General features: G+C 72.2%; 89 protein-coding genes. 46 read left to right on the forward strand and 43 right to left on the reverse strand.

Features of this window, described 5'->3' with window-relative positions; genetic code table 11:
• The first annotated feature begins 1,305 nt into the window (after positions 1-1,305).
• Together K7G60_RS12175 and K7G60_RS12180 are read left to right on the forward strand one after the other, a co-directional pair.
• Positions 1,306-1,968 carry a MarR family transcriptional regulator gene (locus K7G60_RS12175; protein WP_225800865.1) on the forward strand — a complete coding sequence of 221 codons (663 nt, stop codon included), beginning with the start codon at positions 1,306-1,308 and terminating at the stop codon, positions 1,966-1,968.
• On the forward strand, positions 1,962-2,378 hold the full coding sequence (locus K7G60_RS12180) for a hypothetical protein (RefSeq protein ID WP_225800866.1): 417 nt from the start codon (positions 1,962-1,964) through the stop codon (positions 2,376-2,378). The genes K7G60_RS12175 and K7G60_RS12180 overlap by 7 nt, the downstream gene beginning before the upstream one ends.
• Positions 2,379-2,668: 290 nt before the next feature.
• Here the strand turns inward: K7G60_RS12180 and K7G60_RS12185 are convergent, their stop codons facing one another.
• Together K7G60_RS12185 and K7G60_RS12190 are read right to left on the reverse strand one after the other, a co-directional pair.
• Positions 2,669-3,223: an XRE family transcriptional regulator gene (locus tag K7G60_RS12185; protein WP_225800867.1), complete on the reverse strand. Its 555-nt coding sequence runs from the start codon at positions 3,221-3,223 to the stop codon at positions 2,669-2,671.
• Between the two features lie 32 nt (positions 3,224-3,255).
• A complete protein-coding gene (locus K7G60_RS12190; protein WP_225800868.1) occupies positions 3,256-5,367 on the reverse strand; it encodes a DNA-binding transcriptional regulator in 2,112 nt (703 codons plus the stop codon).
• Between the two features lie 363 nt (positions 5,368-5,730).
• Between K7G60_RS12190 and K7G60_RS12195 the strand changes: the two genes are divergently transcribed.
• The 4 genes from K7G60_RS12195 to K7G60_RS12210 all read left to right on the forward strand — a co-directional run bounded on the left by K7G60_RS12195 (position 5,731) and on the right by K7G60_RS12210 (position 9,370).
• A complete protein-coding gene (locus tag K7G60_RS12195) occupies positions 5,731-6,465 on the forward strand; it encodes a ParA family protein (RefSeq protein WP_225800869.1) in 735 nt (244 codons plus the stop codon).
• Positions 6,465-7,550, forward strand: coding sequence for a ParB/RepB/Spo0J family partition protein (locus tag K7G60_RS12200; RefSeq protein WP_225800870.1), 1,086 nt, complete (start codon positions 6,465-6,467; stop codon positions 7,548-7,550). The genes K7G60_RS12195 and K7G60_RS12200 overlap by 1 nt, the downstream gene beginning before the upstream one ends.
• A 162-nt stretch (positions 7,551-7,712) precedes the next feature.
• Positions 7,713-8,429: a 4'-phosphopantetheinyl transferase superfamily protein gene (locus K7G60_RS12205; RefSeq protein ID WP_225800871.1), complete on the forward strand. Its 717-nt coding sequence runs from the start codon at positions 7,713-7,715 to the stop codon at positions 8,427-8,429.
• 176 nt (positions 8,430-8,605) lie between these two features.
• A complete protein-coding gene (locus K7G60_RS12210; RefSeq protein WP_225800946.1) occupies positions 8,606-9,370 on the forward strand; it encodes a DUF6008 family protein in 765 nt (254 codons plus the stop codon).
• A gap of 58 nt (positions 9,371-9,428) precedes the next feature.
• On the opposite strand, the gene K7G60_RS12215 is transcribed toward K7G60_RS12210, so the two are convergent.
• The 3 genes from K7G60_RS12215 to K7G60_RS12225 all read right to left on the reverse strand — a co-directional run bounded on the left by K7G60_RS12215 (position 9,429) and on the right by K7G60_RS12225 (position 13,057).
• Positions 9,429-10,082 carry a MerR family transcriptional regulator gene (locus K7G60_RS12215; protein ID WP_225800872.1) on the reverse strand — a complete coding sequence of 218 codons (654 nt, stop codon included), beginning with the start codon at positions 10,080-10,082 and terminating at the stop codon, positions 9,429-9,431.
• A 23-nt stretch (positions 10,083-10,105) separates the two neighbouring features.
• Positions 10,106-11,575, reverse strand: coding sequence for a hypothetical protein (locus K7G60_RS12220; RefSeq protein ID WP_225800873.1), 1,470 nt, complete (start codon positions 11,573-11,575; stop codon positions 10,106-10,108).
• A gap of 558 nt (positions 11,576-12,133) precedes the next feature.
• Positions 12,134-13,057 carry a ScbA/BarX family gamma-butyrolactone biosynthesis protein gene (locus K7G60_RS12225; RefSeq protein ID WP_225800874.1) on the reverse strand — a complete coding sequence of 308 codons (924 nt, stop codon included), beginning with the start codon at positions 13,055-13,057 and terminating at the stop codon, positions 12,134-12,136.
• Positions 13,058-13,201: 144 nt separating this feature from the next.
• Here K7G60_RS12225 and K7G60_RS12230 point away from each other — a divergent pair, with 144 nt between their 5' ends.
• Both K7G60_RS12230 and K7G60_RS12235 read left to right on the forward strand, forming a co-directional pair.
• Positions 13,202-13,831, forward strand: coding sequence for a ScbR family autoregulator-binding transcription factor (locus K7G60_RS12230; RefSeq protein ID WP_225800875.1), 630 nt, complete (start codon positions 13,202-13,204; stop codon positions 13,829-13,831).
• Positions 13,828-14,787: an NAD(P)-dependent oxidoreductase gene (locus K7G60_RS12235; protein WP_225800876.1), complete on the forward strand. Its 960-nt coding sequence runs from the start codon at positions 13,828-13,830 to the stop codon at positions 14,785-14,787. Before K7G60_RS12230 ends, K7G60_RS12235 begins: the two co-directional genes overlap by 4 nt.
• A gap of 27 nt (positions 14,788-14,814) precedes the next feature.
• Here the strand turns inward: K7G60_RS12235 and K7G60_RS12240 are convergent, their stop codons facing one another.
• Positions 14,815-15,435: a TetR/AcrR family transcriptional regulator gene (locus tag K7G60_RS12240; RefSeq protein WP_225800947.1), complete on the reverse strand. Its 621-nt coding sequence runs from the start codon at positions 15,433-15,435 to the stop codon at positions 14,815-14,817.
• A 356-nt stretch (positions 15,436-15,791) separates the two neighbouring features.
• On the opposite strand from K7G60_RS12240, the gene K7G60_RS12245 reads away from it, so the two are divergent.
• The 10 genes from K7G60_RS12245 to K7G60_RS12290 all read left to right on the forward strand — a co-directional run bounded on the left by K7G60_RS12245 (position 15,792) and on the right by K7G60_RS12290 (position 30,996).
• Entirely contained in the window at positions 15,792-17,003 is a 1,212-nt protein-coding gene (locus K7G60_RS12245; RefSeq protein WP_225800877.1) for a transposase, read from the forward strand.
• 77 nt (positions 17,004-17,080) lie between these two features.
• Positions 17,081-17,524 (forward strand): helix-turn-helix domain-containing protein, encoded by a 444-nt coding sequence (locus K7G60_RS12250; RefSeq protein WP_225800878.1) that lies wholly within the window; start codon positions 17,081-17,083, stop codon positions 17,522-17,524.
• Positions 17,525-17,630: 106 nt separating this feature from the next.
• Positions 17,631-18,608, forward strand: a complete 978-nt coding sequence (locus K7G60_RS12255; RefSeq protein ID WP_225800879.1) for a DUF1702 family protein — start codon at positions 17,631-17,633, stop codon at positions 18,606-18,608.
• A 90-nt stretch (positions 18,609-18,698) separates the two neighbouring features.
• The gene (locus K7G60_RS12260) at positions 18,699-19,685 is read left to right on the forward strand and encodes a DUF1702 family protein (RefSeq protein WP_225800880.1); all 987 of its coding nucleotides are present in this window, start codon (positions 18,699-18,701) and stop codon (positions 19,683-19,685) included.
• A gap of 56 nt (positions 19,686-19,741) precedes the next feature.
• Positions 19,742-21,592: a CRTAC1 family protein gene (locus K7G60_RS12265; RefSeq protein ID WP_225800948.1), complete on the forward strand. Its 1,851-nt coding sequence runs from the start codon at positions 19,742-19,744 to the stop codon at positions 21,590-21,592.
• A 2-nt stretch (positions 21,593-21,594) separates the two neighbouring features.
• Positions 21,595-22,767 carry an enediyne biosynthesis protein gene (locus K7G60_RS12270; RefSeq protein WP_225800881.1) on the forward strand — a complete coding sequence of 391 codons (1,173 nt, stop codon included), beginning with the start codon at positions 21,595-21,597 and terminating at the stop codon, positions 22,765-22,767.
• Positions 22,764-28,646: a type I polyketide synthase gene (locus tag K7G60_RS12275; protein WP_225800882.1), complete on the forward strand. Its 5,883-nt coding sequence runs from the start codon at positions 22,764-22,766 to the stop codon at positions 28,644-28,646. Before K7G60_RS12270 ends, K7G60_RS12275 begins: the two co-directional genes overlap by 4 nt.
• A gap of 3 nt (positions 28,647-28,649) precedes the next feature.
• Entirely contained in the window at positions 28,650-29,108 is a 459-nt protein-coding gene (locus K7G60_RS12280; protein WP_225800883.1) for a thioesterase family protein, read from the forward strand.
• The gene (locus tag K7G60_RS12285) at positions 29,105-29,650 is read left to right on the forward strand and encodes a flavin reductase family protein (protein ID WP_225800884.1); all 546 of its coding nucleotides are present in this window, start codon (positions 29,105-29,107) and stop codon (positions 29,648-29,650) included. The genes K7G60_RS12280 and K7G60_RS12285 overlap by 4 nt, the downstream gene beginning before the upstream one ends.
• Positions 29,647-30,996, forward strand: coding sequence for a cytochrome P450 (locus K7G60_RS12290; protein ID WP_225800885.1), 1,350 nt, complete (start codon positions 29,647-29,649; stop codon positions 30,994-30,996). The genes K7G60_RS12285 and K7G60_RS12290 overlap by 4 nt, the downstream gene beginning before the upstream one ends.
• A gap of 102 nt (positions 30,997-31,098) precedes the next feature.
• On the opposite strand, the gene K7G60_RS12295 is transcribed toward K7G60_RS12290, so the two are convergent.
• Together K7G60_RS12295 and K7G60_RS12300 are read right to left on the reverse strand one after the other, a co-directional pair.
• A complete protein-coding gene (locus tag K7G60_RS12295; RefSeq protein ID WP_225800886.1) occupies positions 31,099-31,869 on the reverse strand; it encodes a helix-turn-helix domain-containing protein in 771 nt (256 codons plus the stop codon).
• Positions 31,870-31,907: 38 nt separating this feature from the next.
• Entirely contained in the window at positions 31,908-32,930 is a 1,023-nt protein-coding gene (locus K7G60_RS12300; RefSeq protein WP_308080858.1) for a transcriptional regulator, read from the reverse strand.
• A gap of 387 nt (positions 32,931-33,317) precedes the next feature.
• On the opposite strand from K7G60_RS12300, the gene K7G60_RS12305 reads away from it, so the two are divergent.
• From K7G60_RS12305 to K7G60_RS12335, 7 genes are all read left to right on the forward strand, one after another.
• Positions 33,318-33,905, forward strand: coding sequence for a DUF5987 family protein (locus K7G60_RS12305; protein ID WP_225800887.1), 588 nt, complete (start codon positions 33,318-33,320; stop codon positions 33,903-33,905).
• Positions 33,902-35,572 carry an FAD-dependent oxidoreductase gene (locus tag K7G60_RS12310; protein ID WP_225800888.1) on the forward strand — a complete coding sequence of 557 codons (1,671 nt, stop codon included), beginning with the start codon at positions 33,902-33,904 and terminating at the stop codon, positions 35,570-35,572. Before K7G60_RS12305 ends, K7G60_RS12310 begins: the two co-directional genes overlap by 4 nt.
• A gap of 111 nt (positions 35,573-35,683) precedes the next feature.
• Positions 35,684-36,490, forward strand: a complete 807-nt coding sequence (locus K7G60_RS12315) for a TIGR03084 family metal-binding protein (RefSeq protein WP_225800889.1) — start codon at positions 35,684-35,686, stop codon at positions 36,488-36,490.
• Positions 36,491-36,595: 105 nt separating this feature from the next.
• Positions 36,596-37,495, forward strand: coding sequence for a prephenate dehydrogenase (locus tag K7G60_RS12320; protein WP_225800890.1), 900 nt, complete (start codon positions 36,596-36,598; stop codon positions 37,493-37,495).
• 63 nt (positions 37,496-37,558) lie between these two features.
• A complete protein-coding gene (locus K7G60_RS12325) occupies positions 37,559-37,819 on the forward strand; it encodes an acyl carrier protein (RefSeq protein ID WP_225800891.1) in 261 nt (86 codons plus the stop codon).
• Positions 37,816-38,682, forward strand: coding sequence for a phytanoyl-CoA dioxygenase family protein (locus K7G60_RS12330; protein ID WP_225800892.1), 867 nt, complete (start codon positions 37,816-37,818; stop codon positions 38,680-38,682). Before K7G60_RS12325 ends, K7G60_RS12330 begins: the two co-directional genes overlap by 4 nt.
• 121 nt (positions 38,683-38,803) lie before the next feature.
• Positions 38,804-40,060: a cytochrome P450 gene (locus tag K7G60_RS12335; protein WP_225800893.1), complete on the forward strand. Its 1,257-nt coding sequence runs from the start codon at positions 38,804-38,806 to the stop codon at positions 40,058-40,060.
• A gap of 100 nt (positions 40,061-40,160) precedes the next feature.
• On the opposite strand, the gene K7G60_RS12340 is transcribed toward K7G60_RS12335, so the two are convergent.
• Positions 40,161-40,589, reverse strand: coding sequence for an SgcJ/EcaC family oxidoreductase (locus K7G60_RS12340; protein ID WP_225800894.1), 429 nt, complete (start codon positions 40,587-40,589; stop codon positions 40,161-40,163).
• Positions 40,590-40,623: 34 nt separating this feature from the next.
• Positions 40,624-41,814, reverse strand: a complete 1,191-nt coding sequence (locus tag K7G60_RS12345; protein ID WP_225800895.1) for an acyl-CoA dehydrogenase family protein — start codon at positions 41,812-41,814, stop codon at positions 40,624-40,626.
• A gap of 224 nt (positions 41,815-42,038) precedes the next feature.
• On the opposite strand from K7G60_RS12345, the gene K7G60_RS12350 reads away from it, so the two are divergent.
• Complete coding sequence (locus K7G60_RS12350) at positions 42,039-43,625, forward strand: 4-hydroxyphenylacetate 3-hydroxylase family protein (RefSeq protein WP_225800896.1); 1,587 nt, start codon at positions 42,039-42,041, stop codon at positions 43,623-43,625.
• 83 nt (positions 43,626-43,708) lie between these two features.
• On the opposite strand, the gene K7G60_RS12355 is transcribed toward K7G60_RS12350, so the two are convergent.
• The 5 genes from K7G60_RS12355 to K7G60_RS12375 form a co-directional block, all read right to left on the reverse strand.
• The gene (locus K7G60_RS12355) at positions 43,709-45,046 is read right to left on the reverse strand and encodes a condensation domain-containing protein (protein ID WP_225800897.1); all 1,338 of its coding nucleotides are present in this window, start codon (positions 45,044-45,046) and stop codon (positions 43,709-43,711) included.
• A gap of 40 nt (positions 45,047-45,086) precedes the next feature.
• Entirely contained in the window at positions 45,087-46,706 is a 1,620-nt protein-coding gene (gene cmdF / locus K7G60_RS12360) for a tyrosine 2,3-aminomutase (protein ID WP_225800950.1), read from the reverse strand.
• Between the two features lie 81 nt (positions 46,707-46,787).
• The gene (locus K7G60_RS12365) at positions 46,788-49,337 is read right to left on the reverse strand and encodes an AMP-binding protein (protein WP_225800898.1); all 2,550 of its coding nucleotides are present in this window, start codon (positions 49,335-49,337) and stop codon (positions 46,788-46,790) included.
• Positions 49,338-49,366: 29 nt separating this feature from the next.
• Positions 49,367-50,929: an FAD-dependent monooxygenase gene (locus tag K7G60_RS12370; protein WP_263985819.1), complete on the reverse strand. Its 1,563-nt coding sequence runs from the start codon at positions 50,927-50,929 to the stop codon at positions 49,367-49,369.
• A 24-nt stretch (positions 50,930-50,953) separates the two neighbouring features.
• Positions 50,954-52,192: an acyl-CoA dehydrogenase family protein gene (locus K7G60_RS12375; protein WP_225800900.1), complete on the reverse strand. Its 1,239-nt coding sequence runs from the start codon at positions 52,190-52,192 to the stop codon at positions 50,954-50,956.
• Positions 52,193-52,530: 338 nt separating this feature from the next.
• Between K7G60_RS12375 and K7G60_RS12380 the strand changes: the two genes are divergently transcribed.
• Together K7G60_RS12380 and K7G60_RS12385 are read left to right on the forward strand one after the other, a co-directional pair.
• Entirely contained in the window at positions 52,531-54,759 is a 2,229-nt protein-coding gene (locus K7G60_RS12380; RefSeq protein WP_225800901.1) for a molybdopterin-dependent oxidoreductase, read from the forward strand.
• Between the two features lie 56 nt (positions 54,760-54,815).
• Positions 54,816-56,162 (forward strand): extracellular solute-binding protein, encoded by a 1,347-nt coding sequence (locus tag K7G60_RS12385; protein ID WP_225800902.1) that lies wholly within the window; start codon positions 54,816-54,818, stop codon positions 56,160-56,162.
• 18 nt (positions 56,163-56,180) lie between these two features.
• Here K7G60_RS12385 and K7G60_RS12390 read toward each other — a convergent pair whose 3' ends face one another.
• The 4 genes from K7G60_RS12390 to asnB (K7G60_RS12405) are packed head-to-tail and all read right to left on the reverse strand — an operon-like array spanning position 56,181 to position 62,807.
• A complete protein-coding gene (locus tag K7G60_RS12390) occupies positions 56,181-56,930 on the reverse strand; it encodes an aspartate/glutamate racemase family protein (RefSeq protein ID WP_225800903.1) in 750 nt (249 codons plus the stop codon).
• Positions 56,927-59,044 (reverse strand): condensation domain-containing protein, encoded by a 2,118-nt coding sequence (locus tag K7G60_RS12395; protein WP_225800904.1) that lies wholly within the window; start codon positions 59,042-59,044, stop codon positions 56,927-56,929. The genes K7G60_RS12390 and K7G60_RS12395 overlap by 4 nt, the downstream gene beginning before the upstream one ends.
• 9 nt (positions 59,045-59,053) lie before the next feature.
• Positions 59,054-60,889 (reverse strand): non-ribosomal peptide synthetase, encoded by a 1,836-nt coding sequence (locus tag K7G60_RS12400; protein ID WP_225800905.1) that lies wholly within the window; start codon positions 60,887-60,889, stop codon positions 59,054-59,056.
• Positions 60,890-60,941: 52 nt separating this feature from the next.
• Positions 60,942-62,807, reverse strand: a complete 1,866-nt coding sequence (asnB, locus tag K7G60_RS12405; protein WP_225800906.1) for an asparagine synthase (glutamine-hydrolyzing) — start codon at positions 62,805-62,807, stop codon at positions 60,942-60,944.
• 234 nt (positions 62,808-63,041) lie between these two features.
• Here asnB (K7G60_RS12405) and K7G60_RS12410 point away from each other — a divergent pair, with 234 nt between their 5' ends.
• Positions 63,042-64,556, forward strand: coding sequence for an FAD-binding protein (locus K7G60_RS12410; protein WP_225800907.1), 1,515 nt, complete (start codon positions 63,042-63,044; stop codon positions 64,554-64,556).
• Positions 64,557-64,656: 100 nt separating this feature from the next.
• Here the strand turns inward: K7G60_RS12410 and K7G60_RS12415 are convergent, their stop codons facing one another.
• Positions 64,657-65,529 (reverse strand): LLM class F420-dependent oxidoreductase, encoded by an 873-nt coding sequence (locus tag K7G60_RS12415; protein WP_225800908.1) that lies wholly within the window; start codon positions 65,527-65,529, stop codon positions 64,657-64,659.
• A gap of 210 nt (positions 65,530-65,739) precedes the next feature.
• On the opposite strand from K7G60_RS12415, the gene K7G60_RS12420 reads away from it, so the two are divergent.
• The gene (locus tag K7G60_RS12420) at positions 65,740-67,413 is read left to right on the forward strand and encodes an AMP-binding protein (RefSeq protein WP_225800909.1); all 1,674 of its coding nucleotides are present in this window, start codon (positions 65,740-65,742) and stop codon (positions 67,411-67,413) included.
• Positions 67,414-67,507: 94 nt separating this feature from the next.
• Here K7G60_RS12420 and K7G60_RS12425 read toward each other — a convergent pair whose 3' ends face one another.
• Together K7G60_RS12425 and K7G60_RS12430 are read right to left on the reverse strand one after the other, a co-directional pair.
• Positions 67,508-68,671, reverse strand: coding sequence for an acyl-CoA dehydrogenase family protein (locus K7G60_RS12425; RefSeq protein WP_225800910.1), 1,164 nt, complete (start codon positions 68,669-68,671; stop codon positions 67,508-67,510).
• A 55-nt stretch (positions 68,672-68,726) separates the two neighbouring features.
• The gene (locus tag K7G60_RS12430; protein WP_225800911.1) at positions 68,727-69,479 is read right to left on the reverse strand and encodes an SDR family NAD(P)-dependent oxidoreductase; all 753 of its coding nucleotides are present in this window, start codon (positions 69,477-69,479) and stop codon (positions 68,727-68,729) included.
• 237 nt (positions 69,480-69,716) lie between these two features.
• Here K7G60_RS12430 and K7G60_RS12435 point away from each other — a divergent pair, with 237 nt between their 5' ends.
• The 6 genes from K7G60_RS12435 (at position 69,717) to K7G60_RS12460 (ending at position 75,892) form a co-directional block, all read left to right on the forward strand.
• A complete protein-coding gene (locus K7G60_RS12435) occupies positions 69,717-70,058 on the forward strand; it encodes a YciI family protein (RefSeq protein ID WP_225800912.1) in 342 nt (113 codons plus the stop codon).
• 3 nt (positions 70,059-70,061) lie between these two features.
• Positions 70,062-70,538, forward strand: a complete 477-nt coding sequence (locus K7G60_RS12440; protein ID WP_225800913.1) for an SRPBCC domain-containing protein — start codon at positions 70,062-70,064, stop codon at positions 70,536-70,538.
• Positions 70,539-70,768: 230 nt separating this feature from the next.
• The gene (locus tag K7G60_RS12445; RefSeq protein WP_225800914.1) at positions 70,769-72,016 is read left to right on the forward strand and encodes an acyltransferase; all 1,248 of its coding nucleotides are present in this window, start codon (positions 70,769-70,771) and stop codon (positions 72,014-72,016) included.
• Positions 72,013-72,798 carry a thioesterase II family protein gene (locus tag K7G60_RS12450; RefSeq protein WP_225800915.1) on the forward strand — a complete coding sequence of 262 codons (786 nt, stop codon included), beginning with the start codon at positions 72,013-72,015 and terminating at the stop codon, positions 72,796-72,798. Before K7G60_RS12445 ends, K7G60_RS12450 begins: the two co-directional genes overlap by 4 nt.
• The gene (locus K7G60_RS12455) at positions 72,795-74,354 is read left to right on the forward strand and encodes a class I SAM-dependent methyltransferase (RefSeq protein ID WP_225800916.1); all 1,560 of its coding nucleotides are present in this window, start codon (positions 72,795-72,797) and stop codon (positions 74,352-74,354) included. Before K7G60_RS12450 ends, K7G60_RS12455 begins: the two co-directional genes overlap by 4 nt.
• Before the next feature lie 155 nt (positions 74,355-74,509).
• Entirely contained in the window at positions 74,510-75,892 is a 1,383-nt protein-coding gene (locus K7G60_RS12460; RefSeq protein ID WP_225800917.1) for an FAD-binding protein, read from the forward strand.
• Between the two features lie 73 nt (positions 75,893-75,965).
• Here K7G60_RS12460 and K7G60_RS12465 read toward each other — a convergent pair whose 3' ends face one another.
• Positions 75,966-76,694: a DUF2306 domain-containing protein gene (locus tag K7G60_RS12465; protein ID WP_225800918.1), complete on the reverse strand. Its 729-nt coding sequence runs from the start codon at positions 76,692-76,694 to the stop codon at positions 75,966-75,968.
• Between the two features lie 48 nt (positions 76,695-76,742).
• A complete protein-coding gene (locus tag K7G60_RS12470; RefSeq protein ID WP_225800919.1) occupies positions 76,743-77,813 on the reverse strand; it encodes a DUF2855 family protein in 1,071 nt (356 codons plus the stop codon).
• Between the two features lie 229 nt (positions 77,814-78,042).
• Here K7G60_RS12470 and K7G60_RS12475 point away from each other — a divergent pair, with 229 nt between their 5' ends.
• Positions 78,043-79,266, forward strand: coding sequence for an acyltransferase (locus K7G60_RS12475; protein WP_225800920.1), 1,224 nt, complete (start codon positions 78,043-78,045; stop codon positions 79,264-79,266).
• 73 nt (positions 79,267-79,339) lie between these two features.
• On the opposite strand, the gene K7G60_RS12480 is transcribed toward K7G60_RS12475, so the two are convergent.
• From K7G60_RS12480 to K7G60_RS12495, 4 genes are all read right to left on the reverse strand, one after another.
• Entirely contained in the window at positions 79,340-80,899 is a 1,560-nt protein-coding gene (locus K7G60_RS12480) for an MFS transporter (protein WP_263985832.1), read from the reverse strand.
• A 149-nt stretch (positions 80,900-81,048) separates the two neighbouring features.
• Complete coding sequence (locus tag K7G60_RS12485) at positions 81,049-82,644, reverse strand: MFS transporter (RefSeq protein WP_263985833.1); 1,596 nt, start codon at positions 82,642-82,644, stop codon at positions 81,049-81,051.
• A 114-nt stretch (positions 82,645-82,758) separates the two neighbouring features.
• Complete coding sequence (locus tag K7G60_RS12490; protein ID WP_225800923.1) at positions 82,759-84,150, reverse strand: FAD-binding oxidoreductase; 1,392 nt, start codon at positions 84,148-84,150, stop codon at positions 82,759-82,761.
• A gap of 193 nt (positions 84,151-84,343) precedes the next feature.
• Positions 84,344-85,174 (reverse strand): cyclopropane-fatty-acyl-phospholipid synthase family protein, encoded by an 831-nt coding sequence (locus K7G60_RS12495; protein WP_225800924.1) that lies wholly within the window; start codon positions 85,172-85,174, stop codon positions 84,344-84,346.
• 233 nt (positions 85,175-85,407) lie between these two features.
• Here K7G60_RS12495 and K7G60_RS12500 point away from each other — a divergent pair, with 233 nt between their 5' ends.
• Both K7G60_RS12500 and K7G60_RS12505 read left to right on the forward strand, forming a co-directional pair.
• Positions 85,408-86,898 carry a multicopper oxidase family protein gene (locus K7G60_RS12500; RefSeq protein WP_225800925.1) on the forward strand — a complete coding sequence of 497 codons (1,491 nt, stop codon included), beginning with the start codon at positions 85,408-85,410 and terminating at the stop codon, positions 86,896-86,898.
• A 36-nt stretch (positions 86,899-86,934) separates the two neighbouring features.
• Entirely contained in the window at positions 86,935-87,954 is a 1,020-nt protein-coding gene (locus K7G60_RS12505; RefSeq protein WP_225800926.1) for a carboxymuconolactone decarboxylase family protein, read from the forward strand.
• 19 nt (positions 87,955-87,973) lie between these two features.
• Here the strand turns inward: K7G60_RS12505 and K7G60_RS12510 are convergent, their stop codons facing one another.
• The 6 genes from K7G60_RS12510 to K7G60_RS12535 all read right to left on the reverse strand — a co-directional run bounded on the left by K7G60_RS12510 (position 87,974) and on the right by K7G60_RS12535 (position 94,564).
• A complete protein-coding gene (locus K7G60_RS12510; protein ID WP_225800927.1) occupies positions 87,974-89,215 on the reverse strand; it encodes an ATP-grasp domain-containing protein in 1,242 nt (413 codons plus the stop codon).
• On the reverse strand, positions 89,212-90,174 hold the full coding sequence (locus K7G60_RS12515) for a PLP-dependent cysteine synthase family protein (RefSeq protein WP_225800928.1): 963 nt from the start codon (positions 90,172-90,174) through the stop codon (positions 89,212-89,214). The genes K7G60_RS12510 and K7G60_RS12515 overlap by 4 nt, the downstream gene beginning before the upstream one ends.
• 49 nt (positions 90,175-90,223) lie before the next feature.
• Entirely contained in the window at positions 90,224-90,889 is a 666-nt protein-coding gene (epsC, locus tag K7G60_RS12520; protein ID WP_225800929.1) for a serine O-acetyltransferase EpsC, read from the reverse strand.
• Positions 90,890-90,919: 30 nt separating this feature from the next.
• Positions 90,920-92,188 carry an ATP-grasp domain-containing protein gene (locus K7G60_RS12525; RefSeq protein ID WP_225800930.1) on the reverse strand — a complete coding sequence of 423 codons (1,269 nt, stop codon included), beginning with the start codon at positions 92,186-92,188 and terminating at the stop codon, positions 90,920-90,922.
• A complete protein-coding gene (locus K7G60_RS12530) occupies positions 92,185-93,435 on the reverse strand; it encodes an ATP-grasp domain-containing protein (RefSeq protein ID WP_225800931.1) in 1,251 nt (416 codons plus the stop codon). The genes K7G60_RS12525 and K7G60_RS12530 overlap by 4 nt, the downstream gene beginning before the upstream one ends.
• Positions 93,436-93,643: 208 nt before the next feature.
• Complete coding sequence (locus K7G60_RS12535) at positions 93,644-94,564, reverse strand: GNAT family N-acetyltransferase (RefSeq protein WP_225800932.1); 921 nt, start codon at positions 94,562-94,564, stop codon at positions 93,644-93,646.
• A gap of 583 nt (positions 94,565-95,147) precedes the next feature.
• Here K7G60_RS12535 and K7G60_RS12540 point away from each other — a divergent pair.
• The 4 genes from K7G60_RS12540 to K7G60_RS12555 all read left to right on the forward strand — a co-directional run bounded on the left by K7G60_RS12540 (position 95,148) and on the right by K7G60_RS12555 (position 99,610).
• Positions 95,148-96,269 carry an aldehyde dehydrogenase family protein gene (locus tag K7G60_RS12540; protein ID WP_225800933.1) on the forward strand — a complete coding sequence of 374 codons (1,122 nt, stop codon included), beginning with the start codon at positions 95,148-95,150 and terminating at the stop codon, positions 96,267-96,269.
• Between the two features lie 94 nt (positions 96,270-96,363).
• Positions 96,364-98,073, forward strand: a complete 1,710-nt coding sequence (locus K7G60_RS39150) for a thiamine pyrophosphate-binding protein (RefSeq protein ID WP_225800934.1) — start codon at positions 96,364-96,366, stop codon at positions 98,071-98,073.
• Positions 98,070-99,419 (forward strand): class I adenylate-forming enzyme family protein, encoded by a 1,350-nt coding sequence (locus K7G60_RS12550; RefSeq protein WP_225800935.1) that lies wholly within the window; start codon positions 98,070-98,072, stop codon positions 99,417-99,419. Before K7G60_RS39150 ends, K7G60_RS12550 begins: the two co-directional genes overlap by 4 nt.
• Positions 99,416-99,610, forward strand: a complete 195-nt coding sequence (locus K7G60_RS12555; RefSeq protein WP_225800936.1) for a hypothetical protein — start codon at positions 99,416-99,418, stop codon at positions 99,608-99,610. The genes K7G60_RS12550 and K7G60_RS12555 overlap by 4 nt, the downstream gene beginning before the upstream one ends.
• A gap of 94 nt (positions 99,611-99,704) precedes the next feature.
• Here the strand turns inward: K7G60_RS12555 and K7G60_RS38840 are convergent, their stop codons facing one another.
• From K7G60_RS38840 to K7G60_RS12595, 9 genes are all read right to left on the reverse strand, one after another.
• Positions 99,705-99,836, reverse strand: coding sequence for a hypothetical protein (locus tag K7G60_RS38840; protein ID WP_263985820.1), 132 nt, complete (start codon positions 99,834-99,836; stop codon positions 99,705-99,707).
• 274 nt (positions 99,837-100,110) lie between these two features.
• Positions 100,111-101,937, reverse strand: coding sequence for an NAD(P)H-dependent oxidoreductase (locus tag K7G60_RS12560; RefSeq protein ID WP_225800937.1), 1,827 nt, complete (start codon positions 101,935-101,937; stop codon positions 100,111-100,113).
• 1 nt (position 101,938) lies between these two features.
• Positions 101,939-103,378, reverse strand: a complete 1,440-nt coding sequence (locus tag K7G60_RS12565) for a dihydroorotase family protein (RefSeq protein ID WP_225800938.1) — start codon at positions 103,376-103,378, stop codon at positions 101,939-101,941.
• Positions 103,366-104,466 (reverse strand): acyl-CoA dehydrogenase family protein, encoded by a 1,101-nt coding sequence (locus tag K7G60_RS12570; RefSeq protein ID WP_225800951.1) that lies wholly within the window; start codon positions 104,464-104,466, stop codon positions 103,366-103,368. Before K7G60_RS12570 ends, K7G60_RS12565 begins: the two co-directional genes overlap by 13 nt.
• The gene (locus K7G60_RS12575; protein WP_225800939.1) at positions 104,463-105,524 is read right to left on the reverse strand and encodes a PrpF domain-containing protein; all 1,062 of its coding nucleotides are present in this window, start codon (positions 105,522-105,524) and stop codon (positions 104,463-104,465) included. The genes K7G60_RS12570 and K7G60_RS12575 overlap by 4 nt, the downstream gene beginning before the upstream one ends.
• Positions 105,521-107,362, reverse strand: coding sequence for an asparagine synthase (glutamine-hydrolyzing) (gene asnB, locus K7G60_RS12580; RefSeq protein WP_225800940.1), 1,842 nt, complete (start codon positions 107,360-107,362; stop codon positions 105,521-105,523). Before asnB (K7G60_RS12580) ends, K7G60_RS12575 begins: the two co-directional genes overlap by 4 nt.
• 31 nt (positions 107,363-107,393) lie before the next feature.
• Entirely contained in the window at positions 107,394-108,350 is a 957-nt protein-coding gene (locus K7G60_RS12585; protein ID WP_225800941.1) for a PLP-dependent cysteine synthase family protein, read from the reverse strand.
• A gap of 26 nt (positions 108,351-108,376) precedes the next feature.
• Positions 108,377-109,171 (reverse strand): HpcH/HpaI aldolase/citrate lyase family protein, encoded by a 795-nt coding sequence (locus tag K7G60_RS12590; protein WP_225800952.1) that lies wholly within the window; start codon positions 109,169-109,171, stop codon positions 108,377-108,379.
• 2 nt (positions 109,172-109,173) lie between these two features.
• Positions 109,174-110,040 (reverse strand): TauD/TfdA family dioxygenase, encoded by an 867-nt coding sequence (locus K7G60_RS12595; RefSeq protein ID WP_263985821.1) that lies wholly within the window; start codon positions 110,038-110,040, stop codon positions 109,174-109,176.
• A 355-nt stretch (positions 110,041-110,395) separates the two neighbouring features.
• On the opposite strand from K7G60_RS12595, the gene K7G60_RS12600 reads away from it, so the two are divergent.
• The 3 genes from K7G60_RS12600 to K7G60_RS12610 all read left to right on the forward strand — a co-directional run.
• A complete protein-coding gene (locus K7G60_RS12600; protein ID WP_225800943.1) occupies positions 110,396-110,602 on the forward strand; it encodes a 4-oxalocrotonate tautomerase family protein in 207 nt (68 codons plus the stop codon).
• Entirely contained in the window at positions 110,599-111,861 is a 1,263-nt protein-coding gene (locus K7G60_RS12605; RefSeq protein WP_225800944.1) for an MFS transporter, read from the forward strand. The genes K7G60_RS12600 and K7G60_RS12605 overlap by 4 nt, the downstream gene beginning before the upstream one ends.
• 91 nt (positions 111,862-111,952) lie before the next feature.
• The coding region (locus K7G60_RS12610; RefSeq protein WP_225800945.1) for an S-adenosylmethionine synthetase N-terminal domain-containing protein at positions 111,953-112,163 on the forward strand (211 nt) is incomplete at its 3' end.

Genomic DNA, 112,163 nt, shown 5'->3' on the forward strand with positions numbered 1-112,163 from the left:
CCTCCGCTTCGCTCCGGCGCATTCCCGCGCAAGCGCGGGAATAGAATTCCGCAAGCGGAATTCTGAAAGCGAGTCAATTCGCGCAAGCGCGAATTGTGGGCACCCGCGCAAGCGCGGGTGCCGGGGCTGGCGGTGAGGGGAGCTGCATCACGCGTGGGCCTGTGTAGAGCTTGGGAACCTCAGTTGTCGCCCCTGCAATAAGGGTGACGAACCGTCAGACCTGACGAAGTACCGACCTCACCGCAGTGAGGGGTTCCGCTGCGCTTCACCCAGGCCGCTCCTTCTACCTCGCAACTGGCCGAGCCTGTTCACGAGTGCTCAGTCGTCATACATGTCAACCTGCCTCGCTCACGCAAAATACACCGATATGTTATCCGAGCGAGCGCACACAAGGTTTGCTGCATCACGGTAAATACCTGTGTAGATTTTGGATACTGATGCACCAGCATCTCAGCCGAGGATCTACCAGCAGATTTCTAGATTGCGGGGGCCGTGAATTACTCAGCCACAGAACGGAAGCCCCGATATGCGAGGGCCGAAATCCGACGTGCGGAGGTACCGGAGCCGAACGGCCCCCGGGCCGGGCGGCGGAACCGTCCACCGGCACCGGCAACGCTTCCTTGTTTGTGATCGTCGCGGCCCGCACCACCCGAGACGCAGCAACGCTGATGCCGCCCACGGTCCGCACGAGACCCAGGAAGCCGCACGCGAAGCCGCCTCAGCCACGGGCCTCGCCCGTGGTGCCACAGGAAGCCGCCTACGGTGCCGCGCAGTCGTCGGCCTTCCGGGCCGGGAGGCCGAGGGCGGAGGAGACGGTCTACGGGCCCGCGAGGGGGGCCTGCGGGGGTGTGGTGGGCGTATGAACCGGGTGGCGGCCACGGACTCGGGCCCCCTGGGTGCCGGCGCACCGCGTGCTGCTCGTGATCGGTGCCGTCGGTAGCGGGGTCGACCACGCGCGCGAGGCCTTGGTGCCGCCTCGCGCGCGCGTGCGTCTTAAGGAAAAGAGGGCCCTCACGAAAAACCTGCTCTGACCTGGGCTTTTGTGGAAGGCGATGTGTCGGCGCTGACACATTGACCTGCGGAAATGTGTCCGTGGTGCCACATCGACACCCATATTTGCCAACCTTGCTTGTACAAGTGCGAAACGCTGCTGGTGAGGGGTTGTTTCCAGAGAACACGCCTCGAATCCGTTGTGCCGGCGTCGACACCAAAGCGCCACGCCAGCATGTACAAATCTGCCAACCGGGCTTGACCAACTGCTAGTGTCCGGCGCAACCCCCAAGATCGAGGACAGGACCACCGTCGATGCCCCGCCAGCCCAAGCGCCCCACCGCCGGCCGCGGCAAGGCCCGGATCGCCGCCGTGCCGCCCGGTGGTGACAGCGCCTTCCGCGAGACCCTCTCCTCCCGGCTGGGCAAGGACATCAAGCCACCCGCCCGCAAGCGGCCGGTGCAGCAGATGGACGTCAGCGTCCGGTACACGTACCGCGCGCCGCACGACATGTACGGGCGGTCCGGCTACAGCGTGGTGTCCAACGACTTCCTCGCGGACGTCCTGGCCGTGCTCATCGCGCAGCACGGCATGTCGCCGATCCAGTCCGCGGTTCTGCTGTGGTGCATCGGCCGGCAGCGCGAGGGCTGGCTGCGTGCCACGCACAAGAAGATCGCCGACAAGCTGGGCGTGGAGCGGTCGAACGTGACCCGGGCGATCGGCCGCCTGGAGCAGTGGCACATGATCCAGCGCGTGGACACCGGGCTGATCTTCGTGAACCCGATGCTCGGGTTCGAGGGCAACGGAGACGTACAGCGCGAGATCCTGGACTCCTTGCGCGACAAGGAGACCGGGAAGCTGCCGGAAGACGTCTTCCCTGCCCTGAACGCCCCGCCGCCACCGCGCAGCGTCCAGTTGGAGCTCGCTGTCGAAGACGGGGAAGATGGAGTGGTCGACGAGGAGGGGCGGGCATGTTGATCCAGGCGAGCGCCGGTTTCGGAATGCTGTACCGGCTGGACCTCACCAAGGCCGCGACGGACCTCCTGAGTGCCCTCATCGAGCGCCAGGAGCCTGGCGGCGAGGTGAATGCCTCCCAGGCCGAGCTGGGGGCCCGCGTGGGCCTGTCACGGAACTCCGCGAACACCGCGATGGGACTGCTAGAGAGCAGGAACCTCGTCCTCAGGCCGAAGGACCGCAAGTACCGGACCTACTACCTCCACCCGTACATCGCTTCCTACGCCTCCCAGGAAGAGCTGGAGGAAGCGATCGAGGACGCTGCCGAGCGCATCGAGGCCGGTGAACTCCCCGAGATCACCGTTCCGCTGTACGAGACCGCGCCGCCCAAGCGCCAGAACCAACCGCTCCGGGCTGTGCGCGCCGTCGGCTGATACCTCCCGCCATCACTCCCGGGTGATGACCGACTCGTACCGCGTCACTGCTGGTACGGGCCGGTCTCGTGATGCACGGGAAGCGGTGCCGGGCGGCAGCGCCGCGAGGGCGTGGTCCAGGATGACGGGGCGTCCCCTTCCAGCTTCGTCGCCAGGATGACGAGCAGTTGCAGCAGCCTGCCCGCCTCGGGGGAACGACGGCGCCGTTTCGGCGTGTCCGGCGGCCGGCGTCCCTCTGCTCGTGAACGTACTGGAAGTCGGCGGCCATGAGCGCCGGTCGGTCGGCTCTTTCAGAATTCCAGGTCGAGGTAGTCGATGTCGTTGATGGCGACGTCCGAAAGTCCCGTGGCGCGGGATCCGCCGTCCTGGAAATAGATTTCCTTGAATCCTTCGGCGATGATTCCTCGCATCTGCTGGTCGCTCGCGCCCGCGTCGCCGGCGTCGAAGAGGCGCTGGGCGTAGGTTGCGGGGAGGTGGACGGTGAGGCGGCGGAAGCGGCCGTCGTCGGTGGTGCCGACGGGGGCGGTGTAGCCGAAGCGGGCGCGGGTTTCCACCGTGATGCCGGTGGTTGTGGCGGCCTGCTTGCGGCGGCGCTTGCGGACCTGGGGCTGCCAGCGGGCACGGACGGCTGCTTCGATCTTCGCGGCGACGTCCTTGGGCGGGTGCTTGCGGGCGCCGCGGCGGTAGCGGTTGACGGAGTCGGCGGTGACGCCGATCTCCTGTCCGATCTCCTTCGGGCTCAGATACTTGAGCAGGAAGTTGATCCGGGCCTGGAGCGACTTGGGCGGTTCCTTCGTGAAGTGCTCCTGGTCGGCGCGTTCCAAGGCGTCGTCGATCTCTCCCACGGTAGTTCAGCTCTCCTCGGGGGTCAGGGGGCTTACTCGCCCTCGTCCAGAACGGCGTCGCCGCCCTTGATGTGGCGGGCCGGGTTGAGGCCCTGTTCCATCAGGTCGACCGCCCACAGCATCGACTGGACGCCTTCCAGCTTCGCCAGGCCGGGCGTGGGTCCGAGGCGGAAGGCGCCGGGCTGAGGCTTGCCGGACGCGGCGTACGGGAGGAAGTCGAGCGGCGAGGCGCCGGGGCTCGGGTATACGACGCAGTCGGAGAGGACCGCGAGCGGGTAGAGGCCGGTCATCTTGGCCATGTTCAGCAGCTTGCGGTGCATGTTGACCCGGGCCTTGGAGATGACGGCGGCGCGGATGTCGGGGCGCCAGGTAGGACGCATCATGGCCGGCCACGGGTCGCCGTCCTTGTAGCCCTTGCCCTGCGGGTTCTCGAACAGTTTCCCGATGCCGCCCTTGATCGTGGCCTTGATCGCGGCCAGTACCGCGGCCATCGCGGGGTCGACGTTCTTGTGCCGCTCCATCGCCGCCAGGAACTCCGCGTCGGTGAGGTCCTTGGTGACGCCGAGGTCGGCGAGGGTGTCGACGTATGCGGTCTTGAGCCGGTCGTGCCACGGGTCCAGGTACGCGCCGGTCTCGCGGCGCAGGTACGCCTCGATCGGTTCCACGTTGTGGCCGAGCTCCTGGGCGTAGGCGACGGTGTGTGTCTGGTACCAGGCGGGGCCCGTCGGCCGGGTGCCGTCCGGGGTGAACGGCGAGGGCAGGCGCGGGTCCAATTCCACGTGGGAGAGGTCGACCAGCCAGGAGCCGGGGACCTTCGGGTAGAACTTCGGGGCCACGAAGTGGTCGGGGGCGGACAGGCCGACGACCAGGCGTGCGGCGGCCGCGAGGAAGGCGGTGTTGAGGTCCAGGCCGACCGCGTAGGGCAGCGTGCACTCCTCGTCGGTGAGGAGGTCCACGTTCCGCACCCACTGGTACGCCTCCTCGTTCAGGAAGCCGCCCTTCCAGCCGGAGTGGTGGATCGCGGGGTGCTCGGGCTGGCCCTCCGGCGGTGCCGGGTCCATCGGCTCCGTACCCAGCGAGCCGGGGTTGGGGCCGGAGACCCAGTTGCCGGTCTCCTCGTCGCGTACCGGCCGGGTGGGTGGGCGCAGCGCGGTCATCAGCTCCAGCCCGGACACGGCCGTCGATCCGCGTGGGGTGATGACCCGCTGGGCGTAGACGCCCAGGACGCGGGCGATGTCGGCCGGCTCCATGTCGGTCACGCCGGGCCAGGAGCGGGAGTCGAGCGCGTCCCACGGCAGGATCGCGAGCTGCACGCACTGCCGCTCGTGGTCCTGCGCCTTGCGGTAGATCCGGGCCCAGGGGCCGAAGCCGCGCTGGGTGAGCTGCCACTTCGCCTTGAGTACCTGTGTGACGACCGGGTGGTCCTCGGGCAGGCGCAGGCCCCGGCGGTCCTCCAGGCGTTCGGGCAGCCCGAGTTTCACGGCTGCGGCCGTGGTGAGGACGATCAGCGGGTCGGCGTCCTTGCCGTGGCGGTGCAGCTTCGGTGCGCCGAGGCCGGACTCCTTGAGGGTCCACTCCACCAGTTCCACCACGGTGGTGGCCGGGCAGGCCAGCACGATCCCGTCCGTGCCGTACGCGGTGCCGTCACCGTCCAGTACGGCGAGCGGGCCGTGGGGGAAGCGCGGGTCCATCGCCTGCGCGGCGGTCTTCTTCGGCGTCGGGCGCCGTGGCGGCGTCGCCGGGCGCGCGCCCGGACGTTCGGGCGTGACCGGGGCGGTGGGGACTTCCACCGGCGCGGCGGCTTCCGCTTCCGGCGCCGGGGTGGCCGGGCCGGTGAACGTCGGGAGGGCCGGGGCCGGTTGCGGTGCGGCGGCCGTGGGGGTGGGGGCGTGGTTGGGGTACTTCGCCGCCCAGCCGCGCAGCAGCCGCTGGTACGCCGTCAGGCGCGGCCCCGTCGGCTCGCTGCGGCCGTTCTCCCAGTTCTTGATGCTCTGGGTCGATTTCAGCTTCAGAGCCTGTGCGAGGCGGGCCTGGGTGATGCCGGCGGCCTCGCGCAGTCGGGCGCGCTCCGCCGGGGGCGGGAGCTGGGGCTCCTCCTCCAGCAGGGCGTCGATGGACGCGAACAGCTCTTCCTCGGATGCCATGGGCCTCTCCCTCCACCCTGGACGGTAGCAGAAATTTACCTCTTGATTTAGCTCGACATTTAACCCTTTCGAAGGTCTGTCGACGGTTCTCCCCGGCCCACCGTGGGCTCCGTCTTCAAAACCCGGTTTTGAAGACCCCGTGCCAAGAGGCCGGTGCGCGCCGTCGGGCCGGTTTCAAAACCGGGTTTTGAAGACGCGCGGTCCGCGGCACAGGCGGCGCGTGGGAGGGCTCGTTTCAAAACCCGGTTTTGAAACCGAGGCGCCGAAGGGTCTACGGCGGGGCGTCACATGGCATCCTGTCTCGGTCCGCCAGTACCGACCCGTCCGGGCCGGGAAGCATACGGAGCATCAGGAGTACCACCCATGGCACGGATCACCGCGCTCATCAACCGCAAGGGTGGAGTCGGGAAGTCGACTCTCACCGTCAACACCGCGGCCATCACCGCTCATGTTCTGGGCGATTCCCCCGAGGGCGACCCGCACTACGTCGCTGCGGTCTCCGCCGACCCCCAGGGTTCCACCACGTGGTGGTCGGAACGCGTCGGCCACGGTCTGCCCTTCTCCTTCGAGCAGATCAACTCCCGGGACGACCTGGAGCTCTTCTCTCACCTGAAGAGGTCCCGCAAGGTCAAGCACGCCTTCATCGACACCCCTGGATGGATGGACCTTCCCGAGGACGAGAAGGAAGAAGCCGGCGACCCCTTCGGCAAGAGCACAGCGGCTGACGCCATGCGCGCCGTGCTGGCCAACGCCGACGACATCATCATCCCCGTCGAGCCGGAGCCCCTCGGCTTCATGCCGACGCGCGACACCATCGAGGAAGTGGTGAAGCCGCTCGGCATCCCTTACCTCGTGGTCATCAACAACTGGGATCCGCGCGACGGCGAAGCCGACCTCGAGCAGACCAAGGACTTCGTCCGCGCCCAGGGCTGGAACCTGGCCAAGACCGTCGTACGCCACTACAAGGTCCACACACGGGCGGCGCTCGAGGGCACCGTCGTGACCCAGTACAAGAAGAACCGCGTGGCCATGGAAGCCCGTGAGGACTTCTACCAGCTCGCTCTGGAACTCGGCGCGGGCAAGAAGGAGCGCCGCTGATGGCCGCCCCGAAGAAGCCGTGGGCCGACCTTCTCGACGGTCCGGGCAAAGCCGGCGGCAAGCGTCCCGGAGCCACGGAGTCCGCCACGGCGGAAGCTCCGCCGACCACGGTGTACATGCACACGCTCGTCGGAAACCCGGACAACCCGCGCACCGAGGCCGACTACGCCGACGACGACTCCGACTTCCGTGAACTCAAGGAGTCCATGAAGTCCGTCGGCCAGCTCCAACCGGCTGTCGCCATGTCCCGCGAGGCGTTCCTCCGGATCAAGCCCGAGCACGGCTCGCGCATCGGTGACGCGGAGTGGGTCGTCATCCTCGGCAACCGCAGATTCCAGGCGGCGAAGCAGCTCGGCTGGACCAAGTTCGAGATCCGTGTGCGGGACCGGCTGGGCAGCGAGGACGACGACAAGGTCGACGAAGCCGTCATCATCGAGAACATCCACCGCAAGAACATCCCGCCCTACAAGGAGGCCGAGTTCCTGCGGCGGATGGTCGAGCGGCACGGCTCCCAGGACAAGGTCGCGGAGCGCATCGGCAAGTCGCAGATGTACGTCTCGAACCGCCTGAGCCTGCTCAACCTGACCCCCGAGCTCCGGGACGTGGTCGACACGAAGCAGCTCAAGGTGAAGACGGCCGAGAAGATCGCCAGGATTCAGGATCCCGAGCGGCAGAAGGCGCTCGCCGCCGAGGAGATCCTCAAGGCCCGGCAGTCCCGCGGCCCCCGTCGGCGCGCGACGGCGCCACTGGAGGCGGCACCGGTTCAAAACCCGGTTTTGAAACCTGCTCCCGTGTCCGGTGGCGGCAGTGGGGGAGTGGTGGTTCCCGAGCCGCGCCCGACCGTGCACCTCCAGCACGCTTCCGACGAGGCGCTGCCGTGGCACGACGGCGCCGCCGTCATGGACGCCGCCTTCGAGCGGCTGGATCCCGCCCAGCGGAGCGCCTTCGTCCTGCGCTACTTCCGGCGCAGCAGCGGAGTCGAGTCCGTCATCACCGACATGCGCGGTGACCTCACCTACCCGAGCCGCGCCTCGCTCGCGGCCATCCTCCAGCAGGTCGCCACCGGCCTCCTGCGAGACGAGTAGCCCGGACGAACGAAGCCCCTGCTCTCCCTCGCGATCGGGAGCGGGGGCTTCTTCGTTTCGGAGAGGAGGCCGCCCGCGTCCGCCGTGACGTACGGATACCCTCTTCTTCCCGGCACGGAGCGTTCTGGACGTCCGCCCGCCGGGCGGGGAGGGAGGATCCGGATGGGCCGCTCTGCGAGGGGGGCGACCGGCGCACGGAACGCGGGCAGGCCGGTGTGGCGCCCGCAGGGCGACGTGCGGGTGTGGGCCTTGCGGGTGCCGGTCGTCTCCTGGACGTCGCTCGATCTGTCCGCGCTGGACCGGGAGGAGCGTCGCCGGATGGACGCCTTCGTCCGGGACGCCGACCGGCTGCGGTACGGATTCGCCCACGCCGCGCTTCGCACGATCCTGTCCGGTCTCACCGGAACGGCACCCGGCGCGCTCCGCTTCGTCCGCGCCTCGTGCCCGGGCTGTGGCGGGCCGCACGGGCGTCCCGTACTCACCATCCCCGCACCCGAGTTCTCCCTTTCCCACAGCCGGGACATGGTGCTCGTCGCCGCCTCGTCGGATCCGATCGGTGTCGACGTGGAACCCACCCCGGAGCCCGGGGTGGTGGAGGATCTCGCGAGGATCCTGCACCCGGCGGAACGCGGGGAGATCGAGGCCGCGCCTCCCGAGGGCCGGCCGGCGGTCTTCGCCCGCCTGTGGGCGCGCAAGGAGGCCTACCTCAAGGGCCTGGGTACCGGTCTCGGCCGTGGCGCCTCCGTGGACGACGTCCGCGGCGACCTCCCGGGCTGGCGCCTGACCGATCTTCCCGTGGGCACCGGTTACGCAGCCGCCCTCGCGGTCCGCTCCCCGGTCCCCCGCCCCGTGCGTCTGCACCGGACCCTCCCGGTGTGACCGTTCGGTCGGTGCCGCCGCGAAGTCCGCACGCATGAAGTGGCCCGCGGGGAACCCGGATCCCTAACGTGGCGAAAGCTTCACCAGGACCGATCGACCGAGACCCGGACAAGGAGTCCCCCATGGACCTTGCGCAGACGGCGCACGGAGGACATGGAGCGCACGGAGGACACGAGATGGGAGGGGCGGTCTCGTCCCTCGACACCGTGGGCGCCGTCCTCTTCATCGGATGGGCCGTCGCCATGTGGGCGGCCGTCGTCGTGCTCGCCTACGCGAACCGGGGAGCGGTGAGGCCGTGGCTGTACAAGACCGCGGTCGGCCTCATCGGTCTCGGCGTGGTCGGGCAGCTCGGCCACTTCCAGGAGCACGTGTCGCAGGCCGGCTACTGGGTGGCGAACCCGTACTCTCCCGCCTGGATGACCCCCTGGGCGACGAGCCTCGCGCGGGGCATGGGGCAGGTCGATCCGACCAAGCCCGCGCTGGGCATGGAGATCCTGCACCTGACCGGCAACTTCATCTTCCTCGCCGGCCTGGTCGGCATCGTGCTGATCACCAAGCGGGCGACCGGGCACCTCAAGTCCCGCAAGTGGGCCAAGATGGGCGTCTGGATGCAGGGCATCCACGGTGTCGAGCACATCGTCCTGACCCTGTCCGTGGCGCTGGGTGCCAGCCGTGCGATCGGCCTGTCCACCTGGTTCGGCGCGATCGAGCCGGGGCCGGCGCTGGTGACCTACCGGGTGTGGTGGCACTTCGTCGCCAACCTGATCGGCACCGGCATCCTCGTCGTGTCGCTCTACCACCTGCGGAAGGAGAAGCGGGCGGTCAAGGCCGGGTACGAGGAGGCCGGGTCGGGGAAGCCCGCCGAGTCCGAGACCTGCTCGCTGTTCCCCGTCTCGGAGGACGGCGTCGTGCGCGAGCCGGCTCTGGTGGGTCGCTCGTAACCGGATGTGGACCGACGGTGGTGGGGCCTCACGGTGTGCGGCCCCACCACCGTTTCGGTCAGGCCTCACCGCCGCTTCTCCCGGCTGTCACGAGCGCCGGGGACGAAGCTGTGGCGCTTGCGTTCCGGGCGAGGCCACGCAGAGCGGACAGGAGGACGTCGCCCAGTGCGGCGCCGACGACCAGGCTCTCGGCACGGGTCCCGTCGCCCTCGCAGGCCCGCAGGACCTCGTCGTCGATCGCCGCCGCCCTCTGCGCCGCCTCCGCGTAGTCGTCGAGGCGGTCGGCGAAGTGGTCCTGGCCGAGTTCCCTCAGGGTGTCCAGCACCTCGACGACGGCGGCGAACTCGGGGCTGCCGGCAGGAGCGGTCCAGCCGCGCCGCTCCGTGAGAGAGCGGACCTTCGCGATGCTCCGCGGATCCGCCGCGAGGGTGGCGAGCGGGCCCGCGTGGGGCTCTCTCGCCACCATCGCCCTCAGGTCGACCGAGCCGGCAGGGCTGTCCAGCGCCGTCACGATGTCCTTGATCCTGGAGACCGTCAGACCGCCGAGGTCGAGCAGCGCACGGATCAGGCGGAGCCGGTGGACGTGGTGCTCGGTGTAGTGGGCCTGGTTGCTGCTGGTGAGTCGGCCGGAGGGGAGCAGCCCCTCGCGGATGTAGTACTTGATCGTGGCGGTGGAAACACCGCCGACGCGGCTGAGTTCCGCGATGCGCATGGCTGCTCCTGGTGGTGTGGGGGTCACGGGGCGCCGGCCGGGACGCGCTCGTCCTCCGGCAGGCCGGCTTCCGATTCGAGGCGGCAGCGCCAGCACAGGCCGCGCGGTGCTCGGCGGCCGCAGGTTCCGCCGCGGCCCCGGCAGCCGATGTCGATCGCGGTGGCGGGCACGGGGACCGGTGCGAGAGCAGGGCGGGGCCGGCAGCTCGCGCACAGGCCCGAGCTGCCGGGGAGGTGCGGTCGCTCGCAGTCCGGGCAGCACTCCACGGTCCGCAGAGGGGCCGCCACGGGGCGGACCGCGGACGTTCCCGGCCGGCCGGCTTCGGAGAGCGGCGCGGCGGGGGAGTCGGTGATGTTCTTCCGGCGGGCCGCCGCCCGCTCGGCGATCACCTCCCGGCAGGCACGGCACTCCGCGCCGGTCGACCAGAGGGTGCCCGTCTCGCAGTCCGGGTCGGAGCAGCCCCAGCGGGGGAGGGCGACGCCCAGCAGCCAGCGGCCGGGGTCCCGGATGTCGGCGAGGAGCGTCTGCGCGAGGCGGTGGGTGAGCCGGGCGCGCAGGCGGTGGACCTCGGTGCCGTCGTCGAGCTGCCGGGCGATCTCCTGGCCGATGCGGCGCTGCACGTATGCGTTGACCCCGGTGAGCAGGAAACGAACCGGCTCCAGGACGGCGTGGAGTCTGGGGCTGAACGTCAGCTGCGGTCCCTGGTACGTGTTCCGGCCGCTGCTGCGCGTCGTGGGGGAGGGGCTGGGTGTTTCGTCGACCGCGCGAAGCGCGCGATCGCCTTGTGTCCCGACGGGGCGGGGTGCTCCGAGGCCCTCGTGCGCAGGCTTGTCCACCGGCACTTCGCCTACGGCGGGTGAGACGGACGGCGCTTCGTTCTCGGGTCGGTCAATCTTCAGGTCTTCCTTGTACGCGAGCGAACGCGCGTCAAGGTCCGGACCTGATCGGTCATCAAGGACGGAGGAGGTCCCCTCCTGCGGGGCGTGGAGGAGGAAGAGGTGGCGCCCCTGGGCTCCGGCCCGTCGCCGGACGGTGATCCAGCCCGATGTCGCCAGTTCGTCGACGATGCGGCCCGCCGCATCGGTGGTGAGCGCACGGCCGGCACGCGGGCCGGAGTGGTGGCGCAGGAAGCCGGCGAGGACGCCTTCGGTCAGAGGGATGTTCCGCGTGACGGCGTACGCGATGACGGCGTAGGCGCGCAGCAGGCGGGGCCGCAGGTGTTCGCTCGCGGCGACGGGCAGCCAGATGAACCGCTCGGTGGACCGCAGAGGACGGACCCGGCGGCGCGCGGTCGTTCCGCGTCCGCCGGGGAGGGACCGTCGGCGGCTGTCGGGCAGCTCGATGACACCGTCGGGAGCCGGGGTGCGCAGCTGCGCGAGACCGCGCTGCACGGTCGAGGCGGAGAGACCGAGGTACGACGCGAGAGTCGCGACGGCCGCGGTGCAGCCCTCCGGACGCAGGCCGAGCGCCTTGACCTTGACGTAGACGCTCACGGCCGCATCCGAGTAGTGCGGGGACTCCACGAGCCGCATCGGCACCTTCACCCGGCCGCGGGGGAGGGTGCTGGGAGCGGTGGGAGCGTTTCCAGCGCGACTCTGGCTGGAAAGTACGGGCGAAAAATGGCCGTTAAAGCCACTATCGGGCGTGTAAAGGTGCGTGGGGGACTGGAGAATCGCGGAACTTTGGTTCATCATGAGGGGGTCTCCGTACAGGACTTCATCATGACCCCTTACAGGGCTTCATCATGACCCCGTAGAGGGCTTCATCATGAGTGGGGTCTCCGTACTGGGTACAAAGCCGCTGTGCGGCGGCTTAGTGGTTCTGGCAGAACCTGGTTGACACGCACGTACCTGGGGTGGCTCCCAGAACGGGCTTTCGCCCGTCGAGTTGGCAGCTCGGCGGGCGGTGTGAAATGACCTCGGACCTCAGTGGTGGCTCACTGGGCGAGGTCTATTTCTCACTGTCCCGTTGCATCACTTCCTTCCGCGTCCTTTCGGCCTGTCGAGCCGGCCGACCGCGGACTGGTCCCGGCGATCCGGCATCGCGACCGCTCAGAGAGCGGCGACGTCCGTGACCTCGGCCGTACCGTTGAATACGAAGGCGCCTCCCTGAAGGGCGTTGACACGGATGATCCGGCGCTCGACCGAGGTTTCGGCAGTGTTCACCGGCTCCGCCTCGATCCAGCACGGCTCGCCGAACTCGACGTAGCGATTGAAGGATATGTCCATCGACGTCGGCATCGTGGCTCTTCCCAGCGGTTGGGCGGCATTTGACGCCTGCCGGACCGCCTCCAGGAGTAGCATGCCCGGCACGTGGTCCACGGCGTGGTCGAAGAGGACCGGGTGGCTGGTGTCGACACGGAGCTGCCACCGGAGGCGTCCCTCGGTGGGCGACAGGACGATGTCCTGCTTCCGCAGCCGTCCGACGCTGCTGCGCGAGACGGGCTCCGGCGGTTGGGGGGCGCCGGCGAAGATCTCGGCGATGTCACTGCGACCGGCGCGCATCCGCTGGTAGACGGCGGGGGAGTGACAGCCGAACCGGGTGCTCACCATGGCGACCAGGGAGTCGTTCCGTACCACCTCGAGGTGCATGGTCATCATGGCCGGCAGCTGCTTGTGGTAGCGGATGTCCGAGAACACCGCGTGGATCTGCAGATCTGCCGGAGTGCGCTCCACGCGTAGAGCCTGAGGGTTGACGGCGAACTGGAAGCGGGACCAGCTGAGTTGGTAGCCGAAGGGGACGTCGTACGCGACGTGCGTCAGCAGGGGGAACGTCTGCCGCACCGTCTCGCACAGCAGGAGCGGGTCGTACATGCCGTGCTCGGGCACGTAGAAGCTGTGGCTGCGCGGCCATTGGGCGCTGACGGTGAAGGTGTCGGGTCCGACCTTGTTCCACCCCGTCAGAAAGACCTCCGACAGAGCTGCTCGGTGCACGTACTCCTTGGCGACCGTCGTGGTCAGCGTCGGACGTGTCACGGCGGGACGTTCCGATGTGATGAGCATGCCTCTCCCCTGGGGCGTGCGTACGTGAGGGCCCTGAGTCCGGTCTACCGATCGCCGGGGCCAGCTTGTAAAATAAGGGCGTTCGTTTTTTTTGTCGAGAGAGGCAGGTCTGGTCCGATGGACGAGCCGAAACAGGAACGGGCGGTGAAGACGCGGGAGGCGATCCTGTACGCGGCGGCGGAGGTCTTCGACACCTACGGGTACAGCGGCGCCAGCATCAGCAAGATCATGGAGCGCGCCCAGGTCACGCAGGGAGGGATGTACTTCCACTTCAAGTCCAAGCTGGGACTGGCGCAGGCGGTGCTGGCGCATCAGCAGGAGTTCGTGCACTTCCCGCCCCAGGGTCATGACGGACTGCAGCTTCTCATCGACCTGAACTTCTTCCTCGCTCGCGAACTGCAGACCAACGTGCTGTTCCGGGCGAGCGTCCGACTCGCCGTCGAGCAGGGCGACTTCGGGATGCGGGACGACACGGCGTACCAGGAGTGGGTCGACCAGTTCCACGGGCTGCTGTGCGCAGCGCGTGAAAGGGGCGAACTGCTGCCGGGCGTCGACGAACGGGAGTTCGCGAACGTGCTGGTGGGGGCCTACAGCGGTATCCAGGTGTTCTCCAACGTCGCCTCGGGGCGGGCCGACCTTCATTCGCGGCTCGTTTCGATGTGGCGCTATTTCCTGCCCGCGATCGCAACTCCCCAAGCCATCGCCGAGTTGAGGTTCCCACAGGACGTACAGGAGTTCGCAGCGTGAGACCCACGCGTCTGGTGGTGACGGGAGCCACCGGGTTCATCGGATCGGCCGTCCTGCGGGAGCTGGGGCGGCTGCGCGGCGAGGAGGCGTTCGACCTCGTCGTCCGGGCGGTGGGACGGCGGTTACCCGACGAGCTGTCGGGAGCGGACGAGTGGGCCGACGCCGATCTCGCGGATCCTCGCAGTCTCGCGGGGGTCTGCGACGGGGCGGACGCGGTGCTGCACCTGGCCGCGCTCGTCGACGCCCATGAGTCGCCGTGCGTCGCCGTCAACCAACGAGGGACCGCTGCCCTGATGGACGAGGCCGTGCGCTCCGGGGTGAGCCGGGTGGTGCACCTGTCCACGGCGGCGGTCTACGGCCTCGGGCCGCACCGGGGGATCGCCGTGGACGAGGTCGCGCCGGCTCCCGTGTCCGCTGCGAGCCGGACCCGGCTCGCCGGTGAGGCCCACGCTCTGGCGGCCGGAGCGACTGTCCTGCGGCCCGGCCTCGTGCTCGGGACGGGCGACCGCTGGGCCGTGCCCGCGCTCGTCGAGCTCCTCGACGCGGTCCCCGCCCTGTGGGACGGGGGACGGGCGAAGCTGTCCCTTGTGGCGGTCGAGGACCTGGCCCGGCTGATCGCACACCTCGGGTTGACCGGCGCTCTGCCCGGCGGGCGGATCTGGCACGCCGGCCATCCCGAGCCGGTGCGCCTCGCCGAGCTCGTCGGAGCTCTGGCCCGCGCCGGAATCGTGCCGTCCCCGACACGGGAACTGCCGTTGGACGCCTGCCTGGAACAACTGCGGGCGTCGGGAACCCGCCTGAGCGAGCGACAGTTCCGCCTCTTCGCGCAGGACTTCTGGTTCGACAGCCGTGACCTCTGGCGCGTCTCCGGCTGTCCCGCGGGTCCGGGGCCGCTGGATCGGTTGACCTCGGCCGCGGCATGGTACGGATCCCGGCCGGTGGGCCGGGCGGTCTGACCGAGCACCGCCCGGCCCACCGGACTTTCAGTCCGCCTGCGCGGGGCTTTCCGACGGGCCCGTCTGCCGTGGCACGGCCGGCCCCTCGGCGGAGACGCCCACGAGCGCCAGATGCCAGACACGCTTGAGCTGCGCGACGGCGCTCTCGAACGCCGGGTCCGAACCCATCCGCCTCCGCAGGTATGCCTCGGCTCCGCTCGTCAGATGCTCCACGAGCGTCGTGACGTCCGCGGGCAGCGCGTCCGTGCGAAGTTGGCCGCTTTCGTACGCGCGGTCCAGCAGCCCCCGGACGGTGGGCAGCCAGGCGTCCGACCACGCCTCGGTCCCCGGGCGTTCCCGGCCCAGGCGGATCGTGGCGCGTACCGACGGCTCCTGCTCCATCAGCCGGGTCAGTTCGAGGGTCAGGTCGATCACCATGCGCAACGGCGTCATCGGCTCGGCCGACAGGCGTTCCAGAGCGGTCAGCGTGACCGAACGCCCCTCCTTCTGCACCGCGTCCGCCAGGTGCACCTTCGTGGGGAAATGGAAGGTGACGGCGCCTATCGACATGCCTGCCACCGAGCTGATCCGCGACAGCGACGTCCCGTCGTACCCGTAGAGGTCGAACTCCTCGGATGCCGCTCTGACCAGAACCTTGCGCGTGCGCAAGGCCCTCTCTTGTTTCACCACACCGTCTCCCGAGGAGGGCTCGTCGCCGTCGGACATGTAAGGACGCTGACTCTGGCCCGGCGGCGCACCGTCGGGGTGTCCCGTGAGGAACAGACCTTCCCCCTCCGGTCCAACGCTGTCCTTCCTTCCTCCCGAGGGCAAGGCCGAGTTGCCCAAGATGTCGTCGATCCCCGCAGGTCAGAGGGGTGGGCCGGGCTTCGGGCGCGGAACGCGGCGGAAGCCGACTTGGCGAAGTGCATGCGGCAACTCTCCTGAGTCGCAAAAAAAAGAGGGTGTTCGCTATTATTTTAACCGGGACGGCCGCCCGGGCCGAGAGCAGGGGGAGGGAACAAGCCATGGTCGCGTACGCTCTGACGGCCACTCGCACCTCGGTGCCGGTGTTCGCCGAAAGGATCTTCGAAGGGCTTCCGCGCGTCGATCAGCGTCGTTGGGCCCAGGCCTACGTGCAGGGCCTGTTGACGACTCCGGGGAAGAAGTCGGTGCGCCGCCTCGCGGCCGCCATCTCGCCCGAGCCGGCGGTCTCGCAGTCGCTGCACCAGTTCGTCAACGCCAGCCCGTGGGACTGGATGCCCGTGCGGGCGGAGCTCACCCGCTGGGCCGAGCGCGAGATGACGCCGCGTGCCTGGGTGATCGGCCAGGCCGTCCTGCGCAAGCGGGGCGAGCACTCCTGCGGCGTGCACCGCCGCTTCCTGGCCTCCACCGGCCGCTCGGTCACCTGCCAGGTCGGTACGGGCATGTTCCTCTCCTCGTACGACCAGGCCGTTCCCGTCGACTGGCGCCTGATGCTGCCCGGCTCGTGGGCGAAGGACCCCGAGCGCCGCGCCCGCACCCGCATCCCGGATGACGTCGGCCCCCGTTCCGTCGAGCAGCACGCCCTCGACCTCGTCGACACGGTGGCCGGCGCCAGCCGGACCGCGGCCCTGCCGGTCGTCGCCGACCTGGAGGCGCTCGGCGGCACCAGCGCGACGGCCCTGGTGCACGGACTGGCCCTGCGCGGGCGTGACTTCATGGTCGCCGTCCCGGACAGCCTCCAGGTGGCCGTCGGACGTCACCTTCGGCTGCAGCGTCCTCAGGGCGGCGACGGTCAGGGGCTGGTGCTGGCGGCGCGCAGCCTCTTCGAGTTCGACGCGGGCACGCTGACCCGCGTGGAGAGCGTCGGCCCCTGGGACGGCCGTGGCCGGCACTCCACCGTCATGTCCAGCTTCGTGCGCCTGCCCCATACCGGTCGGGGAGGCGAGCGGATCCACCGCACGTACCGGCTCTTCGCGGTCCGCCCCGACAACGGACGGCGGCCCGTCCAGCTGTGGCTGACCAGCCTCACGCACGCCCGCATGGAGTCGGTGCTCGCCCTGACCCGGACGCTCGAGCACGCGGGGGAGTCGGTGCGGGAGATGTCCGACGACTTCGGCCTGCAGGACTTCGAGGGGCGTTCCTACCCGGGCTGGCACCACCACATGACCCTGGTCTCCGCCGCGTACGCCTACAGCAGTTTCAACCGGCGCCCCGCTCCCACCGGCGGCGGAGAGCGACTGCTGGTCGCCGCCTGAGGGAACCGGGGCGAACCCGGTACGACTTCGCCAACTCGGGTTCCTTCACGCAACCCGCCCCGCCCTAGAGTGGGCGCATGCTGAAGCACACGTACGAGGGACAGGACTGCAGCCTCGCCCGGTCCCTGGAGGTGATCGGCGAGCGCTGGACCCTCCTGATCGTCCGTTCGGCGCTGCTCGGCAGCACCCGTTTCGACGGCTTCCTGTCCCACCTGGACATCGCGCGCAACGTGCTCTCCACCCGCCTGACCCGGCTGGTCGACCACGGGATCATGGAGCGCGTGGCCTACCAGGACAAGCCCGTGCGCTACGAGTACCGGCTCACCCCCGTGGGCCGGGATCTGACCCGGGCCGTCATCGCCCTGATGCAGTGGGGGGACCGCCACCTTCCGCAGGAGCTGGGACCGCCGCGCCGCGCCGACCACATCGGCTGCGACGGCGCCGTCCGCGTCGAGCTGCGGTGCACGCACTGCGGGCGTGCCGTCCACGACGAGGAAGTGGACGTCCGCCGCATCCGCTGACCACCGCACGGGAGCGCAACGGGGAAGATGCCGCCCCGCGCCGGGCCCGCCCACGATGGCAGCCCCCGCCGCCCACGACCGTGGCGGCCCGTACGAGGAGGCGTCCGTGCCCGCACTGGGAACGCTGCGCAGGCTGATCATGGCCCCGTCCCTGGACGACGTGAGTTTCGCCGGGCGGGGCTTCTCGGTGGAAGCGACGGAGCGCACCCGGCAGCTGGAGGCCGTGCCGCAGGCCGTCGTGACCGGCTTCGAGTGGGGCATCGAGGACAAGGACCTGGCGACCACCGAGCGCCGGCTCGCGCTCGTCGACCCGCTCAACCGGGGCTTCGCCTACGAGGGCGCGACCATGGCCTGCGCGATCCGCGACACGATGGGCCCGAAGGGCCACCGCACCGGTGACCTGCTGCGTGGCGGCGGCAGGCCGCACATCTTCCTCAACTACATCGGCATCGGCTTCGCCATGGCCAAGCTGCCCAGGCCGCTGTGGAAGAAGCTCGTCCCCGACCTGACCGAGCCGGAGTTCTACCCGGCGATGAGCTGGCTGTGCGTGGACGGCTACGGCTTCGACCGGGCCTACTTCGACACCGACGCCTGGGTCGGCGAACAGCGGATGGACACCCCGTACGACTGGGACGGCGACGCGTCCTACTGGCAGCGCGCCTTCGACCAGGGCGTCGGCCGCGCGCTGTGGTTCATCCACGGCGGCCACGTCGGCAACGTCTCCGCCGCCGTCCGGGCGTTCGCCGGCGACCGGTGGGCGGACCTGTGGAGCGGCGTCGGTCTGGCCGCCACCTTCGCGGGCGGCACCACCGCCGCGGACCTGGCCGCGCTGCGCGAGGAGGCGGGGGATCTCGCCGGTCACCTGGCGCAGGGAGCGGTCTTCGCCGCCAAGGCGCGGCACCACGCCGGGTTCGTCCCGGAGCACAGCAGCGCCGCCGTGCACGCGTTCACCGGGCGCACCGTCGAAGCCGTGGCCCGCCTCGCCGACGACTGCGCGGCGTCCGCTCCCGAAGCCGCTGTCGGACCCGCCTACGAGGTCTGGCGTGCCAAAGTGCGCACGCAGCTGAGCGCCGCCGTCGTTTGAGCACATCGGGAGTAGACGCCCCTCCCGGGCCCCTGGCTAGATTCGATTCGCTGGGGGATTTCAGGGATTCGAGAGGGGCGGTTTACCGCTGTGTCCAGTGCTTTTGGTGCGCTCCGCCGCAAATTGCTCACGCCTCCTGTTTCCGAGACGACCATGGAAGTGCGTGGATTCCATGTGAAGAACGCGGAGGCAAAGGCGCGGCTTGAATACATCGGGGAGGTGTTCCTCCAGGGGTACGCGTACGCCGTGGAGGCGGGATCGCCCGCCGAGGCGGAGGACCTGCTGGAGACCGTCCCGAGAGACATGCGAGGCTTCGCCTACGAGGGCGCCGGCATGGGCGCGGCGGTGTACGACTCGCTGCCCGGGCACAGCGGCCGTCTGGAGGGACTGCTGGCCGGCAAGGGCCGCGACCACGACTACATGATCTACGTCGGCGTCGGCTGGGCGATGGCCCGCCTGCCGAAGTTCCTGTGGCCCGACATCCGCACCACGGACCCCTTGCTGCGCTGGCTGGCGCTGGACGGCTACGGCTTCCACCAGGCGTACTTCAAGACCGGCGCGTACGTGCGCACCCCGGAGATCCAGCACCCCTTCCGCTGGAACGGGGGACACAACCACTACACGCTCAACGCGGTGGACCAGGGCATCGGCCGCGCGCTGTGGTTCGTCGGCGGCACCGACCCCGACGTCGTCACCCGCCTGATACGCGCCTACCCCGAGCGGCGCCACAGTGACCTGTACGCGGGTGCCGGGCTCGCCTGCGCCTACGCGGGCGGCGTGACCGAGGACGAGCTCGCGCGCTTCGCCGAGGGCGCCGGCGAACACCGCTGGGCGCTCGCCCAGGGATCCGCCTTCGCCACCGAGGCCCGTGTCAAGGCGGGCACGGTCATCGACCACACCCACCTCGCGGCCCGTGTCGTGTGCGGCACGACGGCCGAGCGGGCGTCTCAGGTGTGCCGGGACACCCGGCCCCGGGCGTCCACCGGGGGCGCGTCCCCGGCCTACGAGACATGGCGGCGCGACATCGCCGCGGAACTCGCTTCTCTCTCGCTCATTTCGAAAGGTGCCGACCAGTGACGGTCACAAAGAACTGGCTTCGCAGGAATTCACCGGGAATCGTGGCGCTCGCCCTGATGGTGAGCACGTTCTACGCCGTCCGGCTTCCCGTTTCCTCGGCCGCTGAGATCGACAAGCTGGCGAAGAATTTCGCATTCGAGCCGATGTCCATCGCCATGCCCGCCGGATTCGAGAAGCAGGAAGTCCGGAAGGTCAACAAGGCGTACCAGCACATCGAGGCCTGGATCTCCTCGGTCGGCGCCGGCATCGCCGTCAACGACCTCGACGGCGACGGGCTGGACAACGACCTCTGTGTGAACGACGTACGGATCGACCAGGCCGTCGTCACCCCGGCACCGACGCGCAAGGACAAGTACGCGCCGTTCGCGCTGAACCCGGCGCCGCTCGGCACCAGCAAGACGATGGCCCCGATGGGCTGCATGCCCGGCGACTACAACGAGGACGGCCGCATGGACCTCCTCGTCTACTACTGGGGCCGCACGCCCGTCGTCTTCGTGAACAAGGGCGAGAAGGGGAAGCCGCTGACCGCCGCCTCCTTCACGCCCACCGAGCTGCTGCCCGGCAAGCCCGGCAAGACCTACACCGGTCCGCTGTGGAACTCCAACGCGGCAGCGGTCGCCGACTTCGACGGTGACGGCCACGACGACATCTACATCGGCAACTACTTCCCGGACAGCCCGGTCCTCGACCCGTCCAAGGACGGCGACGTCACCATGAACGCGTCGCTGTCGCACGCCCAGAACGGCGGCGGCGGCCACATCTTCCGCTGGACGAAGGACGGCTACGAGAAGACCGAGGACGCCATCCCGCAGGGCCTGAACAAGGGCTGGTCGCTCGGCGCCTCGGCCGCGGACCTCGACGGCGACCGGCTGCCCGAGCTGTTCCTCGCCCACGACTTCGGCACCTCGGCGCTGCTGTACAACACCTCCACCCCGGGCAAGATCAAGTTCTCCGAGGTCAAGGCCGTGCACAGCGGCACCGTGCCGAAGTCCAAGGAACTGGGCCGCAGCTCCTTCAAGGGCATGGGCGTCGACTTCGGCGACCTGAACCACGACGGCATCTACGACATGTTCGTCAGCAACATCACGACGTCGTTCGGCATCCAGGAGTCCAACTTCGCCTTCATGAGCCAGGCCGACAGCAAGGAAGAGCTGGCCGGCAGGTTCAAGAAGGGCGAGGCCCCGTACAAGGACGACTCCGCCGACCTGGGTCTGGCCTGGTCCGGCTGGGGCTGGGACGTGAAGACGGGCGACTTCGACAACAACGGCGACCTCGAGATCACCCAGGCCCTCGGCTTCGTCAAGGGCAAGAACAACCGCTGGCCGCAGCTCCAGGAGCTCGCCACGGCCAACGACGCCCTCGTCCCCAACCCCCTGTGGTGGCCCAACGTCAAGCACGGTGACGACCTCGCCGGCAGCCAGCGCATGCGCTTCTTCGCCAAGGACCCCGACACCGGCAGGTACCACAACCTCTCCGTCGCCCTCGGCATCGGCGAGCCCGTCCCGACCCGCGGCCTCGCCACCGGCGACGTCGACGGCGACGGCCGTCTCGACCTGGCGGTCGCCCGCCAGTGGGGCGAGCCGCTCTTCCTGCACAACGTCAGCAAGAACACCGGTTCCTACATCGGCCTGAAGCTCACCCACCCGGACGGTTCCCCGGTGGTCGGCGCGGAAGTCTGCGTCGAACTGCCCGACGGCACCAAGCGCGTCGCCCGCCTCGACGGCGGCGGTGGCCACTCGGGCAAGCGCAGCACCGATGTGCACATCGGTCTGGGCAGGGGCGTGAGCGGACCGCTCGACGCCATGGTCACCTGGCGTGACCGCGCCGGTGAGGTCCACGAGCAGAAGCTGAAGCTCACGACGGGCTGGCACAGCCTCGAGCTGGGCACCCAGGTCAAGGAGAAGTGACGATGTCCGCAATGAAGACCGCCGCCCCACGGCACAACCCGAAGGTCACGACGGCCCTGCGCCGCTTCGCGATCTCCATCTCGGTGCTCAACATCTTCGGCTACACCGTTCTCGGCTTCGAGCAGCCCTGGACCTGGCCGTTCATCGCCCTGGCGACCGCCTACAGCCTCGAGATCGTCCTGGAGATCCTCGGCGCCCGCTCCGAGGGCCGCGCGCCGCGCTTCCTGGGCGGCGGGCCCAAGGGCCTGATCGAGTTCCTCTTCCCGGCCCACATCACCGCGCTCGCCGTGAACATGCTGTCGTACGTCAACGACAAGGTGTGGGTCATGGTGTTCGGCGTCATCGTCGCCGTCGGCACCAAGTGGGTGCTGCGCGCCCCGGTCAAGGGCCGCATGCGGCACTTCATGAACCCGTCGAACTTCGGCATCGCCGTCATCCTGGTGCTCTTCCCGTGGGCCTCGATCGCCCCTCCGTACCAGTTCACCGAGTACCTCGACGGCGGCTTCGACTGGCTGGTGCCGGCGATCATCATCAGCCTCGGCACGATGCTCAACGCCAAGCTCACCGAGCGCATGTGGCTGATCCTCGCCTGGGTCGGCGGCTTCGCCCTCCAGGCCATCGTCCGCGGCCTGCTGTTCGACACCTCCATCCCCGCGGGCCTCGCGATGATGACCGGCGTGGCGTTCGTCCTCTTCACGAACTACATGATCACGGACCCCGGCACCACGCCCTCCTCGAAGTGGGGCCAGATCGCCTTCGGCGGCGGTGTCGCCGCCATGTACGGCGTGCTGACCGCGATGAGCATCGCCTACGGCCTGTTCTTCGCCACCGCCCTGGTCTGCGCCGTCCGCGGCGCCTTCCTGTGGACCGCCGACATCGTGGCCAAGAAGCGTGCCGAGGAGGCCCTCGCGCTCGCCGCCGTCACCCGGTCCGTCGGCCAGGCCGACGCCGACCTGGCCGACGCGGCCGCGTGCGCCTGCCCCGAGGGCGCCTGCGCCTGCCCCGCCCCGGCGAACGCCGAGGCCCCGGCCTGCGCCTGCCCCGAGGGCGCCTGCGCCTGCCCCGCCCCGGCGAACGACCAGACCCCCGCGTGCGCCTGCCCCGAGGGCGCCTGCGCCTGCCCCGCCCCGGCGAACGCCGAGGCCGAGACCAAGAAGATTCCGGTGGCCGCATGACCAGGATCGCCATCGTCGGCATGGCCTGCCGCTATCCCGACGCCACGAACCCGAGCGAGCTGTGGGACAACGCCGTCGCCGGACGGCGCGCGTTCCGCCGCCTGCCCGACGTCCGGATGAACCTGGACGACTACTGGGACGCCGACCCGGCCACCCCCGACACCTTCTACGCCCGCAACGCCGCAGTCATCGAGGGCTACGAGTTCGACCGGATCGCCCACAAGATCGCGGGCAGCACCTTTCGCTCGACCGACCTCACGCACTGGCTCGCCCTGGACACCGCGGGCCGGGCGCTCGCCGACGCCGGATTCCCCGGCGGCGAGGGCCTGCCGCACGAGCGCACCGGCGTCGTCGTCGGCAACACCCTGACGGGTGAGTTCTCCCGCGCCAACGTGATGCGGCTGCGCTGGCCGTACGTGCGCCGGGTGATGTCCGCCGCCCTCAAGGACCAGGACATCTGGGACGACGAGCGCATCGCGGAGTTCCTGGACGACGTCGAGGTCGCGTACAAGGAGCCGTTCCCGGCCATCGACGAGGACACCCTCGCCGGCGGACTGGCCAACACCATCGCCGGCCGGATCTGCAACCACTTCGACCTCAACGGCGGCGGTTACACCGTCGACGGCGCCTGCTCCTCCTCGCTGCTGTCGGTCACCACCGCCGGCACCGCGCTGATCAACGGCGACCTCGACGTCGCCGTCGCCGGCGGCGTGGACCTGTCGATCGACCCCTTCGAGATCATCGGCTTCGCCAAGACCGGTGCCCTCGCCAAGGGCGAGATGAAGCTCTACGACCGCGGCTCCAACGGCTTCTGGCCCGGCGAGGGCTGCGGCATGATCGTCATGATGCGCGAGGAGGACGCCCTCGCGGCGGGTCACCGCATCTACGCGACCATCGCCGGATGGGGCGTCTCCTCCGACGGCCAGGGCGGCATCACCCGCCCCGAGGTGAGCGGCTACCAGCTCGCGCTCAAGCGGGCGTACGAGAAGGCCGGCTTCGGCATCGAGACCGTCGGCCTCTTCGAGGGCCACGGCACCGGCACCGCCGTCGGCGACGCCACCGAGCTCAGGGCCCTCATGGGCGCGCGCAAGGAAGCCGACCCCGACGCCCCGGCCGCCGCCATCACGTCCATCAAGGGCATGATCGGCCACACCAAGGCCGCCGCCGGCGTGGCCGGTCTGATCAAGGCGGCCCTGGCCGTCGACAACCAGACCCTCCCGCCGGCCATCGGCACCACCGACCCGCACGAGCTGCTCGCCGACGAGAAGGCCAACCTCAAGGCCCTGCGCAAGGCCGAGGCATGGCCCGAGGGAACGCCCCGACGGGCCGGCATCACCGCCATGGGCTTCGGCGGCATCAACACCCACGTCGTTCTCGACGAGCCGGCCTCCCGGCGGCGCACGGCCCCCGGCCGCCGCTCCGCCGACCTGGCCCACTCGCTCCAGGACGCCGAACTGCTCGTCGTCGACGGCGACTCGCCGAAGGCGCTGCGCGCCCGGCTCGCCGAAGTCGCCGCCTTCGTCGCGAAGGTCTCCTACGGCCAGGTCGCCGACCTCGCCGCCACCCTCCAGCGCGAACTGCGCGGCCTGCCGCACCGCGCGGCGGTCGTCGTCACCTCCCCGGAGGACGCCGAGCGCCGCCTGACGCACCTGGCCGACCTCCTGGAGGCCGGCGAGAACGCCTACACCGCCGCCGACGGCCGCAGTTTCCTCGGCAGGGTCACCGGCCGCGCCCGGGTCGGCTTCCTCTTCCCCGGCCAGGGCTCCGGACACGGCACCGGGGGAGGCGCGCTGCGCCGCCGCTTCCCCGAGGCCGCCGAGGTCTTCGACCGGGCCGCGCTGCCCGCCACCGGCGACATGGTCGCCACCGACGTGGCGCAGCCGCGCATCGCCACCGGCTCGGCCGCCGGCCTGCGGGTCCTCGACTCGCTGCGCCTGGAGGCCACCGTCGCCGTCGGGCACAGCCTCGGCGAACTGTCCGCACTGCACTGGGCGGGGGCCCTCGACGAGGAGACCCTCCTCCAGGCCGCGCGGGTGCGCGGCCGGGCCATGGCCGAGCACAGCGCCTCCGGCACCATGGCCTCCCTCGGTGCCAAGCCGGAGCGGGCCGAGGAGCTCGTCTCCGGCCTCGGTGCCGTCATCGCCGGCTACAACGGTCCCGAGCAGACGGTCGTCGCCGGTTCGGTCGAGGACATCGAGGAAGTGCAGCGTCGGGCGGAGCGGACGGAGATCCCCTGCACCCGGCTGAACGTGTCGCACGCCTTCCACTCGCCGCTGGTCGCCGACTCCGCCGCGTCCTTCGGGGCCTGGCTCGACACCGCGGACCTCGGTGCCCCCGTCGGCCGGGTCTTCTCCACGGTCACCGGCGAGGAGCTCGCCCCGCGTACGGACCTGCCCGCGCTCCTGCGCGACCAGATCACCGGTCCCGTCCGCTTCACCCAGGCGGTGAGCGAGGCGGCCCGCCACGTCGACCTGTTCGTCGAGGTGGGCCCCGGCCGGGTGCTCAGCGGCCTCGCCCGGGCCACCACCGGCGTTCCGGTCGTCGCGCTCAACACCGACGACGAGTCGCTGCGCAGCCTCCTCCAGGTCGCCGGTGCCGCGTTCGTCGCGGGCGCGCCCGTGGCCCTCGAACGGCTCTTCCAGGACCGGCTGATCCGGCCCCTGGAGGTCGGCCAGGAGTTCTCCTTCTTCGCCAACCCCACCGAGCAGGCGCCGCGTGACGTGCCGCCGGCCGAGCGCCGGCCGCGTCCTGCCGTCGCCGCCGCGGCTCCGAAGGCGAAGCGGGCTCCGGAGCCCGAGAAGGCCGCGGTCGCCCAGGAGGCGCCCGGCGCCGGGCCGGCCGAGGCCGCCCTCGGCGACGCGGAGGTTCCCGACGTGCTCGACGTGCTGCGCACGCTCGTCGCCGAACGCGCCGAGCTGCCGGCCGAGCTCGTCGACCCGGACAGCAGGCTCCTGGACGACCTGCACATGAGCTCCATCACCGTCGGGCAGATCGTCAACCAGGCTGCGTCCCGCCTCGGGATCGCCGCCGCCCAGGTGCCGACCAACTTCGCCACCGCCACCCTCGCCGAACTGGCCGAGGCGCTGGAGACCCTCATCAGCACCGGAGGCGTCGAGGAGCCCACCGCCCCCGTCGTCGCCGGCGCTGCCCCCTGGGCCCGGCCGTTCGGCGTCGACCTCGACGAGGTCGCCCGGCCGTACGCCGTGCCCGACGGCACCGACGGCGCCTGGGAGCTCTTCGGCTCCGAGGGCCACCCGTACGCCGAGCGGCTGCGCGCCGCGCTGGCGACCTCCGGTCTCGGTGCCGGCGTCCTGGCCGTCCTGGCCAAGGACTGCCCGCGGCAGGAGGTCGAGCGGGTGCTCGCCGCCGCCAAGAGCGCGCTGGCGGGCGACCGCACACGGCGCTTCGTCCTCGTCCAGGACGGGCGCGGCGCGGCGGGCCTCGCCAAGACCCTCCACCTGGAGGCTCCGCACCTGCGCACGACCGTCGTGCACACCCCCGCGGTCGAGGACGTGGTCGAGCGGATCGTGGCCGAGGTGGCCGCGACCAACCGCTTCGCCGAGGTCCACTACGACGAGGCGGGCGTGCGCCGGGTGCCGACGCTGCGGGCGCTGCCCGTGGAGCCGGAGCGCACCGACGCACCGCTCACCGACTCCGACGTCCTGCTCGTGACCGGCGGCGGCAAGGGCATCTCCGCCGAGTGCGCCCTGGCCGTGGCCCAGAAGACCGGCGCCAAGCTGGCCGTCCTCGGCCGCTCCGACCCGGCCCAGGACCGCGAACTCGCCGAGAACCTCGACCGGATGCGGGACAGCGGCGTCGGCGTGCACTACGCCCGCGCCGACGTCACCGTCCCCGAGCAGGTCGCGGCCGCCGTCGCGGAGCTGCGCGAGGCCCTCGGCCCGATCACCGGTCTGCTGCACGGCGCCGGCCGCAATGAGCCGGGCGCGCTGACCGCCCTCACGCCCGAGGACTTCGACAAGACCTTCGGCCCCAAGGTCGACGGCCTCGCCACCGTCCTCGACGCCGTGGGCGCCGGCGAGCTCAAGCTGCTCGTCACCTTCGGCAGCATCATCGGCCGCGCGGGACTGCGCGGCGAGGCACACTACGCCACCGCCAACGAGTGGCTCGCGGACCTCACCGAGGACGTCGCCCGCACCCACCCGAACGTCCGCGCCCGCTGCATGGAGTGGTCGGTCTGGTCCGGCGTCGGCATGGGCGAGAAGCTCTCGGTCGTCGAGTCGCTGTCCCGCGAGGGCATCGTCCCGGTCTCCCCGGACCAGGGCGTGGAGATCCTGCTGCGCCTCATCGAGGACCCCGACGCCCCCGTCGTCACGGTCATCAGCGGCCGTACCGAGGGCATCGACACCGTCCGCCGCGACCTTCCCGAGCTGCCGCTGCTCCGCTTCACCGGCAACCCGCTGGTGCGCTACCACGGCGTCGAGCTGGTCACCGAGGTCGAGCTGAACGCGGGCACCGACCCGTACCTGGCCGACCACCTGCTCGACGGCAACCTGCTGCTGCCCGCCGTCATCGGCATGGAGGCCATGACCCAGGTCGCCTCCGCGGTCACCGGCCGCACCGGCACCGCCCCGGTCATCGAGGGCGCCAAGTTCCTGCGGCCCATCGTCGTGCCGCCGAACGGCAGCACCCGGATCCGGATCGCGGCGACCGTCACCGCGACCGACACCGTCGACGTGGCCATCCACGCCGAGGACACCGGATTCGTCGCCGAGCACTTCCGGGCGCGCCTGGTCTTCTCCGGTGTTCCCGCGCAGGACGGGCCGCCGCTCCAGGTCCCGGACGACACCCCGGTCGTCCCGCTGGACCCGGCCGCCGACCTGTACGGCAGCGTCCTGTTCCAGGGGGCCCGCTTCCAGCGGCTGCGCCGCTTCCACCGGGCCGCGGCCCGTCACGTGGACGCCGAGGTCGCCGTCCAGCAGCGGCCGGAGGGCTGGTTCGCCGGCTTCCTGCCCGGCGAACTGCTGCTCGCCGACCCGGGCATGCGCGACGCGCTCATGCACGGCAACCAGGTGTGCGTCCCGGACGCCACGCTGCTGCCCTCGGGAGTGGAGCGGATCCACACCCTCGGCTCCGGCGACCACGTCCCCGACCGACTGCGGTACACCGCGGTCGAGCGCAGCCGCGACGGCGACACGTACGTGTACGACATCGCGGTCCGCGACGAGGACGGCACCGTCGTCGAACGCTGGGACGGCCTGACCCTGCACGCGGTACGCAAGACCGACGGGTCCGGCCCGTGGGTCGCCCCGCTGCTCGGGCCGTACCTGGAGCGCTCGCTGGAGGACGTCGTCGGCAGCCGCGTCGCGGTCGCCGTCGAGCCGCACGGGGACGCCCCCGCCGGCTCGGTCGCCCAGCGGCGCGGCTTCACGGCCGACGCCGCCGCACGGGCGCTCGGCAGCCCGGTCGCGGTCCGGCACCGCCCGGACGGGCGTCCCGAGCTGGAGCCCGGCCGGCACATGTCGATGTCGGCGGCGCACGGCCTGGGGGTCACCCTCAGCGCCGTCTCCGACACCGAGGTGGCCTGTGACATCGAGGCGGTCAGCATGCGCTCGGCCCACGAGTGGCGCGGGCTGCTCGGGGACCACGCGCCCGTCGCGGAGCTGGTCGCCAAGGAGACGGGGGAGGCGCCGGACACCGCCGCCACCCGGGTGTGGGGTGCCGTGGAGTGCCTGCGGAAGGCCGGCATCATGGCCGGCGCGCCGCTGACGGTGCTGCCGCGCCGCAAGGACGCGTGGGTGGTCTTCGCCGCCGGCGACCTGCGGATCGCGACCTTCGTCACCGCACTGCGCGATGCCCTGGAGCCCGCCGTCTTCGCGTTCCTCACCCACGAAACGCCTCTCGCCGAAGGGCGGTCCTAGATCATGGCGGACGACTACTTCGAGTACCGGCACACCGTCGGCTTCGAGGAGACCAACCTCGTCGGCAACGTGTACTACGTGAACTACCTGCGCTGGCAGGGCAGGTGCCGGGAGCTGTTCCTCCAGCAGAAGGCGCCGGACGTGCTGGCCGAGGTGCAGGACGACCTCAAGCTGTTCACGCTGAAGGTGGACTGCGAGTTCTTCGCCGAGATCACCGCCTTCGACGAGCTGTCCATCCGGATGCGGCTGTCCGAACTGGGTCAGACCCAGCTCGAGTTCACCTTCGACTACGTCAAGGTGACCGGGGGCGCCGAGGTGCTGATCGCCCGCGGCCGTCAGCGGATCGCCTGCATGCGCGGACCGAACACCAACACCGTTCCGTCGCGCATCCCCGACGGCCTGGCCCGCGCCCTGGAGCCGTACAGCACCCAGGGTCCAGTACCGGCCGGGCGGACCGCGTGAGCACCCTGGCCGCCGCGCCGCCGCGGGACGCCGTCACCGGCGATCCCGCTGCGCTGCGGCGGGCCCTCGGGTCCTTCGCCACCGGCGTGACCGTCGTGACCGTCGGCGGAGCCTCGCCGCGGGGCATGACCGCCAACTCCTTCACCTCGGTCTCCCTGGACCCGGCCCTCGTGCTCCTGTGCGTCGGCAAGGACGCGGTGATGAACCGCGTCCTCACCGAGGCCGACACCTTCGCGGTGTCGGTCCTCGGCGACGGCCAGGAGGACGTGGCCCGGCACTTCGCCGACCGCTCCCGGCCGCCGGGCGCCGCCCAGTTCGACGCCGTCGACTGGCTGCCCGGCGAGGCCGCCGCCGCCCCCCTGATCGCGGGGGCGGCGGCCCACTTCGAGTGCGCCCGGTGGCGCACCTACGACGGCGGCGACCACACGATCCACGTCGGCCGTGTGCTCGCCCTGGACGCCCTGCCCGGCCGCGAGCCGCTGGTGTTCCACGGCGGTCGCTTCCGCCGGCTCGCCCCGGCACCGCGAGGAGGCCGCCCATGAGGGTCCACCCGCCGGGCCCGCCCGTATGGGCGCTGCCCGGACTGCTGCGCAAGCTGGCGGTCGACCGGCTCGGCATGATGCGGGACGCCGCCGAACTCTCCGACGCCGTGCGCGTCTCCATGGGCCCCAAGAAGCTGTACATCTTCAACCGGCCCGACTACGCCAAGCACGTGCTGGCCGACAACGCCGCCAACTACCACAAGGGCATCGGCCTGGTGGAGTCCCGCAAGGTCCTCGGCGACGGGCTGCTGACCAGCGAGGGCGACCTGTGGCGCGCCCAGCGCCGCAACGTGCAGCCCGCGTTCAAGCCGGGCCGGATCGCCGCCCAGGCCGGAGCCGTGGCCGAGGAGGCCGGCCGGCTGGTGGACCTGCTGCGGCAACGCGCCGGGGACACGCCCGTCGACGTCCTGCAGGAGGTCACCGGACTCACCCTCGGTGTCCTGGGCCGCACCCTCATGGACACCTCCCTGGAGGGACACGGCGGCATCGAGCACGCCTTCGAAGCCGTCCAGGACCAGGCCATGTTCGACATGGTCACGCAGGGCCTGGTGCCGACCTGGGTGCCCTTCGGCACCCAGCGGCGGTTCCGCGCGGCACGCCGGGACCTGACCCGGATCGTCGACGCGCTGGTGGCCGACCGCAGCGCCCGCCTGCGCGACGGGGACGGGGCCGACGACGCGTTCGCCCGGATGATCCTCGCCGCCCGCGAGCGCGAGGACCCGGCACTCGGCCGCCGCCTCCTCCAGGAGGAGCTGGTCACGCTGCTGCTGGCCGGGCACGAGACGACCGCGAGCACCCTCGGCTGGACCCTGCTGCTGCTCGCCCGCCACCCGCACGTCCGTGACCTGGTGCGCGAGGAGACCCGCGCCGTGCTGGCCGGAGGCCGCCTTCCGGAGGCCGACGACCTGCACAAGCTGACGTACACGACGCAGGTCGTCCAGGAGGCGATGCGGCTGTACCCGCCCGTGTGGATCCTGCCCCGGATCGCCCAGGCACCCGACGAGGTCGGCGGGTTCACCGTGCCGGCCAAGGCCGACGTGCTGGTGTGCCCGTACACGATGCACCGCCATCCGCACCTCTGGGACGACCCGGAGCGGTTCGACCCGGGCCGCTTCGAACCGTCGAGGGTCGCCAACCGGCCCCGGTACGCGTACATCCCCTTCGGCGCGGGACCGCGGTTCTGCGTCGGCAGCAACCTCGGGATGATGGAGGCGGTCTTCGTCACCGCGCTCGTCACCCGCGACCTCGACCTGACCGTGGTGCCCGGCCACGAGGCGGTCGCCGAGCCGATGATGTCGCTGCGGATGCGGGGCGGCCTGCCGATGACGATCCGGTCGGCGGACTGACCGCCGTCCCACCGCGTCTGCGCACGACCGCACGAAGCAGGCCGGTCACGGTGGAAACCCGTGGCCGGCCTGCTTCGTGTCTCCTCGTCGCCGTACGGCCCGTCAGCCGGCCAGGCGCTCCAGGGCGTTGGTGCGCAGATCGAGCAGGGCCAGGAGGATCGGCGGGTCCATGTCGTTCAGCGGACGCAGGGTGATCTCCGCGGGCAGCAACAGGGTGTCGGCATGCGCGGTCACCGGTCCGTAACTGCCGACGGAGACGGCGTCCTCGGCGCCGGCGCCGGCGACCAGGTGCTCGTAGCCGTACGGAACGGAGTGCACGAGCACGTGCCACGTACCGGCCGGGATGTTGCGCAGCTCGAAGGTGCCGGGACCGTCCAGGACGGTGCAGCGCACCGGCTGGCCCTGCGGGACCGGGGTCGGGAACAGCCCGAGGAAGCAGTTGCCGGGAGCGCGGTCCTCGGGAAAGCTGACCCGGCCGCGCAGGCTGCTGCGCGTGAGGACCTGGTTTTCCGTGGAGTCCGTTTCGATGGCGGAGGTGAATCCGCCGAGATCACGGAACATGCTCGGCGAAACGCCGACGCATGACTTGAAACGCGAACTGAAGGTTCCGACGCTGCTGTATCCGACCTGGCTGCTGATATCGGCGACGCTGAATCTCGTGTCGACCAGGAGACGCTTCGCCTCCTGAAGTCGCAGCGCGGAAAGAAAACGCCCGGGAGAGGTTCCGGTTACATCACGGAACGCACGAGTGAAATGAAATTTGCTGAACATGGCGGTACGCGCCATGTCGTCGATCGTCAGATCCTGACCGAGATTGGCGCGCATGTCTTGGATCACCCTGCGGACCGCACGCTCGATGGCGGTGGAGGTCACCGATTCTCCCTGTCGTTGTTGACGATGCCCTGATGCCGTCAGCGGGAACGCGTGACGGGTCGTGGTGGGGTGGTGGCGGGCGCCATGTCGGTCAGGCGCCGACTGCTCAGGTCCTCGGCGAACCTGCGCCAGGTCTGGGAGCACTGCAGGGCGAGTTCGGCCACGGTGGCGGTGCAGTGCGGCGGGACGGCCTCCAGCTGCTGGCGCCAGGAGTCGTCCACCAGGAAGTGCGTGTGCAGCCAGCGCAGGAAGTGCCGGCCCGACTCGGAGTGGCGCAGCGAGGGGTCGCCGGAGAGCTTGCGCAGCGTCTCCAGCGACGTCCGGGTCCGGCCCGCGCCCTGCGGGCCGGGGCTCTGAGGACCGGGCTGCCGGGGTGCGACGTGCGGCGCGGGCAGGTCCGGGGGGTCGACGGTCGGCGCGAGGGCGGCGGGTCCCGCGGGCGCCTGGCCGGAGGCCGGGAGCGAGGGTTCGGCGGCGGCTGCCGGGGTGCGTCGCCCGGGCACGGGGGCCTCGCCGCGCAGCAGGCGCTGCCGCACGTCGTGGGCGGTGCCGAGAGACAGCCCGGTCTCCTTGACGATGGCCCGCAGCGGCAGGTCGGGGCGGCTGGCCATGAGCCGCGCGGCGTGCAGCCGTTCGGCGGTGCGGTCCAGCGGGTGGGGCTTGCCGTCGCTGCCGATTCTGGTGTTCGACCGTGCCGCGTCCTCGGTTGAACGGCGGCGCACCGCCGCGACCGTCTTGGCGTCCAGGCCGGTGTAGCCGGCCACGGCGCGATCGGAGAGGTCGGTGTGCGAGCGCAGGATGCGGGCGGCCGCGGCCTTGCGGTCGGTGACTGGCAGGGGCAGGCCATGGCCCGTGTTGGCGGCCACGGCGCGAAGGAACACGTCCTGCTCGGGGCCGTCGAAGTAGTGCGCCTCGATGGTGTCCGCGCCCTTGAGCAGGGCCGCGGCGACCCTGTGGGCTCCGTCGACGACGCGCATGGTCGGGCGGTGGACGAGGATCGGCGGCAGGGACGTGTGCGTTTCGGCGAGCCGCTGCACATGCTTCTCGTCGAGTCCGTTCAAACGCGGGGAATCCGCCGGGAGAAGAGCATCTATACGGACCCGGTGAGTGAGGTTCATGGGCAGTGTCAGGCGCCTGTCCGTGCTTTCCAACTCCACCCCCCCCGGGCCGGATACGGGTCTCTAGCGCGTTCCGCTTCCTCGTTGCAGAAGAGAACCGAGAACCAGGAAATCCAACATGCGTCAAAAAATATAACGGGCCTTTGGTTTCTTCGCATGGATGCTGCGGGGCTCGGTTCGACTTCGGCAGGTTCATCGCGCGACTCGCTGTTCGGTGAACGCCACCTCGGTTGGTTGTTTGAAACAACTCGCCAGTCCTACGTTCTTCTCACGACAGCACGACGACAACACGAAGTCCCGACAGACCGAGCGGAGGATGAGGTGCCTGCAGTGAGAAGGGTCCGGAGGATCCCCGAACGCCGGGTCGACATCGGCCCCGAGACGACCATCACCCTCGAGGCCTACGCGGACACCATCGTCCCCGGAGAGAAGCGCTGGCCCGGAGACCGGGCGATCGCCGGAGTCAGCACCGGCGGCGGCGCGGTCACCGCCGGCGCCCTCGACCTCCTGCGCTGGGACGCCACCGGCATCCACGACGGCCTCGACGACCTGGCGACCCTGGTCAACGGCCACGCCAGGGCCTATGCCGAGAAGACCGGTCTCGCCCTCGACGCCGAGGTCCCGCCGTTCGTCTCCCTCGACTACGACGACCGCGTCAACCTCATCGTGGAGCTGACCACTCCGGGGCACCCGGAGAAGGACTTCTGGGTCCTGCTCTCCCTCTTCTGCAACATGGCCTACGACTCCGCCGCCCACCTGCACACCGACGAGGCCCTCGCGGACGGCCACCCGGGCCTGACGGCCATGGGCATCACCGCGCCCGACGCCGACGGCCTGTGGCGCTTCCAGGACTTCGGCTACGGCCGACAGCTCGCCGACCTCCACCCCGACACGACCCCCACCGGGAGCCCAGCATGAGCACCTCGATCGAGAAGACCGACGTCCTGGTCATCGGCAGCGGCTTCGGCGGAGCGATCACCGCCTACCACCTGGCCGCCGGCGGCGCGAAGGTCACCGTCCTGGAGCGCGGCCCCTGGCTGAAGCCCGAGGACTTCGAGCACGACTACAAGCTCGGCTCCTCCTACACCCGCATCTTCGACTTCGTCGTCGGCGACGGCATGAGCGTGCTGGGCGGCAACTGCGTCGGCGGCGGCAGCGTCGTCTACTTCGCGGCCATGCCCCGGGCTCCCAAGTTCGTCTTCGAGCGGCACGGCAGCATCGGCCGCCGGATGTGGCCCAAGGCGATCAGCCGCGAGACCCTGGACCCCTGGTACGAGCGCGTCGAGGAGTCCCTGTCGGTCACCAAGCCGGACTGGAACGAGGCCTCCTACGCGGGCGGCCTGTGGGCCGCCGCCTGTGACCACGCCGGACGCACCGCCAACCCGCTCGCCGCCTCGGTCGACAACTCCAAGTGCGTCAACTGCAACTTCATGATGGCCGGCTGCCGCTTCGAGGCGAAGCAGTCCCTCACCGTCAACTACCTGCCCGGCGCGCTCGCCCACGGCGCGGAGATCCGCCCGCTGCACGAGGTGCAGTACCTGTCGCGGACCCCCGAGGGCGACTACCGCGTCCACTACAACATCGTCGACGACGAGGACTACCGTCTGCAGACCGGCTCCGGCGTCATCGAGGCCAAGATCGTCGTACTGGCGGCGGGCGCCGGCGCCACCCCGGTCATCCTCCAGCGCAGCGAGGACCACCTCGGCAAGATGCCGCACGCGGTCGGCCGCTACTTCTCCGGCAACGGCGAGCGCCTCAACACGGCGATCCTCAACGAGGAGAAGGTCGCCGAACTGCTCGGCCTGTCCCGCGGCGAGGGCGAGCTCCCGTACGGAGCCAACGCGATCGGCAAGGGCCCGACCGTGGCCAGCTGGGACAAGCTCGACGCCGACCTGCCCGAGTACTCCCGCTACTCCCTGGAGCAGCTCTACTTCCCGCCGGGCCTCGGCACCATCCTCGCCCAGGCGCCCGACGCCAAGGGGCCGACGACCTGGTTCGGCAAGGAGAAGAAGGAGATCCTCAAGAACTGGAAGTCCTGGCTGACGATCTTCTGCATGACGGAGGACGACAACGAGGGCGTCTTCGGCCCGCCGCCGGCGACCGGCAGCTCCCTGCGCATCTCCCAGCAGCTGCTCGGCCGCGGCAACCTGTCGTACAAGCCGACGAAGAACACCTGGCACGGCTGGAACCAGGCCGACGCCGACGTGAAGGAGATCCTGGAGAAGGACGGCCTCGCCAAGGTGATGCCGTGGACCAACGACCTGGTCGGCGCCTACACCGTCCACCCGCTGGCCTCCTGCCGCATGGGCGACGACCCCGAGACCTCGGCGCTCGACGACACCAACGAACTGCGCGGCCACTCCGGCATCTTCGTCACCGACGGCTCCGCCGTCCCCGGCGCCCTGACCGTCAACCCGGCGATGACCATCGCCGCGCTCGCCGAGCGCGCCGTCCCGCACATCGTGGCCGCCGCCCGGGCCAAGGGCGTCGACGTCACCTACGGCGCCCCGGCCCCCACCGGCTACAAGGCCCGCGCCACGGTCGACCTGCCGCTGCTGCGCAAGAAGCCGCTCGCGAAGGTCTGATCCGATCCGTGACTTCGCACGGCCAGTGAGTTGCATCAAAGGACTCAGCAGCTCAAGTGAGTTGCATCAAAAAACCTATGTCATCTACGTATCTTCAGGAGTGAGCAGGACATGGACACCCTCAACGACGTGCTGAAGGCCCTCGCCGCCGACATCGACGAGGTCGAGGACCTGGTACGGGACCTCGACGCGGCCGACTGGAACAAGCCCACCCCGGCGCCCGGCTGGAGCATCGCCGACCAGGTCGCCCACCTGACCTTCATCTTCCGGCTCGCCAAGACCGCGGCCGCCGACCCCGACACCTTCAGGGGCATCGCCGCCCAGGCCGCCGGGAACTTCGACGGAGCCGTCAACGCCGCCCTGAAGCAGTTCAACGGCTTCCCGCCGAAGGAGCTGCTCGCCCGGTTCCGCGCCGAGGGCGACGCCTCGGTCGAGTCGCTGGCCGCCGTACCGGAGAACTCGGTGGTGCCGTGGCTGGTCAACCCGCTGCCGCCGGCCGTCCTCGCCTCCGCCGGGATCATGGAGCTCTTCGGACACGGCCAGGACATCGCCGACGCACTCGGGGTCCGCCGCGAGCCCACCGAGCGGCTGCGCCACCTCGTGTTCTTCGCCTTCCTCACCCGGGACTTCGGCTACCTCTCCCGCGGGCTGACCCCGCCGGCCGAGCCCTTCCGCATCGAGGTGACCGCCCCGAGCGGCGAGATCTGGGCGTACGGCCCCGAGGACGCGGCGAACAAGGTCACCGGCCCCGCCCAGGACTTCTGCCTCCTGGTCACCCGCCGCCGCCACCGCGACGACCTCGCTCTCGTCGCCACCGGCGAGGAGGCGGACCGCTGGCTCGACATCGCCCAGGCATACCGCGGCCCCGCGGGCGAGGGCCGCACCCCCGGCCAGTTCGCGGACCAGTGCTGCGACTGACCCGCCCGGCGCACCCTCCGCGCCGGGCGGCGGCTCCCGCCGCCGGCCTCGTCCCCGCCCCCGCCCCCTCGCCCGTCCGAGGCCGAAGCCCACCAGGAGCGACCCATGGCCCCCCGCCGTCCCCTCCACCGCGTCACCGTGATCGGCTGCGGACTGATCGGTACCTCCCTCGCGCTCGACCTCACCCGCGCGGGCGTCGACGTCTCCCTCGTCGACCCGGACCCCCGTGCCGTGGAGCGCGCCGCCGCCCGGGGCGCGGGCACCCCGCTCGACGCCACCGCCCCGCCCGCCGACCTCGTCGTCGTCGCCGTACCGCCGTCGGCCGTCGTCGACACCGTGTACGAGGCGCAGGCGATCGGCCTCGGCCGTGCCTACACCGACGTGGCCGGCGTCAAGGGACGCATCACCGTGGAGGCCGAGCTGCGCGGCTGCGACCTCCACGGCTATGTCCCCGGCCACCCGATGGCCGGACGGGAGTCCTCCGGCCCGGACGCCGCCGAGCCGGGCCTGTTCGCCGGCCGGCCCTGGATCCTCTGCCCCGGTCCCACCGCCGTGCCCGAGGCCGTGGCGGCCGTCGAGGAACTGATCGCCCTGGTCGGCGCACGTCCCCGTGTGCTCACCCCCGCCGCCCACGACGAGGCCGTCGCCACCGTCTCCCACACCCCGCACCTGGTGGCCGCCGCGCTCGCGGCGCAGCTCGCGCACACCGACCCCGAGGTCCTCGCCCTGGCCGGCGACGGACTCGTCGACACCACCCGGATCGCCGCCGGAGACCCCGGTCTGTGGAGCGACGTCCTCGGTCACAACGCCTCCGCCGTGGCCGACGCGCTCGACCGGGTCGCCGCCGACCTCGCCCTGCTGGCCCGGGAACTGAGGGAGAACGACGAGGCCGGATCGGTCACCGTCGGCGGGCTGCTGCTGCGCGGAAACCTCGGTCGGCAGGTCCTCGTGGCGGCCGCGGGGTCGCGCAATCCAGGAGATGCCCCCTCCCGCGCCCGGGTGTGATGCTGCCACCGCATCGCCCGGTGGGCGACTCGCGTCAGCCCGAGGCATGAGGGAGAGCAGCGCATGAGCACGGATGTGGCCGCGGCCGCGGAGACGGTCAGGTCGATCTGGACCGCGATCCTGGGGGACGCCCCCGAGGGCGGGTCCGAGGTCACGTTCTTCGAGGCCGGCGGCGAGTCGATCTCCGCCACCCGCCTCGTGGTCCGGATCGAGGAGGAGCTCGGCGTCGAGATCGAGGTCGGCGACATCTTCGAGGAGGACCCGACCCTGGAGGGACTCGTCGGCATCGTCACGGCCAAGGCCGGCGCCCGGGCGACGTCATGACCCCTGGTCTCCGGCGGGTCGCTCCCGACATCGGTCCCGACGCGGCCGTGGAGATCCTGGAGCGCGACGGGGCCCTGATCGTCGAGGACCTTGCCGTCCCGGCCACCCTGGACGCCCTGTGGGAGGACCTGGGCCCGGCGCTGGAGGCCCGCGACTACAGCGGCGACTGGTACAACGGGACCCGCACCCGGCGGGTCTCCTCCCTCTTCGCCCGTACGCACCGGCTCACCCCGGTCGTCACCCACCCCCTGTTCCTCGGCAGCGCCCGCAGGATCATGCAGCGGCCCGTACACGTCTGGATCGGCAAGTCCCGCACCGCCCTGGTGCCCACCGTCCAGATCAGCGGCACCCAGGCCATCCAGATCCACAAGGGCCAGGGCCGCCAGCCGCTGCACCGGGACGACGCGCTCCATCTGCGCCGCCACCCCGGCCCCACCAGCCGGGTCCAGCTCATGCTGGCCATGAGCGACTTCACCGCCGAGAACGGCGGCACCCTGGTGATCCCCGGCAGCCACCACTGGGACGACGAGCGGCCGCCGCGCGCCGAAGAGGCGATTCCCACCGAGATGAAGGCCGGCTCCGGCCTCATCTGGCTCGGCGGGGTCTACCACGGCGGCGGCGCCAACACCACCGAGACTCCGCGCACCGGCCTGACCATCGCGCTGGACCTCGGCAACCTCCGCCAGGAGGAGAACCAGTACCTCGCGGTGCCGAAGGAGTCCGTCCTCGCCTATCCCGAGGAGGTGCGCCGGCTGCTCGGCTACGACCGCTGCCCGCCGGGCCTCGGCTGGTACGAGATGGACGACCCCTACGTCGTCCTCGAGGACGAGGCCCCCGCGCAGGTCCCGGTGCCCACCCCGTAACGCCCCTTCGGCATCCGCCGGCCGGTCATGCACCGGCCGGCTCCTCTCTTTACGCGGCCGGCGCCGAACGACGTGCCCCGGGCCGCCCCACACCGAACTCAACGTCACCGCGGGAGAACCCATGACGCAGCGCTGCCCCGTCGCCCACACCCTCGACACCACCGGCCGGGACATCCACGCCGAGGCCGCGGGCCTGCGCGCCCAGGGCCCCGCCGTCCGGGTGGAGCTTCCCGGCGGCGTGCACGCCTGGTCCGTCAACGACCACGCGACCATCCGTAAGATCCTCTCCGACCCCCGCGTCACCAAGAGCGCCCGCAACCACTGGCCCGACTTCATCGAGGGCCGTATCCGCCCCGACTGGGAGATGATCAGCTGGGTCGCCATGGACAACATGGTCACCGCCTACGGCAAGGACCACATCCGACTGCGGCGCCTGGTCGGCGGAGCTTTCTCGCCGCGCCGCACCCAGGCCGTCAAGCCCCTCATCGAGGGCCTCACGAACCACCTGCTCGACGCGCTGGAGTCCGCCGAGCCCGGTGAGGTCGTCGACCTGCGCGAGCGGTTCGCCTACCCGCTGCCCGCCATGCTCGTCGCCGAGCTCATCGGCATGGGCGAGGAGCAGCGCGTCGCGACCGCCAAGGTCATCGACATGATGGTGGACACCACCGTCACCCCCGAACAGGCCCAGGCGGTGCTGCTCAACTGGCGCGGCGCCATGGAGGAGCTCGTCGCCCAGAAGCGGGCCAACCCCGGCGAGGACATCACCAGCGACCTCATCGCCGCCCGCGACGAGGACGGCTCGCGCCTTTCCGAGGCCGAGCTGTGCGACACCATCTTCGCCATCCTCGGCGCCGGCTCCGAGACCACCATCAACTTCTTCGACAACGCGATCACCGCCCTGCTCAGCCACCCCGAGCAGCTTCGGCTCGTGCTGTCCGGCGAGGCGTCCTGGGACGACGTCATCGACGAGACGCTGCGCGTCGAGTCGCCGCTGGCGCACCTGCCGCTGCGCTACGCCGTCGAGGACATCGAGCTGGACGGGGTGACCATCCCCAAGGGCGACCCGATCCTCGTCAACTACAGTGCCGTCGGCCGCGACCCGCAGCTGCACGGCGACAGCGCCGACGCCTTCGACATCACCCGTCCGGACAAGGACCACCTGTCCTTCGGCCACGGTCCCCACTACTGCCTGGGTGCCGGCATCGCCCGTCTGGTCGCCGCCGTGGGCCTGTCCTCGCTCTTCGCCCGCTTCCCCGAGCTGTCGCTCGCGGTTCCCGCCGGGGAGCTGCAGCCGCTGCCGACGTTCATCATGAACGGCCACCGCGCCCTTCCGGTCCGTCTGACCGCCCCGCTCCCGGCCACCGCCGGTGCTCGTTGACGCACCCACGGAAGCGCCCCCCGGTCCAGCTCGGATCCGGGGGGCGCTTCTTCGTGCGGGCCGCGGCGGCGACGGGTGGGTGGGGCGCCGCCGCGGTGGCTCAGTTGTCGCGCGGGCTGTTCTGGTAGGCGGCGAGCAGCCACTCGCCGTCCTGCTTGGCGGCCACCCAGGTGGCGCGCACCGCGCGGGCGTCGGCCACCTCGGTCTCGCCCGGGGCGAGCACGCCGCCCTGCGTGACGACGATGGCGACGTCCTCGCGGAGGAACTTCAGCGCCAGCGGCGTGCCGACGACCTGAGTGCCCTTGTACGGGCCCTGGAAGGCACCGGACATGAAGGTCTCGATCTCCTCGCGCCCGCTGCGGTAGACGCCGGGCAGGATCATCGTGCCGTCTTCGGTGAAGACCTGGGCGAAGGCGGCGGCGTCGTGCCGGGCCCACGCCTCGACGATCCGGCCGGGCAGCGCGGCGACGGCTGCCCGGTCCGCGTCGGAGACGGTGCCGGCGGGCGCGGTCGAGGGTGCTGCGGTCATGCTCGTTCCCCTTGTGTGCGGTGTCCGGTGCGGATCAGATGTAGAGGCTGTTGGGCTCGAGGCCGCACAGGACCCGCCCGTACAGCTCGGTGTTGGTGTCGGGGTGCATCAGGGCGTGCAGGCTGACGGCCTGGATGTCCCGGGTGATGCGCTGGATGGCGGCAGTGGTGTAGATGGACGAGCCGCCGCTGGCCGTGGCGAGGGTGTCGACGGCCTCCTTGGCGAGCTTCACGACCGCGCCCATGTCGGCGCGGGCGCGCACCCGCTCCTCGAGGGTCCACTCGGAGCCCTCGGCGGACTTGGCGTCGACGAGGTCGGCCAGGCGGTAGGCGTGGAACTCGGCCTGGTCGATCTTGAGGGTGGCCTCGGCGACCTGGAGGTGGGTCAGCGGGGCCTCGGCCTGGCTCGCGTAGTTCGTGTACGTGATCTTGCGCTCCGGCAGCCGCTCCAGGAACGCCTCCTTGGCGGCGCGCGCCATGCCGAGGATCGCGCCGACGGACGACGCGGAGGCGACCGGCAGCAGCGGAGGGCGGTGGATCGGGGCGTCGGCGTTGGCCTGCGAGACGCCGCCCCGGCCCTGGAGGACGACGGGCAGAGGCAGCACGCGGTCGGCCGGCACGAAGACGTTGTCGGCGACGGTGGAGACGCTGCCGGTGCCCTTGAGGCCGGAGGTGTGCCAGTCGTCGACGATCTGGAGGTCGGAGAGCGGGACGAGGGCCATCACCGGCATCGGCTCGCTGTCCGGGGTGATCTGGACGGCAACGACGACCTGCCACTGGGCGTGCAACGCGCCGCTGATGAAGCCCCACTTGCCGTTGACCACGACACCGCCCTCGGTGGGGGTGGCCATGGCGCTCGGGCTCAGGGTGCCGCAGACGCGGACGTCGGGTGTCGAGAACACCTCGTCCTGGACGTGGTCCGGGAACAGGCCGGCCATCCAGGTGGGGATCCAGTAGACCGACGCGGTCCAGCCGGTGGAGCCGTCGGCACGGCCGATCTCGGCCGCCACGTCGATCAGCGTGCGGGTGTCGGCCTCGTAGCCGCCGAAGCGGGCGGGTGTACGCAGCCTGAAGACGCCGGCGTCGGCGAGGGCCGCGATCGAGTCCTCGTGGACCCGGCGGTTCTCCTCCGTCCAAGCTGCCTTTTCGCGCAGCTGCGGCACGAGTTCGGAGACTCGACGAACAATCTGTTCCCGCGTGGGAACATCAGTCGTCGCAAGCACCATTTCCTCCCGGAGACGTCCATTCTCGGAAGGCCGGAAATGGCCGTCCGTAACAACGGGACGACCTTCCCAGCGGGCGCCGATCAGCTGCATCTTCAGGATTGCTGGACAGCTGCCGCCCCGTCCTTCCCGCACACCACAAGAAGCCCTGACCAGGTGCGGGCTGCCACGATGAGGGCCGCATGGCATGTCTTCGAAAGCGCCCCGTGGAAGAGGGAAGAAATCCGATGACCGACCGTCAGGATGCCCCCGCCGGTACTGCCGAGGGGCGGCGCCGCACCCGCCCGCTGACGGGTGACGAATACATCGAGAGTCTGCGGGACGGCCGGGAGATATACCTCTACGGCGAGCGCGTCAAGGACGTCACCACCCACCCCGCCTTCCGCAATCCGATCCGTATGACGGCACGGATGTACGAGGCGCTGCACGACCCGGCCCAGCGCGGCATTCTCACCCGGCCGACCGACACCGGCTCCGACGGTTGGACCCACAGCTTCTTCACCACCCCGCGCAGCGTCGACGACCTCGTCGCCGACCAGCGGGCGATCGCCGCGTGGGCGCGCCTCGGCTACGGCTGGATGGGGCGCAGCCCCGATTACAAGGCCTCGTTCCTCGGGACCCTCGGCGCCAACGCCGACTACTACGCGCCCTACGAGGAGAACGCCCGCCGCTGGTACGCGGAGTCACAGGAGAAGGTGCTCTTCTGGAACCACGCCATCGTGCACCCCCCGGTCGACCGCGACCGGGCGCCCGACGAGGTGGAGGACGTCTTCATCCACGTGGAGAAGGAGACCGACAACGGTCTGATCGTCAGCGGCGCGAAGGTGGTGGCCACCGGCTCGGCGCTGTCCCACTACAACTTCATCGCCCACTTCGGGCTGCCCGTGAAGAAGCGCGAGTTCGCGCTGGTGGCCACCGTGCCCATGGACGCGCCGGGCATGAAGCTGATCTGCCGGCCGTCGTACACGGCGACCGCGGCCGCCATGGGCAGCCCGTTCGACTACCCGCTGTCGTCCCGGCTCGACGAGAACGACACCATCCTGGTCCTGGACAAGGTCCTCATCCCCTGGGAGAACGTCTTCGTCTACGGACACCTGGGCAAGGTGCAGATGTTCCCCGGCCGCTCCGGCTTCGTCGAGCGCTTCACCTTCCACGGCTGCACCCGTCTCGCCGTCAAGCTGGAGTTCCTCGCCGGCCTGCTCGTCAAGGCGCTGGAGATCACCGGCACGAAGGACTTCCGCGGCGTGCAGAGCCGCGTCGGCGAGGTGCTCGCATGGCGGAACCTCTTCTGGGGACTGTCGGACGCGGCCGCCCGCAACCCGGTGGAGTGGAAGAACGGCGCTCTGCTGCCCAACCCCCAGTACGGCATGGCCTACCGCTGGTTCATGCAGATGGGCTATCCGCGGATCAAGGAGATCATCCAGCAGGACGTCGCCAGCGGCCTGATCTACGTGAACTCGGCCGCCGAGGACTTCAAGAACCCGGAGGTCCGCCCCTACCTCGACAAGTTCCTGCGAGGCTCCGGCGGCAAGGAAGCCGTGGACCGCGTCAAGGTGATGAAGCTGCTGTGGGACGCGGTCGGCACCGAGTTCGGCGGTCGTCACGAGCTCTACGAGCGCAACTACGCCGGCAACCACGAGAACACCCGGGTGGAGTTGCTGTTCTCGCAGACCGCCTCCGGTCACGTCGACGGCTACAAGGCCTTCGTGGACGAGTGCCTGAACGAGTACGACCTGGACGGCTGGACCGTGCCCGACCTCGCGTCCTTCGACGACCTGCGCTCCACGGTCCGCGGCGCCCTGCACGACGGCTGAGCCGAAACCCGTGACGGCACTTCGCCCGCGTCCTCCCCGGAAGGGGAGGACGCGGGCGAAGTGCCGTGGCGCGCGGAGGCCCGTCAGGAGGCCAGCTGCAGCGGCGCGTCGGGGGCCGTGAGCGTGCGGCGCAGCACCGCCACGAACGCGGCGGCGAACTCCCGCATCGTGCGCTCCTCGAACAGGTTCGTGTTGTAGCCGAGGTGGCCGAGCATCTCGCCGGAGATCGGGTCGATGTCCAGCTGGAACATCACCCCGTCCGGGATGTCGGTGGAGACGTCCTGGGACAGCATCCGGCGACGGATCTCGGAGATCGTCACATCACCCGTCTCCACTCCCTCCAGGGCGGGGAACTGGAAGACCTGGAAGGCGACGACGGCGAGGTCGTCCGCGGCGAACGCGGCCGCCGACGCCGGGGCCTCGGCCACCACCTGGCCGAACGGCAGGGGGTTCGAGTACGCCTTCAGGCAGGTGCCGCGGGTGCGGGAGACGACCTCGCGGAACGTGGCCGCGCCCGCGAGGTCCGTGCGCAACGGCACGAAGTTGAAGAACGCGCCGACGGTGTTCTCGAAGCGGGCCATGCCACGGCCCGCCGCCATCGTCGGCACGGCGATGTCGGTGCCGCCGACCCGCTCGTTGAGGAAGACCTTGTACGCGGCGAGCAGCACCATGAAGGCCGACCCACGGGTCTCCTTCGCCAGCGCCAACGCGGCCGAGGTCAGTTCCTCGCCGACGACGAAGCGGTGCACGGCGGTCGTCTTCGGCACCCCGTCGGACTTGCGGTGGTCGCTCGGCACGCCGGTGATGGCACCGCCGTCGAGCTGCTCGCGCCAGTAGCCGCGCGCCTTGACCTCGGCGGTCGGCGCGTAGCGCTCCCGCTCCCACGCGGCGAACTCGCCGAACGCGGTCGGCTCGGGCAGCTCCGCGGTCTCGAAACCGCGGCGCCGGGCGTACAGCACCCCGAGGTCGCGGATGATCAGCTGCATGGACACCTCGTCGGCCGCCGTGTGGTGGACGACCAGGACGAGCACGGCGTCGTCCTCGGCGAACCTGCCGAGTACGGCCCGCAGCAGCGGCAGGTCGGTGCCGTAGCGGCCGCCCTCCAGCTCGATGAGCAGTTCCTCGGCACGGCGGTCGCGCTGCGTCGGGTCCGGCTCGGGGATCTCCCGCACGCTCAGCGAGACCGGCGAGGCCGGCGCGATCTCCTGGCGCTGCTCGCCCGGGGTGCGCACGACCGTGGTGCGGAGCGCCTCGTGGCGGGCGACGACGTCGTTCAGCGCCTCCTGCAGCGCTTCCTCGTCGATCCTCCCGCTGAGCCGCCAGCCGCCGACGATGTTGTAGAGGGGTCCGAAGGGACCCTCCTCGTCGCCCTGGTCGAACATGCACAGGAACTCTTGGTTGAAGGAGAGCGGATAACTCATCGGTTCGTCCCAGTCTTGTGGGCGGGAAGGGGCGGGAGGATCAAACGAGCACGGTGCCGGTCTGCTCGGCCGCCTGGAGGAACTCGCCGCGGGAGAGCGCGGCAGCGACGAGCTCGATGTCGTCGGACATGTAGCGGTCCTTGTCGAGGGTGGGCACCAGCGAGCGGATCTGGTCGTAGGCCGCGCGGCCGACCGGGCTGAGCTGGTCGGCACGGCCGGAGAGGTCGACGGCCTGGGCGGCGGCGAGGAACTCGACGGCGAGGATGCGGGTGTTGTTCGACAGGACGCGGCGTGCGTTGCGGGCGGCGATCAGGCCCATGCTGACGACGTCCTGGTTGTCGCCGTTGGACGGGACGGACTGGGTGGAGGCCGGGCCGATCGTGCGGTTCTCGGCGACCAGCGCGGTGGCCGGGTACTGCGCACCCGCGAAACCGCTGTTGAGTCCCGGCTCGCCCGCCACGAGGAACTCCGGCAGGCCGTCACTGAGGTGACGGTTCAGCAGCCGGTTGGTTCGGCGCTCGGAGAAGACGCCGAGCTGGGTCAGGGCGAGGACCACGAAGTCCATCGCGAAGGCGATCGGCTGGCCGTGGAAGTTCGCCCCGTGGAACACCTCCTTGCCGTCGAAGAACAACGGGTTGTCGTTGGAGGAGTTCAGCTCGGTCTCGAGCTTCTGCACCGCGTGGTACAGGGTGTCGCGGACGGCGCCGACGACCTGCGGGATGGCCCGCAGCGTGTACGCCTTCTGCAGGTAGACCTCGGTGCGCGAGACTTCGCCGTCGCCGCGCTGCGCCTCGGCCTGGTGGCGCAGATCGGCGTGGTCGACGACCAGGCCGCTGCCCCGCAGCAGGGCGCGCATGTTGGCGGCGGTGTCGATCTGGCCCTGGTGCGGGCGGGCGATGTCGTGACCCTCGGCCTGGAACGGGCTCGTGGAGCCGCGCAGCGTCTCCAGGACGAGGGCGGTGACGATCTCGGCCTGGCGCACCTGCTCCAGGGCCCGTCCGACGACCAGCGAGCCGAGGCCGGTCATCGCCGAGGTGCCGTTGATGAGGGCGAGGCCCTCCTTGAAGCGGAGCTGGAGCGGCTCGATGCCCTTCTCGCGCAGCACCTGGCCGGTCGGGACCCGCTTGCCGTCCTGGAGCACGTAACCCTCGCCGATCAGCGTGCTCGCGATGTGCGAGAGCGGGGCGAGGTCACCGCTGGCGCCCAGCGAACCGATCTCCGGGATGGCCGGGGTGATGCCCTGGTTGAGGTAGAGGGCGAGGCGCTCCAGGAGCTCGGGACGGACCGCCGAGTAGCCCTTGGACAGGGCGTTGAGGCGGGCGGCGACGATGGCGCGGGCCTCGTCCTGCGCGAAGACCGGGCCGACGCCGGCGCTGTGGCTGCGGACCAGGTTGGTCTGGAGCTCGGTCTCCTTGGACGGGTCGACCAGCATGTAGATCATCTCGCCGTATCCGGTGGTGACGCCGTAGACGGGGGCGCCGTCGTGGATGATCTTCTCGAACTGCGCGCGGCTCTTCGCGGCCTTGGCCAGTGACTGGGGGGCCACCTGGACCGGGGCGAGGTCCTCGGCGACCCGGCGGACCGCCGGGATGTCCAGGTTCTCGCCGTCGAAGCTGACGCTCGACCCGTCGGATTCGATCGAGAAGTCGGTTTCGAGCATGGTCACGACATTCACCCCATCATGGATTGGATACAAGCATCGGTTGGGAAACGGGCGGTTGTTCGGAGGGCGGCGTCGCGTTCAGAGCATGGCTGTCGCGCGGTCCGCCAGTGCGCGCCGGTCGACCTTTCCGCCGGTGTTGTGGGGGAGTCGGTCGATCGTCACGAAGGTCAGCGCCGGCAGGGCAGGGCCGAACCAGCGGCGCAGCGTGGCACGCCAGGCCGCCGGAGAGGCGTCGGGCGCTTCCGGGCCCTCGTGCGGCACCACGTAGGCCACCAGGCCCGCGACCAGGCCGTCGTCGGCGGCGCGGGCGACCACGGCGCAGGAGCGCACCGAGGGGTCGGCCGCGAGCGCCGCCTCCAGATCGGTCAGTTCCAGGCGGGTGCCGTGAATCTTGATCCGCTCGTCTCCGCGGCCCCGGAACTCCAGCAGGCCGTCGAAGCGCCTGCGGCCGAGGTCCCCGCTGCGGTAGCAGCCGGAGTGCGCGGCACCGGCCCCGTCGGGCCCGGCGGACACGGGGCGGAACGCCCCGTCGAGCCGGTCGGCGCCGAGATAGCCGGGCGTGACGTACGGCCCGCACACCACGATGCGGCCGGTGACGCCCGCCGGGCAGGGCCGGTCCTCCTCGTCGAGGACGAGGACCTGGCGGCCGGGGACCGGCCGCCCGATCGGGACGGTGCCGGCGCCCACCGGGGCGTCGACCTCGTGCCAGGTGGCGAGCACCGTCTCGGTGGCGCCGTACAGATTGACCACGCGGGTCCGAGGGAGCGCGGCACGCAGCCCGTCGGCGAGCTCCCCGCCGAGCGGCTCGCCCGCCAGCAGGAGGCACCTCAGCGAGAACGGCGCCCCGCCGGTGGCCCGCAGCGCGGTGAGCAGCTCCCGGGCGAAGCTCGGCACGGTCTGGAAGTGGGTGATCCGCTCGGACTCCAGCCACGCCGCCAGCTTCTCCGGGTGGGCCCGCAGCCGGTCGGGCACCGGGCAGAGCGTGGCGCCGGTGGTGAGCGCCGCGAACAGCTCGACCAGGCCGGCGTCGTAGCCGGGCTGCGCCCACTGGGCCACCCGGGAGCCGGGGCCGATGCCGAACGCGGAGGCGAACCAGTCGACGAACCGGCCGAAGGTGCGGTGGGTCTGCGGGATGCCCTTGGGCGTTCCCGTCGAGCCGGAGGTGTAGGCGACGTACGCCCAGCGGTCCTGCTCGTCCCCGTCGAGATCCGCCGCGGACGGGACCGGGCCGGGCGGGAGGTACGTCAGGCTGTCGAGGTCGAGGACCCGGCCGCCGACCTCGGCACGGAACCAGGTCGGCAATGCCGCTCCGGCCTCCTCCCCGGCGACGACCAGGACTTCGGGCCGCAGGCCGGCGAGCACGGCCTTGACGCGTTCGCCGGAGTCCTTGGGGGCGAGGCCCACCGCGTGGGCGCCCGCGTCGAGGACGCCGAGCAGCGCGGCGGCCTGCCCCGGCCCGTTCGGCAGGCGCAGTGCCACGGCTGAGCCCTCGCCCACGCCGAGCGCGCGCAGCGCGTTGGTGATCCGGGTGGCCCGGGCGGTCAGTTCGCGGTACGGGACGGGGCCGCCGTCGCCGTCCAGTGCCGGCACGTCCCCGAAGGCCCGGGCGCTCGCGCGCACTCGGGCGTTGACCGGTGGTCCGGCCTGGGGCGTGGCGCCGGTGAGGTCGGCGGCGCGCACCGCTGCGCGCAGCTGCTCACCGGTCTCCAGCGGAAGGGTGTCGACGGACGCGTCGGGGGCGGCGAGGGCCGCCTTGAGCAGGATCCGAAGCTGGCCGAGCAGACCGGTCGCGGCCGCCGTGTCGCAGGGCACCGGGCGGTATTCGAGCAGCCCCCGGGTCGGACCGGCGGGTCCGGCCGTCACCGTCAGGACAGGGTCGGCGCCGCCGGGCAGCGCACCGCCCGCCCTCAGCCGGCGCACCCGTGCCCCGGCCAGCCGCAGCACGGGTTCGTCGGCGCCTTCCACGGCGAACGCGCCGCTTGCGGACGTCTCGTGATCGGCCTGCGGCGCGGCGGCGATCCGGCGCACCAAGGTCCGGAAGGACGGTGCCGAGGACAGATCGACGGTCAGGGCCGTGCGGTCGTCGTCCGGGGTACGGACGGCGAGATGCGGGCGGTCGGTGCCGTGATGGCGCCCGATCAGGCAGGCGTAGGCGGCCAGCAGCACGTCCGTGGGGCCGGCGTCCTCTCCGGCGGCGAGCGCCGAGACGGCCCCGGCCGTCCCCGCGTCGAGGGTGAACTCCACTGTTGCCGGGTCGGCCCCGACCCGCTCCGCGTACGCCGCGCCGAGGGCGTCGGCAAGCGGGGCGAGGCGGTGGCCCGCGGCCGTGAACGCCCGGTTCACGGCCAGGACCAGCAGATGCCCGCCGGCGAGGGGTCGGCCGACGGCCAGCCGTGCGGCCGGTCCGGTGCCCGCGGGGAAGACCAGGGACTCCGGGTCGGCCCACAGCCGTTCGGCGGCCTCCCACGGGTCCGGGGCCGCGAGGTCCCCGAGGTCGGTGAACAGACCCCCCTCGGCGTCGGCCGCCCCGTGGCGTGCCGCGGTCTCGCCCCAGGCGGCGCGCAGCGCCGCCTCGTCGAGACCGTCGGTCACCGCGTAGGCCCTGATCAGCTGGGCCGTCTCGGTCACACCCACTCCCCTCGTCCTCGCCGGCCGCGCTACTTGGCCGAGACGAGCTCGTCGTCGCGGGACGGGACGGACACCGGGGGCGTGGCCACCGGCCGGACGGGAGACGCGCCGGCCTTCCGGCCGCTGAGCTTCTCCGCGACCGTGCCGCGCACCACGTTCCACAGCACGCGGGCGATGAACGCCGGGCGCATCATGGCCTCCGGCTTGTCGACGAGACCGGCACCCCGCATGTAGGCGGCGGTGACCTTGCCGTCGTGGACGGCCGCGGTCTGCACCAGCTTGAGGAACTTCTGCGCGGCCTTGACCTGCTTGGTGCGCTCGCCCTGGACCCCGGGGAAGGTGAGGTCGACGGTGTTGGTCATCTCCCACGGCGGGTCGATGACGTCACGGGCCAGGTCCCGGAAGTACTGCGCCGGGATCGGCGTGGCACCGGAGTGCAGGTGGTCGCGCAGGGTCAGGGCGCAGAGCGCGGCGGCCGTCATGCCCTGGGCGTAGACCGGGTTGAAGGTGGTGACCGCGTCACCGGCGACCAGCAGGCCGAGCGGGAAGCGGTCCATCTCCTCGTAGCGGCGGCGCAGCGTCGTCGGGAAGCGGAAGGCGACCGGCTCGTCCAGCGGCACGGCGCGCTGCAGTGCCTCGTAGATGTCCGGCACCGCCAGCGACTTCACCCACTGGTACAGGCCCTCCTGGTCGGTGGGCGGGTGGTCGCCGAGCAGGCCGTACGTGGTGAGCTCCACGCGGTCGCCGTCGGTCTTGGTGAAGATCGCACCGCGGGGCAGCTCGGGGGAGGCCACCGGGTTGATCGACAGGTCGCCGTCGTAGGGGTCGTCCAGCAGCTTGTAGTGCTGGGTGACGTAGCCGAGGCCGATCTTCTTGCGCTCCTCGACCACACGCGGGTAGCCGAGCTCCTCCAGCCAGACCGGGGTGCGCGAACCGCGGCCGGTCGCGTCGACCACGAGGTCGGCCTCGATGACCTGTTCGCCGCTCTCCTCGACGAGGCTCTGCACGCGGACGCCGGTGACGCGGCTCTTGTCCGCCGTGGTCACCAGGCCCAGGATGTCGTGCTGCTCGCGGAAGGAGACATTGGACAGGGCGGCGGTGCGCCGGCGGATGTGCTTCTCCAGCATGGGGCGGCTGGCTGCCACACAGGTCAGGCCCGCCACCTGCGGCTTGAGCCGCCTGCCGTTGAAGTACCAGCGCACGTGGCCGGCCAGGTCACCGGTCGGGACGCCGTCGGCGAAGATCTCCTCGGTGATCCCGGGGTACATCTCCTCCATGGCGAGCTGACCGCGGGCCAGCAGGCCGTTGATGTGCCGGCTCTGGGGGCAGTGCTTGCGCGGCCCCTCCACCCCGACCAGGACGTCGCGGTCCACAATGAGCACATCGTCATAGGCATCGGCGAGCACTCGGGCCGCGAACAGCCCTGCGATGCTGCCGCCGAGTACCACCGCGCGCGTACCGGTCTTGTCGCCCGACACGGGTACCTCCTCGAAAATTTCCCGGTGTGAGGGTGGGATAGGGATCTGGCCGGAAATCTGATGATCGGTTCCGGGCAGGGGCCGATCGTCGCGCCCCGACGTGGCGGGGCGCATCTCCTGGCGTGCTGCGCGCGCCGCTCAGTGCGCGGCGACGCCGAAACGGGCCCGCGCGAGCTCGCGGTTGGCCATGGTGAACAGGAAGACGGAGATGCCCGCGTGGCTCTGCTGCATGGACATGTCGCGCCACACGCGTTCCATGCGTTCACCGTCGCGCACGGCGCTGGATCCAGCGGTCGGGAAGAGGTACCTCTCGACGGCCCGCCAGCTCATCCGCACCGCCTCACGGCACAGCGTGGCGACCTTCAGCTCGTGCTCCGGGGTGACCTCGCCCCTGGCGGCGATGTCGTCCCACTGGCGCACGGCGCCCAGCAGACCCGCCTCGGCGGCATGCACCAGGCCGGCCGCCTCGCCGTACCAGTACTGGAAGTCGGGATCCTCGGTGCGCGGCACGATCGGCGGGAACAGCGTCTGCCGCGACCGCATCAGCTCCTCGTACGCGTCGAGAGCGCCCTTGGCCATGCCGACGGCGAGCGCCGCGTCCTCAAGGATCATGAAGCTCAGCGGCCCGCCGCCGTACATCGGGTTCCCGTGCAGCGCCCGGCCCGGCGTCCCGTCCGTGACGTCGACCTGGCTCAGGTGGGTGTCCAGCGTCAGGTGCTCCGGGATCAGACCGTCGTCGATCCGCAGACTGTGCGAGCCGCTGCCGCGCAGGCCCAGCTGGGCCCCCCAGTCGTCGAGCCGGGTGAACGCCTCGCGCGGGGCGACGAACAGCAGCGGACGGGGCTCGCCCGTGCCGTCGTCGACCAGGGCGTGCCCGAGGAAGTGCGTGGCATAGGGAGAGCCGGAGCAGTAGCGCCAGGTGCCGTTGATCCGCCAGCTCCCGTCGTCCATGCGCTCGCCCGTGCCGCTGGGGGCGACCGTCGACGGGCACAGAAAGTCGCCGCCGGCGAAGATCTCGGCCTGCGCCCGCTCGTCGAACAGGGTCGCCACCGCGTGGGCGTGCGCCGCGCCCAGGCAGTACATCCAGCCCGTCGACGGACAGCCCCGGGTCAGCGCCACCACCACGCGCATGAAGGTCTCGACGCCGAACTCGTAGCCGCCGTACCGCCGCGGGACGAGGATCCGGTACAGGCCGGCCCGGCGGAACTCCTCGTGGGTGTCCTCGGCGTAGAAACCGCGTCGCTCCGTCTCGGCCTGGCGGCCGATCAGACCACGGGCGAGCTCCTCGGCCCGGGCCACGATCGCGTCGGGCGTCAGGCCGGGCTCGGGCACCGGCACCTCGGCGGTCCGTTCGGGGGCACTCGCGGTGACTGTCATTGCTGCGCGGATTCCTTACGCCTGGGACGAAAGCCGCCTCGGTGGAACCGGCCCCCGTGCCTACGGCGCCGGACCGGCCCTGGCCCACGGCCATGGAGCTCGCAGCGTCGCACCCGTCGCTCGGGGCCGGCATCTCTTCGATTGCGCAGCACCTCGTCAGGACGCCCTTCCGGCCCGCCCGGCGGCCGGACCGCCGGAGGAGAGCACAGCAGGAGATGCCCGCCGCCTCGGCCCGGTGAGATTCTCGTGCGGCGGCCCGCCGCCCGGTCCGGCCTTGTCGGACCGGCCCTTCCGAGGTGACCGTGACGGACCCTCACACCCACGTCCCTGGAGTCCCGTTGAGAACCGCGCACCGCTCCTGCCCCGTCTGCGACGCCGTCTGCGGCCTGAAGGTCGAACTCGACGAGGCCGACCGCGTCACCGGCGTGCGCGGGGACGCCGACGACCCGTTCTCCCGCGGCTACATATGCCCCAAGGGCGCGAGCCTCGGCCGCATCGACGAGGACCCCGACCGGCTGCGCGTCCCGATGATCCGCACCGGCGACCAGTGGCGCGAGGCCACCTGGGACGAGGCGTTCCGGGCCGTGGAGCAGGGCCTCATGGGTGTCGTGGAGAAGCACGGGCGCCAGGCCCTCGCCGCGTATTTCGGCAACCCCACCTTCCACACCATGGGCGGCATCTTCTACCGCGGCCCGCTTTCGATGTCGCTCGGCACCACCAACCTGTACAGCGCCAGCACCATCGACCAGATGCCCAAGCACGTCGCCGTCGGCCTGCTCTTCGGCAACGCCACGGCGATCTCCGTACCCGACCTCGACCGCACCGACCACCTGATGGTCATCGGCGCCAACCCGGCCGAGTCCCACGGCTCGCTGTGCGCCGCCCCCGACTTCCCCGGCCGGCTCAAGGCGATACGGGCCCGCGGCGGCCGGATCGTCGTCGTCGACCCCCGCCGTACCCGCACCGCCGACCTCGCCGACGAGCACGTCTTCGTCCGCCCCGGCACCGACGCCCTGCTGCTCTTCGCGATGGTGCACACCCTGCTCGCCGAGGACCTCGCCACCGTGCGCCTCCACGTGGAGGGCCTCGAAGAGCTGCGCGCCCACGCCGCCCCGTTCGCCCCCGAGGCCGTCACAGGGCCGACCGGCGTGCCCGCCGAGACGATCCGTCGCCTCGCCCGCGACCTCGCCGCCGCGCCCACCGCCGCCGTCTACACCCGGATGGGCACCAGCACCGCCGAGTTCGGCACCCTCACCCAGTACCTGGTGGACGTCCTCAACATCCTCACCGGCAACCTCGACCGGCCCGGCGGAGTGATGTTCCCCAAGCCCGCCACCCTCGAAGTGCCCTGGGGTCCGCGGCCCTTCACCTCCGGCCGCTGGCACAGCCGGGTGCGCGGCCTGCCCGAGGCCTGCGGCGACCTGCCCGTCGCCACCCTGGCGGACGAGATCGAGACCCCCGGCGAAGGCCAGGTCAAGGCACTGGTGTGCGTGGCCGGCAACCTCGTCCTGTCCGCCCCCAACGGGCCCCGCCTCGGCAGGGCCTTCGACGAGCTCGACTTCATGGTCTGCGTCGATCCCTACCTGAACGAGACCACCCGGCACGCGAACGTCATCCTGCCGCCGCCGCGCATGATGCAGATGCCGCACTACGACCTGCTGCTGCTCACCGTCACCGTGCGCAACTACACCCGGTTCTCGCCGCCGGTCCTGCCGCTCGAACCCGGACAGCTCTCCGAGGCCGAGATCATGGCCCGGCTCTGCCTCATCGCCTCCGGTCAGGGCGCCGACGCCGACCCGTCCCTCGTCGACGAGATGGTCCTCGGCGAACTCCTCGGCGCCGGCACCCAGATTCCCGGCTCCCCCTTCCACGGCATGGAGCTCGCCGAGGCGCGGGCCCTGCTGGACGGCGACAGCGGACCCGAGCTCATGCTCGACGCGATGCTCCGCCTCGGCCCCTACGGCCTGTCCCTCGCCGAGCTGCGCAAGCACCCCAGCGGCATCGACCTCGGCCCGCTGAAGCCCCGCATCGACGAGGTGCTCAGCACCGAATCCGGGCGGGTCCGGCTCGCCCCGTCCGAGCTCGCCGACGAGATCGGCCGCCTCGGCGAGCGGCTCGCCGCGCCGACCCCCGCGATGCTGCTCATCGGACGACGCCAGCTGCGCTCCAACAACAGCTGGCTGCACAACGTGCCCACGCTCATGGGCGGCAGCAACCGATGCACCTTGCACGTCCACCCCGACGACATCACCCGCCTGGGCCTCGACACCCACGCCCGGATCGTCTCCGCCACCGGCGACCTCGTCGTCGCGGTCGAGGCCAACGACCGGATCATGCCCGGTGTCGTGAGCCTGCCGCACGGCTGGGGACACGCCGGATCGACCCAGCGCACCGCGGCCCGGTACCCCGGCGTCAACGCCAACGCCCTCACCGACGACTCCACCGTCGACGCCCTGTCCGGCAACGCCGTCTTCAACGGCGCCCCGGTCGTCGTCGAGCCCGCCGCCGCCCCGGCCGACGAAGGGACCGCCCCGCGGCGGACACAGCTCCCCGTCGTCACGGCCTGACCCGCGCGGCGAACCACCTCGACGCTTTCGCCCCGATCCCCCTCACTGGAGGACCCATGCACTCCGGAGCCCCGGACGACGTCGTCGTCATCGAGGCCTGGCTGTCCGAGTTCCCGTTTCCCGACTTCCTGGAGCCGATCCGGGAGCGCGCCCGGGAGTTCGAAAAGGCCCACCCCGGCTATCGCATCGACATCCGCGGCCACTCCTACGAGGAGCTGCCCGAGGCCGTCGCGCAGGCGGCCGCGGAGGGCCGGGCGCCCGCGCTCGCCACCTACTACGCCGGAGCCTCGCAGCTCGCCCGCGACGCCCGCACCCGGGACGGACGGCCGCTGTTCGTCTCCGTGGAGAAGGCCGTCGCCGGACGCAGCGCCATCCTCGGCGAGCCCGTCGTCCTGGACGACTTCCTGCCGGGCGTACGCGAGTACTACACCGTCGACGGCGACTTCGCGACCGTGCCGATGACCCTCTCGACGATGCTGCTGTACGCCAACACCACCCTGTTGCGCCGGGCCGGCGTCGCCGCCGCACCCCGCACCTGGCAGGAGACGACAGCGGCGTGCGAGGCCGTCGCCCGCCTCGACGACGGCCCCGCCCATGCCATCGCCTGGCCCGTCGACGGCAAGTTCCTCCAGCACGCCGTCGCCCAGCAGGGCGCCCTGCTCACCGACGCGGGCAACGGACGGCACGGCCGGGCGACCCGCCTCGACCTGACCTCCGACGCCGTGAAGGCGTACGTCCGCTGGTGGCGCGACCTGTACCGGGCCGGCCACTACCGCAAGAGCGACGTCCTCGAGGACTGGGCCGGCACCTTCCAGGCCCTCGCCGGACAAGAGGTGGCCCTGCGCTTCAGCTCCTCCTTCGACGCCAACTACATGGTGAAGGCGGCGGCCGCGGCGGGCTTCGACCTCGAGGTCGGCGTGCTGCCCCGCAACGGTGAACTGCCCTGTGCCGGCAACTGGATCGGCGGGGACTCGCTGTGGCTCGCCGACGGCCTCGACGAGGCCGTCCGGGACGGTGCGCTCGCCTTCATGATGTACCTCAACAGCCCCCGCGCCGCCGCCGCCTGGCACCGCGCCAGCGGTTCCGCCCCCGCCACATACGGGTGCATCGCCCTCCTCGAGGAGGAGGGCTGGTTCGACGAGCACCCGCACCACCGCGCCACCGGCGAACAGCTGGAACTGCGTGCCGGCCCGCCCGAGGCGCACGGCGCCGTCCTCGGCGCCTTCCACGCCGTCCAGATGGCTTTCATGGAGGCGATGGAGGACATCCTCGCCCGCGACGCCGACATCGACACCCGCCTCGCCGAAGCCGCCGCCGTGGCACAGGGCCACCTCGACGACTACAACGCGTATGCCCTGGGCACCGGCCCGAAGACCCCCGACTGCCTCACGGTCCGCATCTGACCGTCCGGGCCCGCGCCGCTACGCCGCCGCCAGCAGGTCCGGCGTGGTGCGCGGGGCCCTCGTCGCGTACAGCGCGTCGACGCAGGCCGAGGCGAGGGCGTCCAGACTGGACACCGTGGCGTTCCTGGGCAGCAGCGCCGCCGTGTAGGCGAGGGGCAGTTCCGTGCAGGCCGTGATCACCGGCAGGGCGGCCTCGCGCCACAGCGGGCCCAGGGCCGAGGCCAGTACCTGCCCCGCCTCGTCCGTTCGACCCGCCTTGACGAGCACGGCCGCACGGTGGATCGGCCCCTGGGCGGCAGCCCCCGGCAGCATCAGCCGGTAGCCGAGCTCGGCCGCCCGCCGCTGGTACAACCCGCTGGCCACGGTTCCCGCCGTGGCGGCCAGCCAGCCGCCCTCCGGGCTCCTCGCCATGGCGGCCCGCAGCGTCGCGTCGACGATGTGGACGAGGGGCACCGGGAGCTCGGCCCGGAACCGGTCGAGGTACACGTGCGCCGTGTTGCACGGCACGGCCAGCAGGTCCGCGCCCCAGCGCGTCAGCGTCGCCAGACCCTCGCGGAGCGCGGGCAGCGGCGAGGGGCCGCCCTCCGTCAGCGCCGCGGACCGGTCGGGGACCGACGGGTCCGACAGCATCACGATCCGTGGATGGTGCTGGTCGTCGACCGCCGGCACCCGTGCGGCCAGCAGCCGCAGGAACTCCGCGGTCGCCGCGGGCCCCATCCCGCCGAGGACGCCGAGCGTCCGGACCGGGACCGGCACGGCAACCGTCATGGCGACGCCGTGAGCCGACGGGCCACCCGCTCCGGTATCCCGGCGGCCAGCAGCCGCCCGCGCATGCCGGGCGGGCACCACCAGTCCAGATGGAGCACCCCCGCGCGGACCACGCCGTGCACGCTCACGCCTTCCCGACCGGTGTCGGGCAGCACGGTGAAGTCCGCCTCGTCGGCCGTCACCCGCGTGAACGGCGAGCCGTCCGGGAGCAGGGCGTCCAGGTCACCGAAGTGCTGGTACCGGATCAGCGGTACACCGCCGGACGCGGGTGCCTGCGCCAGGGTCCAGCGGCCGATGCCCGCCGGGCCCTCCCCCGATGTGTGGTCGAGGACTTCGACGTCCGGCGCGTCACCCAGGTCGGCGAGGACCGCCGCCAGCGCCCCGGCCACCCGGGTCGCGCTCGCCGGAGCGCCGCAGGCCACGGTCAGCCGCACCGGATCCCCCCCGGCCCCCGGCGCGGGCGTGGCCGGCAGGACCGGGCCGGGCACGACGGCCGCGGCCCGCTCCAGGAAGGAGTCCGCCGGGGTGAGTTCCGCCTCGCCGCCGCCCGCCCACAGAGCGGACAGGTCGCGCAGCAGCACCCGCCAGGAACGGGTGTCGGCGACCAGCTCGTGGACGACCAGCAGCAGCCGGGCCGGCAACTCGCCCCGGTCGACCAGCGCGACCTGCAACAGCGGCCCGCCGGCGAGGTCGAGCCGGGAACGCAGCCGGTCCACGGCGGTGCCCACCAGCTCCGCCTCGGCGGCCGTGTCCCGTCCGGACACGTCCAGGCGCAGCACCGGGACGGCGCCTGCCGGACCGGCGTCGTACTGCTCCCACGTCTCGCCGCGCCGCACGAACCGCAGCCGCAGCGCCTCGTGGTGCAGCAGCAACCGCAGCGTCGCCCGGCGCGCCAGGGCGCTGTCCGCCGGCCCCGAGGTCTGCAGGAGCAGGGCCCTGGCCCGTCGGCCCGGTGCCTCCGTTCCGTGCCCGAGCGCCTCGCGCTGAGCGGGCGTCAGCGGTGCCCGCCGCGCGGCCCGGACGGCCGAGCCGGCGGGGGACGGGGCCGGGGGAGAGGTCCGCTCGGCCACCGGCGCCTCGGCCGGCGGCCGGGCGACGCCCTCCTCCGGCAGCGGGTAACCGATCTGCAGCAGCATTTTGCGCACCCGCGGTGTCGCCGCCGGTGTGCGCAGTTCCTCGTCCGCCTCCGCCCGGTCCAGGTGGCCCAGGCGCACCTCCCAGCGGGTGGGGGCCTCGTAGTTGTGGAAGCCCCGCTCGCGGGAGTGCACCAGCACCCCCGCGTCGTTGATCATGCAGTTGGAGCTGCAGAAGCCGGTGTCGCCGGGCTGACTCCACAGGTCGGAGCGCTCACGCAGCAGCGCGCGGATGCCGTCCTTGGTGACGTCGCTGTAGCGGTAGAAGTCGACGACCTCCACCGAGTCGACCACCTCCGCGGAGAGGGCCCCGCCCGACTGGTGGTAGACCCGCCGGCCCTCCCGCAGCCGCGGTTCGATCTCGGCCGGGTCGAAGACGCCCTGACGGTGGAACCAGGACAGCCGTTCGTCCATGATCTGACCGCGCGACAGGCCGGTGACGATGGTCGGGATGCCCAGGTCGTGGGCGTGCTGGGTGCTCAGGTCGAGCAGCGAGCGGAAACAGCCGTTGCACACGCTCTTGTGCTGCTGGAGGCTGCGCAGGAACACCGCGTTCTGGTCGGCGTGGGTGGCGGTGACGTGCTCGATCCCCAGCTCGGAGGTGATCGTCTCCACGTTCCGCAGCGCGGTCTTGGAGATGAACCCGTTGTCGAAGGTGAAGGTCCGCACCCGTAGGCCGAGGTCGATCAGCCGGTAGAGCACGTAGCTGCTGTCCTTGCCACCGCTGTAGAGCAGCAGACAGTCGTAGGCGGAGCCGCGGGCCTCCGCCCGGTCCCGGACGAGCTTCACGAACAGGTCGACGTCCTCGAACCAGGCGTCGATCTCGGTGCTGTGTTCCGCGTACCGGTGGCACAGGTCGCAGATCCCGGCGGAGTCGAGGACGAGACCGGGGTAGCGGTCGCTGATTCCGCAGCGGACGCAGGCGCGCCCCGCGGGGCGCGGGCTGCCGGCGGTGGTCGGCTGGGCGAGGTGCATGGTCATCGGCGGTCCCTAGACGGAGAAGAGGTCGTCGAGCGGGTCGTCGGCCGCGAGCAACTCCTGCTCGACCGCCGCGGCCAGGGTCGCGACCGTCGGTGACAGGAGGAAGTCCCGCAGCGGCACCGCGACGCGGAAGGTGCGGTTCACCCGGCCGAGCAGGTCGACGACGAGCAGCGACGTGCCGCCGGACGCGAAGAAGTCGTCGTTCCGGCCGACGCCGGTCATGGGCAGCGTCGCCAGCCACAGCTCGGCGACGGTCCGCTCGGTCGCGGTGCGCGGCGGCTCGCCGCCCGCCCCCTCGGCGGCGCGCCGGACGGGCGCCGGCAGCGCCGTGCGGTCGGTCTTGCCGCTGAGCGTGCGGGGCAGTTCGGCCAGCGGGACGAACAGGGCCGGCACCGCGCCGTCCGGCAGCCGCTCGCGGAGGTGGGCGCGCAGCCGCTGCTCGAATCCCTCGGGCAGGGTCTCCCCGGCCGGTTCCCGCAGCTCCAGATAAGCGCACAGGTAGGCGGAGCCGTCCTCGTCGCCGGCGACCACGGCCGCGTCGGCGACGTCCGGATGCGCGCGCAGCACGCTCTCGACGCCCTCCAGCTCGACCCGGACGCCGCCGATCTTGACCTGGTGGTCCTTGCGGCCGAGGAACTCCAGGTTGCCGTCGTCCAGCAGGCGGCCGAAGTCACCGGTGCGGTAGACGACGTCCGCCGGGTCGCCGGTGACCGGGTGGGGCACGAAGACCCGGGCGGTCTCCTCGGCACGCCGGTGGTAGCCCAGTGTGCGGTCGGGGGTGCGCAGAAGGATCTCGCCGACCGTGCCGGGCTCCGCGAGCCGGCCCCGTTCGTCGACGAGCAGCACCTCGGTGCCCGGAAGAGGCCGGCCGACGGGGATCGACGGACGGTCCAAGTCGGCGCGGGTGACCTCGTGGAAGGTCTTGGTCATGGTCGTCTCCGACGGCCCGTACAGGTTCAGCAGCCGGATCCGGTCGCCATAGTGCCCGAACAGCCGCTCGGCGTCCGCCGGCGCGAGCCGCTCCCCGGAGAGCGCCGCCCAGCGCAGCGCGGAGAGCGTGTGGTCCCCGGCGATCGCGGCCGATACCAGGCCCCGGAACAGCGACGGCACGGTGTGGATCAGGGCGATGCGCTGCTCGTCCGTCCAGCGGGCCAGCGCCGCAGGGTCGAGCAGCGTCTCCCTCGGGGGAACGACGACGGTGCCGCCGCAGGTCAGCGGGACGAACAGATCGCGCAGCACGGCGTCGAAGGAGGGCGAGACCAGCTGGCCGACGCGCCAGTCCGGTCCGGCGCCGAGCAACTCGGTCTCCCACCGGATGTACGGAGCGATCGAGCCGAGCCGGCCGACGATGCCCTTGGGCCGGCCCGTGGTGCCCGACGTGAAGAAGACGTACGCCGGGTCGTCCGCGCCCGCCCGGTGCGCCTCGACCGCCCCGGCTTCGGCGGCGGGACCGGCGGTGACGGTACGGGCGGCCGGCGCCGCCTCGGCGAGCGCCTGGAGCGCCACCGGGTCGACCGGGTCGCCGACCACGGCCCAGCGCGGGTCGAGGTCGAGCAGCATCGCGCGCAGCCGGGCCGGCGCCGCGGCCAGGTCCACCGGCACGAACACCCCGCCCATGCGCAGAATGCCGAGGACGGCGGCGGCCAGGTCGCGGCGGTCCTCGACCAGGACGGGCACGAAGGCACCGGCACCGGCGCCCGCGGCCCGCAGCTCCGCGGCCACGTGCGCGGCGCGCGCGTCCAGTTCGGAGTAGCTGAGGCGGCCGTCTGCCGTCTCGACGGCCACATGGTCCGGGAAGCGCTCGATCGCCCTCCCCACCAGGTCGTGGATGGCCTCGAACGTCATCGTGATTCCTTTCTCTGTCCCGGAAGGTCCCGTCCGGCCGACGTCCGGCCCGTCACGGGTGGTCCGGCAGGGAGAAGGTGTCCAGGAGGATGCCGAAGGTCAGAACGGTGAGCAGCAGGTCGTCGCCGTAGTGCGGATGGATCTCGAAACCGTCGCGGGTGTAGCGGGCACGGAGCCGCTCCACCGCCGCCGGGTCGAAGTAGCCCTGCCGCCTGATCCGCGCGGGCGAGAGCATGTCATTGATCCACTCGACGCCGGCGCGCAGCAGTGCCGGGCTGCCGGGCGCGCGGAAGCCGAACTTCTCGCGGTCGACGATCTCCGGGGGCACCAGCCCCTGGGCCGCCTGCCGCACGACGTACTTCTCGCCGCCCCGCGGATGCACCTTGAGATGGGCCGGTACCCGGGTGGCGAACTCCACCACCGCACGGTCCAGGAACGGATAGCGGGCCTCCACGGAGTGGGCCATCGCCATCCGGTCGCCGTGGTCGGAGAGCAGATGGTCGGAGAGCCGCAGCCGGAAGTCCAGGTACGAGCGCTGCGCCAGCGGATCGCGGCCGGCCAGCCGGTCGTGGTCCACGGGCGCCTCGCGCAGGCAGTCCACCTCGGCGAACGCGTCGCGCACCGACGCCGAGTACAGGGCGAGCTTGGCCTCGCGCCAGGCGTGGTAAGGGCGCTCGTAGAACAGCCCGGCATCCCCCCACAGCCGGCGCCGGACGTCGTCCTCCAGGGCGTCGGCGAGCGGGTCGGCGGAGCGTCCGGCACCGCGGCCGAGCCGGTCGAAGCGGTAGCCGACGTAGCCGCCGAAGAGTTCGTCGGCGCCCTCACCGGTGAGGATCACCGTGGTGCCGCTCGCCCGGACCTGCCGGGCCAGCGCGAGGGAGCACGTGTTGTAGGTCTCCTTCACCGGGGTCTCGGCGTGCCGCACCATCCGTTCGAGTCCCTCGACGATGTCGTCCGTGGTGAACGGGATCTCGTGGTGGCGGGACCCGGCCTTCTGCGCCATCAGGCGCTGATAGCCGGACTCGTCGATCTCGGCCTCGGGGAAGGTGACGGAGAACGAGTCGGCCGGCGGCGCTAGTTCGCCGACGAGCCCGGCGATCAGCGAGGAGTCGAGCCCGCCGCTGAGGTAGAAGCCGACCGGCACGTCGGCGTTCAGCCGCAGCCGCACCGCCTCGGTCAACAGTTCCCGCAGCCGCTCCGGGTAGTAGGCGTCCGGGTGCTCCTGGGGCTCGCCGGCCGGCGGCAGGTCGAGGTCCCAGTACCGCACCTCGCGCACGCCGCCGTCCTCGACGAGAAGGTAGTGACCGGGGCGCACGGCGCTGACGCCCTGGAACATGGTGCGGGGGCTGACCAGGCCGGGAAAGGTCAGGACCTGGTCGAGGCCGGTGAGGTCCACCGCCCGGCCGACGCCCGGGTGGGCCAGGACGGCCTTTGCCTCGGAGCCGAAGACGAACTGGTCGGGCGTCGTCGCGTAGTGCAGGGGCAGGATGCCGACATGGTCGCGGGCGAGGAACAGGCGGCGCCGCGTGCGGTCGTACAGCGCGAAGGCGAACTGGCCGTTGAGCCGATGCAGCAGCGCCGTGCCCTCCTCCTCGTAGAGGTGGACGAGGACTTCGACGTCGCAGTCGGACGCGAAGCGATGGCCCTTGGCGACCAGTTCGGCGCGCAGTTCACGGTGGTTGAAGATCTCACCGTTGCACACCATGACGACGGAGCCGTCCTCGCTGGACATCGGCTGCGAACCGCCGGCGAGGTCGTTGATGCTCAGGCGCCGGAAGCCGAGACCGACACCCTCCTGGAGGTACGCGCCGACCGAGTCGGGTCCCCGGTGCAGCAGGGTCGCCGTCATACGGTCCAGCACCCGGGCGTCTACTCCCGCGCCGCCCTGCAGGACCATGGCGCCTGCGATGCCGCACATGTGACGGATCCTCCTTCGTCGGGCCTGGGCGCCCCACGAAACCAGCGGCCGGGCCGGGGCCACAAGCGAATCCGGGCCGTGCCCGGTCCTTGAGCAATCTGGAAGAACGCCAGGCCACGGGGGAAGCGCACGGCGGGAGAAGACATCCCGAGCGGTCCTCGGCCACGCTGGTGGCGGCCCCTCGGCGGCCCGGCCCGAGGCGTCGGGCGGCCGCCCCTTCCACGGAGGAGAGACGTGACCGAGCCGGACAGCCCCGCCTTCGCGGCAGCCACCATCACCGCGGACGACCCCCGCTACCCGAGCATGGTGCTCGGCACCAACCACCGGTTCGTCGGGCGGCCGGACTACGTGCGGGTGGTGACCACGACCGGGCAGGTGGTGGCCGCGGTGGCCGAAGCCGTGGCGGCCGGCAAGCGGATCTCCGTCCGCAGCGGCGGACACGGCTTCGAGGACCTCGCCACCGACGGCGTCGAGATCCTCCTCGACATGTCCGAGATGACCGACGTCCGGTACGACGCCGAGCGGCGCGCCTTCGCCATCGACGCGGGCGCGACCCTCGGCCATGTCTACCGCGTGCTGTTCAAGGGCTGGGGCGTGACCATCCCGGCCGGCGAGTGCCCCGAGGTGGGGGTCGGCGGGCACATCGTCGGCGGCGGCTACGGGCCGCTCTCCCGCAGCCTCGGCGCCGTCGTCGACTACCTGTACGCGGTGGAGGTCGTCGTCGTCGACGAGGACGGCACCGCCCGCGCGATCGTCGCGACCCGCGAGGAGGGCGACCCGCACCGCGAGCTGTGGTGGGCGCACACGGGCGGCGGCGGCGGCACCTTCGGCGTCGTGACCCGCTACTGGATGAGGGCGCCCGACGCCCGCTCCGACGACCCGCGCGAGCTGCTGCCGAAGGCACCCGGCGCCTGGCGCAGCGGCATGGCGGTGTGGTCCTGGGAGACGATGACCCCGGAGGCGTTCGCCACCCTCCAGGCGAACTTCGGCTCCTGGTTCGAGCGCAACAGCGACCCCGACTCGCCGTACGCGGCGCTGGCAGGCTACTTCCACGGCACCCACCGATCCGGCTTCGGACTGACCGTCGGCGCCCACATGGACGATGCCACCCCGGACGCCGAGAAGCTGATGACCTCGTTCTTCGAGGAGGTCACGGCGGGTGTGGACGTCGAGCCGCTGTTCGTCTCCCAGCAGGTCAGGCCCTGGCTGTACATGTCGTCGTACCCCGGCTGGGGCGACCCGGGCGACCCCTTCACCCGGCGCATCAAGATCAAGGCCGCCTATCTGCGGAAGGGCTACGCGAAGGAGCAGACGGACGTCCTGTACCGCCATCTGACGACCGGTGAGGCGAGCCCCGTTCAGCTCATCCTCATCGGCTACGGCGGCAGGGTGAACGCCGTCGCCCCGGACGCCACCGCCGCCGCCCAGCGCGACTCGGTCCTCAAGGCCGCCTACATGGCCGTGTGGGCCTCCCCGGAGGAGGACGACACCAACATCCGGCTGGTGCGCGAGATGTACCGCGACGTGTACGCGCGGACCGGCGGCGTGCCCGTGCCGGACGACGCCAACGACGGCAGCTACGTGAACTATGCCGACACCGACCTCGCCGACCCCGAGTGGAACACCTCCGGAGTGCCGTGGCACACCCTGTACTTCAAGGACAACTACCCGCGGCTCCAGCAGGCGAAGAAGACCTACGACCCGCGTGACGTCTTCCACCACGCGCTCTCCGTCCGGCTGCCCGACTGACGGCCCGCCGCACGCACCGGTGCCCGGTCCCCGCTCGTCGGCGGGGCCGGGCACCGGCCTTCGTACGGGTCGGGGCCCGCCCCGACCCGTACGGGAGACGTCAGGCGTCCGCGACAGCGGGCAGTACGCGCTCGCCGATCAGCTCGATGCGGCCCACCTGGTCCTTGCCCTCCAGGATGCCGATCACCCGGGTGACGCCGGCCCGGGCGATCTGGCGCAGCGTCCCGGCCAGCTCGTCGGCGGCGGCCTCGTCCGCAGGCGTGAACGGCATGATGCAGGTCTTCTCGATCGAGTCGAAGTCGCGGCCCTCGACCTCGCAGTGACGGCGCAGCACCTCCAGCTTGTCGCCCAGGTCCGGGCCCGGGTACAGGTTGCAGGCGTCCGCGTGGCGGGCGACCAGCCGCAGCGTCTTCTTCTCACCGCCGCCTCCGATCACGATCCGCGGCCGGGACAGGTTCTGCGGCACGTTCAGCGGCCGGTCCAGCCGGTAGTGGCGGCCCGTGATCGGCTTCTCGTCGCCGCGCTCCCCGTCCCACATGCTCCGGCAGATCCGGACGGCCTCCTCCAGCCGCTCGAACCGCTCGGCCAGCGGCGGGAAGTCGATGCCGAGACCGCGCGCCTCCTCCTCGTACCAGCCGGCGCCGATGCCGAGGTCGGTGCGGCCGCCGGACAGCACGTTCAGCGTGGTGACCGTCTTCGCCAGCAGGCCCGGGGAACGGAAGTGGACCCCGGCGACCATCGGCATCAGCCGGATGCGGCGGGTGTGCGCGGCGATCGTGGCCAGCGTGGTGAAACACTCCAGCATCGGCTGCTCGGGGCCGCCCATGTGGGGGCCCTGCCAGACGTGATCCGCGACCCCGATGACGTCGAATCCGGCGTCGTCGGCGGTGCGGGCCATCGTCGCGAGCGTGTCCGCCATGCGCTCCGCTCCGCCGTCCCAGGCGTAGTCCGCGAATGCGAGGCCGAGTTTCAAGGCAGTCTCCCAACAGGCTCGATGACGGGGGTGGGGGTGTGGACCCGCGGCGGGGCCGTCGGGCTCGGCAACCGCAGAATAGGTCGGACGGGGCAGCCCGCCCTTCTTCGAACGTGCGGGGTTCGTACCCTCGGAAAGGCACGAACGGCCTGGTGGAAGAGGGCAATCATCGAGATGCGGGCCGTGTCGCCACGCGACCAGCCTGAGGGGATGGACCGTATCGAGTCGGCGGACGCGACGACGCCCGCCCCGCCCAGTCACATCAGCGGCAGCCACCCCCTGCCGCTGCTCGACGAGACCATCGGCCGAAACCTGCGGCGGGCCGTCGCCTCCTTCGGCGACCGGGACGCCCTGGTGGACCGGACCGGCAGCGGCCGCCGATGGAGCTACGCCGAGCTCGACGCCCGTACCGACGCGCTCGCCGCCGGCCTGCTGAACTTGGGCGTCGAGCCGGGCGACCGGATAGGGCTGTGGTCGCCCAACAGCGCCGAATGGGTGCTCACCCAGTACGCGGCGGCGAAGATCGGGGCGATCCTGGTCAACATCAACCCGGCGTACCGCTCCTACGAGCTGGAGTACGTCCTCGGCCACGCCGGGGTACGCGTCCTCGTCGCCGCCCGGACCCTGCGCACCACCGACGCCGCCGACATGATCGCCGAGGTCGCACCGCGCTGCCCGTCGCTGCGGCACACCGTCATCATCGGAGGCGAGGAATGGGACGGCCTGCTCGCCGGGCCCGACCCGCGGGCGGTGCGCCGGCTCGCCGAGATCGACGCGGTGCTGCACCCCGACGACGCCATCAACATCCAGTACACGTCGGGGACGACCGGTCTGCCCAAGGGTGCGACGCTGACCCATCGCAACATCCTCAACAACGGTTTCTTCACCGGCGAGCTGCTGGAGTACACCGAGGCCGACCGGGTCTGCCTGCCGGTGCCCTTCTACCACTGCTTCGGCATGGTGATGGGCACGATCGCGGCCCTCAGCCACGGGGCGTGCGTGGTGATCCCCGGCTCGTTCTTCGAAGCGGCGGAGACCCTCCGGGCAGTCGAGGCGGAACGCTGCACCTCGCTGTACGGCGTCCCGACGATGTTCATCGCCGAGCTCAACCACCCGGACTTCGACGCCTACGACCTCACGTCGCTGCGCACCGGCATCATGTCCGGCACCCCCTGCCCGGTCGAGGTGATGCGGCAGGTCGTCGACCGGATGCACATGTCCCGGGTGACGATCTGTTACGGGATGACGGAGACCTCGCCGGTGGCCTGCCAGACCCGCCCCGACGACTCCCTCGAACGGCGGGTGTCGACCGTCGGCACGGCCGGTCCCCACGTCGAGATCAAGATCGTCGACCCCGAGACCGGGCAGACCGTGCCCCGCGGTCGCCAGGGCGAGTTCTGCACCCGCGGCTACTCCGTGATGCGGGGTTACTGGCGGCAGCCCGACAAGACGGCCGAGTCGATCGACGCAGACGGCTGGATGCACACCGGGGACCTCGCCGTCATGGACGAGGACGGTTACGTGAGCATCACGGGCCGGATCAAGGACATGGTCATCCGGGGCGGCGAGAACATCTACCCGCGCGAGATCGAGGAGTTCCTCCACACCCACCCCGACATCCTCGACGCCCAGGTGGTCGGCGTGCCCGACCCGTATTACGGCGAGGAGCTCATCGCCTGGATCCGGCTGCGCGACGGCGCCCGGCCCATCGACGCCCCCGCGCTCTGGGCGTACTGCGCCGGGCGGCTCGCCCACTTCAAGATCCCGCGCTACGTGGCCGTCGTCGACTCCTTCCCGATGACCGCGAGCGGCAAGGTCCGCAAGGTCGAGCTGCGTGAACAGGCGGCCCTGATGCTCGCCGAACGGCTCGGCCGAGCGGCCTGACCCCGGAGGCGCGCCCAGGGAGGAGGGGGACACCGCACGCGGTGTCCCCCTCCTCCCTTTTCAGCGCGACCGTCCCGCAAGCAGACGCCGGTCCTCAGAAGGCGACGGGAAGCCCCAGGGCGCGGGCGACCAGCATCCGCTGGACCTCGCTCGTGCCCTCGCCGACCTCGAGCACCTTGGCATCGCGGTAGAAACGGGCCACCGGATAGTCGTTGAGACAGCCGTAGCCGCCGAAGATCTGCGTGGCGTCCCGGGCGTTGTCCATCGCCGCGTTCGCGGCGATCAGCTTCGCCATCGACGCCTCCTTCCCGAACGGCTCGCCCCGCAGCATCTTCGTCACCGCCTGGTAGTAGGCGAGCCGGGCGCTGTGGGCCCGTACCTCCATGTCGGCGATCTTGAACTGGACGGCCTGGTTGGCGCCGATGCTCCGGCCGAACGCCATCCGCTCCTTGGCGTGGCGCACGGACTCGTCCACGCAGCCCTGCGCGATGCCCGCGCCCACCGCGGAGATCGCGATCCGGCTCTCGTCGAGCACCGAAAGGAACTGGGCAAGACCGCGGCCCTCCCGCCCGAGCAGGTTTCCGGCCGGCACCCGCACGTCGGTGAAGGACAGCGCATGGGTGTCCGAGGAGTTCCAGCCCGCCTTGGAGTACAGCGGCGCCACCTCGAACCCGGGTGTGCCGGCGGGCACCACGACGGTCGAGGCCTCCTGGCGGCCGTCGGCGCGCACCCCGGTCACGGCCGTGACCGTGACCAGCCGGGTGATGTCCGTACCGGAGTTGGTGATGAACGATTTCGCCCCGTTGATCACCCACTCGTCACCGTCGCGCACAGCGGTCGTGGTGAGCGAGGCGACGTCGGTGCCGCCGCCCGGCTCGGTCAGCCCGAACGCGCTGAGCGCCTCACCCGCGCAGAGCTGCGGCATCCAGCGCTCCTTCTGCTCGGGCGTGCCGAACCGGTAGAGCGGCATGGCGCCCAGCGAGACACCCGCGGACAGGGTGATCGCGACCGAGGTGTCGACACGTGCGAGCTCCTCCAGCGCCAGGCACAGCGCCAGGAAGTCGCGGCCCTGGCCGCCGTACTCCTTCGCGAACGGCAGCCCGAACAGCCCCATGCGGCCCATCTCGGCCACCAGGTCGTAGGGGAACGCGTCCCGCTTGTACAGGTCGCCGATCGCCGGGGCCACGGCGGTGCGCGCGAAGTCCTCCACGGTCTTGCGCAGGACCTCGTACTCCTCGTCGAGCCGGAAGCCGATCACTTCAATCTCCTCGTGTGCTGGCGGGCCGCGCGGGCCGGGAAGGGGGCGGCGCCGGTCAGGCGGGGACGGAGCCGACGAGACCGCCGTCGACGACGAACTCCTGACCGGTGATGTACGCCGCGCGCGGCGACAGCAGGAACAGCACCGTCTCGGCGATGTCCTGCGGGGTGCCGAGGGAGCCGAGGGCGACCTGGCCGCGGAAGAACTCGCGGACCTCCTCGACCGGGGCGACGGCGTCGAACATCTCGGTGCGGATGTGGCCCGGGGTGACCGCGTTGACCCGGATGCCGAGGCCCGCCAGGTCCGGGGCGAGGGTCTGCGGCAGGTTGAGCACGGCCGCCTTGCTGGCCGCGTAGACCGAGCCCGCGCCCATGCCGCGGTGCACCAGCCACGAGGCGTTGAGCACCACCGAGGAGCCTTCGACGAGCAGCGGCAGCGCCTTCTGCACGGTGAAGAAGGAGCCCTTGAAGTTGGTGTCGACGACCTGGTCGAAGTCTTCCTCGGTCACGTCCGCGGTGCGGGCGTTGAGACCGATGCCGGCGTTGGCGAAGACGCCGTGCAGGGCGCCGAAGCGGGCCCGGACCTGCTCGTAGGCCGCCTCCAGCTCTGCCGGGCGGGAGACGTCGACGGTCACGGCGAGCACTCGGTCGCCACCGTCCAGCTCCTTGACGGCCCTTTCCAGGCGGGCGGCGTCGCGGCCTGCGATCACCACGTTCGCGCCCTCGTCGAGCAGGCGGCGGGCGGTGGCGAAGCCGATGCCGCTGCCACCACCGGTGATGAAGTACGTCTTGTCGGCGAAGTCAGTCATACGGCCAGCGTCGGGGCGCCGCACACCACCGCGCATCTCCTCGATTGCGCAGCGCCCCGCCCCGCGGCCGGGCCGCCAGCGGCTCGTGGGAACCGCCCGGACGACAGCAACCTCGAAGATGCCGCACGGTCCTCCCGCCGGGGAGGCTGGACGGGTGGACCCACGCCTGCGCGCCCTGTCGTCGTCGTGGGGCGCACCGACCACGCAGACAGAGCACAGTCAGAAGGAGATCCCCCCATGGCTCAGTTCGCGGTTTTCATCTACGAGGCGGAGATCCCCGGCGGCTGGGAGAACGCTCCGAAGGAGCTCCTCGCGGCCCACGAGGCGTTCCCCGGCAAGGTCGAGGAGCTCGGCGGCAAGATCCTCAACGGTCTCGCCCTGCAGCCGGCCGGCACCGCCAAGAACGTCCGCAAGGGCGAGGTCAACGACGGCCCGTTCGCCGAGGCCCGTGAGTCCCTCGGCGGCGCGTTCGTGCTGGAGGCGGAGAGCCTGGAGCAGGCCCTGGAGATTGCGAAGTTCGTCCCGGTCCACGACGGCGGCGTCGAGATCCGCCCGCTGTTCGACGCGCCGGAGGCCTGATCCGTGGCCGACACCACCGAGCTGACGGCGATCGCCGTCACCCGCGTTCTCGACGCCCCGCGCGCCGAGGTCTACCGCGCGTGGACCGAGCCGGAGCGCTTCGCCCAGTGGTGGGGGCCGCGCGGCTTCACCACCGAGCCTTCCACGGTCGCCCTCGACGTGCGGGTCGGCGGCACCTGGAAGGCCACCATGGCGGCCGAGGGCATCGGTGAGTTCCCGTTCACGGGCGTCTACCGCGAGGTCGTGGCGAACGAGCGCCTGGTGTTCACGCTCGTCGACCCGAACGACGAGAACGTCGCCGAGCGCGCCGAGCGCGGTGAGGCGGAGGAGCTGACCACGGTCACCTTCGAGGACCACGACGGCGGCACGACGCTCTGCTTCCAGCAGGTCGGCCGGCTCGACACGGAGAAGGCCGCAGAGGTCGAGGCGGGCTGGAACAGCTTCCTCGACTGCCTCGCCGACCACCTGGCCGGCGCCTGAACCGACCGTACGAGAAGGGAGCGGTACGGGTCCTCTCGATCCGTACCGCTCCCTTCCGTCGTCTCCGCCTCCCCGTCGTCCGCACCCCGGCCGGCGAGCCGCCGGCCACCGAGGGCCCGGTTCCGGTGCCGCGGCGTTCCGGCGGCAACACCGCAACGTGCAAGATGCAGCCGTGAACCGGCCGCCGGGAGGCTGGCCCCCGTCTCTTCGCTGATCAGGGGGTCGGACCGGTGGCCATCACCACAACCAGGTCCCCCAAGGCCGTCAGCAGCACCCGCAGCACCCAGCGCCGGTTCTTCCCGGAGCTCGAGGGCATGCGTGGGCTCGCGGCCATGGGGGTGCTCTGCACACACGTCGCGTTCAGTTCCGGCATGGTCGGGTTCATGGACAAGGAACCCAACGGGTTCCTCGGCGTCATGCTCCAGCAGCTCCATGTGAGCCTGCCCATCTTCTTCGTGCTCTCCGGCATGCTGCTCTACCGGCCGTTCGCGCTCGCGACCATCGCCGGTACCCGCAAGCCCGAGATCAAGCCCTACTTCTGGCGTCGCGCCCTGCGCACCCTGCCCGCGTACTGGGTGCTGGTCGCCGTCGCCATGCTCACCCTCAACCGCGAGGCCGTGCACGGCCTGTGGCAGGTCCTCCGCCCCGTGCTGCTGCTGCAGGTCTACCAGCTCGACGCCCGCCTCGTCGGCCAGGGCCTGGAGCAGACCTGGACCCTCGCCACCGAGGTCGCCTTCTACGCCGCTCTGCCGCTGCTGGCCTGGGCCCTCGACAAGTTCGCCGGCAAGGCCGCGGATCCGGGCGTGCGCGTCCGCCGCATCCTGTGGGGCCTGAGCCCGCTCGTCGTCATCGGCTTCGCCTACGCCGCGTACACCTTCCTGCCCTCCATGGGCATCTACCCCATTCAGAACGAATGGCCGCCGAAGTGGCTCGGGTTCATCGCCGTCGGCATGGGCCTCGCCGCGCTCTCCGCGGGCGCCGACGTCGCACCCGACCGCGTCCCGGCGTTCTACCGGTTCGTGCAGAACAAGCCGGTGTGGTGCTGGGTCCTCGCGGCCGGCGTCTACCTCCTGGCCTGCGTCCGCCCGATCGGCGAGCCCGGTCACGCCGACTACCCGTCGATGGCCGGCGGCATGACGGAGCACTTCCTCTACACGCTCTTCGGTCTGCTGCTCGTCGCCCCGGTCACCGTGCCGAACCCCTCCCGCGCCATCGTCGCGGCCATGAGCAACCCGGTGATGCGCTTCCTCGGCCGCATCTCCTACGGCCTGTACCTGTGGCACATCGCCATCATCTACTTCTGGCGAGGCGACCTCATGCCGAGGGGAAGCTTCCCCGAGCTGTTCGCCGTCACCCTGGGCGGCTCGATCGTCCTCGCCACCGCCAGCTTCTACCTCGTCGAGAACCCCGCCATGAAGCTGCGCGAGCGCCTCGGCAAGGCCTCGGCCACGCCCAGCGTCGAGACGATCGCCAAGTGAGCTGGCTCCGCACCCTGCGGACCGCTCCTCCGGGAGCGGTCCGCGTCGTGTGCCTGCCGCACGTCGGCGGCTCCGCCCACGCCTTCCACCCGCTGGCCCAGGCCCTCGGCCCGGGCATCGAGGTGCTGGCCGCGCAGTACCCCGGCCGCCACGACCGGCTGGCCGAACCACCGCTGCGCAACCTCGCCCTGATGGCCGGACACATCACGGCCGCGCTCGCCCCGCTCCGGGACGCTCCGCTGGCCCTGCTCGGCCACAGCCTCGGCGCCCTCGTCGCCTACGAGACCGCCGCCCGCCTCCAGGCCACCGGCCCCGCCCCGGTCCACCTCTTCGCCTCGGCCGCGCTCGCGCCCTCGGCGTGCCGCGACTTCGGGGTCCACCTTCGCGACGACGACGCCCTCGTCACCGAACTCGACCGGATCAGCGGCACCACCCACCGCTCGGACGGCGAGGAGACACTGCTGCGCCTGCTGCTGCCGGCGATCCGCGCCGACTTCCAGGCCTTCGAGACCTACCGCGACCCGGGCCACCGGCTGTCGTGCCCCGTGACCGCCGTCGTCGGCGACGCCGACCCGGTCGTCACCCCCGACACGGCCGACGCCTGGGCGGCGACCACCACCGGCCCCTTCGTCCGACGGGTGCTGCCCGGCGGCCACTTCTACCTCACCGAGCCCCCGAACACGGCGGCGCTCGCCCATGCGGTGTCCGGGCAGCTCACGGGCGCCGAACGGCCGCCCGGGAACCCGGCGCCCGCCCGAATCCGAGAAAGGACCCGCACATGAGCCACCCGTCGACGTCCCCGGCGCTCACCGATCTCCTCGACGCCTTCTGCCGCGCAGAGGGCGAGGACCTGCAGGAGGGCTTCGACCGCCTGGCCGCCGCCCTGTGGTCGGCCGACGGCCCGGTGGACGGCGCCGCGGAGCGCGCCGGCACCCTGGTGGCGGCGCTCGACGCCGCCGACGCCCGGCGCACCGGCCACCTCGTCGTCCTCCTCGGCCTGCTTGCCGAGTCCGAGTACCGGGACCACCCGGCCGGTGACGGCCCCGTCCGCACCGCGGTCCGCCGAGGTCTCGACCGCTACCTGGAGCTGCTTGCCGACAGCGGTGCCGGCACGCCCCTGACCCTCGCCCTCGTGTACCTGCTCGCCCACTTCCCGGAGAACCGCGAGCGCATCCTGGCCGCGGCGGCCACCGAGGGACTCGCCCTCGACGAGCACGACCTGACCCGCCTCGAGCGCGCCCTGCGCCCCCTCGACCCCGAGGCCCCCGACCTCGGTCGCTGCTGGCCCTCGCCCGCGGCCTGGAACCTCAATGACGACGAGCGCGGCTTCGACACCGAGTGGATCAAGGCCCTCACGCCCGAGCAGATAGAAGCCAACTGGAACAACGACACCCGCACCGTCCTCGCCTATGCCGGCATGCGGGCCTACTGGGCGGTCCGGCACGGCTCCGTCAACGAGACCTCCTACCCGGCCTCCGCCGCCGCCGGGAACACCGTCGGCGAACTGGGCCCCGACGCGTTCGCCCACCACGCCGACGCCCTGCGCTGCCCGTCGTGCGACGGCCCGCTCGACTACGACGGCGCCGTCCGCTGCGCCCCCTGCGCCACCACCTACCCGCTCGCCCAGGGCCTGCTCGACCTCTCCCGCGGCGCGACCGGCTCGCAGGCGTCCGAGGAGGACGACACCGCCGACCTCCTCCAGAAGCTCGCCGCCATGCCGAGCATGGGCGTCTACTACGAGACCGTGCTGCGCCCCGCCTTCCTGCGGATCGCCGGCCTCAACTGGGACGACGCCGTCACCCCGGCCGACGAGGACGCCTACCTCCGTGACCACACCCGGCCCGTCGACGGTCCCGTGCTCGACCTGTGCGCCGGTGCCGGCCGCTGGACCGCCGTCCTGGAGCAGGCCGTCGGCACCGAGCGACTGATCGCCCAGGACCTCGGCCTGCCCATGCTCACCGCCCTGCGCCGTGCCCTGCCCCAGGTGCCGGCCGTCGTCGCCAGTGCGCTCACCCTGCCGTACGCCGACGCCAGCTTCAGTGCCGTCAACTGCTGGAACGCGCTCCAGGCTTTCCCCGAGCAGGCCGACATCGCCATCGCCGAGATCGGCCGCGTCCTCAAGCCGGGCGGCACTTTCACCCTGCTCACCTTCCGCTGGGCGGACGACCCGGTCGACCGTTACTTCCAGGGGGCGCACTTCTTCCCCAGCCGCCCCGCCGGAATGCTCCTGTTCGACCTGGACGAGATCCGCGGCTGGCTCACCGAAGCCGGCCTGACGGTCCGCGAGCAGTCCGGCACCGGCTCCTTCGTCTTCATCACCGCCGAACGCGCCGCCTAGCCACACCGCCCCGGGCGCCCGGGCCCGCACACCCAGGCCGCGGCCGGCCCGCCCCCCCCGGACGGGTCGGCCGCCCCGTTTCCCGCCGGCCCCGCGAGCCCGTGCTCCCACCGCCCTGCCGTCCCCCGCCCCGACTGATGCCGGAGGAACCACCCATGACCACGGTCGACGAGAACCCCGCGGCCCTCGCGAGGCCCGGCGAGGCGGCCTACGAAGCGGCCACCCGGGTGTTCAACCTGTTCGCCCCCGTCGCTCCCGCCGCCGCCGTCACCGCCCGCACCGTCGAGGAGATCCGCACCGCGATCACCCGCGCCCACGCCGCGGGCCTGGGCGTACGGGTCCACGCGACCGGCCACGCCGCCGCGACCGCCCGTCCCATGGACGAAGCGCTCCTCATCCGTACGGAACTCGACGAGCCCGTCACCGTCGATCCGCACCGCCGCACCGCCCGGATACCCGCCGGCACCCGCTGGGGCGCCGTCGTCGCCGAGGCCGCCCGCCACGGGCTCGCCGCTCCGCACGGCTCCTCGCCGACCGTAGGCGTCGTCGGCTACCTGTTGGGCGGCGGGCTGAGCATGTACGCGCGCCACACCGGCCTCGCCGTCAACAGCGTGCGTGCGATCGAAATCGTCACCGCGGACGGCGATCTCCGCCGCGTCGCCGCCGACGACGACCCCGAACTGTTCTGGGCACTGCGCGCCGGCGGCGGCGGCCTCGGCGTCGTCACCGCCGTCGAGGTGGCCCTCTTCCCCGTGGCCGGCGTGGTCACCGGAGCGGCCTTCTGGTCCGCCGCGCACGCCGCCGAACTGCTGCCGGTCTGGCGGGCGTGGACCGAGCGGGCCCCCCGAGAGGCCACCACCTCGATCCGGGTGATGAACCTGCCGAAGCTCCCCGAGGTCCCCGAGGTCCTCAGCGCCGGACCCGTGCTGTGCCTCGACGGTGTCGTCGTCGCGACCGGCGCGGACGACCTCGGCACCGCCCGCCGCCAGGCCGACGACCTGCTCGCCCCGCTGCGCGCCGTCGCCGACCCGCTGATGGACACCTGGCACGAGGCGGGCCCGACGGCCGTGCCGGAGACCCACATGGATCCGCCGGAGCCCGTACCCGTCCTCGGCGACCACCTGTTGCTCGGCGACATCGGCGACGACGGCGTCGCCGCCTTCCTGCGCGCCACCGTCGACCGGCCGCGCTCCGCCCTCACCGTCGCCGAACTGCGCCAGCTCGGCGGCGCCCTCGCCGAGGCCCCCGACGGCTCCGGCGCACTCGGCCACCTGGACGCGCGCTTCGCCTACTCCGGCGCGGGCGTACCCGGATTCGGCGGCACGGAGGAGGAGATCCTCGCCCACTGCGCCGAGGTCCGCGCCGCCCTGGGCCCCTGGGACACCGGCCGCACCACGCCCACGTTCGTCGCGAGCCTCACCCAGCCCCAAGGCCACCTGACGCCCGAGGCCGTCCTCGCCGCCGACCGGGTCCGCGCCCGCGTCGACCCCGACGGCCTGTTCCGCGGCGACATCGCCCCCGGTTGCTCGGCCGTCTGACGGCACGGCGGACACGACGAAGGGGGCCGGTGGGTGTGACGCCCACCGGCCCCCCTTTCCGTCCGGTACGCCCCTACGAACGGCGTCCGGCGTACGCGGGGGTCTGGCCGCGCCGCGCGGTGCGCTCGATCCACCAGTGCACGAGCAGCAGATTGCCGACCCAGCCGACCCAGCGGGCCGCCTCGGAGACGTACGTGATGTCGACGGCGACCGGCAGGCTGAACAGGCTCATGCCGATCACGAAGCCCCACACCGTCTGGCCCCACACGATCGCGAAGCTGTACAGCATCCAACGGCGGTGTTCGGCGTAGCGGCCCTGGCGGGCCCTCACCCAGCCGACGATCGAGGTGACCGCCCACAGGATCCCCGACATCAGCACGGCCACGCTGCCGGGCTTGAAGGCCACGGGGAACATCGCGAGCGCCAGCAGCGCCGACGGCAGCGCCCCGCCGAACACGTACAGGTGACCGCTCCAGCGGTGCACCGCCGGATGGTTGCGGCGCAGCCACGGCCACAGCTGGAGGACCAGCGTCACCAGCGTCACCGCGCCGGTCATCACATGGCCGACCAGGATCGCGTAGTGCAGCGGGAACTGCAGCGCGATGTGCGTCTTCGTCGGGTCGAAGGTGAGGTACGGCGGCAGCTGGTAGAGCAGGTAGGCGGCCGCGGCGACCGCCAGCGGGATGATGTAGTTGCGTCCGAACCAGCCGCGGCGGGCCGGTGCGGGGCGGTCCGGCGGCCCGGACGGCCGGGGGTCGCGGGCCGACGACAGCGGTCTTTCGACGCTCTGGGTCTGGGTCACGGTGCGCAGCTCCCGTTCGGGGGGAAGGGGGAAGGACGACGGGGCGGTTCAGCGGAGGGAGAGCACGGTGCCCGTCTCGGCGGGCAGCTCGCCGTCGATCAGGGACCGGTAGACGCGGACCAGGGCCTCGGGACCGGTTGCCCGGGTGACCGTGAGCCACTGCGGCGCGCCCGCGACGAAGGCGTCCTCGGCCCGCTGGTAGCGGGCCCGGTACTGCTCCTCGCCCTCCTTCTCGATGAGCCGTTGCTCCTCGGAGGGAGTGAAGAAGATCCACGGCACGGGATCGGTCAGCCCCTCGGGGGGCTCGATCTCGGCGCCGGGGTGGGTGTAGCCGACGAGCAGTGCGTCCTTCAGGGCGGGGCCGAACCGCTCGTACACGGCGAACAGGCGATCGGCCTGCCCGGTGAAGTCGACGAGGACGACGGACTCGGGAACCTCGGCCGTGCCGAGGTCGTCATAGCCGAGGACCGTGTCGTAGTGGCCGAGGCCCCGGACGAAACCGAGGTGGCCGGGGGCCGTCACTCCGACCGTGGTGATGCCCTCGTGACCGGCCAGCAGGGCGGCGAGCCCCACGGCGGTCTTGCTGGAGGCGCTGGTGACGAGAACGGTGGCCGAGGGGTGCTCACGGATCAGGAACTCGGCCAGGTTGAACGAGGCCGGGTACAGCGGCTTGAGCAGCAGCCGGTGGTCGTCGAGCTCGTCGCCGTCCCCGGCCCGCAGATACGCGCGGTACCAGGGGTGCAGGAAGCCCCGCTCGGGCGCGATGTCGTCGAAGCCCCGCTCCGTCGGCTCCGCGGTGAGGGTGACGTGCGTGGACATCGGCAGGAAGCCGAAGTAACGGGTGCCGGCCTTGACGCCGGGGTGGGCCGACTCCTCGACCCGGGCCCAGCCCCAGGTCGGGACCCGGCCATGGCCCTCCGGGCCGGCGAAGGCGTCGAAGAAGGGGAGCTCGGACTCCCCGAGCCGGGCGTAGGTGGCGGTGATCGCCGTCAGCGCGAACTTCTCCGCGGCCAGCCGCACCTCGCCCGGACGCAGCGGGGTGAGGGACGCCTGTCGTACCTCGACCGCCGTGAGATCGTCCCGCTCGACCAGTAGATCCCAGGTGTCCGGATCAGGCACGTCCGCCTCCCATGTTCGTCGCCGCGGCGGCCACGGTTCGGCTCGCCCGGGCCATGGTCGGGGCGGGGTCGGCGGGGCTGCATCTCCTCGTGTGCGGTCATGACGCGAAAACCCCGGGACCGACGTCCCACCGTGAGCGAGGCAACCTCGAAGATGCCCATGGGAAAAGGGACTTGGCAAAGTCGTGGGGACTTGGATCCGGCCAGAACGCACGGGAGAGCGAGCCCCCATGACAGACCGACCGACGAGATCCGGGACCGCCGCCAGGCCCTCCCGGCTTCCCGCGCTGACCGGAATGCGGTTCATCGCCGCAGCCCTGGTCTTCTTCTTCCACGCCAACTTCGAAGGGTTCTTCGCCGACGCCGGCAGCGCCTCCGTCATGAAGTCGCTTTCCTACCAGGGCGGCTGGACCGGGGTCGGCTTCTTCTTCATCCTGAGCGGATTCGTCCTCGCCTGGTCCGCGCGGGCCGACGACACCACGGGGTCCTTCCTCCGCCGCCGGTTGTTCAAGATCTACCCGCTGCACCTGCTGACCTTCGCCGTCGCCGCCGTGCTGCTGGTCACCGTCGCCGGCATGCCCTTCGAGGGCGGCAACGCGCTGCTCCAGCTGTTCCTGCTGCAGTCCTGGTCCCCGGACATCTTCGTCCGCAGCAGCTTCAACGGCGTCGCCTGGTCGCTCTCCTGCGAGCTGCTGTTCTACGCCCTGTTCCCGGTGCTGTGGCGCCTGGTGCGCCGCATCCGCCCGGAGCGCCTGTGGGCCGCGGCCGCCGCCGTCGCGGCCGCCGTGTTCGCCGTGCCGCTGTTCGCCCCGCTGCTGTCGGACCAGTCGCTGATCCCGGTGGTGAACATCAAGGCCTCCGAGATGTGGCTCACCTATCAGTTCCCGGCGACCCGCGTCCTCGACTTCGTCTTCGGCATGATCCTGGCGCGCGTGGTCGCCGAGGGCCGCCGCCTGCCGCTCAACTTCGGCGGCGCGCTGCTGCTCACCCTCGCCGCGTACGTCGTCGCCCCGTTCCTCCCGGCCTCGTACCACCTGACGGCGATCATGCTGGTGCCGCTCGGTCTGCTCATCGCCGCCGCCGCCCAGGGCGACACGCGCGGCAAGCGCAGCTGGCTCTCCGGCCGCGCCATGGTCTGGCTCGGCGAGGTGTCCTTCGCCATGTACATCAGCCACCAGCTCGTTCTCGGCTACGGGCACCGCATCTTCGGCGGCTACACCGTGCTGTGGGGCACCGGGCAGGCGATCGGCCTGATCGCGCTGTTCCTCGCCTCCACCCTGCTGGTGTCCTGGCTGCTGTTCACGCTCGTCGAGCGCCCGGTGATGCGCCGCTTCGGCACCTCCCGCGCCCGCCGCGCCGCCCAGGCGGCCGCCCGCACCGCGCCGCCCGTCGCGGCGTCCCGCCCGGCCCCGTCGGCCGTCCCGGCCGAGGAGCCGCAGCTCTCCCTCCGCTAGGGCGGGAAGCGGTCGGCGGGCGGGCCGCGAGCCGGAACCCCGGCACGCCGCACCGCCCGCCGCCGAAGCCGCCTCAGCCCACCGACGCGGGTTCGGGACGGCTCTCCGCAGCGCCTTCCGCAGGGGTCTCCTCCGCGGAAGGCGCGGTGTCCTGTGTGCCGATCGGCGGCACATGGCGCAGGACGTGGGCGACGAGCACGGCCACCCCGGTGAGAACGACGGCGGTGAGTCCCGCGACCGTGTGCAGGCCGTCGGTGTACGCCTGAGACGCCGAGCCCAGTAGCCGGGCCGCGAGCTCCTCGGGCAGGGCGCGGCTCGCGGACACGGCGCCCGCGATGCCCTCCCGGGCGCTGTCCGCCGCCGCGGCCGACAGGCCGGCGGGAAGGCCGTCGGAGACGCCGTACCGGTAGACGGCGGTGCCGAGGGTGCCGACGACGGCGATGCCCAGGCCGTAGCCGAACTCGTTGCCGGTCTGCGAGAGCGAGGCGGCGGCGCCCGCCTTCTCCGGCGGGACGGACCCGACCACCAGGTTCGTGCCGAGCGACACGAGCGGCCCGCCGCCGAGCCCATTCAGCGTCCAGCCCGCCACCAGCCACGCGGCACCGCCGTCCGGGCCCGCCCGGAGCATCAGGAGGAAACCGCAGACCACCAGGGCGAGGCCGCCCGCGATGAGATAGGCGGGGCGGACCCTGCGGGCCAGCACGGGGGAGACGGTGATGCCCGCGATCGACCCGGCCATGCCGGGCAGCAGCCCCAGGCCCGCGGCGAGCGGCGACATGCCCTCCACCGCCTGGAAATACTGGGTGAGGAACAGCATCGCCGTGCCCGTCAGCATGCTGTAGAAGAGCATGCCCACCAGCGCCGTGCGGAACGGGGCGGCGCCGAACAGACTGAGGTCGAGCAGCGGGTCGGCGAGGGACCGCTGGCGGCGGACGAACAGCACGCCGAGGGCGAGGCCGGCCAGGAGGGCGGCGACGGGCAGCGGGGCCAGGCCCTGACGGGCGGTCTCCTTCAGGCCGTAGATGAAGGGCAGTACGGCGGCGAGGGAGAGGGCCACGCTGGGCAGGTCGAGGCGGCCGGCCTGCGGCGCCTTGTACTCCGGCAGCAGCACCGGGCCGAGGACGAGCAGCAGCACCATCACCGGTACGCCGATGAGGAAGACCGAACCCCACCAGAAGTGGTCGAGCAGCGCGCCACCGGCGATGGGGCCGACGATCGCGCCGATGGAGAAGCTGCCGGCCCAGATGCCGATCGCGGAACCCATCTGCTTGGGGTCGCGGAACATGTTGCTGATCAGGGCCAGCGTGCTCGGGGCGAGGGTGGCGCCGGCGATGCCGAGCAGGGCCCGGGCGGCGATCAGCATTCCGGGTGTCGTGGCGAAGGCGGCCAGCAGGCTGGCGAGTCCGAAGACGGCGGCGCCGATCAGCAGGAGCTTGCGGCGGCCGATGCGGTCGCCGAGGGTGCCCATGGTGACGAGGAAGCCGCCGACCATGAACCCGTACATGTCCATGATCCACAGTTGCTGGGTGCTGCTCGCGCCCAGGTCCGAACTCAGCTGCGGCAGGGCCAGCAGCATCGCGAACACGTCGAAGGACACCAGCAGGGTGGGCAGCGCGAGGATCGCGAGTCCCATCCACTCCCGGCGCCCCGCGCGGGGGACGGTTTCTGAAGTCACGGTCTGTTCCTCTCGGAAGACGGGGGAAGGCTCGGACGGATACGGAAAAACGAGGGAGGCCGTGGCGTCCGGCCACGGCCTCCCTGCTGTGTCGTCGCCGTCAGGGGTCAGCCCGCGGCGGCCACGGGCGTCTTCTGCTCGGCGGCCTGCTCCGCGCCCGGCCCGGCGCTCTGCCCGGCCGACGGGGAGTCCGCCCCGTCCTCCTCCTGCCCGCCGCCCTGCGGGGCGCCGAACGGGGGAACGTGCCGCAGCAGGGTGAGGACGGTGAGGGCGATGATGCTCATCAGGACGATGCCCGTCGCGCCGACGGCGTTGACCCCGTCGGTGAACGCGCCACGCGCGGCGGACAGCAGCGCGTCTCCCGCCTCGCCGGACAGGCGCCCGGCCTCCGACACCGCACCCGCGAGGCTTTCCCTGACCGTGCCGACGGCACCGGCCGGCAGACCGGACGGCACCGCGTCGGCGATCTCGTCGCGGTAGACGGCCATGCCGAGGGAGCCGACCACGGCGATGCCGAGGCCCGCCCCGAACTCGTTGCTGGTCTGCGAGAGCGACGCCGCCGAACCGGCCTTCTCCGGCGGGGCCGAGCCGACGACCAGGTTGGTGCCGAGCGCCACGAGCGGGCCGCCGCCCAGGCTCGCCAGGGCGAAACCGGCGATCAGCAGTGCCGGGCTGGAGTCCGCGTCCGCCAGGAAGTACAGCAGGTAGCCGACGAGCGACAGCACCAGACCACCCGCGATGAGGTGCGCGGGCCGCACGGTGCGCGCCAGAGCGGGCGCGAAGGACATGCCCGCGATGGACACCACCAGACCCGGCACCAGCGCCAGGCCGGCCTGCAGCGGCGTCAGCTCGGCGACCAGCTGGAAGAACTGACCGAGGAACAGCAGGCTCGCACCGCCCGTCATGCTGAACGCCAGCAGGCTGACGAGGGCACCACTGAGCGCCTTGCTGGAGAACAGACTGAGGTCGAGCAGCGGGTCGACGAGGGCGCGCTGACGACGCAGGAAGAAGAAGCCGAGGGCGAGGCCGGCCAGGAGGGCGGCGACGGGCAGCGGGGCCAGGCCCTGACGGGCGGTCTCCTTCAGGCCGTAGATGAAGGGCAGTACGGCGGCGAGGGAGAGGGCCACGCTGGGCAGGTCGAGGCGGCCGGCCTGCGGCGCCTTGTACTCCGGCAGCAGCACCGGGCCGAGGACGAGCAGCAGCACCATCACCGGTACGCCGATGAGGAAGACCGAACCCCACCAGAAGTGGTCGAGCAGCGCGCCACCGGCGATGGGGCCGACGATCGCGCCGATGGAGAAGCTGCCGGCCCAGATGCCGATCGCGGAACCCATCTGCTTGGGGTCGCGGAACATGTTGCTGATCAGGGCCAGCGTGCTCGGGGCGAGGGTGGCGCCGGCGATGCCGAGCAGGGCCCGGGCGGCGATCAGCATTCCGGGTGTCGTGGCGAAGGCGGCCAGCAGGCTGGCGAGTCCGAAGACGGCGGCGCCGATCAGCAGGAGCTTGCGGCGGCCGATGCGGTCGCCGAGGGTGCCCATGGTGACGAGGAAGCCGCCGACCATGAACCCGTACATGTCCATGATCCACAGTTGCTGGGTGCTGCTCGCGCCCAGGTCCGAACTCAGCTGCGGCAGGGCCAGCAGCAGTACGAACATGTCGAAGGAGACGAGCGTGGCCGGGAGGGCGAGGATCGCGAGTCCCATCCACTCCCGGCGCCCCGCGCGGGGGGCGGCTTCTGAAGTCACGAACCGGTCCTTTCGTCTTCGGGCTGCCGTCGCCCGTTCGTCGTGCGCATGGTGGGGGGAGGCCGAAAGGGGTCAGCGCGCCTGGTCGGCCGGAGGGATGTTGCTGTTCACGCGGAACACGTTGGTCGGGTCGTACGTGCGCTTGACGGCCCGCAGCCGCTCCCAGGTGGCCTCCGGGTACGCCTCGCGGATCCTGGCCTCGGCGTCGTCGGCGAGGAAGTTGACGTACACGCCCGGCACGCCCTTCTGCAGCGCCGCGGTCAGCTCGTCGGCCCAGCGGGTGTGCAGTTCCGCCTCGACCGGGTCGGTGTACATGGCGGCGACGTTCACCAGGATCCGGCGGTCGCGGTGCGCGAACGCGGTGGCGTCCGCGGGCACGCGGGCCATGGCGCCGCCGAGCACACGGATCTGCACGGCCGGCATGGCCGCCGAGGAGGCCGCCACCCGCTCCAGGACCAGCTTGGCGTCGTCGAGACCGAACGTGTCGGTGAGCAGGCTGCGAGCGGCGGCGACCGGGTGGAACCCCTCCTCCTCCGGCGGGTAGACCCCCGGGTAGGGCATCGCCTGCATCATGTCCGCGATCGGCGCCGCGAGGCTCCGGAACGGCGCCAGCGCCTTCTCGGCCTCCTCTCCCTCACCCGCGTACACCAGGATCGCCAGGACGATCGGCGTGCCGTGCAGATGCTCGGGGACGAACGGCATCGGCGGCGACGGCATCACGTTCGCGATGGTGGACAGCTCCTCCGGGGCGGCCTCCGCCGCCTCGACGAAGCCGGCGACGACCTCCGGTGTGGCCGGCAGCAGCAGCAGACCACCCGTGACGGTCGGCAGCTCGTGCAGCCGGAACTTCAGGCGGGTGACCACGCCGAAGTTGCCGCCGCCGCCGCGGATCGCCCAGAACAGCTCGGGCTCGTTGTCGGCGTCGACCCGGCGCAGCGCACCGTCGGCGGTGACGATCTCGGCGGCCAGCAGGTCATCGATGGTGAGTCCGTACTTGCGGACCAGGTAGCCGATGCCGCCGCCGACGGTGATGCCGCCGAGGCCGACGCTGCCGGTGTCGCCGAAGCCGGTGACCAGGCCGTGCTCGGCGGCCGCCAGGGTGTACTCGCCGGCGTTCAGACCGGCACCCGCCCACGCCGTCCGCGCCTCGACGTCGATCTCCAGACCGCGCAGCGAGGAGGTGTCGAGGACCAGGCCGTCGCTGAGGCAGAAGACGCTGTGCCCGCCGCCCTTGACGGTCAGTGCCAGGCCGTTGTCCCGGGCGAACACGACGACCCGAGCGACGTCGTCGGCGTCCGCCGGCTGCACGATCGCGGCAGGGCGCTGGTCCATCCCGCCCAGGTAGACGGTGCGGGCCTGCTCGTAGTCGGCGTCACCGGGCGCGAGGACCCGGCCGCTGACCAGCGCGCGCACCTGCGCCAACGGGACGGCGTCCCGCTCGATGACCGTGGGGGTGTCCACCATGAAAGGTCTCCTCGTGTCGTGCTGCGCCACGGCAGGTCGCACACGTCGGGCCGGAGCGGGCCGCAGGCGTTCCTCGCGTGGTCAGGGATGTCCACGGGCATCCTGGTGGGCCCCTGCACGAGGGCGCATCTTCCATGTTGCTGTCTGTCCGTTCGAACGACGGCCCGCCGGGCGGCGTCCGCCCGGGGCGGCCTCAGCGCGGTCTGCGGGCACAGACCACCACGTAGCCGATCTGGTCCTTGCGCGGTGCGAAGAAGCCGCGGTGCAGCCGGGAGAACTCCGCGATGTCCGCCTCGCCGAACTTGCCGGCGACCTCCTCGCGGCGCGCCATCGCGGCCTGCAGGTACTTGCCCTTCATCCCGAACACCCGTGGGCCGCAGCTCGTGTACTCCTCCACCTCGAATCCCGCCGCGCGCACATGCTCCAGCCACTCGTGCAGGGTCGGCAGCGCGGGCAGCTTCAGCGTGGTCATGAACCGCTCCACGCGCTCCGGTTCGCCGCCCGGGTTCTCCAGGCTGAAGTCGGAGAACGCGATCCGACCGCCTGGACGGAGCACCCGGAACAGCTCCCCGAGCACCGTCGGCAGATCGGGCGCGTTCTGCAGCGACTCCAGGGCCAGCACCGCGTCGAAGGTGCCGTCCTCGAACGGCAGCCGCATGTAGTCGCCGTACCGGAAGTCGGCCATGTCGGTCAGACCCGCCGTGGCCGCCCGCCTGCGCGCGGTGTCGAGCTCGTAGTCGCTCACCGTCACGCCCGTCACCCGCACACCGTGGCGGCGGGCCAGGAACAGGGACGCCTCGCCGGATCCGCAGCCGGCGTCCAGCACGTGCTCCCCGGTCCTCAGCCCCAGTACGTCGGTCACCTTGCGAGTGACCCGGTGGACGGCCTCCGGCAGCGGGGCGTCGTCGTCGCGGTCGTACCAGTACCACATGTGCAACTGACCGCCGCGGAACTCGTCGCCGATGGGCGCCCGCTCGTCGTAGTGCTTTCCGATGTCCGTCGGGTTCGCCGTCATCTCGGCCATGGCCCGTCCTCTCCCCTCACGGCGCCACACGGCCTTCGAGCGGCACGGCTGCCCATCCTCGGACCCGTCCGCCCGGTCCCGCATCTCCCCGCATGCGGGTGTGCCGAAGTCGTCGTGAGCAGGACACGCAGCACGATCGAAGAAGTGACCCGGGGGCGCCCGGTGCCACGATCGGACCGGACTCCCGGACCCGCGCGGGCCCGGGCACGCCGACGAACCGACGAGGGGACGAGATGCTCAACCGACGTGTGCTGCTGGGGGCCGGCGGCGCGGTGGCTACTGCCGCGGCCCTGGCCTGGCCCATACGGGTGGCGACCCGGCCGGAGGTGCCGGCCGCCGCCGGCGGGCACGCCCACACCGGGTCCGAGCACATCCTGCGCATGGGCAAGGCGGCGATGGCCGCGCCTCGCCAGGCCGCCGAGCCGTTCACCGTGCGCATGCCCGTGCCGCAGGTCGCCCGTCCCGTGCGCCGCACCTCCGACACCGACGTCTACGAACTTGACCTGCGGCCCGCACAGGTGGAGATCCTGCCCGGCACCACGACCGCGGCCCTCACCTACGACGGGACCTTCGTCGGCCCCACCATCAAGGCCAAGGAGAACCGTAAGGTCCAGGTCACGTACGTCAACCGGCTGGACAAGCCGGCCAACGTGCACCTGCACGGCGGCCACGTCCCGCCGGAGAGCGACGGCTATCCCATGGACCTCATCGGCATCGGGTCCGCGCACACGGTCGAGTATCCCAACCGGCAGGCCGGCGCCACGCTCTGGTACCACGACCACACGCACCACCAGGAGGCGGAGCACGTTTACCGCGGCATGCACGGCTTCTACCTGATCGAGGGAGCCGAAGAGCGCGCGCTGGGCCTGCCCACCGGCCGCCACGACGTGCCGATCATGCTGCGTGACGCCCACTTCGACGCTGCCGGAGGTCTGATCCTCGACGTCGAGCACCCCGAAGCACGTTCCACGCTGCTCGCCAACGGACGGCCGCTGCCCTACTTCCCGGTCGACGCCGCGAAGTACCGCCTGCGGCTGCTCAACTCCTCCATCCACAAGATCTTCCAGCTCGACCTCGGCGGTGTGGAGATGCTCCAGATCGCCTCCGACGGCGGCCTGCTGCCGGAGCCCGTCCCCCGTACCTCCCTCACCCTCGCCCCGGCCGAGCGGGCCGAGATCGTCGTCGACTTCGCCCGCCACCCCATCGGCAGCAAGCTGGTCCTGTCCGACACCAAGGGCCCCGTGATGCGTTTCGACATCACCCGCCGCGTTTTCGACACCGCCCGGGTCCCCGGCACGCTCCGCCCGCCGGCAGCGCTGCCCGCCCCGGCGACCACCCGTCGGATCAAACTCGGCGTCGCCCCCTCCAAAATGGCCTACGCCATCAACGATCTGACCTGGGACGAGAACCGCGTCGACGCCCGGATCCCGAACGGCACCAGCGAGATCTGGGAGATCTACAACGCCGACACCGTCGACTCCGAGTTCGGCGGCATCGACCACACCTTCCATCTGCACCTCGTGCAGTTCCGGGTCCTCGACCGAGACGGCAGGCCCCCGCTGCCCGGCGAGTCCGGGTGGAAGGACACCGTGCTCGTCCGCCCGGGCGAGCGCATCCGTATCCAGGCCACCTTCACGGGCTGGCCGGGCCGATACGTGTACCACTGCCACATGCAGGAGCACAACGTCGCCGGGATGATGGCCCAGCTCGAGATCGTCCCCTAGCCCGCCGGCCAGGCGAACCAGACGAGAGGCGCAACGATGACGACGAGGACGCTGGTACGGGCCGTGCTGCGGGGTTCGCTGCGCGACATCCACCATGTGAAGGCCGTCGCCCGGAGCCGTGCCGGGGGCTTGGCCGCCGCCGTGTACGAGCGGGCCGAGCGGGAGTTCGGGGTGATCGCGCCGCCGCTGGCGCTGCACTCCGCCTCCCCCGGGCCGCTCGCGGCGAGCTGGCTGCTGCTGCGCGAGTCCCTGCTGGTCGACGGGCGCGTCGACCGGGCGGTCAAGGAGGCCGTGGCGACCGAGGTGTCCCGCGCGAACTCCTGCTCGTACTGCGTCGACGTCCACCAGGCCACCGTCGAGACCCTGCCGCCCGCCGCGCCCGGCACCCCCGGTGAGCGGGCCGCCGCCTGGCTCGCCGCCACCCCGGCCGACCGCGGCCCGGCGCCCTTCACCGCCGACGAGGCGCCCGAGCTCCTCGGGGTGGTGCTCACCTTCCACTATCTGAACCGCATGGTCGGTGTCTTCCTCGACGACTCGCCCGTACCCGAGCGGGCCCCCGCCGGCCTGCGCGGCCCGATCCTGCGCACCGTCGCCCGCGCCATGCGCCCGGTCGACGGGCCCCTCACGCCCGGAGCCTGCCTCGACCTGCTGCCGGCCGCTCCTCTGCCGCCGGAGCTGTCCTGGGCGTCACCCAACCCGGCCGTCGCCCAGGCCCTGGCCCGTGCCCACGCCGCCGTCGACGCCGCCGCCCACTGGGTGCCCGCATCGGTCCGCGACCTGCTGACCGGCCACCTGGACGGCTGGGACGGCACCCCGCCCGGCATCAGCCGCAGCTGGCTGTATCCCGAGGTTCTCGGTCTTCCGGCCGCCCAGCACCCCGTGGCCCGCCTCGCTCTGCTCACCGCCGTCGCCCCGCACCAGGTCGCCCCTGCCGACATCACGGCCTTCCGCGTCCACCACCCCGGCGACCGTCACCTCGTCGACCTCACCTCCTGGGCCTCCATGAGGGCGGCGACCGCCCTGACGACCCGCCTGGCAGCGGCGCATCTCGTCTGAAGAGCCGGGACGCGCGGAGTCAGCCACATGACTCGATGCGCAGCCCTGTCCGGAACCAGTCCTCGGCCACCCGGATCCGGGCCTCGGTTTCGGCTCGGTCGGCACCGGTGACCACGAACGCGGCGAGGAAGTCCCCGGAGTGCGAGGCGTCCTGGACGGTCTGGCCGACCTCCGCGTACGTCGTGTACTTCACGACCCCGGGCGGCAGCGTCGCCGGGTCCGGCAGGGACCGCAGCACGCCGGGACGCTTGGTGAAGAGCAGCTGACCGGCGAGCCGGTCGGGGTCCCTGCGCTCCCCGGCGTCGGCGGGCAGTCCGAGCTGCCGGCGGACCGGGTACTCCATCGGGTCGAAGCCGAACAGCACCCGCTGCACGTCCCGCACCCCCGCCCCGCCGGCCCGGGAGGCGGCCTCGCACAGGACGAGCTCGTCGTCGGCGGTGTGGAACACCTCGATGTGGAAGGCGAAGTGCTCGGGCCCCCCGAAGGCGTCGAGGACCCGCTCGCCGAAGTCGACCAGCCGTCGCGCCAGCGGGTCGGCGGTGTCGAGCGCGATGTCCACCCGGCCCTTGCGGTCGCGGAAGTCGGCCAGCGCGTACTGGTACTGAGAAGGCCACAGGGTCGCGATCCGGCCGTCCAGGACGTTGCCGTCGATGTGGCACATCGAGCCCGTGACGAACGCCTCGGCCAGCCACTCCGGCTCCCCGTCCGGGGAGAACAGCTCCGCGTCCCGCGCCCACGCGTCGAGCTCCTCCCGCGTGCGCAGGACGGACACGCCGACGGAGAGCAGGCCCTTGCGGGGCTTGACCACGACCGGCAGCCCGTGGTCCTCGGCGAAGCGGTCGAGGTCCTCGCGCGCACGCAGCAGCACGTGGTCGGCGACGGGGATCCCGGCGGCCTGGGCGACCTGCTTCATCTCCCACTTGTCGCGGTACACCCGAGCGGATTCGGGCCGCTGCCCCGGCAGGTCGTAGCGCTCGCGCAGCGCGGCCGCCCGCTCGATGTCGAACTCCTGGCAGGCGACGACGTCGGTGACACCGAACTCCTCGACGAGAGCGGCGGCACGCTCGGCCACGTGCGGGCCGGTGTCGTAGTCCGTCAGCACCTCGGCGTGCAGATAGGGCGCCTCCGTGGGCAGCTCCTCGCCGAACAGGGCGAGCTGCTCGGCCGAGCCCAGCAGGACGATCTTCTCGCCGCGGTCGGCCAGCCACCGCTCGTAGGGGTTGGCGCGCAGCGAGCCGCGGTGCAGGACGAGCGTGGTCATGCGGAGGTCCCTTCGTTCCAGATGCTGACGTAGCGTTCCCCGGTGTCCGGCAGGATCGTCACGATCGTCCTGCCCGCGTACGCGGGATCGCGGGCGAGCAGCGTCGCGCCGTACACCGCGGCGCCCGAGGAGAGCCCGGTGAACAGGGCCTGCTCGCGGGTGAGCGCGCGGGCCGTGTCCAGCGCCGCCTCGTCGGAGCAGGTGATCACCCGGTCGATGAGCGCGACGTCCGTGGTGGGAGAGACGAAGCCGCCGTTCAGCCCGGGAATGCGGTGGGTCCCGGCAAAGCCGCGGGACAGGACGGGCGAGCCCTCCGGCTCGACCGCCACGATCTCAAGGGCCGGGTTGCGCTCCTTGAGGAAGCGGCCGGCGCCCGTCAGGGTGCCCCCGGTGCCGACCCCGGCGACGAGGACGTCGACCCGGCCGCCCGTGTCCGCCCAGATCTCGGGGCCCGTGGTCTCGTAGTGGGCCCTGACGTTGTCGGGGTTCTCGTGCTGGCGCACGTACCACGAGTCGGGGGTGGCGGCCTGGATCTCCTCGGCCTTGGCGATGGCGCCGGCGAACCGCTCGGCGCTGGGCGTCTGCACGATCTCCGCGCCGAGCGCCGTCAGCAGTCCGATCCGCTCGGGCGTCGCGCTGTCGGGCAGGACGACCACGCAGCGGTAGCCGCGCAGGGCGCACAGCGCGGCGAGGGCGATGCCGGTATTGCCGGAGGTGGCCTCCACCACGGTGCCGCCGGGGGCGAGTTCGCCGCGCCGCTCGGCGCCGCGGAGCATGGCCAGGGCGGCCCGGTCCTTGCTGCTGGCGAAGGGGTTGGCGGCCTCGATCTTGGCGAGGACCTCGGTTCCGGGCGCGCCGTCCGGGAGGGCGAGGCGGACCAGGGGGGTGTTGCCGATGAGTTCTTCGAGCCCGGCGGCGACGCGCCGACGGGGAGGTGCGGTGAGGAGGTCGGTGGTCACCAGAGGACTCCAGGGGTCGTGAAGAGGTCGGGGGAGACGGGGGAGCGGGTCACCAGGAACCCGCGGAGGCGAGCATGCGCACGGCGTCGGGCACCGGCGCGGAGACGGGAGTCGGGTCGGCGTCCCGCCCGGTACCGGTCCCCGTGTCGGGGACCGGCCGCAGCGCGGGCGCCGGCCGGACCACGGGACGCGGCGCGTACACCCGGGCGCCGGGCGGCAGGTCCTCGGTGACGGTGGCCATGGCGCCGATCAGGGCGCGGTCGCCGATGGTGACCGGCCCGAGGACGGTCGCGTTCGCGCCGAGGATCACCCCGTCGCCGACGACCGGATGCCGCCGGGCGCCGGGCGGACGGTGGTTGTCGGTCCACCAGCCCACCGCCCCGAGCGTCACCTGCTGGTAGATCGTCACGTCGTCGCCGACGACGGCGGTCTGGCCGATCACCACGGACGCGCCGTGGTCGATGAAGACCCGGCGGCCGAGCACCGCCCCGGGGTGGATCTCGACGCCGGTACGGCGGCGGGCGACGCGGGCGACGGTCCGCGCGGCCGTGCGCAGGCGTCGGCGGTACAGCCGGTGCGCCACGCGGTGCGCCCACACGGCGGACAGACCGGTGTGGCCGAGGGCCTCCCAGCGTCCGCCGAGGGACGGGTCACGGGCGACGACGACGTCCAGGTCCTCGATCAGGGTGCGCAGCAGACCGGGCTGTCCGGGCATGCCGTCGGCTCCTTTCGGCGAAGTCATCGGTCAGGCGGCCAGGGCCGGCGCGGCCGAGGCCGCCGGCTCGACGTCGATGCGGATCTCCTCGCGCACCAGGCGCTCGCACAGCTCCACCGCGCTGTCGGTGTCGGCGGCCGTGGCGACGACGCTGCCGAGGCGGTCCCAGTTGTCGTTCAGGGGACGTACGGTGTCCCCCGGGCGGACGGAGACCTGGGCGGCCAGCACGTCCGGCCGGGCGCGGACCGCGTCCACCCCCGACACGGCGGTGACGGTTCCCGGCTCGCGCAGCACGGCCCGCATCACGGCGGCCCCCTTCGGGGCCGGCGCCTCGGCGAGCGGCTCGACGAGCCCGAGCGGCCAGGCGGCCCCGTAGGCGATCATGTCGACGCCGTACGCGGCCTCGACGAGCTCCACGATGTTGTCCCCGCCCAGCCGGTTGTGGGACTCGATGACGACCGGGCCGCGCGAGGAGAGCCGGATCTCGGTGTGGCTGGGACCGTCCGTGACGCCCATGGCGGTCAGGAACTCCTCGACCGCGCCGGTCAGCCGCTCCCGGTCGGCGTCGGACAGCCGGGCGGGCACGGCGTGCCCGAGCTCGACGAAGTGCTCCTCAGCGGTCAGCTTCTCGGTGACGGCGACGACGACGTGGCGGCCGGCGAAGCTCAGGGCCTCGACGCTGAACTCGGGTCCGTCGATGTAGGACTCCATCAGGAAGCCGTCGACGGTGAACATGGTAGAACCGCGGTCGGTCCGGCCGCCGTCCAGCTCCCGGACGCGCGCCCACACCCGGTCCAGGTCGTCCGGGCCCTCGGCGCGCAGCAGACCGAACCCGGCGGTGGTGGACACCGGCTTGAGGATGAACGGGTAGCCGGCCCGCTCGCCGAAGGCGTCGAGCGACTCCCGGCCCTCCACCAGGGCGGCGTGGGGCACCGGCAGGCCCCGCTCGGCGAGGTGGCGGCGCATCAGCCACTTGTCGCGCATGCGGCGGCTCACCTCGTAGCGGTGGCCGTCGGTCAGCCCGAACAGGTCGCCCAGCCGGCTCGCCGGGTTCAGGCCGGGTTCGGTGAGCGAGACCACGGCGTCCACGCCGTAGACCGCGCGGGCCGCCTCGGCGAACGGCCGCACGACGTCCCAGTCGGTGTAGTCGACGACGAGCAGCACGTCGGCGGCGTGCGTCTGGTACTCGGTGACCTTGTCGGGGTGCTGGATCAGGACGATCTTGACGCCGAGCGCGGTGAAGCGCTCCACGTGGGCGTCGACGCCGCCGATCAGCAGGACGGTCTTGGCGTTGTTCACGAGAGGGATCCCTTCGGGGCGGCGAGCACGGCCTCGCGGACGTCCGCGCGCAGCAGCCCGCGGACGCGGGCGATGCGCTCGGCGGCCTCGGCGGGGGACTCGGCGTCGACGACGGCGTAGCCGTGGCGGGTGAACGAGCTGGTGGTGGGCGGCAGTTCGTCCCCGGGGGAGAAGGGGAGGTGCACCGCCTGGACGTAGGGCAGCGCGGCGACGGCGTCGAGGCCCTCCAGGGCCTCCAGCCGGCCGGCGGGGAAGAAGAAGAAGCCGACGGACGCGGTGTGCCGGGGGGTGGGCGGCTCGACCGGCTCCCCGGCGAGGGTGCGGAAGATCGCCGCCTCGATGTCGTAGTCGGAGGCCGTCTCGATGAGCAGCGGGATCCGGTCCCCGCCCAGCCGGGTCTGGGACTCGACGATCCGAGGGCCGCGCGGCGTGAGGATGACCTCGGTGTGCGCGGGACCGAAGCGGTAGCCGGCCAGGTCGAGCAGCCCGATCACGACCGCGTGGATCGCGGTCCGCTCGTCCTGCCCGAGCGGGGCCGGGTGGACGTGCGAGGTCTCGACGAAGAAGGGGGCGCCCGTGGTGTGCTTGGCCGTGATGCCGATGACGTGGTGCACGCCGTCGGCGGAGAGGGTCTCCACGCTGAACTCGGGTCCCTGGAGGTACTCCTCGACCAGGTACGGGCCGGCGAGACCGCCCTCCGTGACGCGCCGCGTCCACTCCTCCAGGTCCGCCGCGTCGCGGATCAGGGCGACACCTCGGCTTCCGGAGGCCCGGGCGGGCTTGACGACGACGGGCAGCGGCAGCCGGTCCGTGGCGGCCGCGACCTCCTCGACCGTGTCGGCGGACTCGGCGCGGACGACGGAGAGGCCGTGCCCGGCGAGGAGCGCGCGCATCGCGGCCTTGTCGTTGAGGACGGTGACGGCGGAGGCGGGGTTCGGGGAGACGCCGAGCGCCTCGGCCTCGGCGACGGTCGGGGGCATCGACTCCTCGGCGCCCAGGTGGAGGACGGTGCCGATGCCGTGCGCGCGCACCGTCTCGGCGATGAGCGCGCGCAGACCGGCCTCGTCGGAGAAGTCGGTCAGCAGCAGTTCCCGGGCGTGCTCGGCGACCTCGTCGAGGTACTCCTGCTCGCGCAGCGCCGGGTCCCAGATCGCCCAGACCTCGAAGCCCGCCTCGACGGCCTTGCGGACGAACTGGCTGTAGGGCATCACCATCAGCAGCCGCCTGGGTGCGCCGGTGGGGATCATGAAGGGCTCCATTCTGGTACCGACCGGTCTGAACGGGCGGGTGAAAGGTCCGCGCACGAAGGCGACTTCACGAAGAAGGGCCGACGGGGCGCCGACCGCTTCCGGCACGGGGGCGGGTCGGTATCGTTGCGTCAGATGTCGGGGGCGGGACTCGGTCGGGAGTGCTGCCCGTGTCCGGTCGGCGTCCACGGGAGCGGGCGCCGGTCGGTCAGTCCGTGCCGGCTCTGCGGAAGCGGGTGACGACACGTGCGCCCTGAATGCGGAGCACGTGTCCGAGCGCCTCGTGGTCGTCCAGGTCGCCCGAGTCCAGGGTGACCAGGGCCCGGGTGGCGCCCAGACCGCGCAGTTCGGCGAGGACGGCGGTGAGCAGGGCGAGGCCGATGCCGAGACCGCGGAAGGCGGGTGCGACACCGAGATCCAGGACGCGGCCCTCTCCGGCGGCGGTCCGGGCCAGTGCGTAGCCGACCGGGCGGCCGGACACCTCGAGCAGCAGCGTCACGCCGCCGGAATCGCGCAGTCGCCGCAGGCCCGCGCGGAAAGAGGCCGGATCCTCGGCCTTGGGACCCTTGGACAGGCTGCGCAGGTGCAGGGCGTGCAGGGTGCCCTCGTCCTCCGCGCCGGCCTGCCGGACGACTCCGCCGTCGGGAAGCAAGGGCGGCAGCAAAGGGACCGTCAGATCGATGTCGTACCGCCCCAGGGCGGCACTGCGGACGAACCCCGCCTCCTTCAGGACGGACGGGATCACCGAGTCGCCGTGCAGCACGCCGCCGACGGTGACGGCGTACGGCTTGCCGCGCTCGACGGAGAGCTCGTCGGCGCGGTCGAGCATCAGGCACAGCAGGGTGCGTGCCGCGCTCTCGCCGTGCCGACCCGGAAGGGAGGTCAGCGCGGCGTCGAGGACGTCTCCGCAGGGAGTCATCGCCGCCCAGGCGAGCACCTCGTCGCCGGGGCCGGTCAGGCACCAGCTGTTCTCTGCGCAAGCGGGACGGCTGGTCTCCAGAAGGACGTCCTCCCGGGTGCAGGTGGCCACTCCCGTGATGTTCTCCTCGTAGGAGCGCACCAGCCGGACCAGGCTGTCCAGCGGGAGGTCGGCCGGCCGCCGGATGGCGAGCTGTCCGTGCGGGGTCATGTCTCGTGCCCCCCTTTCCTGGGGGAGTCGGGTCCGGCGGTCGGGCCGGAGCGGTTCTCGTGTCGACGCCGGGTCGGCGGCGTCGGCCGTGGCCGAGTTCAGACGAGCGCGGGCGGGACATCCCCGCGGAGCGCCGGAAGCAGAAATCCGGAATCCAGAGCGACCGCGGAAGGGAATGCGCCGAAACGGAATTCTCTTCTCTCCACGGCGCTCCTCCTCTCTCACCGGCCGTCTGGATTCCGGCGCCGGTACGGGGGTGTCCCGACGTAGTCCTGGATGCTACTGGCCGTCCGTCCGGCGTCGTTCTCCGAGAATGCGCAGTGGATTCGACCGGGTCGGAAGAGAGCACGGACCGAGATGCGCGACGGCTTCGGTGCAAGAGACGCTGACCCCCGCGCCCGACGTACACGGGCAGGTGCAAGGGGGTACGCACATGCGCAGCGGCGTCACCGGGACAGGACTGGAGTCGGCGTTCCCGGACGGTTCCACGGACTGGCCGGAACCCCTTCCGAGATCGTTTCCCGTGGCGGCGGACGCTCTTGTTTCCGGGATTTTCGACGTGCTCCGGCGACACCGGCAGGAATTGCATTCCGTACTCACCCGAGTCGCCACCGCGCAGGCCGCCACCGACGAACAGTTCCGTTCCCTGCGCGCCCTCTCCGGAGCCCCCTGGGAACTGCTGCGGAACGTCCCGCGACGGCTCGGTCGGCTCGCGACCTTCCTGCCGTCCAACAATCTGCTGTACTCCTACATCCTGTTCGGTGTGATCCCGTCGCTCTACAGCGACGAGGTCCGCATCCGGCCGTCGGCCCGTGTCGCGCCCGCCGCCATGGCCGTGCACGAGATCCTCGGGCCGCACCTGCGCGACCTGGGCGGCGGACGGATCATCATGGCTCCCGTCTCGCAGCGTGATTTCCTCGCCGACTGCGTCCGTTCCGACGCCGTCGTCTTCACCGGCCGGCCGGACAACGGCGAAGCGGTCGCCGCCCGCCTGCCCGGCGACACCCTGCTGCTCACCTTCGGGTCCGGGCCCAACCCGGTGGTTGTCGGCCCCGAGGCCGACCCCGACGCCGTCTGCCGCGCCGTGCTCGACGCCCGGCTGTACAACTCGGGCCAGGACTGCCTGTGCACCGACATCGTCTTCGTCCACCGCTCGCTCGTCCGCGAGATCGTGCCCCGGCTCGCCGACGCGCTCGCCGAGGTCCGCGTCGGCGACCGCCGCGACCCCGCCACCCGGGTCGCGCCGCTCGTCTATCCCGACGCGGTGGAGGACGCGGCCGGATTCCTCTCGGCGCACCGCGAGTTCACGGTCCACGGCGGCCGGGTGGACGCGGCGCGACGCGTCGTCGAGCCCACGTTGCTCCACCTGCCGTGGCAGGACGCCTTCCACCCCCCGGAGTTCTTCTCCCCTGTCGTCCTCACCATGGAGTACGACGACCCCCGGCAGGTCGTCCGCTGGCTGCACTCCGCCGAGGAGACCGCCCGTGGCATGTACGTCTCGGTCTTCGGCGAGTCGGCCCTCGTCGGTACGACGCGCATCGCGACCAGCGTGGTCTGCGAGGAGCGCATCACGTTCGACGTGGAGGACGGCAACCGGCCGTTCGGCGGCTACGGGCCACGGGCGGGCAGCGTGCGCCGCGGCGGTACCGTCGCCGGTCGCCCCCTGCTGCTGTCCGCCGAGGCCGGCGTGCGGGCACGGCCGTGAAGGCCGTCCCCGGCCCGGTCACCTCTCGCCACAGCGCCGTCCCGCGCGCATCCGCCCCTTCCCGTTCCCACGATCCCGTCGAGGAGCATCAGTCGTGAGCGTGACCATCGAGAACCATCCCTGGCGCGTCGCCGCCGGGACCCTTGCGGACGCCGGATGCGACGTCGTCATCGGGCTGCCCTCCGACGAGCCCGGTCTGATGGACGCCGCGGAGGCCGTGCCCGGCCTGCGCGTCATCGGCGTGCGGGACCAGCGGGCGGGAGCCTGCGCGGCGATCGGGCACGCCGCCGTCTCCGGGCGGCCCGCCGTCCTCGCCGTCAACTCCGGACCGAGCTTCGCCAACGCCCTCACCGGCCTCCTGGAGGCGTCCTCGCTGGGCGCCCCGGTCGTGGTCGTCACCACCCGCGTCCCCGCCCTCGGCATCGGCCGGGGCGGTTTTCAGCACACCGACCAGGCGGCCATGGCCGCGCCGCTGACCAAGTGGAGCTTCCTCGTGGAGGACCCGCGCCAGCTGATCTGGGCGCTGCGCCGTGCCGTCCACCTCGCGGTCAACGGCGCTCCCGGCGTGGTGCTGGTGGAGATCGCCGACGAGGTGCTGCGGGCCCCCGCCCCCGAGCCGCGGCCCGCCCCGCCGGTGCGGCGGCTGAGGTTCGCCGCCGACGCCAAGGAGGTGCGCCGGGCCGCCGCACTGCTCGCGGCGGCCCGGCTGCCGGTGGTCGTCGCGGGCGGCGGCTGCAAGCCCGCGGGCGCCGGGCCCGCGGTACGGCGCCTGGCGGAGCTGCTGGCCGCCCCCGTCTTCACCACCGCCGCCGGCCGGGGCGTCCTCGACGAGGAGCACCCGCTGGCCTGCGGCCTGGTCGGCCTCTACACCACGCCTCCGGCGGACCGCCTGCTCGCCGACGCCGACGTGGTGCTCGTGCTCGGCTCCCGCCTGGAGGAGACCGCCCGCATGGGATGGGAGAGCCTGGAGGACAAGACCCTCGTGCACGTCGACGTCGACCCGGCCGTCTTCCTCACCGTCCTGGAACCCGAAGTCGCGCTGCTCGGCGACGCCGCCGTGGTGGCCGGCCAGCTCGCCGACGCCCTGGAGGCCGGCCCTCCGGCGAAGACCGCGGCCACCGCGATCCGCCGGGCCGCCGTCACCGCCGTACGCGAGGAAACGCGTGCCTGCCACACCACCGCCGTGACGGACGGCCCGGAGCTGACCGTGTCCGAGGCGCTGCGGCTGCTCCAGGAATCGGTGACCCGTGACGCCACCCTCGTCCAGGAGAACGGGCTGCACGACATGTGGGGCTACCACCACCCCGTGGTGTCCGTCGGCGACCGGGCCCGGGTGATCACCCCCGGCGAGCAGACCATGGTGGGCTTCGGCCTCCCGGCGGCTGTGGGCGCCGGGCTCGCCGACCGGTCCCGGCGCACCGTCCTCGTCTGCGGCGACGGCGCGTTCGAGATGGGTCTTGCCGCACTGCCTACCGCCGCCGAGCTCGGCCTCGGCCTGACCGTCCTGGTCCTGGACAACCGGGGCTACGGCTGGCCCCGCTTCGTACGCGCCGGGGAACAGGCGCCCGACACCCTCACCCGCTTCACCACGCCCTCGCACACCGACGCGGCCGTCCGCGCGCTCGGCGGTCACACCGTGCGGTGCACCACCGCCGCCGAACTCGCCGCAGCCCTCGACGAGGCGGCCAAGGCCCATGCCGAGGGCCGCACCACCGTCATCACGGTGCCGGTCCGCGACACCGACGTCCCCGTGGGCGTGCGCCGCGTCTTCGACACCGCCCCGCACGCCGAGGCCGCCGCATGAGCCCCCGACAGCCGCTGCTGACGGTCGACGGCGAACACGTCCCGCCCGGCCGGCTGGCCCGACTCGTCACCCGCACCACCGGGGAACTCGCCGCGGCGGGCGCCGGACCCGGACGCGCCGCGGCCCTCGCCTCCGACCACCCGCTGACCGCCGTCGTCACCGCGCTCGCCGCCGAGGCCGTCGACGCGCCCCTGCTGCTCGACGGTGCGGCCCCCGCACGCCACATCGCCCCGGCAGCCGTCGTCCACTCCACCGGTTCCGGAGAGCCCGTCGTCGTCGCGGCCGCGCACCCGCTCAGCGTCCCCGAGGAGACCGCCGCCGTCTTCTGGACCTCGGGCAGCTCCGGCGACCCCAAGGCCGTCGCCGTCTCCGCTGCCGCCCTCGCCCACCAGGCCCGCGCCACCGCCGCCCGTATGCGGGTCACGGCCGACGACCGGCTGCTGCTCCCGCTGCCGCTGCGCCACGCCTACGGCTACAGCGTGCTGCGGGTGTGGCGGGCGACCGGCGCCCACCTGTACGCCGAGTCGGGCTTCCACCTGCGCGGTGTCCTGGCCCGGCTCGCGACAGGGGGCATCACCTCCCTCGACGGCGTGCCCAGCATGTACCGGATGCTCACCGCCGAGGCCGTCAAGGACCCCGCCACCGCCCTGCTGCTCGCCGGCCTGCGGATCCGCGGCTGCGGCGGCGACGTCCTCACCCCCGCCCTGTACGACGACTTCCTCGCGGCCACCGGCACACCCCTGCACGACGGCTACGGACTCAGCGAGGCAGGACCCAACGTCGCTCTCAACGCCCCCGACGACCTGCGCCGCGGCACCGTCGGGCGCCTCCTGGACGGCGTACGGGCCCGTCTGGCCGGGCCGGGCCGCGAGATCCAGATCGCGAGCCCGAGCCTGATGCTCGGCTACCTCGACCCGGTCACCGGCGGCCTCGACCGCACGGCGTTCACCGCCGATGGCTGGCTGTGCACCGGTGACACCGGCGCGGTCACCGCGGACGGCTGGCTCACCGTCGGCGGCCGGGTCAAGGAGGTCCTCGTCGTCCACGGCGAGACCGTCGCCCCCACGGTCGTGGAAGACGCCGTACGGGCCGCGGACGGAGTCGTGGACGCCGCGGTCGTCGGCGTCCGCCGCGGCGACCGCGGCGACACCGTCTGGGCCTTCGTGGAGAGCTCCGACGACGACCGGACCGCCGTGGCCGGCCGCGTCGCCGAGGCATGCCGACGCCTTCCCCCGCACGCCCGCCCCCGTACCGTCCACGTCCTCGCCGCCCTCCCCCGTACGGGGAGCGGCAAGTGCGACCGGGTCCGTCTCCGGGCCTGGGCCTCCGATTCGGCGGCGGCATGACGACACGTAGGCGATCGGGCACGCCTGCCGTGCCGACGGCCGTCCCCGGGGCCTGGATGGCCCTGGCCGCGCCCGCCGTACTCGCGGCGCCCGCCGCCGTGGTCGTGTCGGCGGCGTGGGTCGCGGCGGCCTCGCCCGCCGGACCGCCCGCGCTCGCCGCGAACGCCCTCACGGGCGACTCTGCCGGGTGAGCCCCGCCACGGGCCGACGGACGGCGTCCTTCGACCGACCGCCCACCGGGTGACGACGTCACCCGGTGGGCGCCGTCGCCGCACCCGGCCCCCCTCAGGGGGTGTCGGCCCCCTGAGGGGCGGATGCGGCGACGGCCAGGACCTCGGCGACCGTCTCCGGCTCGAAGTTGACGGCGCTGGACCAGCCGCCGATGGTCAGCCGGAACCACACCGAGCTGGTGATCACACCGTCAGGGTGCTGGTCCTCCACAACCTCGTCACCCGGCGACCACCCCTCGGCCCGGTATGCGACGGACGCGTCCGGCATCAGCAGACGGACGACCGGACTGTCCAGGGACGGTCCGGAACGGACGTTTGCGTCACGCCACACGGGCCCGAGCCGGGCGGGCATGACGTGGTATTCAGAGGATGAGGACATAGGAACCACTCCTTGCCGCCGCGCTTCCACGCGCGGTGTGTTCGACTTTCTGCCTGCAACGACGGAATCCGTGCCGCACGGATCAGGCGACGGCACCCAGGACGTTCGCCACGGCGCCGTCGCGGGCACCGCCCAGCCAGACCACCTGGGTCACCATCTCGATCAGCCGCGCCGCGTCGGGCCCGGGCTCGTCGGCGACGGAAGGCCGCGGCGGCACCTGGGAGACGGCGGCGCCCACGGGCGTCGGCCAGCCTCGCAGCGCGTGGCCTATGGTGCGCAGCGTGGTCAGTGTCGAGACCGCGCCCTGCGCGCCCGAGCCGACCGCGACCGTGCCGATGGCGCGTCCCTCCAGGTACGGCACCGGCCCGCCGATGTCGTTGACGTAGTCGAGGGCGTTCTTCAGCAGCCCCGAAACGGTGGCGTGGTACGTCGGCGACACGAGGATCACGCCGTCGGCGGCGCGCAGTTCACCGAGGAAGCCGGCCACGGCCGCGTGCGACCCGGCCAGTCCGGGCCGGTAGGCGGGGAAGTCGATCTCCGCGCCGGTGAAGACACGGGCCGACGCGCCCTGTTCGGCGCACCGCTGGGCACACCATTCGGCCACCTGGTCGCAGGTGGACCCCATGCGCAGCGAGCCGCTGATCAGGACGATGTGCGGTGCCATGGCGGTGGTCTCCTTCTTCGTACGGACGGTGGTCATCAGGGTGGGTGCGGCGCCCCGTTCCGGGCGACGGGACCGCGTCCGGGGTCGCCAGCCGAGGACGTCGACGACGTCGGCGTCCTTGCGCCCGGCGGACCGGATGTGGGCGTTGCGCCGCTCCTCGCCCTCCTGGTCGGCCCCCTGGTCGAGCGAGCCCTGACGGCGCGAGGCCAGGACCACGGCCGCGGCCCGGTCGACGCGCTCGCGGGCGTAGGCGGCGAGGGCGTCGGGCACCTCGTCCTCCGAGGCGAGCGCATCGACGAGCACGGCGGCGTCCTCCAACGCGATGTTGGCACCCTGTCCGAGGGCCGGGACCATCGGGTGCGCCGCGTCGCCGAGGAGCGCCACCCGGCCGTCCACCCAGCGCGAGGTGGGCTCGCGGTCGTGGATGTCGGTGACGACGATGTCCTCCGGATCCGCGTCGCGCACCAGGTCGACGATGGGCGGGTGCCAGCCCTCCAGGGCGTCGAGCAGGGCCAGCCGGGCGCCGGCGGCACCCTTGGCGGGCCACTCCCCGGCCGGCGAGGTGATCTTGGCGGTCCAGTACAGGGTGTCCCCGCCGACCGGGGCGACGAACAGTTGGACGCCGCGCCCGTTGACGACGTACCCGTGTTGCCCGAGGACGGAGCCGGTGGTCCGCCCGCGGACCGAGGTGTAGCCCTGGTAGAGCGGCGGTTCGCCGCCCAGCATCCGGGCCCGGACCGCCGAGTGGATGCCGTCGGCGCCGATCAGCGCATCGCAGTCGACGACGTCCCCGTCGGACAGCGTCACTGCGACGTGCCCGGGGTGCCCGGTGTAGTCCGTGACGGCGGTCGCCAGGCGGACGGCCGCCCCGGCCTTGAGCGCCTCGTCGAGCAGCAGCCGGTACAGGGCGGAGCGCAGGACGGGGATCTGGGGCTCGCCCAGGATGTCGGCGGCGGCGCCGATCGGCTCCTCCGCGAGCACGGTGCCGGACGCGTCCATCAGCACCCGCACCTCGTCGCGCCGGGTGACGTGCCCGACGGCCCGCAGCCGGGCGCCGATGCGCGCGCCCAGGGCGTCGGCCGCCCGCACCCCGTTCGGGTAGAGCACGAGGCCGGAGCCGCCGGCGCTGATCCGCTTCGCCCGTTCGACGACGGTGACGTCGAGACCGCGCGCGGCCATGCCCGCGGCAGCCGCGAGCCCGCCGATCCCGCCGCCCGCCACCACGACGGACCATCTTCTGGCCATGTCATCCCTCCCGGGCGGCGAGCGCCGCCGTCTGTGTGCCGTCCGCGGAAGTCCTGTCCCCGGAGGTTCCGGCCGCGGCCCTCAGCAGACGGCCGTCGTACGCGCCGAAGGCGCCCGAGGCGGCGTCCCACACCGTGCGGCCGGCCCGCAGGGTGCGCTCGACACGGCCGGTGAACGTCCAGCCCTCGTAGGCCGACCAGCCGCACTTGCTCTCCACGTCGTGCGCCGACAGCATCCAGGAGGTGTCGGGCGCGAAGACGACCAGATCGGCGTCGGCGCCCGTCTCGATCCGCCCCTTGCCCGGAAGCCGGAACAGCTCGGCCGGCGCCTGCGACAGATGCCGCACCAGACGGGTCACGGCGACGTCCGGATCCTCGTCGGGCCACCTGCGGCGCATTCCGGTCCACACGGCGACGGCCAGCTCCTGCACGCCGGGCAGCCCCGGCGGCGAGGCGGCGACCGAACGCGTCTTCTCGGCGACGGTGTGCGGCGCGTGATCGCTGCCGAGCGTGGCGAGCTGCCCGCCCGCCAGCGCCCGCCACAGGCGGTCCTGGTCCGCCTGCCCCCGGATCGACGGCGACAGCCGCGTGCGGGCGCCGAGGCGGGAGGTGTCCTCGTCGGTGAACGACAGGTGGTGGCCGGTGACCTCGAAGGTCACCGGGTATCCGGCGGCCTGCGCCGCGCACACCAGGTCGGCCTCCTCGGCGCTCGACAGGTGCAGGACGTGGGCCCGCGTGCCGTACCGCCGCACCAGCTCGATCACCTTGGCGACGGCGACGATGCCGCCGGTGCGCGGACGCCGCCGCTCGTACTCCAGATAGCTGCCCGGCTCCCCCCACCAGGCGTCGAGGAGCGCGAACAGCCCGTCGTCCTCGGCGTGCAGGACGAGCTGCACCCCTCCCTCGGCCGCGGCGGCGAACGCCTTCTCCAGCACCGCCGGATCGCGCACGACGGTGGGCGCCGTGTGGTGGCCGGCCATGAACACCTTGGCGCTGGTCGCCACCGCCGGGTCGAGGTCCGCGAGGATCTCGGGGCGCGCCGGGTCCAGACCGATGTGGAACCGCAGGTCCACCAGCGAACGCCCCTCCACGAGGCGGGCCTTGTCGGACACCGCCTCCGGATCCAGCGTCGGGGGCACCGTGTTCGGCATGTCCAGCACGGTGGTGACGCCGCCGCGGACAGCCGCCCGGCTGCCGTGCTCCCAGTCCTCCTTGTACGTCAGGCCGGGCGTGCGGAAGTGCACGTGCGAGTCGATGAGCCCGGGCAGCACGTAGTGGTCGCCGGCGTCGACGCGCTCCGCCGACGCCGGCGCCGTGTCGGTGTCGACGACGTCGGTGATCCGCCCGCCGGAGACGAGCACGTGGCCCGGGCGCACGCCCTGCGGCGTCACCAGCCTGCGGCCGCTGACCACGAGGTCGGGCACGGGGGTCAGCCGGTCCATGTCGCCGCCACCAGGTCCCGGCACAGGTCGTTGGTCGGCCCCATGAACGCGATGCCGCGCGCGTCGGCGAGCAGCCGCCCGATCCGGGAGCCCTCGCGGTACCCGGCCGAGCCGAGCATCCGCGCGACGTCGAGGCAGACCTCCTCGGCGGCCACGCTCGCGTGGAGCTTGCTGTGCAGCGTGGTCAGACCCGGGTCGGCCGAGGTCCGCGCGCCGGCCCGGGCCACGACGGCCCGTGCCGTCTCGACGCGGGTCGCCAGGTCCACCAGCCGGTGGCGCACGCCCGGCAGGTCCAGCAGGCCGTGCGCCCGCACATGACCGACCGCCAGGTCGAACGCGGCCTGGGCGATGCCCACGGACACCGTGCCGAGGCTGGCGCCCGACTCCCGGACCCCCGCGATGACCGACGCGGCCCCGCCGGCCGGACCGAGCCGGTCCGCGTCCGTGACGACGCAGTCGTGCAGGGCGATCAGCCCGGTCGCCGAGCCGCGCATGCCGGCCAGGTCCAGGCCGAGGTCCGGCACGATCCCGGGATTGTCGGCCTCGACCAGGAAGAACGTCTGGCCGTCCGCCCCGTAGCCCGTCCCGGTGTCGGCCGGACGCGCCGTCTGCACCAGGACCAGGTAGAGGTCGGCGACCCCGGCCCCGGTCGTGAACGTCTTCGAACCGTTCAGCAGCCAGCGGCCGTCCGCGAGCCGCTCGCCGCCGCTGGCCAGGTTCCGCTTGGCCGCCCCGGCCCCGGTCTCGCTCCACGCGGAGGCCGCGAGCCACGTGCCGTCGGCCAGCCGCGGCAGCCACCGCTCCCGCTGCTCCTCGGTGCCCCACTCGGAGATCCGGGCGCTCACGGCGAAGTGCTGGAAGGCGATGATCGCCACCGACGGGTCGACCTGGGCGATCTCCTCGACGACGCGGTTGACCGCCACGGCGTCCCCGCCCGCGCCACCGTGGCGGACCGGAACGGCCGTACCGAGCAGACCGCTCGCGCGCAGCGCCGCCAGCACCTCACGGTCCGGCTCGCCGGCGTGGTCGGTCTTGCCGGCGGATTCGGACAGCCGGGCGCGCAGCCCGGCCGTCAGCAGCGGCCTCATGCCGCCCCCGACAGCGCCAGACATTGGGCGACCTCCTCGAATTGCAGATGGCTCAGGGGTGCCAGGACGAACGACCCCTGGAAGGTGACGTGCTTGCGCGCGACGGTCGCCCACAGCAGGGCGCCCTCGTCTCCGGCGTTCCCGGGGACCGTGGTCACCGCGGTGACGGCCGTCCGTCCGCCGGGAGTGACGATGTCGGTCGGGCCGGTGTCGGCGCTGTTCTCGCGGGCGATGCTCCAGGGCACGGTCCCGGGGATCCGCACCGCGGTGCCGAGGCAGACGACACCGGTCAGGGCGATCGACGGATGCCAGCGCGGCACGGTCACGGCGCGGGCCGCGAGGCCGCCGTCCTCGGACGGCAGCACGGCCGCGATCTTGGGGAAGGCGCCGCCGCGGGGCCAGCCGAGACGGTCGGCGGCGGCGCCCCGGATCGCCTCGAGACGACCGAGCAGCTCGTCGCCCGCGGCGAACAGGGCGCCCTGGTCGGGCACTCCGAGGGTGCGCGCGTCCACGAACGCGTACGCGTTGGCGCTGTTGACGAGCGAGACCTCCACCCGCTCGCCGCCGGCCTCCAGCGCGGTGCGCGGCCGGCCGGCGGGCAGCATGCGACCGAAGGGAACCGGGGACGGCTGGACGAAGGTGACGGTGAAACCGACCCCGTCCCGCTCGACCCGGTCGACCTCGCACACCACGCTGTCCCCGTTGTTGAGGACCTGGACGCGGATCCGCGCCCCCGGCACCAGCCGGGGCAGCATCCCCGAACGCGAGGCGGCCACCACCGCCGACAGGATCGAGTGACCGCACGAGCCGCGCAGGTCGAACCGGTCCGGGGCTCCCGGGAGCGCCTGCACGAAGCGGTAGTCGAGGTCGAACATCGGATGCGCGGACGGCTCGACCAGCGCGATCTTCAGCACGTGCGCCCCGCCCGCGTCGGCCAGGTAGCGGCGGGCCTCCGCGAGGTGCGCGAGCAGCGCCTCCTCGTCGCGCGGGAGCCGCCCTGCGTCCAGGACGAACGTCGGGCAGGGGCTGCCCGACGCGTACGCGAGGTGCCCGATCACGCCGCCACCGCCAGCGGTCTCGTGGCGCCCGGCGGCGTCCCGGTCGCGTCGAGGCGCCGCACGGAGTGCCGGAACTGCTCCTGCCACACCTCGTGCACCAGCAGGGCCCACAGGGCCAGCGACGTGGTGTCGTCGGGCCGGTCGGCCTGCGCGGCGAACAGGGCGTCGACGGCCCGCCCGTCCAGCCGCCCGTCGGCCGCGACCCGCCCCGGCGCCAGCAGGTCCCGGGCGTACTCCCACAAGGAGGTGCCGGGCCGCAGCATCGCCGTCACCGGCAGCGTGAACGGCTGCTTGGGACGGGACAGCACCCGCTCCGGCAGCAGCCCGGCCGCCGCCGCGTAGAGGGTCCGCTTGACCTGCCCGCCCTGGATCCGCTGGTGGTCGGCGAGCGCCCGCCCCAGGGCCACCACCGACCGCTGGCAGAAGGGCACCCGGGCCTCCACCGAGGAGGCCATGCTCAGGTGGTCGACGCGGCGCAGGTGGTACGCGGGCAGGCGCTGCTCCAGCTCGAACCGGGTGATGCGGTCGAGGACCGTGCCGGGGCCGTGGAGCAGATCGTCCCGGGCCGCCGCGGGCAGCGCCGGATCCGCGGCGACATGGGCCCGGTACGCCTCGGTGTACAGCCCGTTCCGCAGGGCCGCCGGCGCCGCGGACAGGGCGTCCAGATAGCCCTCCGACCAGTCCTCGCCCGCGGCGGCGCGCTCGGCCGCGACCCGCATCCGCTCGTAGCCGCCGAACACCTCGTCGGCGGCGTCGCCCGTGAGGGCGACCGTGAAGCCCGCGTCGCGGACCGCCCGGAACAGGGCGAACGTGCTGAGCGCGATCGGGTCGGCGTTCGGCTGGCCCAGGTGCCACACCGTGTCCTCGAGGAGCGCGGGGAAGTCCGCCGGGTCGATCTCCACCTGGTGGTGCGTCGCCCCGGCGCGCTCGGCGACCTCACGGGCGAAGTGCCGCTCGTCGAACGGCCAGGCGCCCCGGTAGGCGATGTTGAACGTGTGCACCGGGCCCCGTTCGGCCGCGAGCGCCGTGACCAGACTGGAGTCCAGGCCGCCCGAGGTGATCAGGGCCACCGGGACGTCCGCCACGAGCAGCCGGCCCACCTCGGAGCGCAGCGCGTGCCGCACCCGCCGCGCCGCGCTGAACCCGTCGCCGGCCTGCGCGGCGGGCAGATCCGCCGCCCGCCGCCGGACACGCGGGATGCCGCCCAGCTCGCACACCCAGGTCGTGCCCGGCTCCAGCACCTCCACGTCCTCGTACACGGTCCGCGTGCCGAACGGGGTACGGGTCGCCAGGTACGCGTCCAGGGCGGACTCCCGCACCCGGCCGCCGATCCCGCCGAACCCCAGCAGCGCCGGCAGTTCGGAGGAGAACCGCAGGGAACGGTCGGCCGCGTCCCACCGGTGGTACAGCGGCTTCATCCCGATGTGGTCGGTGGCAAGGAGCAGCCGGGGCACCTCGCCGCGCGAGTCGACGAGCGCCAGCGCGTACATGCCGTCGAGGTGCTCGGTGAACTCCTCGCCGTACTCCAGGTACAGGGCCGGCAGCACGGAGCCGTCGCAGCGGTCGGGCAGCGAGTGCCCCCGCGCCTCCAGCCGGCGGCGCAGCTCCTCGTGGTTGTAGATCTCCCCGTTGAACACGACCTGCACCGGCCCGCCCCGGCCGTACGGCTGCTCGCCGCCGTCCAGGTCGACGACCGCGAGCCTGTTGTTGCCCAGGCCCCAGTCGGGCGCCTGGGACAGGCCCGTCGCGTCCGGGCCTCCGTGCCGCTGGAGGGCGGCGACGGTCCGCATCTCGTGCGGCGTCGCCACCGTGTTGAAGTAGCCGAAGATCCGGCACATGGCTGCCTGTCTTTCGTGAGGAGGCGACGGATCAGCGGGCCGTCGACAGATAGCGCTCCCCGCTGTCGGGGAAGACGGTGACGACCGTGGCGCCCGCCCAACGCGGGTCGGAGGCCACGGCGCGGCTCGCCCAGGCGGCGGCTCCCGAGGAGACGCCGACGGTGAGGCCGGTGGCCCGGGTGATCTCCCGGGAGGTGACGGCCGCGGCCTCGTCCGGGACCGCGACGACCTCGTCCACGAGGGAGAGGTCGGTGATGTCCGAGACGTAGCCGGCGCCGATGCCGGGGATGCCGTGCGGGCCGGGCTCGCCCCCGGACATCACGGCGCTGCGGGCCGGTTCGACGGCCACCACGTGCAGGGCGGTGCGTTCCTTCAGATAGCGGGCCGTGCCCGTCAGCGTGCCGCCGGTGCCGACCCCGCACACCAGGACGTCGACGCGGCCCCCCGTGGCCTCCCAGATCTCCGGGCCCGTGGTCTCGTAGTGCGCCCGTACGTTGGCCGGGTTGCGGTCCTGGTGCGGCACCCACGAGCCGGGCAGGGTGCGCTGGAGCTCCTCCGCGTACGCCCACGCGGCCATCAGACCGTCCTGATGCGGCACGAGGTGGACCTCGGCGCCCAGCTCCCGGAGGATCAGGCGGCGTTCCTCGGTGGCGTTGTCGGGCATCACGATGACGCACCGGTGGCCGCGGCGGGCGCACAGCGCGGCCAGCGAGATGCCGGTGCTGCCGGAGGAGCACTCGATGACCGTGCCCCCCGTCGGCGGGAGCAGCCCCGCCTCCTCCGCGGCCCGCACCATGAACAGCGCGGCCCGGTCCTTCACGCTGGAGAGCGGATTGGCCATCTCCACCTTGGCGAGCAGCCGCACCGAGCCGGGCAGTCCCGGCAGCGGGACCTCCAGCAGCGGCGTGCGCCCCACCAGGTCCTCCAGCGACCGGGCCGGCGGCGCCACGGCGGCGCCCCCGGGCCGGGTGCTCAGGTCTGTCGTCACGGTTCCCCTCCTCGTCCGGTGCCCGTTCAGGCCGGGCCGGAGCCCCGGGCCGCCGACAGATGCGCGGCGGCGGCCTGCTGCAGGTGGGTGATGTCGCTGGAGACGGTGGCGAAGGTGAACCCCTCGGCGAGCCGCTTGGCGGCGCCCTCCCCGTCCAGGACGTGGATGCCGCAGGCGATGCCGTGGCGGCGGGCCGTCTCCGTGATCCGGACCAGCGCGGCTTCCAGCGCGTCGGCGGCGGCCGGGTCGCCGAACCAGCGGGCCCCGAGCGCGGCCGACAGGTCGGCGGGCCCGACGTACACCGCGTCGAGGCCCTCCGTCGCGCAGATGGCCTCCAGGTCGTCGAGCGCGGCCGCCGTCTCGATCATCACGATGCACGCCACCCGGTCGTCGATCTCGGCGGGCACGGAGCCCAGGCGCAGCTCGGCCCGGACGGGCCCGCCGAGGCTGCGCGTCCCCGCCGGGTGGTGCCGGCAGGCCCGTACCGCGGTCCGTGCCTGCTCGGCGCTCTCGACCATCGGGACGACGACGCCGCGCGCTCCGGTGTCGAGCGCGATGCCGATCGCGACCGGGTCCGGCGCGGGCACCCGGATGATCCCGGCGGAGCGGCCGCGGGCGTCCACCGCCAGCATCGCCGCCTGCCAGCCGGGCTGGTGCAGCACGCCGTGCTGGCCGTCCACGCCGATGTAGTCGTAGCCGAGTCCGGCGATCCGCTCGGTGCCGGCCGGGTTGTCCAGGGCGATCCAGTAGCCGACGAGGCGCTCGCGGCCGCGCAGCCGCGCGGCGAACGCGTCCGGGCCGTGGGACGGGGAGGCCTCCACGCTCACTCGCCGGCCTTCAGCGCGTAGCTCCGCTTGCCGTCGAGGCCGACGGGCACGTCGCCGGTGATGGACACCCGGTGCAGCACCCGCTGGTGCCGCCCGTAGTCGTTGACCGCGTAGTGCTGGGTGTTGCGGTTGTCGAAGACGAGGACGTCGCCGGGCCGCCAGGTCCAGCGCGCGGTGTTCTCCGGCCGCCGCACGTACGACTGGAGCACGTCGATGATCGGCCGGGACTCGCGCGGCTCCATGCCCACCAGCCACTGCGCGAAGCCGCCGAGGAACAGGCTCGGTTCGCCGGACTCCGGGTGCACCCGCACCACGGGGTGGGCGGCCTCGAACCGGCGGGCCAGGAACGCCGCGCGCACCTTGTCCCCGCGCTCGGTCCCCAGCCGCGGCTGCTCCGCGTGGTTGGTGTGCACGGCCCAGAGCCGGTCGGCCACCTCGCGCAGTTCGGCCGGCAGGTCCTTGTAGCCGGCGGCCGCGTTCGCGACCATCGTGTCCCCGCCGTACGGGGGCAGCACCACGCTGCGCAGGGTCGTGCCCAGCGACGGGGCGGTGGTGAAGCTGATGTCGGTGTGCCAGTGGTCGGCACGCTGGTCCTCGCCGTCGACCGGGATGACCTGGGGGGTGCCGTCGACCGTCCGCATCATCGGGTGCGTCTGGGTGAGCGGGCCGAACCGGGCGGCGAAGGCGAGCTGGTGCTCGTCGCTGATGTCCTGGTCCCGGAAGAACAGGACCTTGTGCTCCAGGAACGCGGCGTGGATCTGCCCGAAGACGGAATCCGACAACTCGGTGGAGAGGTCGATGCCCGTCACCTCCGCGCCGATCTTTCCGCCGATCCTGCGTATGTCGAAGAGGGACACCGGCATTCCTTCCGAACCTGTCAGGAGACCTGTGCTCCCGTGCTGGGATGGCCGCGCGGGCATCGGGCGCGATACGCCGTCCCGGCACGGGAGTAGAACCCGGCGGTCGGACGGGACCGGCCGGGCAGGACGGCGCCGATCACATCACGGGCCGGAAATCGGCGGCAACAGGACGCGGAATTGCGAAGCGACTTCACCAACTCGCTCCCGTCGCACGGGAAAAGGAGCCGGGAAACCGGCCGACTTGTTCAAGTCGTTCTTCTCCGGCGGTCCCCGCTTGCCTGCCCTCCGGCGTTCCGGGGATTCTCGGACCGCCGCGCTCGCGCCCTTGAACCGTCATCTGCAGAAAAGGACCGCCGACATGCCGGTGATCACCGTCAACTGGTGGCAGGGCAATGACAGAGGAGCCCGGAGGGAGCTGGTGGCGGGCATCACCGATGTCGTCACCCGGGTCTCCGGGTGCCCGGACGACGCCGTCACCGTCATCGTCCGTGACGTGGCCCCGGACCACTGGGGCAGGGGCGGTCGCCTCGTCGACGAACCCCGCTCCCCGCGGGGCCTGCAATGACACTGGGCTCCCTGCATCCGAACATCAGGCTGCGGATCGTCGTCGGCTTCGTCCAGCGGCTGCTGTCCGTCATGCTCATGCCGCTCCTCGTCATCCACCTGGCGAACCTGTACGGTCCCGCCGTCGCCGGTGTCCTGACCGTCTGCGTCGCGGCGGCCGGCATCGCCTCCAACTTCCTCGGCGGACACTTCGCCGACGTGTACGGCCGCCGCCCCGTCATGGTGGCGGGCGAGCTGGGTGCCACCCTCACCTTCGGCCTGCTCGCCCTGGCGAACTCGCCCTGGTGGACGTCCGGCGTCGCCACCTTCGCCCTGTTTCTGCTCAACACCTGCTGCTCGCAGCTGGCCACCCCGGCCGCCGACGCGATGATGGTCGACGTCTCCACCCCCGAGAACCGCCCGCTCGTCTACACGATCAACTACTGGTCGATCAACCTCGCCTTCACCGCGGGCGCGCTCCTCGGCGGCTTCCTCTACGACGGCCACTTCCTCCAGCTGTTGACCGGCGCGGCCGCGCTGTGCCTGCTGACCACGGCGGTGATGTGGCGCTGGATCAGCGAGACCGCCCCGACCAGCGGCAAGGCGGCCGCGACCGGGCTTGCCGCGATGCTGCGCGGCTACCTCGCCGTCGCCCGGGACCGGGTCTTCCTCCGCCAGCTGGTCGCGGCCGCGCTGATCGCGGCCGTCGAGATGCAGATCGGCTACTACATCGCCGTCCGCCTCGCCCGTGAGTTCCCGGAGCAGACGCTCCTGGCCGTGGGCGACTGGAGCGTCAACGTCGACGGCGTCGCGATCCTCGGCGTCCTGCGGGCCGTCAACGCGGCCCTGGTCGTCGCCCTCATCCTCGTCGCCAAGACGCTGCTGGCGCGCGTGTCCGAGCGCGTCAGGCTGTACGGCGGCATCGCGGTCTTCACCGTCGGCTACATGGTCTGGGCCGTGAGCGACGTGGGCTGGATCCTCATCGCCGCCGCGGTCCTGCTCACCTTCGGCGAGATCGCCAGCGTCCCGGTGCGGCAGGCGCTGCTGGCCGACCTGATCGACGCCGAGGCCCGCACCAAGTACATGGCGGCGTACGCGCTCAACGCCCGGATCGGCCTGCTCGTCGCCGCCCTGTGCGTCACCCTGGGCGCGTTCGTCCCCTCCCTCGCCATGGGGCTGCTGTACGGGACGGCCGGGCTCGCCGCGATCCTCCTCTACCGGTCCCTGCTCGCCGTCCGCGCCGTCCGTGAGGCCGAGAAGGTCACCGTCCCGGTGGCGTGAGGTGACCAAGCAGCACCGGATCCGCGGCACCTTCCGTGACTCGGCCAAGTCCGCTTGCCGGGCGGGAGCGGTCGCGGATCTGATGCACCCCATGACGAAACGGCTGTTCACCTCGGAGTCGGTGACCGAGGGCCACCCGGACAAGATCGCCGACCAGATCAGCGACGCCATCCTCGACGCGCTGCTGGACAAGGACCCGGCGGCCCGCGTGGCCGTCGAGACGCTGATCACCACCGGTCAGGTCCACGTCGCGGGCGAGGTCACCACGTCCGCGTACGCGCCGATCGCCCAGCTGGTGCGGG

The organism is Streptomyces sp. NK15101 (genome assembly GCF_020400725.1).
Taxonomy (GTDB): domain Bacteria; phylum Actinomycetota; class Actinomycetes; order Streptomycetales; family Streptomycetaceae; genus Streptomyces.

Excerpts from the sequence above, each read along its gene's own strand:
- K7G60_RS12175 (WP_225800865.1), top strand. The coding sequence starts at position 1,306 with ATGCCCCGCCAGCCCAAGCGCCCCACCGCCGGCCGCGGCAAGGCCCGG.
- K7G60_RS12180 (WP_225800866.1), top strand. The coding sequence starts at position 1,962 with ATGTTGATCCAGGCGAGCGCCGGTTTCGGAATGCTGTACCGGCTGGAC.
- K7G60_RS12190 (WP_225800868.1), bottom strand. The coding sequence starts at position 5,367 with ATGGCATCCGAGGAAGAGCTGTTCGCGTCCATCGACGCCCTGCTGGAG.
- K7G60_RS12195 (WP_225800869.1), top strand. The coding sequence starts at position 5,731 with ATGGCACGGATCACCGCGCTCATCAACCGCAAGGGTGGAGTCGGGAAG.
- K7G60_RS12200 (WP_225800870.1), top strand. The coding sequence starts at position 6,465 with ATGGCCGCCCCGAAGAAGCCGTGGGCCGACCTTCTCGACGGTCCGGGC.
- K7G60_RS12205 (WP_225800871.1), top strand. The coding sequence starts at position 7,713 with ATGGGCCGCTCTGCGAGGGGGGCGACCGGCGCACGGAACGCGGGCAGG.
- K7G60_RS12210 (WP_225800946.1), top strand. The coding sequence starts at position 8,606 with ATGGGAGGGGCGGTCTCGTCCCTCGACACCGTGGGCGCCGTCCTCTTC.
- K7G60_RS12215 (WP_225800872.1), bottom strand. The coding sequence starts at position 10,082 with ATGCGCATCGCGGAACTCAGCCGCGTCGGCGGTGTTTCCACCGCCACG.
- K7G60_RS12230 (WP_225800875.1), top strand. The coding sequence starts at position 13,202 with ATGGACGAGCCGAAACAGGAACGGGCGGTGAAGACGCGGGAGGCGATC.
- K7G60_RS12245 (WP_225800877.1), top strand. The coding sequence starts at position 15,792 with ATGGTCGCGTACGCTCTGACGGCCACTCGCACCTCGGTGCCGGTGTTC.
- K7G60_RS12250 (WP_225800878.1), top strand. The coding sequence starts at position 17,081 with ATGCTGAAGCACACGTACGAGGGACAGGACTGCAGCCTCGCCCGGTCC.
- K7G60_RS12265 (WP_225800948.1), top strand. The coding sequence starts at position 19,742 with ATGGTGAGCACGTTCTACGCCGTCCGGCTTCCCGTTTCCTCGGCCGCT.
- K7G60_RS12270 (WP_225800881.1), top strand. The coding sequence starts at position 21,595 with ATGTCCGCAATGAAGACCGCCGCCCCACGGCACAACCCGAAGGTCACG.
- K7G60_RS12275 (WP_225800882.1), top strand. The coding sequence starts at position 22,764 with ATGACCAGGATCGCCATCGTCGGCATGGCCTGCCGCTATCCCGACGCC.
- K7G60_RS12280 (WP_225800883.1), top strand. The coding sequence starts at position 28,650 with ATGGCGGACGACTACTTCGAGTACCGGCACACCGTCGGCTTCGAGGAG.
- K7G60_RS12290 (WP_225800885.1), top strand. The coding sequence starts at position 29,647 with ATGAGGGTCCACCCGCCGGGCCCGCCCGTATGGGCGCTGCCCGGACTG.
- K7G60_RS12310 (WP_225800888.1), top strand. The coding sequence starts at position 33,902 with ATGAGCACCTCGATCGAGAAGACCGACGTCCTGGTCATCGGCAGCGGC.
- K7G60_RS12315 (WP_225800889.1), top strand. The coding sequence starts at position 35,684 with ATGGACACCCTCAACGACGTGCTGAAGGCCCTCGCCGCCGACATCGAC.
- K7G60_RS12320 (WP_225800890.1), top strand. The coding sequence starts at position 36,596 with ATGGCCCCCCGCCGTCCCCTCCACCGCGTCACCGTGATCGGCTGCGGA.
- K7G60_RS12325 (WP_225800891.1), top strand. The coding sequence starts at position 37,559 with ATGAGCACGGATGTGGCCGCGGCCGCGGAGACGGTCAGGTCGATCTGG.
- K7G60_RS12330 (WP_225800892.1), top strand. The coding sequence starts at position 37,816 with ATGACCCCTGGTCTCCGGCGGGTCGCTCCCGACATCGGTCCCGACGCG.
- K7G60_RS12335 (WP_225800893.1), top strand. The coding sequence starts at position 38,804 with ATGACGCAGCGCTGCCCCGTCGCCCACACCCTCGACACCACCGGCCGG.
- K7G60_RS12340 (WP_225800894.1), bottom strand. The coding sequence starts at position 40,589 with ATGACCGCAGCACCCTCGACCGCGCCCGCCGGCACCGTCTCCGACGCG.
- K7G60_RS12345 (WP_225800895.1), bottom strand. The coding sequence starts at position 41,814 with ATGGTGCTTGCGACGACTGATGTTCCCACGCGGGAACAGATTGTTCGT.
- K7G60_RS12350 (WP_225800896.1), top strand. The coding sequence starts at position 42,039 with ATGACCGACCGTCAGGATGCCCCCGCCGGTACTGCCGAGGGGCGGCGC.
- K7G60_RS12355 (WP_225800897.1), bottom strand. The coding sequence starts at position 45,046 with ATGAGTTATCCGCTCTCCTTCAACCAAGAGTTCCTGTGCATGTTCGAC.
- cmdF (WP_225800950.1), bottom strand. The coding sequence starts at position 46,706 with ATGCTCGAAACCGACTTCTCGATCGAATCCGACGGGTCGAGCGTCAGC.
- K7G60_RS12370 (WP_263985819.1), bottom strand. The coding sequence starts at position 50,929 with ATGCGCCCCGCCACGTCGGGGCGCGACGATCGGCCCCTGCCCGGAACC.
- K7G60_RS12375 (WP_225800900.1), bottom strand. The coding sequence starts at position 52,192 with ATGACAGTCACCGCGAGTGCCCCCGAACGGACCGCCGAGGTGCCGGTG.
- K7G60_RS12385 (WP_225800902.1), top strand. The coding sequence starts at position 54,816 with ATGCACTCCGGAGCCCCGGACGACGTCGTCGTCATCGAGGCCTGGCTG.
- K7G60_RS12390 (WP_225800903.1), bottom strand. The coding sequence starts at position 56,930 with ATGACGGTTGCCGTGCCGGTCCCGGTCCGGACGCTCGGCGTCCTCGGC.
- K7G60_RS12395 (WP_225800904.1), bottom strand. The coding sequence starts at position 59,044 with ATGACCATGCACCTCGCCCAGCCGACCACCGCCGGCAGCCCGCGCCCC.
- K7G60_RS12400 (WP_225800905.1), bottom strand. The coding sequence starts at position 60,889 with ATGACGTTCGAGGCCATCCACGACCTGGTGGGGAGGGCGATCGAGCGC.
- asnB (WP_225800906.1), bottom strand. The coding sequence starts at position 62,807 with ATGTGCGGCATCGCAGGCGCCATGGTCCTGCAGGGCGGCGCGGGAGTA.
- K7G60_RS12420 (WP_225800909.1), top strand. The coding sequence starts at position 65,740 with ATGGACCGTATCGAGTCGGCGGACGCGACGACGCCCGCCCCGCCCAGT.
- K7G60_RS12430 (WP_225800911.1), bottom strand. The coding sequence starts at position 69,479 with ATGACTGACTTCGCCGACAAGACGTACTTCATCACCGGTGGTGGCAGC.
- K7G60_RS12435 (WP_225800912.1), top strand. The coding sequence starts at position 69,717 with ATGGCTCAGTTCGCGGTTTTCATCTACGAGGCGGAGATCCCCGGCGGC.
- K7G60_RS12455 (WP_225800916.1), top strand. The coding sequence starts at position 72,795 with ATGAGCCACCCGTCGACGTCCCCGGCGCTCACCGATCTCCTCGACGCC.
- K7G60_RS12460 (WP_225800917.1), top strand. The coding sequence starts at position 74,510 with ATGACCACGGTCGACGAGAACCCCGCGGCCCTCGCGAGGCCCGGCGAG.
- K7G60_RS12475 (WP_225800920.1), top strand. The coding sequence starts at position 78,043 with ATGACAGACCGACCGACGAGATCCGGGACCGCCGCCAGGCCCTCCCGG.
- K7G60_RS12480 (WP_263985832.1), bottom strand. The coding sequence starts at position 80,899 with ATGGGACTCGCGATCCTCGCGCTGCCCACCCTGCTGGTGTCCTTCGAC.
- K7G60_RS12485 (WP_263985833.1), bottom strand. The coding sequence starts at position 82,644 with ATGGGACTCGCGATCCTCGCCCTCCCGGCCACGCTCGTCTCCTTCGAC.
- K7G60_RS12490 (WP_225800923.1), bottom strand. The coding sequence starts at position 84,150 with ATGGTGGACACCCCCACGGTCATCGAGCGGGACGCCGTCCCGTTGGCG.
- K7G60_RS12495 (WP_225800924.1), bottom strand. The coding sequence starts at position 85,174 with ATGGCCGAGATGACGGCGAACCCGACGGACATCGGAAAGCACTACGAC.
- K7G60_RS12500 (WP_225800925.1), top strand. The coding sequence starts at position 85,408 with ATGCTCAACCGACGTGTGCTGCTGGGGGCCGGCGGCGCGGTGGCTACT.
- K7G60_RS12505 (WP_225800926.1), top strand. The coding sequence starts at position 86,935 with ATGACGACGAGGACGCTGGTACGGGCCGTGCTGCGGGGTTCGCTGCGC.
- K7G60_RS12510 (WP_225800927.1), bottom strand. The coding sequence starts at position 89,215 with ATGACCACGCTCGTCCTGCACCGCGGCTCGCTGCGCGCCAACCCCTAC.
- epsC (WP_225800929.1), bottom strand. The coding sequence starts at position 90,889 with ATGCCCGGACAGCCCGGTCTGCTGCGCACCCTGATCGAGGACCTGGAC.
- K7G60_RS12530 (WP_225800931.1), bottom strand. The coding sequence starts at position 93,435 with ATGATCCCCACCGGCGCACCCAGGCGGCTGCTGATGGTGATGCCCTAC.
- K7G60_RS12535 (WP_225800932.1), bottom strand. The coding sequence starts at position 94,564 with ATGACCCCGCACGGACAGCTCGCCATCCGGCGGCCGGCCGACCTCCCG.
- K7G60_RS12550 (WP_225800935.1), top strand. The coding sequence starts at position 98,070 with ATGAGCCCCCGACAGCCGCTGCTGACGGTCGACGGCGAACACGTCCCG.
- K7G60_RS12555 (WP_225800936.1), top strand. The coding sequence starts at position 99,416 with ATGACGACACGTAGGCGATCGGGCACGCCTGCCGTGCCGACGGCCGTC.
- K7G60_RS12560 (WP_225800937.1), bottom strand. The coding sequence starts at position 101,937 with ATGGCCAGAAGATGGTCCGTCGTGGTGGCGGGCGGCGGGATCGGCGGG.
- K7G60_RS12565 (WP_225800938.1), bottom strand. The coding sequence starts at position 103,378 with ATGGACCGGCTGACCCCCGTGCCCGACCTCGTGGTCAGCGGCCGCAGG.
- K7G60_RS12570 (WP_225800951.1), bottom strand. The coding sequence starts at position 104,466 with ATGAGGCCGCTGCTGACGGCCGGGCTGCGCGCCCGGCTGTCCGAATCC.
- asnB (WP_225800940.1), bottom strand. The coding sequence starts at position 107,362 with ATGTGCCGGATCTTCGGCTACTTCAACACGGTGGCGACGCCGCACGAG.
- K7G60_RS12595 (WP_263985821.1), bottom strand. The coding sequence starts at position 110,040 with ATGCCGGTGTCCCTCTTCGACATACGCAGGATCGGCGGAAAGATCGGC.
- K7G60_RS12600 (WP_225800943.1), top strand. The coding sequence starts at position 110,396 with ATGCCGGTGATCACCGTCAACTGGTGGCAGGGCAATGACAGAGGAGCC.
- K7G60_RS12605 (WP_225800944.1), top strand. The coding sequence starts at position 110,599 with ATGACACTGGGCTCCCTGCATCCGAACATCAGGCTGCGGATCGTCGTC.